At 67.0% G+C, this 113841-nt stretch carries 100 protein-coding genes, 4 tRNA genes and 1 pseudogene (2 of these 105 running past the window's edge); 31 read left to right on the top strand and 74 right to left on the bottom strand.

Annotation, left to right across the window (positions count from 1 at the left end):
* A pseudogene (gene thiL / locus ACTJK0_RS01725) lies at positions 1 to 469 on the bottom strand (thiamine-phosphate kinase); it reaches 520 nt to the left of the window's first position.
* Positions 470 to 567: 98 nt separating this feature from the next.
* Positions 568 to 1935, bottom strand: coding sequence for a hypothetical protein (locus tag ACTJK0_RS01730; RefSeq protein WP_440744041.1), 1368 nt, complete (start codon positions 1933 to 1935; stop codon positions 568 to 570).
* Positions 1936 to 2052: 117 nt separating this feature from the next.
* Here ACTJK0_RS01730 and ACTJK0_RS01735 point away from each other — a divergent pair, with 117 nt between their 5' ends.
* Positions 2053 to 2556: a DUF3515 domain-containing protein gene (locus ACTJK0_RS01735; RefSeq protein ID WP_110540961.1), complete on the top strand. Its 504-nt coding sequence runs from the start codon at positions 2053 to 2055 to the stop codon at positions 2554 to 2556.
* Between the two features lie 46 nt (positions 2557 to 2602).
* Here the strand turns inward: ACTJK0_RS01735 and ACTJK0_RS01740 are convergent, their stop codons facing one another.
* The 6 genes from ACTJK0_RS01740 to leuC form a co-directional block, all read right to left on the bottom strand.
* Positions 2603 to 3751 (bottom strand): D-alanine--D-alanine ligase family protein, encoded by a 1149-nt coding sequence (locus ACTJK0_RS01740; RefSeq protein ID WP_110540962.1) that lies wholly within the window; start codon positions 3749 to 3751, stop codon positions 2603 to 2605.
* Between the two features lie 2 nt (positions 3752 to 3753).
* The gene (locus ACTJK0_RS01745) at positions 3754 to 4803 is read right to left on the bottom strand and encodes an NAD(P)H-dependent glycerol-3-phosphate dehydrogenase (protein WP_181422317.1); all 1050 of its coding nucleotides are present in this window, start codon (positions 4801 to 4803) and stop codon (positions 3754 to 3756) included.
* Positions 4800 to 5570 carry a lysophospholipid acyltransferase family protein gene (locus ACTJK0_RS01750; protein WP_440744042.1) on the bottom strand — a complete coding sequence of 257 codons (771 nt, stop codon included), beginning with the start codon at positions 5568 to 5570 and terminating at the stop codon, positions 4800 to 4802. The genes ACTJK0_RS01745 and ACTJK0_RS01750 overlap by 4 nt, the downstream gene beginning before the upstream one ends.
* 9 nt (positions 5571 to 5579) lie before the next feature.
* Positions 5580 to 6905 (bottom strand): UDP-N-acetylglucosamine 1-carboxyvinyltransferase, encoded by a 1326-nt coding sequence (murA, locus tag ACTJK0_RS01755; RefSeq protein WP_026265620.1) that lies wholly within the window; start codon positions 6903 to 6905, stop codon positions 5580 to 5582.
* Positions 6906 to 7031: 126 nt separating this feature from the next.
* Entirely contained in the window at positions 7032 to 7634 is a 603-nt protein-coding gene (gene leuD / locus ACTJK0_RS01760) for a 3-isopropylmalate dehydratase small subunit (protein WP_110540964.1), read from the bottom strand.
* 9 nt (positions 7635 to 7643) lie between these two features.
* Positions 7644 to 9098 carry a 3-isopropylmalate dehydratase large subunit gene (leuC, locus tag ACTJK0_RS01765; protein WP_440744043.1) on the bottom strand — a complete coding sequence of 485 codons (1455 nt, stop codon included), beginning with the start codon at positions 9096 to 9098 and terminating at the stop codon, positions 7644 to 7646.
* Positions 9099 to 9211: 113 nt separating this feature from the next.
* On the opposite strand from leuC, the gene ACTJK0_RS01770 reads away from it, so the two are divergent.
* Together ACTJK0_RS01770 and ACTJK0_RS01775 are read left to right on the top strand one after the other, a co-directional pair.
* Complete coding sequence (locus tag ACTJK0_RS01770) at positions 9212 to 9931, top strand: IclR family transcriptional regulator (protein ID WP_043453233.1); 720 nt, start codon at positions 9212 to 9214, stop codon at positions 9929 to 9931.
* A gap of 58 nt (positions 9932 to 9989) precedes the next feature.
* Positions 9990 to 10538 (top strand): DUF1697 domain-containing protein, encoded by a 549-nt coding sequence (locus tag ACTJK0_RS01775; RefSeq protein WP_440744044.1) that lies wholly within the window; start codon positions 9990 to 9992, stop codon positions 10536 to 10538.
* On the opposite strand, the gene ACTJK0_RS01780 is transcribed toward ACTJK0_RS01775, so the two are convergent.
* From ACTJK0_RS01780 to ACTJK0_RS01795, 4 genes are all read right to left on the bottom strand, one after another.
* Positions 10535 to 12148, bottom strand: a complete 1614-nt coding sequence (locus ACTJK0_RS01780) for a GTPase (RefSeq protein ID WP_440744045.1) — start codon at positions 12146 to 12148, stop codon at positions 10535 to 10537. The two genes, ACTJK0_RS01775 and ACTJK0_RS01780, sit on opposite strands and share 4 nt — an antisense overlap.
* Complete coding sequence (locus tag ACTJK0_RS01785; RefSeq protein ID WP_440744046.1) at positions 12145 to 13917, bottom strand: dynamin family protein; 1773 nt, start codon at positions 13915 to 13917, stop codon at positions 12145 to 12147. Before ACTJK0_RS01785 ends, ACTJK0_RS01780 begins: the two co-directional genes overlap by 4 nt.
* Positions 13918 to 14143: 226 nt before the next feature.
* A tRNA-Glu gene (locus tag ACTJK0_RS01790) sits at positions 14144 to 14219 on the bottom strand.
* A gap of 128 nt (positions 14220 to 14347) precedes the next feature.
* Positions 14348 to 14419: transfer RNA gene (locus ACTJK0_RS01795), tRNA-Gln, on the bottom strand.
* A 306-nt stretch (positions 14420 to 14725) separates the two neighbouring features.
* On the opposite strand from ACTJK0_RS01795, the gene ACTJK0_RS01800 reads away from it, so the two are divergent.
* Positions 14726 to 16276 carry a hypothetical protein gene (locus ACTJK0_RS01800; protein WP_440744047.1) on the top strand — a complete coding sequence of 517 codons (1551 nt, stop codon included), beginning with the start codon at positions 14726 to 14728 and terminating at the stop codon, positions 16274 to 16276.
* A 26-nt stretch (positions 16277 to 16302) separates the two neighbouring features.
* On the opposite strand, the gene ACTJK0_RS01805 is transcribed toward ACTJK0_RS01800, so the two are convergent.
* From ACTJK0_RS01805 to ACTJK0_RS01820, 4 genes are read right to left on the bottom strand one after another with little or no spacing between them, the layout of a single operon-like run.
* Positions 16303 to 17049, bottom strand: a complete 747-nt coding sequence (locus ACTJK0_RS01805; protein ID WP_440744048.1) for an HAD family hydrolase — start codon at positions 17047 to 17049, stop codon at positions 16303 to 16305.
* Positions 17049 to 18563: a glutamate--tRNA ligase gene (gene gltX / locus ACTJK0_RS01810; RefSeq protein WP_440744049.1), complete on the bottom strand. Its 1515-nt coding sequence runs from the start codon at positions 18561 to 18563 to the stop codon at positions 17049 to 17051. The genes ACTJK0_RS01805 and gltX overlap by 1 nt, the downstream gene beginning before the upstream one ends.
* A gap of 56 nt (positions 18564 to 18619) precedes the next feature.
* Positions 18620 to 19396: a fumarylacetoacetate hydrolase family protein gene (locus ACTJK0_RS01815; protein WP_440744050.1), complete on the bottom strand. Its 777-nt coding sequence runs from the start codon at positions 19394 to 19396 to the stop codon at positions 18620 to 18622.
* Between the two features lie 5 nt (positions 19397 to 19401).
* Positions 19402 to 20226 (bottom strand): MBL fold metallo-hydrolase, encoded by an 825-nt coding sequence (locus tag ACTJK0_RS01820; protein ID WP_440744051.1) that lies wholly within the window; start codon positions 20224 to 20226, stop codon positions 19402 to 19404.
* A 130-nt stretch (positions 20227 to 20356) separates the two neighbouring features.
* Here ACTJK0_RS01820 and ACTJK0_RS01825 point away from each other — a divergent pair, with 130 nt between their 5' ends.
* Positions 20357 to 20950 carry a hypothetical protein gene (locus tag ACTJK0_RS01825; RefSeq protein WP_440744052.1) on the top strand — a complete coding sequence of 198 codons (594 nt, stop codon included), beginning with the start codon at positions 20357 to 20359 and terminating at the stop codon, positions 20948 to 20950.
* Positions 20951 to 21032: 82 nt separating this feature from the next.
* On the opposite strand, the gene ACTJK0_RS01830 is transcribed toward ACTJK0_RS01825, so the two are convergent.
* The 10 genes from ACTJK0_RS01830 to ilvD form a co-directional block, all read right to left on the bottom strand.
* A complete protein-coding gene (locus tag ACTJK0_RS01830; protein WP_440744053.1) occupies positions 21033 to 22145 on the bottom strand; it encodes a branched-chain amino acid aminotransferase in 1113 nt (370 codons plus the stop codon).
* A gap of 103 nt (positions 22146 to 22248) precedes the next feature.
* Positions 22249 to 23301 (bottom strand): 3-isopropylmalate dehydrogenase, encoded by a 1053-nt coding sequence (locus ACTJK0_RS01835; protein ID WP_110540975.1) that lies wholly within the window; start codon positions 23299 to 23301, stop codon positions 22249 to 22251.
* Between the two features lie 86 nt (positions 23302 to 23387).
* Positions 23388 to 24944 carry a methionine--tRNA ligase gene (gene metG, locus ACTJK0_RS01840; protein WP_110540976.1) on the bottom strand — a complete coding sequence of 519 codons (1557 nt, stop codon included), beginning with the start codon at positions 24942 to 24944 and terminating at the stop codon, positions 23388 to 23390.
* Between the two features lie 34 nt (positions 24945 to 24978).
* Positions 24979 to 25734, bottom strand: a complete 756-nt coding sequence (locus ACTJK0_RS01845) for an ATP-binding cassette domain-containing protein (protein ID WP_110540977.1) — start codon at positions 25732 to 25734, stop codon at positions 24979 to 24981.
* Positions 25731 to 28529 (bottom strand): ABC transporter permease, encoded by a 2799-nt coding sequence (locus ACTJK0_RS01850; protein WP_440744054.1) that lies wholly within the window; start codon positions 28527 to 28529, stop codon positions 25731 to 25733. The genes ACTJK0_RS01845 and ACTJK0_RS01850 overlap by 4 nt, the downstream gene beginning before the upstream one ends.
* A gap of 218 nt (positions 28530 to 28747) precedes the next feature.
* Positions 28748 to 30337 carry a phosphoglycerate dehydrogenase gene (gene serA / locus ACTJK0_RS01855; protein ID WP_110540979.1) on the bottom strand — a complete coding sequence of 530 codons (1590 nt, stop codon included), beginning with the start codon at positions 30335 to 30337 and terminating at the stop codon, positions 28748 to 28750.
* A gap of 125 nt (positions 30338 to 30462) precedes the next feature.
* Positions 30463 to 31488 carry a ketol-acid reductoisomerase gene (ilvC, locus tag ACTJK0_RS01860; RefSeq protein WP_440744055.1) on the bottom strand — a complete coding sequence of 342 codons (1026 nt, stop codon included), beginning with the start codon at positions 31486 to 31488 and terminating at the stop codon, positions 30463 to 30465.
* Positions 31489 to 31571: 83 nt separating this feature from the next.
* On the bottom strand, positions 31572 to 32084 hold the full coding sequence (gene ilvN / locus ACTJK0_RS01865; RefSeq protein ID WP_043453275.1) for an acetolactate synthase small subunit: 513 nt from the start codon (positions 32082 to 32084) through the stop codon (positions 31572 to 31574).
* A 2-nt stretch (positions 32085 to 32086) separates the two neighbouring features.
* On the bottom strand, positions 32087 to 33994 hold the full coding sequence (locus ACTJK0_RS01870; protein ID WP_440744056.1) for an acetolactate synthase large subunit: 1908 nt from the start codon (positions 33992 to 33994) through the stop codon (positions 32087 to 32089).
* A gap of 311 nt (positions 33995 to 34305) precedes the next feature.
* On the bottom strand, positions 34306 to 36027 hold the full coding sequence (gene ilvD / locus ACTJK0_RS01875; protein WP_440744057.1) for a dihydroxy-acid dehydratase: 1722 nt from the start codon (positions 36025 to 36027) through the stop codon (positions 34306 to 34308).
* A 265-nt stretch (positions 36028 to 36292) separates the two neighbouring features.
* On the opposite strand from ilvD, the gene ACTJK0_RS01880 reads away from it, so the two are divergent.
* From ACTJK0_RS01880 to ACTJK0_RS01890, 3 genes are all read left to right on the top strand, one after another.
* Complete coding sequence (locus ACTJK0_RS01880; RefSeq protein ID WP_440744058.1) at positions 36293 to 37339, top strand: sunset domain-containing protein; 1047 nt, start codon at positions 36293 to 36295, stop codon at positions 37337 to 37339.
* A gap of 130 nt (positions 37340 to 37469) precedes the next feature.
* Positions 37470 to 38540 (top strand): PQQ-dependent sugar dehydrogenase, encoded by a 1071-nt coding sequence (locus tag ACTJK0_RS01885; protein ID WP_440744059.1) that lies wholly within the window; start codon positions 37470 to 37472, stop codon positions 38538 to 38540.
* Positions 38541 to 38654: 114 nt separating this feature from the next.
* Positions 38655 to 38730 (top strand) — tRNA-Lys (locus ACTJK0_RS01890).
* 216 nt (positions 38731 to 38946) lie between these two features.
* On the opposite strand, the gene ACTJK0_RS01895 is transcribed toward ACTJK0_RS01890, so the two are convergent.
* A complete protein-coding gene (locus tag ACTJK0_RS01895; protein WP_110540985.1) occupies positions 38947 to 39405 on the bottom strand; it encodes a MarR family transcriptional regulator in 459 nt (152 codons plus the stop codon).
* Positions 39406 to 39501: 96 nt separating this feature from the next.
* On the opposite strand from ACTJK0_RS01895, the gene bcp reads away from it, so the two are divergent.
* From bcp to ACTJK0_RS01935, 8 genes are all read left to right on the top strand, one after another.
* The gene (gene bcp / locus ACTJK0_RS01900; protein ID WP_110540986.1) at positions 39502 to 39975 is read left to right on the top strand and encodes a thioredoxin-dependent thiol peroxidase; all 474 of its coding nucleotides are present in this window, start codon (positions 39502 to 39504) and stop codon (positions 39973 to 39975) included.
* A gap of 127 nt (positions 39976 to 40102) precedes the next feature.
* Positions 40103 to 40184: transfer RNA gene (locus tag ACTJK0_RS01905), tRNA-Leu, on the top strand.
* Between the two features lie 229 nt (positions 40185 to 40413).
* Positions 40414 to 41118, top strand: coding sequence for a fasciclin domain-containing protein (locus ACTJK0_RS01910; protein WP_440744060.1), 705 nt, complete (start codon positions 40414 to 40416; stop codon positions 41116 to 41118).
* 175 nt (positions 41119 to 41293) lie between these two features.
* Positions 41294 to 42961 (top strand): ABC transporter substrate-binding protein, encoded by a 1668-nt coding sequence (locus tag ACTJK0_RS01915; RefSeq protein ID WP_440744061.1) that lies wholly within the window; start codon positions 41294 to 41296, stop codon positions 42959 to 42961.
* 79 nt (positions 42962 to 43040) lie between these two features.
* Positions 43041 to 44543, top strand: coding sequence for a malate:quinone oxidoreductase (locus ACTJK0_RS01920; protein WP_110540988.1), 1503 nt, complete (start codon positions 43041 to 43043; stop codon positions 44541 to 44543).
* 69 nt (positions 44544 to 44612) lie between these two features.
* A complete protein-coding gene (locus ACTJK0_RS01925) occupies positions 44613 to 47846 on the top strand; it encodes an efflux RND transporter permease subunit (protein ID WP_440744062.1) in 3234 nt (1077 codons plus the stop codon).
* A gap of 181 nt (positions 47847 to 48027) precedes the next feature.
* Positions 48028 to 49137, top strand: a complete 1110-nt coding sequence (locus ACTJK0_RS01930) for an LLM class flavin-dependent oxidoreductase (RefSeq protein WP_110540990.1) — start codon at positions 48028 to 48030, stop codon at positions 49135 to 49137.
* Positions 49137 to 49604 (top strand): MarR family transcriptional regulator, encoded by a 468-nt coding sequence (locus ACTJK0_RS01935; RefSeq protein WP_110540991.1) that lies wholly within the window; start codon positions 49137 to 49139, stop codon positions 49602 to 49604. The genes ACTJK0_RS01930 and ACTJK0_RS01935 overlap by 1 nt, the downstream gene beginning before the upstream one ends.
* A gap of 88 nt (positions 49605 to 49692) precedes the next feature.
* Here the strand turns inward: ACTJK0_RS01935 and ACTJK0_RS01940 are convergent, their stop codons facing one another.
* Positions 49693 to 50499, bottom strand: coding sequence for a transglutaminase-like domain-containing protein (locus ACTJK0_RS01940; RefSeq protein ID WP_440744063.1), 807 nt, complete (start codon positions 50497 to 50499; stop codon positions 49693 to 49695).
* A gap of 70 nt (positions 50500 to 50569) precedes the next feature.
* Positions 50570 to 51433 (bottom strand): hypothetical protein, encoded by an 864-nt coding sequence (locus ACTJK0_RS01945; protein ID WP_440744064.1) that lies wholly within the window; start codon positions 51431 to 51433, stop codon positions 50570 to 50572.
* Between the two features lie 166 nt (positions 51434 to 51599).
* Here ACTJK0_RS01945 and ACTJK0_RS01950 point away from each other — a divergent pair, with 166 nt between their 5' ends.
* Positions 51600 to 52262 carry a DUF1684 domain-containing protein gene (locus ACTJK0_RS01950; protein ID WP_110540994.1) on the top strand — a complete coding sequence of 221 codons (663 nt, stop codon included), beginning with the start codon at positions 51600 to 51602 and terminating at the stop codon, positions 52260 to 52262.
* Between the two features lie 86 nt (positions 52263 to 52348).
* Positions 52349 to 52882 carry a GtrA family protein gene (locus ACTJK0_RS01955; protein WP_440744065.1) on the top strand — a complete coding sequence of 178 codons (534 nt, stop codon included), beginning with the start codon at positions 52349 to 52351 and terminating at the stop codon, positions 52880 to 52882.
* A gap of 18 nt (positions 52883 to 52900) precedes the next feature.
* On the opposite strand, the gene ACTJK0_RS01960 is transcribed toward ACTJK0_RS01955, so the two are convergent.
* Genes ACTJK0_RS01960 through ACTJK0_RS01980 form a run of 5 tightly spaced genes read right to left on the bottom strand, consistent with a single transcriptional unit; the run spans position 52901 to position 58780 of the window.
* Positions 52901 to 54067, bottom strand: coding sequence for a cysteine desulfurase family protein (locus tag ACTJK0_RS01960; RefSeq protein ID WP_110540996.1), 1167 nt, complete (start codon positions 54065 to 54067; stop codon positions 52901 to 52903).
* 7 nt (positions 54068 to 54074) lie between these two features.
* Positions 54075 to 54992, bottom strand: coding sequence for a carboxylating nicotinate-nucleotide diphosphorylase (gene nadC, locus ACTJK0_RS01965; RefSeq protein WP_110540997.1), 918 nt, complete (start codon positions 54990 to 54992; stop codon positions 54075 to 54077).
* On the bottom strand, positions 54985 to 56769 hold the full coding sequence (locus tag ACTJK0_RS01970; protein ID WP_110540998.1) for an FAD-binding protein: 1785 nt from the start codon (positions 56767 to 56769) through the stop codon (positions 54985 to 54987). The genes nadC and ACTJK0_RS01970 overlap by 8 nt, the downstream gene beginning before the upstream one ends.
* Positions 56769 to 58073, bottom strand: coding sequence for a quinolinate synthase NadA (nadA, locus tag ACTJK0_RS01975; RefSeq protein ID WP_440744066.1), 1305 nt, complete (start codon positions 58071 to 58073; stop codon positions 56769 to 56771). Before nadA ends, ACTJK0_RS01970 begins: the two co-directional genes overlap by 1 nt.
* The gene (locus tag ACTJK0_RS01980) at positions 58070 to 58780 is read right to left on the bottom strand and encodes an NUDIX hydrolase (protein WP_181422368.1); all 711 of its coding nucleotides are present in this window, start codon (positions 58778 to 58780) and stop codon (positions 58070 to 58072) included. The genes nadA and ACTJK0_RS01980 overlap by 4 nt, the downstream gene beginning before the upstream one ends.
* A 377-nt stretch (positions 58781 to 59157) precedes the next feature.
* Here ACTJK0_RS01980 and ACTJK0_RS01985 point away from each other — a divergent pair, with 377 nt between their 5' ends.
* The 3 genes from ACTJK0_RS01985 (at position 59158) to ACTJK0_RS01995 (ending at position 62119) form a co-directional block, all read left to right on the top strand.
* Positions 59158 to 60489 carry an amino acid permease gene (locus ACTJK0_RS01985; RefSeq protein WP_110542057.1) on the top strand — a complete coding sequence of 444 codons (1332 nt, stop codon included), beginning with the start codon at positions 59158 to 59160 and terminating at the stop codon, positions 60487 to 60489.
* Positions 60490 to 60568: 79 nt separating this feature from the next.
* A complete protein-coding gene (locus ACTJK0_RS01990; RefSeq protein ID WP_440744067.1) occupies positions 60569 to 61396 on the top strand; it encodes an alpha/beta fold hydrolase in 828 nt (275 codons plus the stop codon).
* A 75-nt stretch (positions 61397 to 61471) separates the two neighbouring features.
* Positions 61472 to 62119, top strand: a complete 648-nt coding sequence (locus ACTJK0_RS01995) for a phosphoribosyltransferase family protein (protein WP_110541002.1) — start codon at positions 61472 to 61474, stop codon at positions 62117 to 62119.
* A 75-nt stretch (positions 62120 to 62194) separates the two neighbouring features.
* Here ACTJK0_RS01995 and ACTJK0_RS02000 read toward each other — a convergent pair whose 3' ends face one another.
* The gene (locus ACTJK0_RS02000; RefSeq protein WP_110541003.1) at positions 62195 to 63529 is read right to left on the bottom strand and encodes an MFS transporter; all 1335 of its coding nucleotides are present in this window, start codon (positions 63527 to 63529) and stop codon (positions 62195 to 62197) included.
* Between the two features lie 245 nt (positions 63530 to 63774).
* On the opposite strand from ACTJK0_RS02000, the gene ACTJK0_RS02005 reads away from it, so the two are divergent.
* Entirely contained in the window at positions 63775 to 64509 is a 735-nt protein-coding gene (locus ACTJK0_RS02005; protein WP_440744068.1) for an IclR family transcriptional regulator, read from the top strand.
* Between the two features lie 40 nt (positions 64510 to 64549).
* On the opposite strand, the gene ACTJK0_RS02010 is transcribed toward ACTJK0_RS02005, so the two are convergent.
* The 4 genes from ACTJK0_RS02010 to ACTJK0_RS02025 form a co-directional block, all read right to left on the bottom strand.
* The gene (locus tag ACTJK0_RS02010) at positions 64550 to 65887 is read right to left on the bottom strand and encodes an MFS transporter (RefSeq protein ID WP_440744069.1); all 1338 of its coding nucleotides are present in this window, start codon (positions 65885 to 65887) and stop codon (positions 64550 to 64552) included.
* Between the two features lie 83 nt (positions 65888 to 65970).
* Positions 65971 to 69072, bottom strand: coding sequence for an AAA family ATPase (locus ACTJK0_RS02015; RefSeq protein ID WP_440744070.1), 3102 nt, complete (start codon positions 69070 to 69072; stop codon positions 65971 to 65973).
* A complete protein-coding gene (locus ACTJK0_RS02020; protein ID WP_440744071.1) occupies positions 69069 to 70247 on the bottom strand; it encodes an exonuclease SbcCD subunit D in 1179 nt (392 codons plus the stop codon). The genes ACTJK0_RS02015 and ACTJK0_RS02020 overlap by 4 nt, the downstream gene beginning before the upstream one ends.
* 57 nt (positions 70248 to 70304) lie before the next feature.
* The gene (locus ACTJK0_RS02025; protein ID WP_440744072.1) at positions 70305 to 71294 is read right to left on the bottom strand and encodes an MIP/aquaporin family protein; all 990 of its coding nucleotides are present in this window, start codon (positions 71292 to 71294) and stop codon (positions 70305 to 70307) included.
* 217 nt (positions 71295 to 71511) lie between these two features.
* Here ACTJK0_RS02025 and ACTJK0_RS02030 point away from each other — a divergent pair, with 217 nt between their 5' ends.
* Positions 71512 to 72597, top strand: a complete 1086-nt coding sequence (locus tag ACTJK0_RS02030) for an ADP-ribosylglycohydrolase family protein (protein WP_110541009.1) — start codon at positions 71512 to 71514, stop codon at positions 72595 to 72597.
* Positions 72598 to 72646: 49 nt separating this feature from the next.
* Here the strand turns inward: ACTJK0_RS02030 and ACTJK0_RS02035 are convergent, their stop codons facing one another.
* Complete coding sequence (locus ACTJK0_RS02035) at positions 72647 to 73711, bottom strand: exonuclease domain-containing protein (RefSeq protein WP_440744073.1); 1065 nt, start codon at positions 73709 to 73711, stop codon at positions 72647 to 72649.
* Between the two features lie 68 nt (positions 73712 to 73779).
* Between ACTJK0_RS02035 and ACTJK0_RS02040 the strand changes: the two genes are divergently transcribed.
* A complete protein-coding gene (locus ACTJK0_RS02040; RefSeq protein WP_110541010.1) occupies positions 73780 to 74574 on the top strand; it encodes a VTT domain-containing protein in 795 nt (264 codons plus the stop codon).
* Positions 74575 to 74637: 63 nt separating this feature from the next.
* Here ACTJK0_RS02040 and rdgB read toward each other — a convergent pair whose 3' ends face one another.
* From rdgB to clpS, 6 genes are all read right to left on the bottom strand, one after another.
* Positions 74638 to 75285, bottom strand: coding sequence for an RdgB/HAM1 family non-canonical purine NTP pyrophosphatase (gene rdgB / locus ACTJK0_RS02045; RefSeq protein ID WP_110541011.1), 648 nt, complete (start codon positions 75283 to 75285; stop codon positions 74638 to 74640).
* Positions 75282 to 76040, bottom strand: a complete 759-nt coding sequence (gene rph, locus ACTJK0_RS02050; RefSeq protein ID WP_440744074.1) for a ribonuclease PH — start codon at positions 76038 to 76040, stop codon at positions 75282 to 75284. Before rph ends, rdgB begins: the two co-directional genes overlap by 4 nt.
* A 47-nt stretch (positions 76041 to 76087) precedes the next feature.
* Positions 76088 to 76885, bottom strand: a complete 798-nt coding sequence (locus ACTJK0_RS02055; RefSeq protein ID WP_110541013.1) for an MBL fold metallo-hydrolase — start codon at positions 76883 to 76885, stop codon at positions 76088 to 76090.
* Positions 76882 to 77910 (bottom strand): glutamate racemase, encoded by a 1029-nt coding sequence (murI, locus tag ACTJK0_RS02060; protein ID WP_440744075.1) that lies wholly within the window; start codon positions 77908 to 77910, stop codon positions 76882 to 76884. The genes ACTJK0_RS02055 and murI overlap by 4 nt, the downstream gene beginning before the upstream one ends.
* 105 nt (positions 77911 to 78015) lie before the next feature.
* The gene (locus ACTJK0_RS02065; RefSeq protein WP_043453355.1) at positions 78016 to 78582 is read right to left on the bottom strand and encodes a DUF2017 domain-containing protein; all 567 of its coding nucleotides are present in this window, start codon (positions 78580 to 78582) and stop codon (positions 78016 to 78018) included.
* A complete protein-coding gene (gene clpS / locus ACTJK0_RS02070; RefSeq protein WP_110541015.1) occupies positions 78575 to 78958 on the bottom strand; it encodes an ATP-dependent Clp protease adapter ClpS in 384 nt (127 codons plus the stop codon). The genes ACTJK0_RS02065 and clpS overlap by 8 nt, the downstream gene beginning before the upstream one ends.
* Before the next feature lie 38 nt (positions 78959 to 78996).
* Between clpS and ACTJK0_RS02075 the strand changes: the two genes are divergently transcribed.
* Together ACTJK0_RS02075 and ACTJK0_RS02080 are read left to right on the top strand one after the other, a co-directional pair.
* The gene (locus ACTJK0_RS02075; RefSeq protein ID WP_440744076.1) at positions 78997 to 80325 is read left to right on the top strand and encodes a nicotinate phosphoribosyltransferase; all 1329 of its coding nucleotides are present in this window, start codon (positions 78997 to 78999) and stop codon (positions 80323 to 80325) included.
* The gene (locus ACTJK0_RS02080; RefSeq protein ID WP_110541016.1) at positions 80325 to 80957 is read left to right on the top strand and encodes an isochorismatase family protein; all 633 of its coding nucleotides are present in this window, start codon (positions 80325 to 80327) and stop codon (positions 80955 to 80957) included. The genes ACTJK0_RS02075 and ACTJK0_RS02080 overlap by 1 nt, the downstream gene beginning before the upstream one ends.
* A gap of 4 nt (positions 80958 to 80961) precedes the next feature.
* Here ACTJK0_RS02080 and ACTJK0_RS02085 read toward each other — a convergent pair whose 3' ends face one another.
* From ACTJK0_RS02085 to ACTJK0_RS02105, 5 genes are all read right to left on the bottom strand, one after another.
* A complete protein-coding gene (locus ACTJK0_RS02085) occupies positions 80962 to 82743 on the bottom strand; it encodes a DEAD/DEAH box helicase (protein WP_110541017.1) in 1782 nt (593 codons plus the stop codon).
* Complete coding sequence (locus tag ACTJK0_RS02090) at positions 82743 to 83081, bottom strand: DUF3039 domain-containing protein (RefSeq protein ID WP_110541018.1); 339 nt, start codon at positions 83079 to 83081, stop codon at positions 82743 to 82745. The genes ACTJK0_RS02085 and ACTJK0_RS02090 overlap by 1 nt, the downstream gene beginning before the upstream one ends.
* 110 nt (positions 83082 to 83191) lie before the next feature.
* Positions 83192 to 83971 (bottom strand): glucosamine-6-phosphate deaminase, encoded by a 780-nt coding sequence (gene nagB, locus ACTJK0_RS02095; RefSeq protein ID WP_440744077.1) that lies wholly within the window; start codon positions 83969 to 83971, stop codon positions 83192 to 83194.
* Positions 83972 to 83992: 21 nt separating this feature from the next.
* Positions 83993 to 85564, bottom strand: coding sequence for a transporter (locus tag ACTJK0_RS02100; protein WP_440744078.1), 1572 nt, complete (start codon positions 85562 to 85564; stop codon positions 83993 to 83995).
* Positions 85546 to 86340, bottom strand: a complete 795-nt coding sequence (locus ACTJK0_RS02105) for an ABC transporter ATP-binding protein (RefSeq protein WP_110541021.1) — start codon at positions 86338 to 86340, stop codon at positions 85546 to 85548. The genes ACTJK0_RS02100 and ACTJK0_RS02105 overlap by 19 nt, the downstream gene beginning before the upstream one ends.
* Before the next feature lie 51 nt (positions 86341 to 86391).
* Here ACTJK0_RS02105 and ACTJK0_RS02110 point away from each other — a divergent pair, with 51 nt between their 5' ends.
* Positions 86392 to 88269, top strand: coding sequence for a Na+/H+ antiporter (locus ACTJK0_RS02110; protein ID WP_440744079.1), 1878 nt, complete (start codon positions 86392 to 86394; stop codon positions 88267 to 88269).
* A 26-nt stretch (positions 88270 to 88295) separates the two neighbouring features.
* Here the strand turns inward: ACTJK0_RS02110 and ACTJK0_RS02115 are convergent, their stop codons facing one another.
* Genes ACTJK0_RS02115 through ACTJK0_RS02130 form a run of 4 tightly spaced genes read right to left on the bottom strand, consistent with a single transcriptional unit; the run spans position 88296 to position 92440 of the window.
* Positions 88296 to 88604, bottom strand: a complete 309-nt coding sequence (locus ACTJK0_RS02115; protein WP_440744080.1) for a DUF3253 domain-containing protein — start codon at positions 88602 to 88604, stop codon at positions 88296 to 88298.
* A 14-nt stretch (positions 88605 to 88618) separates the two neighbouring features.
* Positions 88619 to 89716, bottom strand: coding sequence for an NADH:flavin oxidoreductase/NADH oxidase (locus ACTJK0_RS02120; protein WP_440744081.1), 1098 nt, complete (start codon positions 89714 to 89716; stop codon positions 88619 to 88621).
* A complete protein-coding gene (locus ACTJK0_RS02125; protein WP_110542059.1) occupies positions 89716 to 90714 on the bottom strand; it encodes a tetratricopeptide repeat protein in 999 nt (332 codons plus the stop codon). The genes ACTJK0_RS02120 and ACTJK0_RS02125 overlap by 1 nt, the downstream gene beginning before the upstream one ends.
* Before the next feature lie 52 nt (positions 90715 to 90766).
* Positions 90767 to 92440 (bottom strand): hypothetical protein, encoded by a 1674-nt coding sequence (locus ACTJK0_RS02130; RefSeq protein WP_110541025.1) that lies wholly within the window; start codon positions 92438 to 92440, stop codon positions 90767 to 90769.
* A gap of 234 nt (positions 92441 to 92674) precedes the next feature.
* Between ACTJK0_RS02130 and ACTJK0_RS02135 the strand changes: the two genes are divergently transcribed.
* Positions 92675 to 93988: an AI-2E family transporter gene (locus ACTJK0_RS02135; protein WP_110541026.1), complete on the top strand. Its 1314-nt coding sequence runs from the start codon at positions 92675 to 92677 to the stop codon at positions 93986 to 93988.
* A gap of 82 nt (positions 93989 to 94070) precedes the next feature.
* Here ACTJK0_RS02135 and ACTJK0_RS02140 read toward each other — a convergent pair whose 3' ends face one another.
* Together ACTJK0_RS02140 and ACTJK0_RS02145 are read right to left on the bottom strand one after the other, a co-directional pair.
* Positions 94071 to 94862, bottom strand: coding sequence for an alpha/beta fold hydrolase (locus tag ACTJK0_RS02140; protein WP_110541027.1), 792 nt, complete (start codon positions 94860 to 94862; stop codon positions 94071 to 94073).
* Between the two features lie 77 nt (positions 94863 to 94939).
* A complete protein-coding gene (locus tag ACTJK0_RS02145) occupies positions 94940 to 95293 on the bottom strand; it encodes a hypothetical protein (RefSeq protein WP_043453387.1) in 354 nt (117 codons plus the stop codon).
* 80 nt (positions 95294 to 95373) lie between these two features.
* On the opposite strand from ACTJK0_RS02145, the gene nucS reads away from it, so the two are divergent.
* Complete coding sequence (gene nucS, locus ACTJK0_RS02150; protein WP_110541028.1) at positions 95374 to 96069, top strand: endonuclease NucS; 696 nt, start codon at positions 95374 to 95376, stop codon at positions 96067 to 96069.
* Between the two features lie 305 nt (positions 96070 to 96374).
* Positions 96375 to 96578: a cold-shock protein gene (locus tag ACTJK0_RS02155; protein WP_003804766.1), complete on the top strand. Its 204-nt coding sequence runs from the start codon at positions 96375 to 96377 to the stop codon at positions 96576 to 96578.
* 133 nt (positions 96579 to 96711) lie between these two features.
* On the opposite strand, the gene ACTJK0_RS02160 is transcribed toward ACTJK0_RS02155, so the two are convergent.
* The 14 genes from ACTJK0_RS02160 to ACTJK0_RS02225 form a co-directional block, all read right to left on the bottom strand.
* Positions 96712 to 99375, bottom strand: a complete 2664-nt coding sequence (locus tag ACTJK0_RS02160; RefSeq protein WP_440744082.1) for a bifunctional lysylphosphatidylglycerol flippase/synthetase MprF — start codon at positions 99373 to 99375, stop codon at positions 96712 to 96714.
* Positions 99369 to 100697 carry an alpha/beta hydrolase gene (locus ACTJK0_RS02165; protein WP_440744083.1) on the bottom strand — a complete coding sequence of 443 codons (1329 nt, stop codon included), beginning with the start codon at positions 100695 to 100697 and terminating at the stop codon, positions 99369 to 99371. Before ACTJK0_RS02165 ends, ACTJK0_RS02160 begins: the two co-directional genes overlap by 7 nt.
* 5 nt (positions 100698 to 100702) lie before the next feature.
* Positions 100703 to 101134 carry a DUF2550 domain-containing protein gene (locus tag ACTJK0_RS02170; RefSeq protein ID WP_043453392.1) on the bottom strand — a complete coding sequence of 144 codons (432 nt, stop codon included), beginning with the start codon at positions 101132 to 101134 and terminating at the stop codon, positions 100703 to 100705.
* 10 nt (positions 101135 to 101144) lie between these two features.
* Positions 101145 to 101429 carry a F0F1 ATP synthase subunit epsilon gene (locus ACTJK0_RS02175; RefSeq protein WP_018760117.1) on the bottom strand — a complete coding sequence of 95 codons (285 nt, stop codon included), beginning with the start codon at positions 101427 to 101429 and terminating at the stop codon, positions 101145 to 101147.
* A 1-nt stretch (position 101430) separates the two neighbouring features.
* Positions 101431 to 102885, bottom strand: coding sequence for a F0F1 ATP synthase subunit beta (gene atpD, locus ACTJK0_RS02180; RefSeq protein ID WP_110541032.1), 1455 nt, complete (start codon positions 102883 to 102885; stop codon positions 101431 to 101433).
* 82 nt (positions 102886 to 102967) lie between these two features.
* The gene (locus ACTJK0_RS02185) at positions 102968 to 103858 is read right to left on the bottom strand and encodes a F0F1 ATP synthase subunit gamma (RefSeq protein WP_110541033.1); all 891 of its coding nucleotides are present in this window, start codon (positions 103856 to 103858) and stop codon (positions 102968 to 102970) included.
* Positions 103859 to 103928: 70 nt separating this feature from the next.
* Entirely contained in the window at positions 103929 to 105566 is a 1638-nt protein-coding gene (atpA, locus tag ACTJK0_RS02190) for a F0F1 ATP synthase subunit alpha (RefSeq protein ID WP_141160059.1), read from the bottom strand.
* Positions 105567 to 105644: 78 nt separating this feature from the next.
* Positions 105645 to 106472 (bottom strand): F0F1 ATP synthase subunit delta, encoded by an 828-nt coding sequence (locus tag ACTJK0_RS02195; RefSeq protein WP_110541035.1) that lies wholly within the window; start codon positions 106470 to 106472, stop codon positions 105645 to 105647.
* Positions 106472 to 107023 carry a F0F1 ATP synthase subunit B gene (locus ACTJK0_RS02200; protein WP_043453401.1) on the bottom strand — a complete coding sequence of 184 codons (552 nt, stop codon included), beginning with the start codon at positions 107021 to 107023 and terminating at the stop codon, positions 106472 to 106474. Before ACTJK0_RS02200 ends, ACTJK0_RS02195 begins: the two co-directional genes overlap by 1 nt.
* Positions 107024 to 107077: 54 nt before the next feature.
* The gene (gene atpE / locus ACTJK0_RS02205) at positions 107078 to 107296 is read right to left on the bottom strand and encodes an ATP synthase F0 subunit C (RefSeq protein ID WP_003804776.1); all 219 of its coding nucleotides are present in this window, start codon (positions 107294 to 107296) and stop codon (positions 107078 to 107080) included.
* Between the two features lie 109 nt (positions 107297 to 107405).
* The gene (gene atpB / locus ACTJK0_RS02210; RefSeq protein WP_110541036.1) at positions 107406 to 108206 is read right to left on the bottom strand and encodes a F0F1 ATP synthase subunit A; all 801 of its coding nucleotides are present in this window, start codon (positions 108204 to 108206) and stop codon (positions 107406 to 107408) included.
* 81 nt (positions 108207 to 108287) lie between these two features.
* The gene (locus ACTJK0_RS02215) at positions 108288 to 108626 is read right to left on the bottom strand and encodes an AtpZ/AtpI family protein (RefSeq protein ID WP_110541037.1); all 339 of its coding nucleotides are present in this window, start codon (positions 108624 to 108626) and stop codon (positions 108288 to 108290) included.
* The gene (locus tag ACTJK0_RS02220; protein ID WP_440744084.1) at positions 108619 to 109101 is read right to left on the bottom strand and encodes a hypothetical protein; all 483 of its coding nucleotides are present in this window, start codon (positions 109099 to 109101) and stop codon (positions 108619 to 108621) included. The genes ACTJK0_RS02215 and ACTJK0_RS02220 overlap by 8 nt, the downstream gene beginning before the upstream one ends.
* 112 nt (positions 109102 to 109213) lie before the next feature.
* The gene (locus ACTJK0_RS02225; RefSeq protein WP_110541039.1) at positions 109214 to 110326 is read right to left on the bottom strand and encodes an MraY family glycosyltransferase; all 1113 of its coding nucleotides are present in this window, start codon (positions 110324 to 110326) and stop codon (positions 109214 to 109216) included.
* A gap of 275 nt (positions 110327 to 110601) precedes the next feature.
* Here ACTJK0_RS02225 and ACTJK0_RS02230 point away from each other — a divergent pair, with 275 nt between their 5' ends.
* On the top strand, positions 110602 to 111498 hold the full coding sequence (locus ACTJK0_RS02230) for a glycosyltransferase (RefSeq protein WP_110541040.1): 897 nt from the start codon (positions 110602 to 110604) through the stop codon (positions 111496 to 111498).
* Between the two features lie 55 nt (positions 111499 to 111553).
* Here the strand turns inward: ACTJK0_RS02230 and ACTJK0_RS02235 are convergent, their stop codons facing one another.
* The 3 genes in view from ACTJK0_RS02235 to prmC are tightly spaced (each overlapping or abutting the next) and all read right to left on the bottom strand, a layout consistent with a single transcriptional unit that may run on beyond the window.
* A complete protein-coding gene (locus tag ACTJK0_RS02235; RefSeq protein ID WP_440744085.1) occupies positions 111554 to 112312 on the bottom strand; it encodes a WecB/TagA/CpsF family glycosyltransferase in 759 nt (252 codons plus the stop codon).
* Positions 112312 to 113136 carry an L-threonylcarbamoyladenylate synthase gene (locus tag ACTJK0_RS02240; protein WP_440744086.1) on the bottom strand — a complete coding sequence of 275 codons (825 nt, stop codon included), beginning with the start codon at positions 113134 to 113136 and terminating at the stop codon, positions 112312 to 112314. Before ACTJK0_RS02240 ends, ACTJK0_RS02235 begins: the two co-directional genes overlap by 1 nt.
* Positions 113133 to 113841: the 3' portion of a peptide chain release factor N(5)-glutamine methyltransferase gene (gene prmC / locus ACTJK0_RS02245; protein WP_440744087.1), read on the bottom strand. Its footprint extends 191 nt past the window's final position; the window shows 709 of its 900 coding nt (coding positions 192-900); its start codon lies off the right edge, out of view; its stop codon occupies positions 113133 to 113135. Before prmC ends, ACTJK0_RS02240 begins: the two co-directional genes overlap by 4 nt.

Raw genomic sequence — 113841 nt, forward strand, 5'->3', positions numbered from 1 at the left:
GGAGTACCGGCCTGCCGCCGTCGAGCGTTCCCAGCACCGCGACCGTCACCGAAATTTCGCTTCCCCTGCCAAGGTCCCCGCCAGCGACCGAACACTGCGTGGCCCCCAATCCGCGGATCGCCGCCGTCAGACCGTCCGCGAGGTCCTCCACCCAGCTGACCGGGGTATCAACGGGCAGGGTCAGGCTGACCACCATCGAGGTTGCCCGCGCCCCCATGGCGTTGATGTCGCTCAGGTTCTGCGCGGCAGCCTTCCACCCGACGTCGAAGCCCGTGGTGCGGTAGCCGTTGGGCCACAGGAGACGGAAATCCTGGTCCTGGACCTGGGTGTCGATGCTGATGACGGTCCGGCCGTCCGGGGCTGCCACGATGGCCGCGTCATCCCCGGGCCCGAGCAGCGTGCTGGAGGTGTGGGACTCCGCCATGCGAAGGCGCGGGAAGATCCGGGCCAACAGGTCTGCTTCGGACATCCCGGCAACGGTGGGCTGGCGGTCAACGCGGTTACGGAGGTCTTCAGGCACGCCACTACGCTACCGCGCCGGACCGACATCGTGTCCGTGCCGGACTGTCAACGCCCCCGGAGGAGGTCACACCGGACTGCCACCTGCCAAGCCGCCGGAGTAACGGGTATGACGGCTTCCGGCAACGCGGAATCAGAGCCACAAAGGACAGTTGCGTTCTGCACCCCCACTGCCCATTCGGGTCCTGTCTGCCGCGCAGTGGCTGCCTGGAAGTAGGTGGTGGACAAGAAGACTGCCAGCAGGGCAGGCGCCCAGTACCTGTGGCCGCTGCCAGCAATCAGCTTTCTGTCCTCGGCAACAACACAGGCAAGTGGCACAAGCATCAGCAAAAACATGGACGGGGCCACCGCGTAGCGAAAGAAGGTGAACATGGTCAGCCACTGGTCTTTGGTGAAATTGGCATAATCGAATTCGGGTGAAGGATTCAGCACTGTTGCTGCCACCCAGCAGGCCACGGCAGACCCGACTGCGCCCATCGCCACGGTCTTCCAACGCCAGCGGCCGAAAAAGAGAACGTAGACCAGCAGGCCGACGAAGATGGCGCAGGGAACGGCAATGGCAAAGCCGCCGAACGTGACGACGTTCAGCCCCATGGTGCGCGGGTTTGTTTCCCACAGGGAACCGATCGGCTGCAGCAGGAAGCCGTAGAGAATGGACAAGGGCTCAACCGAGTCCATCCGAGGCGCCTGGGTATAGCGGGGCTTGGAGATGGTGGCCACCAACTGGAAGCCGAGCCCAAGGATTAACGCCGCTGGCGCCCAGTAGTTCTTTTTCCGGACAAGCGACCAAACGGCGAGTGGAAGAAACAGTCCCGTGATAATTTCGGTGGTCGCCGCGGCCAATGTCCCTACAAAGAGAGCCGCACCTCCGTACCAGGTGCGGGGGCGGTATATCAGCAATAGCGGGCAAATCCAGAGCATGTACCAATGCAGGTTCGCGGCGTTTCCGAGCACCTCCAGCGGCGCCACAGGGACAAGCACAGGTATGAGCGCAACCATCAGACGGTAGCTGCGGTGCCCGAAGAGCTGGCCGGACAGGAAATAGGAGCCGACGGATATGGCTGCGACCACCAGGCAGCTAAGGAACGACATCAGCGTGCCGTAGGCCTCCAGGGGGCCAAGACTGTAGGCAATACCCGACACGATTCGCGGAACCGTATGCAGGTAGCCCGCATAGGGCTCCGCGATACTCTGCCATGGCCCGATGGACATGGTGTTAGCCAGAAAGACAGCGGCATCCTCGGCCCAGAGGGTGCCACGGGAAACTTCCGGAAGGCGGAACCACGCCAAAAAGGCGACACCGGCGACGGCGAACAGGTAACCGGCGGCGGTGAGGCCTTTCCTGCGAGCGGGGGAGAATGCTTTTTGGTCCATAAGTGCTGGATGGGAAGGCTCAGCAACCGCGGTGTTTTTCATGATGCAACCACTTTATAAGGTGCCGGCAGTACAAAAGGGCGGAGCGGGCGACGGCGGAGTCGTCCCACTCCACACGCCAAATTGATTTCGCCACATGCCAGCCGGGATGATGAACAAATGCACCATCCCCACCTGCCCCTGTCCGCCCGTGCCGCCAGGATGGCGATGGTTGGGGGAATCGCCGCCCTTTCGTTGACTGCCTGCTCCCCTGCTGTGGATGTGACCGCCGCCAAGGACGCCGCCAACCCGGCATGCGCGCCCATGATGGTGGCCCTTCCCGATGCCATTGGCGATTCGAAACTGCGCAAGACCAACAGCCAGGCCACCGCTGCCTGGGGCGATCCGTCGCTTGTCATCCTGCGCTGCGGCGTCAATGTGCCGGGGCCGACGACTGACCGCTGCGTCACAGTCAACGGCGTCGACTGGGTGATCAAGGAAGGCGACCCCGTCTGGACACTGACCACTTTCGGCCGCGAACCGGCGACCGAAATCCTGATGGACCCGGACAAGATCAGCTCCGCAACCGTGCTGGCGGACCTGGCCGCGGCAGCCGCCAAGGTCCCCTCCGTGCGGAACTGCGTGGGCCAGGAAGACCTGCAGAACCTGCCGCAAAGCCAGTAGGTCTTGCCGGCCCGCCTANCCGGCGCCGGCACCTGCCGGCCTGGGCTTAACGGAGGCCGGTTTTGCGGTGCAGCGCGAGGTAGATGAGTTCGTCGATCAGTTCGGCGTACCCAAGCCCTGAGGCTGCCCACATTTGCGGGTACATGCTCTTGGGCGTGAATCCCGGCATGGTGTTGATCTCGTTGATGATCAGATCACCCTCGGGGGTGTAGAAGAAGTCCACGCGGCTCAGGCCTTCCGCGCCCACGGCGTCGAAGGCGGCGGCCGCCAGCTCGCGGACCCGCGCGATTGCTTCCGTGGGGATGTCCGCCGGGCAGCTCAGGGATGCGGCGTCGTCCTCGACGTACTTGGCGTTGAAGTCGTAGAACTCGTGCGTTCCGCCTGCTACCGAGATCTCACCGGGCATGGAGGTCCGGGGCGCATCGGTGCCCCTCCCCTCCAGGACGGCGCACTCGATTTCGCGTCCGACGATTCCGGCCTCGATCACGAGTTTGAGGTCGTGCCGGCGGGCTTCCTCGATGGCGGCGTCCAGCTCATCCAGGGCATCCACCTTTGAGATGCCCATCGACGAGCCGGCACGCGCCGGCTTGACGAAGACGGGGAACCCCAGTCGGTCCACCTGCTTCCGCACAGCTTCCGGGTCCTTTTGCCACTGCCGGTCGGTCACGGCTACGTAGGGGCCAACATGAAGCCCCGCGGCCTCGAAGACCACCTTCATGTAGTGCTTGTCCATGCCGATGGCGGACGCCAGGACCCCTGCACCGACGTAGCGGGTGTCGGAGAGCTCGAGAAGGCCCTGGATGGTGCCGTCCTCGCCGAAAGGTCCGTGCAGCAGCGGAAAGACCACGTCGACGGCACCCAGTTCCTGCGGCACCTGGTTGGGCGATGCCACGATCAGCTGGTGCTCGCCGCCGATCTCGGCCAGGGTGACAGTCTCCGATGACGGCACGACTTCAGGAAGCGACGATGCCGCGAGGGACCATTGGGCCGTTTCGGCGGGGGCGAGGACCCACTGTCCGGTCTTGGCGATCCCGATGGGGATCACCTCGTACTTGTCCTTGTTGATGGCGCCCAGCACCCCGGCTGCGGTGACGCAGCTGACGGCATGCTCGCTGGAACGGCCGCCAAAAAGCACGGCTACGCGCGGTTTCCTGGTGGTGGCCGTTTCCCGTGTGGTGGCTTCGTCGTGGGACATGGTCAGTAATCGCCTTCAGGTTTCAATTCCCGGGACAGCAGGACGGGCCCCAGTTGGTCAACGGACAGTTTGCCTGCCAGCACCGCGACAACGGCGGCAGTGATGGGCATTTCGACGCCGAGCTTGCCGGCAAGTTCATGGACGGCCTGGCCGGACTTAATGCCTTCGGCGGTCTGGGTCATCTTCCGGCCCACCTCCTCCAGCGTCAGGCCCTGGCCAAGGAGCCGGCCTGCCGTATGGTTGCGTGACAGCGGGGACGAACAGGTGGCCACGAGGTCGCCGAGCCCGGCCAGCCCGGCCATGGTCTTGGCGTCGCCGCCCAGTGCCAGCGCCAGGCGTGAGGTTTCGGCCAGGCCCCTGGTGATGACGGAGGCCTTGGTGTTGTCCCCCATCTCCTTGCCTTCGCAAATGCCTACCGCCAGTGCGATGACGTTCTTCACGATGCCGCCGATTTCGACGCCGACAACGTCAGCAGTGGTGTAGGGCCGGAAGTAGGGTGCGGTGCAGCTCCTGGCCAGCCAGCCGGCGGTGGCGGGATCCGTGCAGGCAACCACCGATGCTGTCGGTTCCTCGCGGGCAATTTCCATGGCGAGGTTGGGTCCGGACACCACGGCGATTCGGTCCGGGGGGAGGTTGAGTTCCTGGCTGATCACCTCGCTCATCCGGGCGTCAGTCCCGAGCTCGAGGCCCTTCATGAGGGACACGACGACGGCTCCGGGGGCGATCATGTCCTTCCATTCCCGCAGCTGCGGGCGGAGGGACTGCGCCGGAACGGCGAGCACCACCAGGTCGGCTCCGGCGAATACGCTGCGGACGTCGGTGGACGCCGTGATGCTTCCCGGCAGGACGATGTCCTTCAGGTAATCGCTGTTGCGGTGGCTCGAATTGATCTCGTCCACCACTTCGGCGCGCCTGCCCCACAGCCTGATGCTGCGTTCGGCGCCGGTGGCAATCGCGGCGTCGGCGAGGATCTTGGCGAACGTGGTCCCCCAAGACCCCGCGCCGAGGACGGCCACGGTGCGGGCCGCTCCCGGCTTTGCATCAGCGGTCACGGGGCTTCCGATCCAGTGCCGGGCTTCTGTCCGCGGTCCACGAAGCGGCCGTGCTTGGCCTGCTGCTGCTTTGCCGGGTCCCAGCGCTCGGCGGGGGGCTGCCCGCCGCGCAGGCCGGCGAGGAGGCCGGTGATGGCATCCATGATCACTTCGGTGGCCTCGGTCAGTGTGGCTTTGTCCAGGGGACGGCCCCGGAAGGCGCTCAGGTCCACCGGATCCCCCACAACCAGGCGGGAGCGTTTCCGGGGAAGCAGATGGAAGGACTTGCCGTACCGGGGGAACACTTCGTGCGCACCCCAATGCGCGATGGGCACCACCGGGATGTCCCCTTCGAGTGCCAGCCGGGCAGCACCGGTGTGGCCCTTCATCGGCCACAGGTCGGGATCGCGGGTCAGCGTGCCTTCCGGGTAGATGATGATCGCACCACCCTCAGCCACGATCTCCTGGGCCACCTGCAGCGACCGGTTGGCACCCGTCGTCGAACGTTCCACCGGTACCTGCTTGGTGGCCCGCAGGAGCGCACCCAGGCCGGGGACGTTGAACAGCGCGGCCTTCGCCAGGAAGTGCGGGGCGCGCTTCTTGTTGTAGAGCATGTGCCCCACCACCAGGGGGTCGATCTCGGTGCAGTGGTTGGGGGCCGCGATGAAGCCGCCGGCGGGAAGCTTCTCGGTGCCTTCCCAGGTCTTGGACATCATGAGGTTCAGCAGCGGCCGGGCGATGCCGGCGATGAACACAAATGTGGCCCTGCTCTTGGCCGATTCCTTCACAGTTGCGCGCTACTTCGTGGTGGTGATGTCGAAGTCGGCGCCGAGGCCCGCGAGCTTTTCGGTGAACCGCTCATAGCCGCGGTTGATGATGTCGATGCCGGTTACCCGCGAGGTTCCGGTGGCGGCGAGGGCCGCAATCAGGTGGCTGAAGCCGCCGCGCAGGTCCGGGACGTCGATATCGGTTCCCTTCAGCTGGGTGGGGCCGCTGATCACTGCTGAGTGCAGGAAGTTGCGCTGGCCGAACCGGCACGGAACACTGCCCAGGCACTCCCGGTGCACCTGGATGCTGGCGCCCATGCGGATCAGGGCGTCGGTGAAGCCGAACCGGTTTTCGTAGACCGTTTCGTGGACGATGGAAACGCCTTCGGCCTGGGTCAGCGCCACCACGAGAGGCTGCTGCCAGTCGGTCATGAAACCGGGATGGACGTCCGTCTCCAGGACCAGCGGGTTGAGCTTTCCGCCCTTGTGGTAGAACCGGATCCCGTCCTCGCCGATGTCCATTCCGCCGCCCACCTTGCGGTAGGTGTTCAGGAAGGTCATCATGTCCCGCTGGGATGCGCCCTCAACGAAGATGTCGCCGCGGGTGACCAGCGCCGCCGAAGCCCAGGACGCCGATTCGTTCCGGTCAGACAGCGCACGGTGGTTGTAGCCGCCCAGGTCACGGACGCCCTCAATGCGGATGGTGCGGTCCGTCTGGACGCTGATGATGGCGCCCATCTTCTGCAGCACGGCAATGAGGTCGATGATTTCCGGCTCGGTGGCGGCACCGGACAGCTCGGTGATCCCTTCGGCGCGGGTGGCGCTGAGCAGGACCTGCTCGGTGGCCCCCACGGACGGGTACGGCAGCGAGATCTTGGCGCCGTGCAGGCCCTTCGGGGCCGAGATGTGGATGCCGCCCGGGCGCTTCTCCACCACCGCGCCGAACTGGCGCAGCACATCCAGGTGGTAGTCGATGGGACGGTCGCCGATCTTGCAGCCGCCCAGGTCCGGGATAAAGGCCTCGCCGATCGCGTGGATCAGCGGGCCGCACAGCAGGATGGGGATGCGGGAGTCGCCGGCGTGGGCGTCGATGGCGGTGCTCGGCGCCGTCTTCGCGGCCTTGGGATCGAGGGTGAGATCGCCGTTGACCGGGTCCTTCTCCACTGTCACACCGTGCAGCTGCAGCAGGGAGGTGACAACCTCGACGTCCTTGATTTCCGGCACGTTCCGCAACACCGAGGGTTCGTTGCCAAGCAACGCCGCCACCATTGCCTTGGGGACGAGATTCTTTGCCCCACGGACGCTGACGCGGCCTGTAAGCGGGACACCGCCGCGGATTGTCAGAACACTACTCATATACCGGTTTCCTCACGATCACTAGCCCCCAAAACCTTGCAAAGGCTCCAACCAAGCATAGGAGGTCGCGTTACCGAACCGAAATAAGGGCCCACCGGCGGCGGGGNCCGGTGCAGGGCCCGGGGGTCAGGAAAGCTTTGCCGGCAGGGTCTTGGGCTTGAACGATGGCCGCGTGGTTTCGTAGGCCGTGATGTCGGCCTCGTGCTGGAGGGTCAGCCCGATGTCGTCCAGGCCTTCCAGGAGCCGCCAGCGGGTGTAGTCGTCGATGTCGAAGGGCGCCACGATGTTGCCGCAGACCACGGTCTTGGACTCGAGGTCCACCGTGACCTGGGTGCCGGGGGCGTTTTCGAGTTCCTTCCAGATGAGCTCGATGTCGTCCTGGGCCACCTGCGCGGCCAGCAGGCCCTGCTTGCCCGAGTTGCCGCGGAAAATATCGGCGAAGCGGGAGGACAGAACGGCCTTGAAGCCATAGTCCTTGAGCGCCCAGACGGCGTGTTCCCGGGAGGAGCCGGTACCGAAATCGGGGCCGGCAACCAGGACCGACCCGGCGTTGAAGGGCTCCTGGTTGAGGATGAAGGAGGGGTCCTTGCGCCAGGCGGAGAACAGCGCATCCTCGAAGCCGGTCCGGGTAATGCGCTTCAGGTAAACCGCGGGGATGATCTGGTCGGTGTCGACGTTGCTCTGGCGCAGCGGGACGCCGATGCCGGTGTGCTTGGTGAACTTTTCCATGGTGCTGTCCTAAGCTGCGTCGATGCGGATGGCGGCGGGTTCGGGAGCGGGTTCAAGGTCCGACGGCGAGCTGAGCGTGCCGCGCACTGCCGTGGCTGCTGCCACCACCGGTGAGACCAGGTGGGTGCGCCCGCCCTTGCCCTGGCGGCCTTCGAAGTTGCGGTTGGAGGTGGAAGCACAACGCTCCCCTACCTCCAGCTGGTCCGGGTTCATGCCCAGGCACATCGAGCAGCCCGCGAAACGCCATTCGGCCCCGAATTCCTTGAAGACCTTGTCCAGGCCCTCTGCCTCGGCTTCCAGGCGGACGCGCGCGGAGCCGGGCACAACCAACATCCGGATGTTGGGGTCCTTTTGGCGTCCACGGATGATGTCCGCAGCGGCCCTCAGGTCCTCCATCCTGGAGTTGGTGCAGGAACCCAGGAAGACCGTGTCCACCCGGATGTCCTTCATCGGCGTGCCGGCTTCGAGTCCCATGTACTGCAGGGCGCGTTCCGCAGCCGCCTTGGCGTTCTCGTCGCCGAAGTCCTCGGGCGACGGAACGGCCTCGGACAGGGACACGCCCTGGCCGGGGTTGGTGCCCCAGGTGACAAACGGCTCCAGCGTGTTCGCGTCCAGGTCAACCTGGACGTCGAAGGTGGCATCGTCGTCGGTACGCAGGGTGTTCCAGTACTCGACGGCGGCATCCCACTCCGCACCCTGGGGGGCATGCGGCCGGCCCTTCATGAATTCGTAGGTGGTCTCGTCCGGGGCCACCATTCCGGCGCGGGCGCCGGCCTCGATGGACATGTTGCAGATGGTCATCCGGGCGTCCATGGACAGGGCGCGGATGGCCGAGCCGCGGTACTCCAGGACGTAGCCCTGGCCGCCGCCGGTGCCGATCTTGGCAATGACGGCAAGGATGATGTCCTTGGCAGTGACGCCGGGGCGCAGGGTGCCCTCGACGTTGATGGCCATCGTCTTGAACGGCTTCAGCGACAGGGTCTGGGTGGCCATGACATGCTCCACCTCGGAGGTGCCGATGCCCATGGCAAGGGCCCCGAAGGCGCCGTGCGTGGAGGTGTGCGAGTCACCGCAGACCACGGTCATGCCGGGCTGGGTGAGGCCCAGCTGTGGACCCACCACATGGACGATGCCCTGCTCGGCGTCGCCCAGGCTGTGCAGCCGGACGCCGAACTCCGCGCAGTTGTTGCGCAGGGTCTGGATCTGGGTGCGGCTGGTGAGGTCGGCAATCGGCTTGTCGATGTCCAGCGTGGGGGTGTTGTGGTCCTCCGTGGCAATGGTCAGGTCGGGGCGGCGCAGCCTGCGGCCGGCCAGGCGCAGGCCTTCGAAGGCCTGCGGAGACGTGACTTCGTGGACCAGGTGGAGGTCGATGTAAAGAAGGTCCGGCTGGGCGTTGGCACCGTCGCCGTCACCTTTGCGCACCACATGTGCGTCCCAGACCTTCTCGGCCAATGTCTTTGCCATGGCCATCTCCCTTCACTGCTGTTTGGCTGATGAATCCAACTGAATCAGGACGGTTCCGCACTGCGCCAGCCGAAAGATTTGCATCTCAGATATTGAGACGGCAATATCATTACATGGACAATTCTAGTGGAGTCGGTGTCATTGATAAAGCAGCCCAGGTGCTCGATGCCCTGGAGGCCGGTCCCACCACGCTGGCGCAGCTCGTAGCCGCCACCGGCCTGGCCCGGCCCACGGTCCACCGCCTCGCCCTGGCCCTGGTCCACCACCGCCTGGTCAGCCGTGATATCCAGGGCCGGTTCGTGCTGGGCAGCAGGCTTGTCGAGCTCGCCTCCGCCGCCGGCGAGGACCGCCTGATCGCCTCCGCGGGCCCTGTGCTGATGCAGCTGCGCGACGCCACCGGCGAAAGCGCACAGATCTTCCGCAGGCAGGGTGACTGGCGCGTCTGTGTCGCATCAGCCGAGCGCCCCATCGGCCTGCGCGACACCATTCCCGTCGGCACGCAACTGTCCATGAAGGCCGGCTCTGCCGCCCAGGTCCTGCTGGCATGGGAAGACCACGACCGGCTGCTCGAGGGACTCCAGCAGGCCCGCTTCACGCCCACCGTCCTGGCCGGAGTACGACGGCGGGGCTGGGGACAGAGCCTTGGCGAACGCGAGCCGGGGGTCGCCTCCGTTTCGGCCCCCGTCCGGGGTCCGTCCGGGCGGGTAATTGCCGCCGTCTCGATTTCCGGTCCCATCGAGCGCCTGACCCGCCAGCCAGGGCGCCTGCATGCCGAAGTTGTGTGCAACGCCGGGCGCATCCTGACCGAGGCACTGCGCAAGAACAACGACTAGCCGTAACAGCGAGGCTCATTACCGCTCCCCCGGCTTCCTGCGCCGCTAGGCTGTGCCCATGGGCAGCTACGCAGTGTTCCTCCGCGGCATCAACGTTGGCGGAATCAATATTAAGATGGCGGACCTCCGCGAAGCACTGAAAGACTCCGGCTTCGCCGACGCCAGGACCCTGTTGGCCAGCGGGAACGTGGTGCTCTCCAGCCGCCTTGACGCGGCTGCGGTCAAGCGGGAATGTGAAAAGTGCCTCCGCGCTGCTTTCAGCTACGAGGCGTGGGTGGTGGTCCTGGACGCCGGGCGGATTGCGGACCTCGTCGACGCCTGCCCCTATCCCGGGGACGACAAGTCCACCCACACCTACATCACCCTGTCGTCGGACACGGCCGTGCTTGATGAACTGGAAGCGGCAGGGGCTGCCCTCGAGGGCCAGGACCAGCAGCGGCTGGGGCCGGAGGCGCTTGCCTGGCTGGCCCCCGCAGGCGGAACCCTGGAGAGCCCTTTCAGCAAGATCAGCGCAAAACCGAAATTCAAGGCCGCCACCACTACCCGCAACCTGCGCACCCTCATTAAGGTCCGGGATGCTGCGGCCTCCCTTGCAGGGGCTTCCTAGGCTGCGGCTTTCTTCAGGGCCTTGTTGAAGGCTGCCAGCCGGGCGATTTCCTCCTCCACGGGCGTCACCACCAATTCCTGGGCCGCTGCCGCAACGGCACTGTTGAGCCGCCGTCGTGCCCTTGCTGCACGCGCGCGGGCAGCTCCTGCCGCAATGAACCGTCCCGTGACGGCCAGGAGGATTCCAAGCGCCAAGCCGAGGGCAATCATCAGCGTGGGCACCGGCCACCCCTCAACGCGCGGCACCTCGGGGACCGGCAACTGGAGGTACCCCAGGCCCCCCAGGACGCCCAGCCAGCCCAGGCCGCCCACGAGGGTCAGCAGTGCCAGCCACTGCACAACATTGAATGCGCCCCACCACCAGGCCCTGCGGTTGGCACCAAGGTCGGTCCCGGCAATGGCCTGGTCCAGGGCATCGGGCAACCGGTCCCGGCTGGTCCGCGCGGCGTTCCTGATGGCCGCCCGCCAGGGGCCGGGCGCACCCGCACTGGCCGAATCCGCGAATTCCCGGACCGCCGCATCAGAGCGCGCACGCTCCGGGGCGCCGGCCGGCGGCAATGACGTCCTGTTCAAGGCGGCGGGAGAGCTGCTGCGCAGGTTGAGCCGCCGCAGCGGGTCCGCCCGGAACCTGGCGAGCCAACGGGTCACGGGCCAGCCGGTGCGCCGTACGGACTCCAGGCGGTAGGACTGCCCCACGGCGCGCACCACGGCGGGGACGTTGGCCGCCACGGCAAGTTCCTCCGCCAGCCGCGTCCTTGCCCCTGGTCGGACACCGGCCGCCTCCCCTTCACCGGAAACGCACCGCAGGCCCTCTGCCGCAGCGGTGACGTCGGCCTCCAGCCGCCGGGACTGCGCCTGGCGCTGCACGGCAACCTTGCGGATTGCCGCCCGTACTTCCGCGATCCCCGTCCCGGTCACGGCAGAACACGGCAGGATCCCCACCTGTCCCAGCCCTTCAGCCGCGAGGATCGCGTGCAGTGAATCAAGCACCGGCTGCACGTCATCGGGAGGCAGCCGGTCCACCTGGTTCAGGACCACGAGGGTCACGGCGCCGTGGGAAGCGTGCGGAGCCAGGAAGCCGTTGTGCACGGCAGCATCCGCATACTTTTGGGGGTCAAGTACCCAGACCAGGACGTCCACCATGCCCACCATGCGCTGCACGATCTCCCGGTTGGCCGCATGTGTTGAGTCGAAGTCGGGCAAGTCCAGCAGGATCAGCCCTGTTTGCTCATCGGCGAAGCCGTCCACCGGAGCCGAGTGGTGCCGGTTTCCCACCTCCAGCCAGTCAAGGATGGCATCGCTGCCCGCTGCTCCCCAGACACCCGCCAGCGGTTCCGATGTGGTGGGCCGGCGGGCTGCCGCCGTCGCAATTTCCGCTCCGCTGACGGCGTTGAACAGGGAGGACTTCCCGCTGCCCGTTGCCCCGAAGAAACCCACCACGGTGTGGTCGCCGGACAATGACCGCCGGGAACTGGCGCGCTCCAGGACGCCGAAGACCTGCCGCAGTGCGTCATCCGGGAGGATCCCCTCCCCCAGTTCCCGGGCGTCCTCAAGCGCCTGGAGCCGGCCGTCCAGCCGGGAGGACTCCCGGGTACCGCTGTGGCGGCTCACGCGCTCTCCGCCAGCCGGGCCAGGTCCCGGGCCTGGGCTGCCAGCCGCTGCGCCTGGGCCCGGTCTTCCTCCGGCAGGCGCCGCAGGAACTTCTGTTCCTCGTCCGCCAGCAGGAGGCGGCAGCGCCTTGCCAGGTCTTCACGTGCCCTATCTGCCATCCGGCGCACCGCGTCCTCGCCAAAGACCGCCTCCAGCAGGCGCTGGCCCACCACGGCGGTTCCCCCGGCCACGCCGATTTCCAGTCCGGTCAGCCCTGCCGTCATCGAGAACACCACAATCATCAGGGCGGCGCCCAGCCCATTGATGCCAAAGGACAGCCACCGCGCCTGGGTGCGCTTTCCCTGGCCCTCGGTGCGGATCAACTCCATGAGCGCTTCCTGCCAGGCGCGGATTTCGGCTGCCGCGCGGTCAGCGAAGCCCGGTCCTGCGCCGGAGAGGTCGTCCGCACCGAGCAATTGCCGGCCCGCCGGGTCGGAGCGCCAGCGCCGGTCGGTGTCTTCCGCGGCGTTCGCTGCTTCGTCCACGATCACCGCCTGCAAACCGGTTTCGATCGCCGCCTCGACGCGCACTGCCGGGGCAGGCTCGCCGCGGAAGAACGCTCCGAGCCGGTCCCTGAAACGTCCCACGTTTTGCTCAACGACGCGGAAGAACTCCCCCGTGCCCACAAAGTCCTGCCAGCGGGCCAGTACCTCTCCCCGCAGCAGGGCACCGTCGCGGGTGGCCTCCAGGATGCGGGCGGCCGCATCCGCGTAGGCCGCGGCGGCGTCGGCTTCGAGGCGGGCGGCCGCTTTGTCCTGCTCACGGACCGCCCCGGCGATGCCGGCTACGCGGCCGGCCAGTGCCCGGACGGTGCCGTTCAGCGTCCGGCGCGCCACCGCGGCCCGTCCCGCGGCGTCGGCAGCCAGCGCCGCCACCCACTCCTGCAGTTCATTGACCGCGCCGGCAGGCAGCATTCCGGCCGGATCCAGGATGGTTTCGGCGATGATGAACAGGCGGCTCTTGGCCAACCCCTCGCGGTCGAGCAGTCCGCGGAGGTCCTGGCTCACCTCCTGCTCTGCTCCCGGCGGCACGCGGTCCAGCACCACGGCAACGGTGATGTCCCGGGCAGCGGCGTCGAGGAGGAGTTTCCACGGGACCGCGTCTGCGTACCGGTTGGCGGTGGTGACGAAGATCCAGAGGTCCGCTGCAGCCAACAGTTGACCCGCCAGCATGCGGTTCTGGTCAGCGATGGAATCGACATCGGGGGCATCCAGCAAGGCGATCCCTGCGGGAACGGCGGGGTCGGCGAGCAGCACGAGCGAAGCGGCAGCGTCTGCGCCCTGGCCACCCGGTTGGCCGGCGGAGGCGGGACTGCCGGTGAGGGTCCCGCGGATCCGGGCGAGGCCAGGCAGGACGCGCGGGCCTTCGAACCATGTGGCCTCTGCGGGGTTGTGCAGCAGGATGGGCTGGCGGGTGGTGGGCCGGATGGCGCCGGCCCTGGTGACGGGATGCCCGACGAGGGCGTTCACCAGGGTGGACTTGCCGGCGCCCGTGGAACCGCCGACGACGGCGAGCAGCGGGGCGTCCAGGCTGCGGTACCGGGGAAGGATGTAGTCATCCAGTTGGGCCAGTGCGGCCGCGGTTTCCCTCCGCGCGTGGTCCACACCGGGCAGGGCAAGCGGCAGTGAGACATCATCCAGGCCGCCGCGGATCTCCTCCAGCAGCGCCACCGCCGCGGCGGCGTGCTGCTCCGGCTGGGTGGTGCGGCCTTGCTCGTTGTCGGAGATCACAGCAACATCATGCCAGTTGAGGCGTCGAGGGGCCCGGACCCGGCGCGTCGGCCGGCGGGGATTTCCCGGGCGTCTCCAGCCGGCAGTGATGGGGCGTTTCCACAAAGACGGCAGGAACTGATGGGGCGTTCCCGTTCTGCAGCAGGACGTGATGGGGCGTCTTAACCATCACCCCGTATACGGACAAACAAAAATGGCCCCGGGCTGTTGCCCGGGACCATTTTGATGGTGACCCCAGCGGGATTCGAACCCGCGTTACCGCCGTGAGAGGGCGGCGTACTAGGCCGCTATACGATGGGGCCGAGTACTTTCGACAGCGTTTCCGCTGTTCAAGCTCAGTGAGTATTTCACACACTTTGCTGTGGTTTCAAATCGGCGAACCGACCGGAAACCTACTGTTTTGGGGCTGGAATCAGCCTTCAAACCAGAGCTGGGATACCAGGACTCGAACCTAGAATGACGGTACCAGAAACCGTAGTGTTGCCAATTACACCATATCCCAAGGGCACTTTCGGGCCGGTTTTCAGGGCGTTTTCCCTGCTCCGTGCGCCTCAGCACGAGAAATTACTTTACCCGAGACTTTCGGCTGGCACAAATCGGGAAGTGCGCAGGCAGGAAATCCTTCCGCAGCCGCTCCGCCGAAACCCTTGCAACGGGCTCGAAGCTATGGTTACCCTCGAGTAAGTTACCCATCGGTAACAACTCCCCGCCCTGTTTACGGGCCCCACGAGGAAACGGGAACGCCTTACAAACCACGGTCCATACCGCCGGGCAGCGTCGTCCGGCGGAACGTTAGGAAGTGTCAGCGTTGACAACCCGCACTGAAACCATGGCAGCAGCCAAGCCCGGAACCCGGTCCCAACCCATCGCCATCATCGCGCTCTCCGTGTTGCTTTCCCTGTTCATAGCCTTTTACACGTACCTCACAGGCCAGATCTCACATGGCGCCGCCCAGCTGATGGACGGCGCCGAACAGGCGGCCTCCGGAGCTGCCCAGCTGAAGGATGGTTCAGGCCAGCTCGCCACCGGCGCCGGCGCCGCAAACAAGGGCGCAGCCCAGGTGGAGGACGGCGCGGCCAAGGTCAAGGAAGGCAGCTCCGCACTCAATGCCGGGGCGTCAGCCCTCCAGACGGGCGCCGGCAAGATCTTTTCAGGCGTCCGGGACCAGCTGGCCCCCGGGGTGGACAAGCTCCACGCCGGCACCACCAAGCTCCAGAATGACGTCCTGAACAAACTCGTGCCCGGCGTCTACCAGGTGGACGACGGCGCAAAGAAGCTTCAGGCAGGCGCCGTCGCCCTGTCCGCGGCCCTGACGCCGACGCCGGCCGGCAACGCGCCGGACAACCTTGCCGACGGCGCGGGGCAGCTGGCAGCGGGTACGGGCCAGCTCGCCGCCGGCGCCGGGCAACTCGATGCCGGCGCCACCAGCCTCAGCGCAGGGACTGCGGCGCTGAAGAGCGGAACAGCCCAGCTGAAGGGTTACCCCGGCGCGGGCAACGACCCCACGAAGGGCGACGGGCTCGCCGCGCTCAGCCAGGGGCTGGACCAGCTTGAAGCCGCGGCGAACGGTCCCCAGGGCCTGGTGCCACTGGCCGTGATCAAGGACCAGATCGCCAAGCTCGCCGACGGCGGCCGGCGTGCCTACGCAGGAGCCGGGCAGCTCGATGCAGGAGCAGCAAAGCTCAATGACGGTGCCGGGCAGCTTAAGGCCGGGACCGGCAGTTTGACCGCGGGGGCCGGCCAGTTGAACGACGGCGCTGGGCGGCTCAAGGCAGGTTTCGCAATCCTGGCGGAAAAGCTCAATGCGACGGACCCGCAAAACCCCGGCGTGGTGCTGGGTACCTCCATGCTGGCCGAGGGTACAGCGAAGATCCGGGTGGGAATGGACGGCGTCCCGGGCGACCCGGACCGGCCCGGGCTGATCTACGCCGCGAACAACCTCCAGGACGGAACCACCAGGCTCAGCGCGGGCATCAGTGGCGACGGCGACCCCGCGAACCCCGGCCTGCTGGCGGGAACCCAGGCGCTCTCCGACGGTACGGTGGCCCTCAGCGGCGGAACCAGCCAACTGCAGTCAGGTTCCGCCGGGCTGGCCGATGGAACCGGGCAGCTCGCCGACGGCAACGGCAAGCTCGATGACGGGTCGGGCAAGCTCGCTGCCGGGGCCGGAAAGCTTGCCGACGGCAACGCGCAGATCGCCGCCGGCACCAAGGAACTGCACACCAAGGTGGCCGCCGTGTCGCCGTCGTCGTGGCTGGACAACCCTGCCGTGGCACTCCTGCTGGTCGCGTTCCTGGTGGCCGCAGCCGCCGCGGCGTACCTGATCCTTCGGCGGCGGGCCCTGCGGGCCCGCGCGTAGCCCGGGGGGTCTTCCCGGGCCGGTTCCTAGACGAACAGCGGGAGAAGGTCTGCCAGGGTGCTGACGGCGGTGCCGTCGAAGCCCTCGACAACTTCACCTGCCCTGTTGAGCCACACGCCTGCCAGCCCTGCCGCCGTCGACCCTTCAGCGTCCAGCAGGCGGTTGTCGCCCACGTAAAGTGTCTCGGCAGGGCTGGTGCCGAGCAGGCGGACGCCCTCGAGGTAGATCGCCGGGTCGGGTTTGGCGACGCCCAGGGTGTCCGTCCCCACCAGGTGCTTGACGCGCTCCAGGCCGGCGCCGTCAAGCTTGGCCCGCTGGTAGTCGTGGACGTTGTTGCTCACGGCACCGTAGGGAATCCCGGCCCGGTCCAGGGCATCCAGCAGGGGCGCCACGTCCGGGAACGCCTTGACGTAGGCAGGCTGCTTTTCCATGTAGGCGCTCAGCCACTGGTGCGATTCCACGCCGTCGGCAAGTTCCACGCCGAAGTGGCCCAGGGCTGCCCGGCCGCGGAGCAGCCGCTGCTCGTTGAATGTGATTTCCCCGGCCAGGTACCGGTCGTAGTAATGGGTGGTTTCATGCGTGAAGATGCGCCCGAACCGCTCCCACCCGGCCTGGTCAAGGCCGGGCAGAAGGTGTTCGCTGACTTCCCGCAGAGCGGTGGTCATGGAGTACTCGAGGTCGACCAGGGTGTCGTCAATGTCGAAAAGGACGCCGCGGACAATGCCGAAGCGGATGTCCGGGATTCCGGCCGGTGCCTCGCTGGGAGCCGTCATCAGCCGCGGAAGGCGCGGAGCCGGCGCAGGGAAGACTCCTTGCCCAGGATCACCATGGACTCGAACAGCGGCGGCGACACGCGGCGGCCGGAGACGGCGGTCCGCACGGGGCCAAAGGCAAGGCGCGGCTTGATCCCCATGTCCTCCACCAGGGCCTGCTTGAGTGCAGCCTGGATGTTCTCCGCGGTCCATTCCGCCAGCGGTTCGAGCGCGGCGATGGCGGCATCGAGCACCTCGGGAAGGTTGGCGGGAAGGCCCTTGCGCGCATCATCGGCAACGTCGATGGCGTCGTCGGCCTTGAACAGGAAAGCGAGCATGTCCGGGGCTTCACCCAGCAGGGTGATGCGCTCCTGGATCAGGGGTGCCGCTTCGGTGAGGATGTCCTCCTCCCGGTCCGTCAGGATTTCCCCGACCAGGTCCGCTTCGCGCAGGTAGTGGGCCACACGGTCGCGGAACACCTTCGGCTCGAGCATCCGGACGTGGGTGCCGTTGATGGCTTCGGCCTTCTTCAGGTCGAAGCGGGCCGGGTTGCCCAGGACGTCGTGGATGTCGAAGTGCTCCACGAGCTGCTCCACGGTGAAGATGTCCTCGTCCGCGCTGAGGGACCAGCCCAGCAGGGACAGGTAGTTCAGCAGGCCTTCGGGAATGAAGCCCCGTTCCCGGTGCAGGAAGAGACTCGACTCGGGATCGCGCTTGGAGAGCTTCTTGTTGCCCTGGCCCATCACGTAGGGCAGGTGGCCGAATTCGGGCATGTACTCGGCAACGCCGATGACGTACAGCGCCCGGTACAGGGCGATCTGGCGGGGGGTCGAGCTGAGCAGGTCCTCGCCGCGCAGGACATGCGTGATGCCCATGAGTGCGTCATCCACCGGGTTGACCAGGGTGTACAGCGGAGCGCCGTTGGCCCGCACCACGGCGAAGTCGGGCACGGATCCGGCCTTGAACGTGATGTCCCCGCGGACCAGGTCCGTAAAGGTGATGTCCTCGTCCGGCATGCGCAGGCGGAGGACTGCCTGCCGGCCCTCTGCCCGGTACTGTGCCAGCTGCTCATCGGTCAGGTGCCGGTCAAAGCCGTCGTAGCCAAGCTTGGGGTCCCGGCCGGCGGCACGGTGGCGGGCCTCGATCTCCTCCGGGGTGGAGAAGGATTCGTAGATGAAACCGCCATCATGCAGCCGCTTGATGACGTCCTGGTAGATGTCGCCGCGCTGGGACTGCCGGTACGGCTCATGCGGGCCGCCCACCTCAACGCCCTCGTCCCAGTCGATGCCGAGCCACTTCAGCGCGTCCAGCAGCTGGTGGTAGCTCTCCTCGCTGTCCCGCGCCGCGTCCGTGTCCTCGATCCGGAAGACCAGCGTGCCCTTGGTGTGGCGGGCGTACGCCCAGTTGAACAGGGCGGTCCGGATTAGCCCGACGTGCGGGGTACCCGTAGGCGAGGGGCAGAAACGGACCCGGACGGGAGTTTCTGCGGTGACGGGCGGAATGGAGGCGGCAGGTGAGGAAGAAGCGATACTCATAGTGGCTTCAACTTTACCCGCCTGCCCGGGTGCCTCCCTCCCGCGACGGGACCGGCCTAGCGGCGGACGATGGGGTTGGAGAGCCGCCCGATCCCCTCGATCTCCACCTCGAAGCGGTCGCCCTCCTTGACCAGCCCCACGCCGGCAGGCGTGCCGGTCATGATCACGTCGCCGGGGAGCAGGGTAAACGCCTGGGAGACGATGGACACCAGTTCGCGGACGCCGCGGATCATCTGGCTGGTGCTGCCGTCCTGGCGCACCTCGCCGTTGAGCCTGCCCTGGATCTGCAGGTCCTCCGTGTCCAGGTCGGTCTCGATCCAGGGCCCCAGCGGGGCGGAGGTGTCGAATCCCTTGGCGCGGGTCCACTGCAGGTCCGTCTTCTGCACGTCGCGGGCAGTGAGGTCGTTGCCGCAGGTGTAGCCGAAAATGACGTCGTGCACGCGGTCTTCCGGGACGTCCTTGCAGATGCGGCCGATCACCACGCAGAGTTCGGCTTCGAACGAGACTTCCTCGGAGAATTCCGGCAGCACGACGGGGTCGTTCGGGCCTACGACGGCGGTGTTCGGCTTGAGGAACAGCAGAGGCTGGGCGGGTACCTCGTTGCCGAGTTCCTTGGCGTGCTCCACGAAGTTGCGGCCGACGCCGATGACCTTGCTCCGGGGGATGATGGGGGCCAGCAGCCGGACGTCTTCCAGCTTGTGCCGCACGGAGGTGCGCTCCACTCCGTTGAAGAAGGGGTCGCCGTGGATGACAGTGATTTCCTCACCGCCCGGTTCACCTTCCACAACGCCGTACAGGGGATCGGAATCGACTACAAACCTGGCAATACGCATGGCTCCTACCCTACCGTCCCAGCTGCACCGCCCTGCCCCTCACCTCCGCGGCGCAGGTAGGAAAGCTGTGCGGCAACGGAGAGTTCGGCAGCGCGCCGGACGGAAGGTCCGACGTCGGCATAGACGGCGTCAGCCACCTCACCAACGGATGCGTCCCGGCCCAGCCGGTCCAGCGCGGCGCGGATCTGCGCCAACCGTTCCTCCCGGTGCGCCCGGTAGCTGCGGGCAATGGATTCAAGGGACGCCAGGACCGGCCCGTGGGCGGGCAGGACAGTTGCGGGCCCGAGCGCTTCGAGCCGGACCAGGGAGGAAAGATAATCGCCCAGCGTGCCATCCGGAAAGTCCAGGACGGTGGTTCCGCGGCCCAGGACGGTGTCGCCGGTCAGCACCGAACCGGCCTGCCCGTCGGCGGGGAGGTGGAAACAGACGGAGTCGGAGGTATGGCCGGGCGTGGCCAGGACTTCGATCTCCACCCCGGCTGCCCTGAGCACCTCGCCGTGAGCCAAGGGGTCTCCCCCGCCGTGGCAGTGGCGGGGGTCGGCCGCACGGACCGGCGCGCCGGTCAGCCCGTGCAGGCGCGCGGACCCGGCCGTGTGGTCCGCGTGGCGGTGGGTCACCAGGATGAGTTCGACGGCGCCGGCACGGGCAAGTGCGCCCAGGTGCGTTTCGTCCTCCGGTCCGGGATCAACGACCACCACGGAGGCGTGTCCGGGGGCACCCAGGATGTAGGAGTTGGTGCCGTCCAGGCTCATGGGGCCGGGGTTCGGGGCAAGGATGAACTGCGAGAGCCGGGAGCTGCGCTGGAGGCCCGGGCCGGAAACAGAGGTCACTGACCCATCCTCGCATCCATGGCCACCCCTCCCCAGCCTGGCCGCTGCGGGCCGTCGGAATAGAACTATGGCCGCCCCGGGTTGGCACCCAGTGACAGCACCACGATCCCTTAGGAAGCCTGAATCTTTCATGAGCACCGCAACACTCGCAGACCTTCTCGTCCAAGCCGACACGGACGGCCACGACCACTTGGCCACCGAAAAGGCCACCGGCCTGCTGCACGTCCACAACCACGCCACGGGCAGCATTGTCTGGTTCCCCACGTGGAAGAAGTTCCGTGAGACGGCCGACTGGACGGAGGCCGTCGCCGCGATCACCGCGGAACTGGAGGGCGTATCCGCACCGGCGGACCAGGCCGGCGCCGCAATCCTGGCCGCGGACCTCGAAACCCTGCTGGACCTGGCATCCCATTCCAGCGACGCCAACGTGTTCGTGCAGGAAAACCTCACCCGCCACCTGACCCGCACCTGGGCTGTGGCGGACGCCGTGGCCAAGGCCGACGACAAGGACCTGTTCACCGACGGCGCCACGCCCTCGGTCTTCGCCGGCTACCCGTACGATGTCTACGCCCAGGATGGGGGTGTCTTCGCCACCACGCTGTGGAACGACATCATCGACGCCCGCCGCAACCGTGCTCTGGCGGAGGAAGCAGCCCGCAAGGCCCTCAAGCCGGTGTCGCGCAAAGCCTTGAAGAACGCTGCCCGCAAGGCAGCGCGGCGCTGAACCACCGTCGCCGGCTGCAACGCAGAACGGCGCCTGCCGGACCAAAGTCCGGCAGGCGCCGTCGTACGTCTTACAAGGTGAGTCAGGCCAGGCGGGTCAGCCAGCCGTGGGTGTCCGGCTCGGCGCCGGTCTGGATGCCCAGGAGCTTTTCGCGGATGGCCATGGTGGTCTCCCCCGCCTTGGCATCCTCGGAGCCAATGAACTCGGTGGTGTCCTTGAGGACCCCGATGGGGGTGATCACGGCCGCGGTGCCGCAGGCAAAGACCTCGGTGATGTCGCCGGAGCCAACGCCGTCGCGCCATTCGTCCAGGGTGATCTTCCGCTCCGCAACCTCGCGGCCCATGTCCTTGGCCACCTGGATCACCGACATGCGGGTGACGCCTTCCAGGATGGTGCCGGTCAGCGCGGGGGTGGCCAGCGAGCCGTCCTTCATGACGAAGAACACGTTCATGCCGCCCAGCTCTTCCACGGCGTTGTCGTTGGCCTGGTCCAGGAACAGCACCTGCTTGCAGCCGTTGGCCTCCGCCTCCTGCTGCGCGATGAGGGACGCCGCGTAGTTGCCGCCGCACTTGGCGTCGCCGGTGCCGCCCCGGCCGGCGCGGGCGTACTGCCGTGAGATCCAGATGGACACCGGCTTCAGCTCGCCGCCGAAGTAGTTGCCGGCGGGCGATGCAATGACGCGGAAGGACACCTCGCGGGCGGCGCGGACGCCCAGGAAAGCCTCGGTGGCGATCATGAAGGGCCGCAGGTAGAGGGCCTCGCCGTCACCGGCGGGAACCCATTCCTTGTCGACGGCGACCAGTTCGCGGATGGCGCCGAGGAAGTATTCGGCCGGCAGTTCGGGCAGCGCGAGGCGGCGGGCTGACTTGTTCAGCCGCGCCGCGTTGGCCTCGGGCCGGAACGTCCAGACGGAACCGTCCGCGTGCCGGTAGGCCTTGAGCCCTTCGAAAATCTCCTGGCCATAGTGGAACACGGCCGCGGAAGGGTCCAGGACAATCGGACCGTAGGGTTCAATCCGGGCATCGTGCCAGCCGCCGTTGCCGTCCGCGTCAACGCTGTAGTCGACGATGGCGGTGTGGTCGGTGAAGTAGTTGCCAAATCCCGGGTTTGCCAGGATGGCTGCACGCTCTTCGGCGGACTTCGGGTTCTCCGAGGGCTGCCGGGTGAATTCGACGCCATGGGCGGTCTGAGTCATGGTTCCTCCACGATCGGCCGCCCCTGGTTCAGCGCTGAACGGCGGGGCGGCATTTGGTGATTCGAGACAAGCTTACGCCCGATGCCGGAGGCCCCGGCGCGGGCTAGAGGCCGGCGGCGATGGCGTCGCCGATGGCGCTGGTGCCGCGTGCGGTGCCGTCGCGCTTTTCGACGTCGGCAACCACGGCGGCTTCGATCCTGCGGGCAGCTTCGGTGTAGCCAAGGTGGTCCAGCAGGAGGGCCGCGGAGAGGATGGCCGCGGTGGGGTCGGCCTTGCCCTGGCCGGCGATGTCCGGGGCGGAACCGTGGACAGGTTCGAACATGGACGGCGCGGTGCGGTCCATGTTGATGTTGCCCGATGCCGCCAGGCCGATGCCGCCGGTGATGGCCGCGGCGAGGTCGGTGATGATGTCGCCGAACAGGTTGTCCGTGACGATGACATCGAAGCGGGACGGGTCCGTGACCATGAAGATGGTGGCGGCGTCCACGTGCAGGTAGTCGTGGGTGACCTCGGGGAATTCCTGGGCCACTGCTTCCACGGTGCGCTTCCAGAGGTGGCCGGCGAAGACCAGGACGTTGTGCTTGTGCACCAGGGTGACGTGCTTGCGCTCCCGCGCGCTGGCGCGGCGGAATGCGTCGCGGACAACGCGCTCCACGCCGTGCGCGGTGTTCAGGGACACCTCGGTGGCAACCTCGTGCGGAGTGCCCGCGCGCAGGGTGCCGCCGTTGCCGACGTAGGGCCCTTCGGTACCCTCGCGCACCACGATGAAATCGATGGTGCCGGGGTTGGCGAGCGGGCTGCCGACGGTTCCGTACAGCCGGGAGGGGCGCAGGTTGACGTAGTGGTCCAGGCTGAAGCGCAGCTTGAGGAGCAGCTCACGCTCGATGATGCCGGACGGGATGCGGGTATCGCCCGGAGCAGCCCCGACTGCGCCGAAGAGGATGGCGTCGCGGGTCTTCAAGTCCGCCAGGACGTGGTCCGGGAGGGTCTCGCCGGTGCGCAGCCAGTGCTCGGCACCAAGTTCGTAATGCGTGGGCTTGAGCTCCACACCTTCCGCGGCCACAGCCTTTTCCAGGACTTTGAGGGCCTCGGCGATGACCTCGGGGCCGATGCCGTCGCCGGGAATAACTGCAAGATCGATGGAGGATGCGCTCATGTCTTCAGGGTAGCCAAACCATCCATATGCTGGTCAACCCGTCTCATTTTCTGGACACAAGCGCATCCCCGCGCGCCGCAGGAGGACTACTCCCCCGGTTCCTCGAATTTGGGGAAAACGGGGGCGGGCGCCGGCAGCGGAGTGCCCGGGACGATCGGGGTGGCGATCGCCGCAAACATCCGCGCGTCGCCGTCGGCCTGGCCCAGGGCGTCCAAAACCCTGGCCGTGGCGTGCGGCATCACGGGCTGGGCCAGGACGGCCACGATCCGCAGCACCTCAAGCGTTACGTACAACACGGTATTCATGCGTTCGACGTCGGTCTTCCGCAGCACCCAGGGGGCCTGCTCGGCGAAGTACGCGTTGGTGTGGTGGAGCACGCCCCAAATGGCTTCCAGCGCGCGGCTGAACTCCTGCTTGTCGAAGGCTGTGCGGGCAGCGTCAAGCAGGCCGTTGGCCTGGTCCAGGATGGCGGTGTCCGCAGCCGTGAACTCACCCGGCACGGGCACGGCGGCATCGCAGTTCTTGGCCACCATGGACAGGGACCGCTGGGCGAGGTTACCGAAGTTGTTGGCCAGATCAGCATTCATCCGGCCCACGATGGCCTCGTGGTTGTAGCTGCCGTCCGCGCCGAAGGGAACCTCGCGCAGGAAGAAGTACCGCACTTGGTCCAGGCCGTACCTTGCCACGAAGTCCGCCGGGGCCACAACGTTGCCCAGGGACTTGGACATCTTGACGCCGTTGTTGTGCAGGAATCCGTGGATCATCACCCGTTTGGGCAACTCCAGCCCGGCGCTCATCAGGAAGGCCGGCCAGTAGATGGCATGGAACCGGGAGATGTCCTTGCCGATGATGTGGACGTCCGCAGGCCAGAACTTCCGGAACGCCTCCGATCCGGTGTCCGGGTACCCCACACCGGTGAGGTAGTTGGTGAGCGCGTCAACCCAGACGTACATGACGTGCTTGTCATTGCCGGGAACGGGAACACCCCAGTCGAAGGTGGTCCGGCTGATGGACAGGTCTTCCAGCCCGCGCTTGACGAAGCTGATCACCTCGTTGAACCGGTACTGCGGCGCACCGAACTCCGGGTGGGACTCGTAGAGTGCCAGCAGTTTGTCCTGGTAAGCGGACAGCCGGAAGAAGTAGCTCTCCTCCGCCGTCCACGTCACTTCGGTGTCCGTCTCTTTCGAGTAGCGCACGCCGTCGTCCTTCACCACCGTCTCATCCTCGGCGTAGAAAGCTTCGTCGCGGACGGAGTACCAGCCTTCGTATTTGTCCAGGTAGATGTCGCCGTTGGCTTCCATCTTCTTCCAGATGGACTGTGAAGCGGCGTAGTGGTCCGGGTCGGTGGTGCGGATGAAGCGGTCGTAGCTGATGCCCAGGGCGGAGTGCGCGGCCTTGTAGGCCTCAACGTTCCGGTCCACCAGCTCCTTGGGCGTGATGCCTTCCTTCTCCGCGGCCTGGGCAATCTTCATGCCGTGCTCGTCGGTACCGGTCAGGAACATCACGTCATAGCCGTCCAGGCGCTTAAAGCGGGCCATGGCGTCGGTGGCAATGTACTCGTAGGCATGGCCGATGTGCGGCACGCCGTTGGGGTAGGTGATGGCCGTGGTGATGTAGAACGGCGTTTTCTCTGAAGCTGTCACGGTCGGACGGTTACCTTCGGTACGGAGGAGTGGGCTAGATCAGTTCTGTCAGGGTATCGCTGAGCCGGACCAGTTCGTGGTCGTGCGAGGCCACCAGCACGGCGATGCCGTCATTGGTGGTGTCCTTCAGGATGCTGATGATGCGGTTGGCGGAGGCGCGGTCCAGGCTGGCGGTGGGCTCATCCACTACCAGGACCCTGGTGCCGAGGATCAGGGCGCGGGCAATGGCCACGCGCTGCCGTTCACCGCCGGACAGCTGCGCCGGGCGGTGCCGCATGCGCCGGCCCAGTCCCACCAGGTCCAGCAGGTCCTTGGCCATGTCGCGCCGCTGGTCCACCTCGCCGTCGGGAACGGCGGGCAGGAGGACGTTCTCGAGGGCGCTCATTCCGTCGATCAGGGCACCGCCCTGATCGACGTACCCGATGAGGGCACGACGGCGGTCGGCGATTTCGTCGTCGCCCATGCTTTCGAGGGAATCACCTTCCCAGAAGACACGGCCCGACGTCGGCAGGGTGAGTCCGGCGCCGACGGTCAGGATGCTGGTCTTGCCGGAGCCACTGCGGCCAGCGACGCAATGCATTTCGCCCGAGTGCAGCGTCAGGTCGAAGCCTTCGACGACGCTGACGGCATCGGCCCCGCCCTTTCCGCCGCCGTAGCGGATGGTGATGTCGCGCATCTCCAGCGGGGTGGCGTGGTCCGCCGATTTGACGATGGTGTTGGCCCGGGTCTGCAGGGGGACCTCGTTGGAGCCGCTCCTGCGGCTGCGCTGGACGTTCGTCGGGTTTGTCATTGGACCACTTTCGTTGCAATCGGTATCCAGCAAATTACAGCCAGCAGGCCGGCCACCGCAGCCCAGATGGCCGCGTAGGGGGCCAGCAGCAGGCCGATGCCCAGGGCGCCCAGCACGCCCACGGGCAGGGCCACGGTTCCCACCAGCGCGTTTTCGAACAGCCGGACCTGGCGGAGCATGTCCGGGTTCCAGCCCATGGCCTGGAGGATGCCCAGGTACTGGCGCTTGGCGTTGAGCTCGAAGCGGCCCGTCACCAGGGTCAGCACCAATCCCACTGCCACGCCGGCAAGCGCCAGCAGGATACTGGGCAGGGTGACGCTGGCCGCGGCCAGGCCACTGAGCGCGCTGGCCCCCGCTGCCCGCGGGATGTCGATCAGCAGGGCGATCAGACCGCCCACTGCCGCACCAAACACGCCGACGGCAACGGCCAGGGCAAGGGTGTTGAACTTGTTCGTGGACAGCTGCCGGTTGGCGAAGGTCAGCGGGGAATCGACCGGGATGAGCCTCTCGTCATGCTGCGGCTCCTGGTCGATCTCGTCGCGGTGGCGCAACTGCTGGGCCGCAAAGAGCGCGGCACCGCAGTACAGGACCAGGACGGCAGCACACACCAGTGCGGTGGCCAGGCTCCAGCTCAACAGGCTCAACAGGATGCCTGCCGCGGCAAGCAGCACTGCCCCCACGCCGAATTCCTCCAGCACCCAGCTGCGGATCCGCCGCTGCGTCCAGCCCATGGCCCGCAGGGTGCCCGCTTCGCTGCGGCGCTTCCGGATGTAGCTCACGGTGGACGCGCCGGTCAGCAGGGCCGCCCCGCACAGCGTCAGGAAGAGCAGGGTGATGTTGGTTCCGGAGAGCGCCCCCGTTACGGCTTCGGCGGCGTTCTGCCGGACCCAGGACTGCTTCACGGTTCCGAGCGCGGACTCCTTGCCGGCTCCGTCCTTGGAGTAGCCGGGGACGAAGATGCTGGTGTCCTCGCGGGCCGAACCGGCCACCACGGTGGCGTCCAGGCCCATGTCGCGGATCTCGGCGGCAAGCTTCTCAACCTCGGGCTGGGCGTCCTTCCAGCTGCCTAGCGCCTTGGCGCGGACGCGGACGGCATCGATGACGGCGGCGTTCTGCTTGTAGCCGCGGGCTGCTGCCAGGCCGTAGTAGTCGGTGATGGCGCCGGCCGACTGGCTGGCCAGCCCGGTGGCGCTCAGCGAAGGCTTCAGCGCGGCGGAGGGAACGTCCTTGCCCGCCGCGTCCTTGACCAGGGTGAACGGTGTGGGATCGTACCCGCCCAGCGGAAGCTTGTTCACGTCACCCGAGGCCGCCTCTACCGCGGCCGGGTCAAAGGTCCCGTAGACCATGGGCAGCGGCTGTGCTGCCTGCTGCTGGCCGGTGGACAGGTTGTCCCGGTAGGACCGTTCGTCCACCGGGTCGCGCTGGGTCTGGTCAACGGGGGCACCGCTGGCGGCCTTGTCGGGCAGGCGGTTGACGGTGACCCAGTCGCCCGGCACGGCGGTCTTGTCCACGGCGCCGTTGGCAGCAGTGCCGCCGTCGGTGTACTTGGGGGCGCCGGCAAAGTCGGTGCTCCACTTGGCGGGTGTGTAAAGGCCCGGGTTGAAGTTGCCGTTGCTGCCCAGGAGGGACGAATGGTCCGTGGAACCGGGCCAGGACAGGACGAAGGGATCCTTTGAAACGAAAGGCAGGTAATCCTTGCCCAGCGACTTGGAAACGGTGCCGACGTCCTTGACTACCTTGCCGGCGTCGTCGATTTCCTCGATCTTGACGTTGTACTTCAGGTCCAGCGACGTCCCGGACCGCACGATCAGGGGAACAGCCTGGGAGCCGCTTGTCAGCTGGCCAGTGCGCTTGGCCTGCTGGTACTGGGTCATCAGGGGTGCCCAGTACTTGAGCTTGACGCCCAGGAAGTCCGGTCCCTCCTTGAGCTGGTCCATGCTGATGCCGTTGGTGAACAGCCCTTCCAGGTAGCGGCCCACCGCTCCTGCGTCCCGTGCGTCGGCGGGCGGCGCCTTCTCCAGCGGTGCCAGGAAGTCGCCGGCGGAGCCCAGGAGGGCACGTTCGGCGGCGGGGTCCACGGCCACGACGGATTCGGTGACCTCAGGTGCCAGCGGCAGGGCAACGGAGAGGTTGAAGAGGTTGTGTTCGGATCCACCGGCGGGGGCGGGGAACTTGATGCCGGTCTCCCCTGCCGGGGCGGCGATGCGGATGCTGCTGCCGCCCTGGGCCTTCTCCTCCACGAGGCGGGCCTTGCCGAGGGTGCCCTCGGCAGTGGTCTTGAAGAGGGTCTGTTCGGAGTTGCCGTCGGAGCTGACCGCGCTGGCAGTAAGCCGGTACTTCTTGGCGGCATCGGTCAGCACGGATTCGGCGGCCGGCCACTTGTCCGGGGCGGTGGCGCCGGCGGCCTGGTCCGCGGTGGCGGTACCGGCAAGCCCGGCGTTGTAGCCGAGGTAGTCCATGGCGTCGAGCCGGGGTGTTTCCAGGTTCTGGGTGACGCGAGAGACCAGGCTGATGGGGGCGGCCACTGACGTGCCGGAGAGCTTCCGGATGGAGTCCAGCTGGTCGAAGCCGATGCCGCCGGCGCCATTGGCGATCTCCGGCTGCAGGAGGGCGCCGGAGGGGGCCTTGGCCTGGACCAGGATGTCGTAGAGCCCCCTTGAGTTTTCATCGACCGTCCGGTTGAGCGCAGCCTGGGACTGGCTTTGGACGAGGACCGACAAGCACATGGCTGCGATCAAGATGGCCGCGGTCAACAGCAGCACCCTGCTTCTGATGAACCTCTGGACGGCGTTCATGGAACTCCCTGAAACCTGGATTGCGTGCGCACGCTTCCATCCGCCCGGGCAGACGTGGAGCATGGCGGACGGATGTGCAAAAGGTATTGGCCGGCCTGCCGGCTACGGTCCTGAATCAGGACCAAGCCATTGTAAGCAGACCGGCCAATCATACGTGGCTCCGCCGGGACGAACCCCTGCGGAGATGCGGTTTACGGCGTTTCGGCCGGTGTGTCGCGCTAGTCTTCCAGGTCCACTTCCCGGACCATTTCGGCGCCGATGCCGGCCTTGATGGCATCCAGCACTTGCTGGGGAACGGAGCTGTCAATGGTCAGCAGGGCGAGGACCTGGCCGCCCTCGTTGGAGCGGGCCACCTGCATGCCGGCAATGTTGATGTTGTTCATGCCGAGGATGTGGCCGATGGTTCCAATGACGCCCGGGCGGTCCGTGTAGGCCACCACCACCAGGTGCTCGCTGATGGGGATTTCAACTTCGAAACCGTTGATGCCCACCAGCTTCTCGATCTGCTTCGGGCCGGTCAGGGTGCCGGACACGGAGATCTGGCTGCCGTCGCTGAGGGCGCCGCGCAGCGTTAGGACGTTGCGGTAGGACTCGGTCTCCGGTGTGGTGATCAGGCGGACGTTGATGCCGCGCTGCTCGGCGATGACGGGAGCGTTGACATAGGACACCTGCTCGGTGACGACGTCGGCGAAGATCCCCTTCAACGCGGCCAGTTCAAGCACCTTGACGTCGAGGGAGGAGATTTCGCCGGCCACTTCCACGTCGAACTGGGTGAGGGATGCGTGGGTCAGCGCCGTGAAGATGCGGCCCAGCTTCTCGATCAGCGGGATGCCGGGGCGGACGTCCGGGGCAATGACACCACCGGCAACGTTGACGGCGTCCGGCACCAGTTCGCCGGCGAGGGCCAGGCGGACGGACTTGGCAACGGAGACACCGGCCTTTTCCTGGGCTTCGTCAGTGGAGGCGCCCAGGTGCGGGGTGACCACGACGTTGTCGAGCTTGAAGAACGGCAGGTCGGTGCTGGGCTCCTTGGCGAAGACGTCCACGCCGGCACCGGCGATCTCGCCGTCCTGCAGGGCGGTGAACAGCGCTTCCTCGTCCACGAGGCCGCCGCGGGCGACGTTGACGACGTATGCGGTCTTCTTCATCTTCCTGAAGGCGTCCGCGCCCAGCATGCCGACCGTTTCCGGCGTCTTGGGCATGTGGATGGTGATGAAGTCGGACTGGGCCAGGAGCTCGTCCAGGGTGACCAGCTGCACGCCGAGCTGTGCGGCGCGGGCGGAGGTGATGTAGGGGTCGTAGGCGAGGATCTTGGTGTCGAAGCCCTTGAGCCGGGCTGCCACCAGGGCGCCGATGCGGCCCAGGCCGATGATGCCGATCTTCTTTTCGAAGAGTTCGATGCCCGTGTACTTGGAGCGCTTCCACTCGCCGTCCTTGAGGGCGGCGCTGGCCTGCGGGATGTGGCGGGCGAGGCTGAGGATGTGGCCGACGGTGAGTTCTGCCGCAGAGACGATGTTGGACGTGGGGGCGTTGACCACCATGACGCCGGCCTGGGTGGCGGCCTTGATGTCCACGTTGTCGAGACCAACGCCGGCGCGGGCGATGACCTTCAGGTTCTTGGCCGCGGCGATTGCTTCGGCATCAACCTGGGTGGCGGAGCGGACCAGGATGGCGTCTACGTCGCTGATGGCCGAGAGCAGCTGGGAGCGGTCGGCGCCGTCGGTCTGGCGGATTTCAAAGTCCGGGCCGAGGGCCTCGACGGTGGCGGGGGAAAGTTCTTCGGCGAGCAGTACTACGGGTTTTGACACGGCTGATCCTCTGCGTTGCAGTCCTGGGGATGGAAACAAGTCTAGGCCGACGGAAAGGCCGGGCTCACATTGTTAAGTGTGAACCCGGCCTCACCGTTGCCATCTATGTGGTTGTCCTGGCAGCCTTAGCGGGCTGCGGAGCCTTCCACGTAGTCGGCGTCCTGCTGCTGCCAGGAGAAGAGGGCGCGCAGTTCACGGCCGACTTCCTCGATGGGGTGCTGCTCAGCCTTGGCGCGGAGCTCCTTGAACTCCACGCCGCCGTTGTCCTGGTCCTCGATGAAGCGCTTGGCGAAGGCACCGGACTGGATGTCGGCCAGGACGGCCTTCATGTTTTCCTTCACGTCGGGGGTGATGACGCGCGGGCCGGAGACGTAGTCGCCGTATTCAGCGGTGTCGGAAACGCTCCAGCGCTGCTTGGCGATGCCGCCTTCCCACATGAGGTCAACGATGAGCTTGAGCTCGTGCAGGACCTCGAAGTAGGCGATCTGCGGCTGGTAGCCGGCCTCGGTGAGGGTTTCGAAGCCGTACTGGATCAGCTGGGAAACGCCGCCGCAGAGGACTGCCTGCTCGCCGAAGAGGTCCGTTTCGGTTTCTTCGGTGAAGGTGGTCTTGATGACGCCGGCGCGGGTGCCGCCGATGGCCTTGGCGTAGGACTTGGCCAGGTCCCAGGCGGAACCGGAGGCGTCCTGCTCGACGGCGATGATGTCCGGGATGCCGCGGCCGGCTTCGAATTCGCGGCGGACGGTGTGGCCGGGTGCCTTCGGGGCGACCAGGATGACGTCGACGCCTTCCGGTGCCTGGATGTATCCGAAGCGGATGTTGAAGCCGTGGGCGAAGGCCAGGGCCTTGCCCGGGGTCAGCTTGTCCTTGATGGACTCGGTGAAGATCGAGCGCTGGTGCTGGTCCGGTGCCAGGATCATGATGACGTCGGCCCATTCGGCGGCGTCGGCGACGTTCTTGACCGTGAAGCCTGCGTCCTCGGCCTTGGCGATGGACTTCGAGCCTTCCTTGAGCGCGATGACAACCTCGACGCCGGAATCGCGCAGGTTCTGCGCGTGGGCGTGGCCCTGGGAGCCGTAGCCAACGATGGCTACCTTGCGGCCCTGGATGATCGACAGGTCTGCGTCGTCGTCGTAGAACATTTCAGTCACTTGCGTAACTCCTCTTGAGTGGTTGTAGATAGTGGTCTTGCGGTGCTGCGGTTACGGGCGCGGTCCCGCCGTGGCTGGGCAGCCTAGGCGGAGCGGAGCGCCCGGTCACTCATGGAGCGGGATCCCCGTCCAACGGCCAGGGTGCCGGACTGCACAATTTCGCGGATGCCGAAGGGCTCGAGCACTGAGAGCAGTGCCGTGAGCTTTTCGGGATGGCCGGTGGCCTCAATGACGACGGAGTCGGTGGACACGTCGACCACTGAGGCACGGAACAGGTCTGCGGCCTGGGTTACCTGCAGGCGTGTTGCGGCATCCGCACGTACCTTGACCAGGATGTGGTCGCGCTGTACGGAAGATTCTGGGGTGAGCTCAACGATCTTGATGACGTTGACCAGCTTGTTGAGCTGCTTGGTGACCTGTTCGATGAGGTCGCCGTCGGCGTCGACCACCACCGTCATGCGGGAAACACCCGGCACCTCGGTGGGGCCAACGGCCAGGGAGTTGATGTTGAAGGCGCGGCGGGCGAAGAGGCTGGCCACGCGGGTCAGGACGCCGGGCTTGTCCTCAACCAGGACGGAAAGTGTGTGGCGGCTCATGCTCAGTCTTCCTCTTCCCATTCCGGGGTCATGTTGCGGGCAACCTGGATCTGGTCGTTGCTCACGCCGGCGGGCACCATTGGCCACACCATGGAGTTGGGGCTCACCACGAAGTCGATGACCACAGGGCGGTCGTTGATCTCGAGGGCCTTCTGGATAGTGGCGTCGATGTCCTCTTCGCGTTCCACGCGGAATGAGGCGCAGCCGTAGGCCTCCCCCAGCTTAACGAAGTCCGGGATGCGGACGGTGTCGTGGCCGGTGTTGAGGTCGGTGTTCGAGTAGCGGCCCTCGTAGAAGAGGGTCTGCCACTGCCGCACCATGCCCAGGGAGGAGTTGTTGATGACAGCAACCTTGATGGGGATTTTGTTGATGGCGCAGGTGGCCAGTTCCTGGTTGGTCATCTGGAAGCAGCCGTCACCGTCGATGGCCCAGACCACGCGGTCCGGCTCCCCCACCTTGGCGCCCATGGCCGCCGGCACGGCGTAGCCCATGGTGCCGGCACCACCGGAGTTGAGCCAGGCGTGCGGGCGCTCGTACTTGATGAACTGGGCAGCCCACATCTGGTGCTGGCCCACGCCGGCCACGTAGATGCCCTCGGGTCCGGTCAGTTCACCAATGCGCTTGATGACCTTCTGCGGGGCGATGAGGCCGTCGTCAGGTTCCGTCCAGCCCAGCGGGTAGGTTTCCTTGAGGTTGTTCAGGAAGGCCCACCAGGTGGTCAGGTCCGGGGTGCCGGAGGCTTCGAACTGGCTGCGTACGGCCTCGGTCAGTTCCGGGATGATTTCCTTCACGGAGCCGACGATGGGCACGTCCGCGGTGCGGTTCTTCGAGATTTCGGCGGGATCGATGTCGGCGTGGATGACCTTGGCGTTCGGCGCGAAGGTCTTCAGTACACCGGTGACGCGGTCATCGAAGCGGGCACCGAGCGTGATCAGGAGGTCGGACTGCTGCAGGGCGGTCACGGCGGAAACGCTGCCGTGCATGCCGGGCATGCCAACGTGCTGCGGGTGCGAGTCCGGGAAGGCGCCCTTGGCCATCAGGGTGGTCACGACGGGTGCGCCGGTCGCTTCCGCGAGGGCGCGCAGTTCGGCGGAAGCATGCGCCTTGACCACACCGCCGCCCACGTAGAGGACGGGCTTGGTGGAGGCGGCGATCAGCTTGGCCGCTTCCCGTACCTGCTTGTTGTGGCCCCGGGTAACGGGACGGTAGCCTGGCAGGTCGATCTTCGGCGGCCAGGAGAAGGTCATCTGGCCCACTTGGGCGTCCTTCGCAACGTCAACCAGCACCGGGCCGGGGCGGCCGGTGGAGGCAAGGTGGAAGGCCTCAGCCATGACGTGCGGGATGTCATTGGGGTCGGTCACCAGGAAGGAGTGCTTGGTGATGGGCATGGTGATGCCCACGATGTCGGCTTCCTGGAAGGCATCGGTGCCGATGACGCCGCTGGAGACCTGCCCGGTGATGGCCACCAGGGGCACGGAGTCCATGTGGGCATCCATGATGGCGGTAACGAGGTTGGTGGCGCCGGGGCCGGAGGTGGCGATGCAGACGCCCACCCGTCCCGTGACCATGGCGTAGCCTTGCGCGGCGTGGCCGGCTCCCTGTTCGTGACGGACCAGCACGTGGTTCATGGTGGAGGCCATCAAGGGGTCGTAGGTGGGCAGGATCGCGCCACCGGGCAAACCGAAAATGTCGTCGACGCCGAGTTCTTCGAGCGATCGGACGATTGCTTGCGAGCCGGTCATCACCGTCGGGGGTACGACGTTGTTCGGCCCAAGGACAGGAGAGACGGCAGCAAGATCGGCGACGACGGCGGCATGGTCAGCCGTCCGGTCGGCGCGTTCCGGAGCCTTGGCGGCTCCAGCGGACTTGGTGGCCATCAGCGAGGGGCTGATGGGCGATCCTTTGCTCATCGGACTCTTCCTTGTGGATCTTCTGTTGGTTTTGGAGCTGGTTTGTAGCGGAGGAAATAAAAAAACCCCTCAGCCTGGTGGCTCTGTGAGGGGTTCGCGCGTGACGGTTCGTTACCAGTGGAGGCTAATGTGCCACGCGCTTGGTAAGGACGACGACGATGCCGGTAACGAAAGTCATGCGTTCAGTTTTCCCTCTCGGCGAGATCAGTGTCAACGAGCAACAACCCTATCTCACCATGTGGACAACGCTGTCCACCTTTTGATCCTATCCCGACGGATGCGGCGGCCGCGCCGCATCCGTCGGGGAGGGATCACACGCCGGTGTAGGCGCCCTGGCTGGCGCTGTGGACCAGCTTGGCGTACTTGGCCAGCACGCCCTTGGTGTACCGGGCCGGGAGCGGCTCCCAGCCCACCCTGCGGGACTCAAGTTCAGCTTCGTCCACCAGCAGGTCGAAGGTGCGTGCGGCAATGTCCACCCGGATCCGGTCGCCGTCCTTCACGAAGGCGATGGGCCCGCCGTCGACCGCTTCAGGCGCCACATGGCCGATGCACAGTCCGGTGGTGCCGCCGGAGAACCGGCCGTCGGTCAGCAGCAGGACGTCCTTCCCCAGGCCGGCGCCCTTGATGGCCCCGGTGATGGCAAGCATCTCACGCATGCCCGGTCCGCCCTTGGGTCCTTCATACCGGATGACGACGACGTCGCCCGCCTTGATCTCCCCCTGGTCCAGGGCGTCCAGGGCGCCCTGCTCGCGCTCGAAGACGCGGGCGGTCCCTTCGAAGACGTCGGCGTCGAAGCCGGCGCTCTTGACCACGGCACCTTCGGGGGCCATGGTCCCGTGCAGGATAGTGATGCCGCCGGTCTTGTGGATGGGGTTATCCAGCGCGCGCAGGATCTTGCCGTCCACATCCGGCGGGTTGATGGCCTCGAGGTTTTCGGCAACGGTCTTGCCGGTGACGGTGAGGCAGTCGCCGTGCAGCAGGCCGGCGTCGAGCAGTGCCTTCATGATGACGGGCACTCCGCCGATCCTGTCGACGTCGGTCATGACGTACCGTCCGAACGGCTTGAGGTCACCCAGGTGCGGGATCCTGTCGCCGATGCGGTTGAAATCGTCCAGGCTCAGTTCCACCTCTGCCTCGCGGGCGATGGCCAGCAGGTGCAGGACGGCGTTGGTGGAACCGCCGAATGCCATGGTGACGGCAATGGCGTTCTCGAACGCCTCCCGGGTCATGATGTCGCGTGCGGTGATGCCCAGGCGCAGGAGGTTGACCACCGCTTCGCCGGACTTGCGGGCGAATTCGTCACGACGGCGGTCTGCCGAAGGAGGGGCTGCGGAGCCGGGCAGCGACATGCCCAGGGCCTCGCCAATGCAGGCCATGGTGTTGGCCGTGTACATGCCGCCACAGGCGCCTTCGCCGGGGCAGATGGCTTTTTCGATGCGGGTAAGGTCCTCCATGCTCATCTTGCCGGCGGCGCAGGCACCAACCGCTTCGAAGGCATCGATCAGCGTGACTTCCTTCTCAGAGCCGTCCTCGAGCTTGACCCAGCCGGGCATGATGGAGCCGGCATAGAGGAAGACCGAGGCGAGGTCCAGGCGGGCAGCAGCCATGAGCATGCCGGGAAGGGACTTGTCGCAACCGGCCAGCAGGACGGAGCCGTCAATCCGCTCGGCCTGCATGACGGTTTCCACGGAGTCGGCGATGACCTCCCGGGACACCAGCGAGAAGTGCATGCCCTCGTGGCCCATCGAGATGCCGTCGGAGACTGAGATGGTGCCGAACTGCATGGGGAAGCCACCGCCGGCGTGCACGCCCTCCTTGGCGCCTTGGGCAAGCCGGTTCAGCGACAGGTTGCAGGGGGTGATTTCGTTCCACGAACTGGCCACACCTACCTGGGGCTTGGCGAAGTCGTCATCGCCCATGCCGACAGCCCGGAACATGCCGCGGGCCGGGGCCGCATGGATGCCGTCGGTCACCACCCGGCTGCGGGGCTTGATGTCGGGCTTGGTCGCAGTTTCGGTCTGGGCGTCGCTCATGGGGAAAGTCTAGGGCTCCGGCCCCCGCGAAAACGACCGTGAATCCCGGAGGGCGCCGGATTCGGCGGAACGCCCCCGCCGGCCGACAGACCGGCAGTCCACCATGTGGGACGCTCCGCCACCGTCCCCCTGTTCCGGCCGCCTCCCCGGCAACAGGCCCACGGCCGCTCCCCCCCGCCACACCCGCGGCGTCTCTGGACACCTGTGGTGACCCGACGTAGCGTCGGGGACAGGATACCCAGCCATTTGGAACGAAGGGCTTGCCATGGACATTGTTTTCTGGATCATTCTCGTAGTGGTCATTGCCGCCGTCATCTTGTGGTTGCTGAACCGCAATAAATCAGCCGGTACTTCGAGCGCTTCGGCGGCGGGCACCCGCAGCGACAGGCCCCGCAGTGACGGAGCTTTGGAAGGAGGCAGCGCTGCGGCGTCCGCCGAGGCTGCGGGCACCACGGGCATCCCCACGGCAGCGGGATTTGGCCGGCCCGCCGAGCCTGCCGCACCGGCCACCGCAGAGGAACCCCTCGATTCGTCAGCTTCATCGACGGGGCAGGACCAGGCGGACCAGGCCCGGGCTGAGGACCAGGCGGAGTGGGAGACGCAGTGGTCCGAAGCCGGCAGCGGCCCCCGCTCCGGATCCTCTGCGACGGGTGAGGCGGCGGCTCCCCTGGCGGCGTCGGACGCGGGAAACCGTGATGAAGCAGCCGCCCAGGCCGCAGCCCCCGCCCCTGCGTCGCCGGAGCAGGAGGCCCAGTCGGCGGTCCGCCCCGCCCACCATGACGAATACACTGCACCCCACGCCCCCACGCTGCCCGGTGCCGAGTCAGCTGCAGTGGAAAGCGCAGACGACGACGGCGGGGCAGCGGCGGAGCCGGCCGGCGGACCGGCGTCGCAGCACCGGGCGGAGACGCCTGCATCCCCGGCATCACAGGAAGCAGCGGCCCCGCAGGTTTCCCACGGTCTCCGGGGCGATGCCGCGGAGACTGAAATGCTGGACCGGACCCAGTCCTCCGCACTGGTGGAGAACGGGGCGGACCACAACCAGCCTTCCGGGCAGGAAGATGGCATCACAGCCACCGCGCCGGCCGGGCACCTCGCGGCCGATGAGCCGTATGGCGCCGGTTCCGCGGCTGCGGGCCCGGACGGCAGTGGTCCTGTGGACTACACGGTGAAGGGTGATGCTTCCGAGATGGTCTACTACGAAGAAGGACATCCCGACTATGAGCAGACCAGGGCGGAAGTCTGGTTCGAGTCCGCTGCGCATGCAGAGGCCGCGGGCTTCCGGGCTCCCCGGCGCAAACGGCTCTACTAGGAGGAAGGCCCGCCGCATTGCGGCGGGCCTTCCTTACTTTTCGCGCCACTTTTCGGGCCGGCTGGCCGGTCTGTTCCGGATTGCACGGCGCCTGCTGGCCCGGCGCGCGTTGCACCTGTGCATTCTTGGCATGTCCTGCCTCTGCCTGGCCCTGGCCGCCTGCACCGGCCCTCCCAGGCCCCCGGCGCCGGCCACGGACACCGGCACCCCGGGCACTGGGCCCGGAACCGCCGTCGCCCTCCCCGCCCCCGAAGTACAGGAGCGGTTGGACCTGCAGCTGGACACGCCCTGGTCGGCGGTCTTCCTTCCGGACGGCACTGCCGTCATCTCGGAGCGGGACACCGCCCTGATCAAGGTTGTCCGGGACGGGAGGGCCACGGCCCTCGGCAAGGTGCCCGGGGTGGTGCCAGGCGGCGAAGGCGGCTTGTTGGGCCTGGCACTCTCCCCGGACTTTGGCACGGACCACTACCTCTACGCCTACGTGACGGCACAGGACGACAACCGGGTGGTCCGGCTGACCCTCAACGGCACCGGCGATGGCCCGCTGGCGCTCGGCCGGCCGGAGACGGTCTTTTCGGGGATACCAAAAGCCGAAACCCACAACGGCGGCCGGATCCGCTTTGGCCCGGACGGCCTCCTGTACGTGGGCACGGGCGACGCCCAGCGACGTGAGCAGCCGCAGGACCCAAACGCCCTCGGCGGCAAGATCCTTCGGCTCACCCCCGACGGCCGGCCCGCGCCGGGGAACCCGTTCGGCAACGCCGTCTACAGCCTGGGGCACCGAAATGTCCAGGGCCTGGCCTGGGACGGGTCGGGCCGGCTCTGGGCCAGCGAATTCGGACCGGACGTGGACGATGAACTGAACCTGATCCTGCCGGGTGCCAACTACGGCTGGCCGGAGGTTACCGGCGCGCCGCACCGGGCCGGGTTCCAGGACGCCAAACTTGTGTGGCCTTCCACCCAGGACGCGTCTCCCACCGGTCTGGAGATAACGGGGCGCACCGCCTACCTGGGTGCCCTCCATGGCGAAAGGCTGTGGGTGGTGCCGCTGAACGGCACGGAAGCCGGCAGGCCTGTGGCCTATTTCACAGGGAAGTACGGGCGGATCCGCGACGTGATCCTGGCCCCGAACCGTCGGTTGTGGCTGCTGACCAATGGCCAAAACCCTGATTTTGCAGTGATTTTGCGGCCCTTGCCGTGAACTGGACGACCGAGGGGGTGCCGATTTCACTTGCACCAAAAGTTCGTGTAGAGTTTCATGTCGTTGCGGAGATCAACGGGAAAGAAAAAGCCCGGAGATGAAAGCAAAAAAGATGCACCTCTAGCTCAATTGGCAGAGCAATTGACTCTTAATCAATGGGTTCCGGGTTCAAGTCCCGGGGGGTGCACCACTGGGAAAACAGCCCCTGGTTTGTGGAGACACGAACCAGGGGCTGTTTTGTTGTGCCCGTGCACTTTATCGATTGCTCCGTACTTGTCGTTTAGGCCACTCATAAGGACAACTACGGAGCAATCGACGGGGGTGAAGATCAGGGGTGCGACGACTACAGGGGGCGGCCGGGCACAAAAAAGCGCGGCCCGNCGCTTTCCGTATGAGGCAGCGGCAGCTACTTTGCCACGTTATCCATCAGGGCGCCGGCATTGGCGGGAGTCGTGGAGAACTGACTGGCCAGCTCACGGACCACGGCCTTGAGCTCCTGGCGCAGCAGTTCGGGATCGATCGACGCCGATGCGAGCACTGAGCGCTCCATCTCCACGGCCTGGGCAACTGCCTCCTTGCCCTGCTCCGTCAGCGACACCACGTGGCTGCGGCGGTCCGAAGTACTGCGCACACGTGCGATATGGCCGTGGGCCTCCAGCCGGCTCAGCGTCTTGCCCATTGTCTGGGCCTGGACACGGACATATTGCGCCAATTGGGCCTGGGTCATGGGTCCCTGTGCGGCAAGGACCTCGATGGCAATCACACCGGCGTGGGTGAGTCCGATGGCACCAAGTTTTTCATTCCATGAGTGTTCTACGAGGCGCGCAGCAGTGGACAGGAGGCGCCCTGTGGGCCAGTGATCCATATCAGGCATAGCAGCAAGTATAGCCAAGTGCCGATTAGCACTCGGTCCACCTGCTTACTAGGCTGTTGTGTCCCGCCCGCAACAAGGAGAAAAACAATGGCTGAAAGACTCGTTACCGGTGACAAGGCGCCCGCTTTCACCTTGCCCGATTCAACCGGCAAGGCCGTCAGCCTGGAGCCGCGCCACGGCCGCTCCACCATCGTCTACTTCTACCCCGCGGCGGCCACTCCCGGCTGCACCAAGGAAGCCTGCGATTTCCGGGACAGCCTCGCCTCCCTGCAGGCCGCCGGCTACGAGGTCCTGGGCATCTCACCCGACCCCGTCGACAAACTCGCAAAGTTCGCCGCCAAAGAGGAACTGACGTTCCCGCTGCTCTCCGACGCGGACCACACAGTGGCGGAGGCCTACGGCGCCTGGGGCGAAAAGAAGAACTACGGCAAGACATACCAGGGCCTGATCCGCTCCACCGTGGTGGTGGACCCGGACGGCAAGGTAGCGCTGGCGCAGTACAACGTCCGGGCCACGGGCCATGTGGCCAAACTCCGGCGGGACCTCAACCTGGACGCCTGACTGCCCTATCGGCTGACCGGAAAGGCCCCGTCGGCTGACACGGGCTGACCCGGGCCGGTCCCGTGGCAACGCTACAATGGACACTGGCATCCGCCGTCGAACCTTATGGTTGACGGCAGGAGGCCCCGCGCGAGTGGTGAAATTGGCAGACACGCAGGATTTAGGTTCCTGTGCCTTCGGGCGTGGGGGTTCAAGTCCCCCCTTGCGCACATTGGAATCCCCCGGCTTCGGCCGGGGGATTCCTGCGTTAAGCACGGGCGTCCTGCCGCCGGTTTCTGCCCCGAATAGAAAAACTCCGAGGATCCACCCATCCGCCGCCGCCCACCCGGCGAATAGCCATTGAGACACCAGCCAAGGGCAGGTGCTTACCGAAAGGCAGACTGCACGCCGTGGACACACAGTCCGGGCGGCAGGACGAACAATCCTAGGAGAACTGAAATGCAGACCTTCAAGCGCACCACTTTCACCGTCGCAGGCGTTGCAGCGGCCGCTCTGCTCAGCCTCACGGCATGTGGCGGATCCGGCAGCACCTCCGGTTCCTCGGCGTCGTCGGCGCCGATGGCATCCTCCCCCAGCTCCAGCATGGCCTCGCCGTCCAGCTCCGCCATGGCCTCGCCGTCGGCAAGCTCCACGGCAGCCTCCATGGATCCGGCCGCCAACCTGGTCGGTCCCGGCTGCGCCGCCTACGCCAAGCAGGTACCCACTGGTGCAGGCTCGGTTGAAGGCATGGCCCTCGACCCGGTGGCCGTCGCCGCCTCCAACAACCCGATCCTTACCACGCTGACCGCGGCGGTTTCGGGCAAGCTGAACCCCAAGGTGGACCTGGTTGACACCCTGAACGGCGGCGAATTCACTGTCTTCGCACCGGTGGACGACGCCTTCAAGAAGATCGACGCCGCCACCATCGACACCCTGAAGACGGACGATGCCCTGCTGAGCAAGATTCTCACCTACCACGTAGTGCCCGGCCAGATCACCCCGGACAAGATCGCCGGCACCCACGCAACGGTTGAGGGTGGCTCCGTCACCGTCACCGGCAGCGGCGACAACCTCAAGGTGGACAACGCCAACGTCATCTGCGGCGGCGTGAAGACCAAGAACGCAACTGTCTACCTGGTCGACTCGGTACTGATGCCGAAGTAGGCCTGATCCCCGGGCAGGCACTCTCAAGGCCCCATAAGGCCGGGTCCGCTGGCAACCAGCGGACCCGGCCTTGGCGCGTCACGCCGCTGCCTGGGACGGGCCCCAGGCGCAGTCCTCTAGACTGGGTCCCGGCCCGCAAGCGGCGGAACCGGCAGCATCCAGAGGTGATAAACGAGTGCCCAGCAGTACATCGCGGCGGACGGTCATCAAAGCCGGCGCCGTCCTCATGGCTCTGGGCGTGACCTCATGCACGGGCATCCCGTCCCCCTCCCCCACATCCGGGACGCCCAGCTCGCCGCCGGCGGAGCCTGATGCCACATTCAATTTCGGCACCGCCGCCCAGCCCCTCGGACTGGACCCCGCGCTGTCCAACGACGTGGAATCCCAGCGCATCACGCGCCAGATCCTTGAAGGCCTGGTGGGCGTGGACCAGACCACCGGCAAACCCACACCGCTGCTGGCTACGGAGTGGAACGACTCCAACGACGGACGGACCTATACCTTCAAGCTCCGCACCGGGGTGACGTTCCACGACGGCACGCCGTTCAACGCCGACGCCGTCTGCGTCAACTTCAACCGGTGGTTCGCCTTCCCTGCCGAGCTTCGCCAGCAAGCCCCGGGGAGCTCCTTCAAGGACGTCTTCAAGGCGCACGCGGACGAGCCGGAGCTGTCAATTTTCAAGAGCTGCACGGCGGTCTCGGCAGACACGGTCCAGATCGACCTCACGCAGCGCTTCACCGCGTTCCTCCCGGCGCTGACCCTGCCGGCCTTCGCCATCGCGTCGCCGGCAGCCCTCGCCTCGGGTAAGGCGGATGTCCTGGACCAGAACCGGGGTGGCCAGGTGATGTCCGCGTTCGCCACCAAGCCCGTCGGGACCGGCCCCTTCGCCATGGGGACATGGGGCAGCGACAGTGTCACCCTGGCCACCAACAAGGAGTATTGGGGTGACCGCGGCCAGATCGCCACCATCAACTTCATGGCGTACAACCACCCACAGGCCCGGCTGCAGGCCCTGCTGGACGGCACCATTGACGGCTACGACGCCGTGACGGTGGGAAATTTCGACCAGTTGGTCAAACGCGGCAAGCAGATCGTCCAGCGGGACCCGTTCTCGGTGATGTACCTGGGCATGAACCAGGACATCCCTGTCCTCCAGAACCAGAAGATCCGGCAGGCAGTGGAGCTTGCCATCGACAAGGACACCCTGATCCGGAAGTTCTTCATCGACAACACTGCCAAGGCCACGCAGTTTGTGCCGCCCAAGATCAGCGGCTTCAACAACGACGCGCCGGAGCTCGGCCACGACCCGCTGAAGGCCAAGGACTACCTCAAGGAGGGGGGATACGCGGGCGAGGAACTGAAGTTCTACTACCCCATGAACGTCACCCGCCCTTACCTGCCAACACCCGAGAAGGTCTACGCCGAGCTCAGCCGCCAACTCACCGCCGTCGGATTCAACATCCGGCCCGTGCCCGTCGACTGGTCCGACGGCTACCTGAGGAAAGTCCAGTCCGCCGGCGACCACGCCTTCCACATCCTTGGCTGGAACGGTTCCTACTCAGACGCGGACAACTTCGTTGGCCCCTTGTTCGGGCAGAAGAACGGCGAGTTCGGCTACCAGGATCCGCAGGTCTTTTCGAAGATCAACCGGGCGCGCGGACTGCCCGACGGGAAGGAGCGCGATGAGCTTTATCACACCATCAACGCCCAGATCGCCGCGACCGTGCCAGCCGTTCCCATCGCCTTCCCCATCTCGGCGCTGGCGCTGTCGGACCGTGTGCTCAACTACCCCGCATCGCCGGTCTTAAACGAAGTTTTCACGAAGGTCCAGCTAAAGCCTTGACGGGCCGCGCCAATTTCAGTATGCGGGCCGCACGGGGATATTCTGTGACAGCCAGAGCCGCTGCAATCGGAGACTGATCGTGACCTTCATTTCCAAGACCCCACACGCCGACGTTGTCCTGATAGGCGGCGGCATCATGAGCGCCACGCTGGGGGCATTCCTCAAGCAGCTGGAGCCGGACTGGACCATCTCGCTGTTCGAACGGCTGGACCAGCCGGGACTCGAAAGCTCGGACCCGTGGAACAACGCAGGAACGGGCCACGCCGCCCTCTGCGAACTCAACTACTCCCCCGCGGCCAAAGACGGCTCGGTCAACCCCGCCAAGGCACTGCTCATCAACGAACAGTTCCAGCTTTCCCGCCAGTTCTGGTCCCACCTGGTGGACAACAACCTGATTGGTTCGCCCAAGGGCTTCATCAACACCGTCCCGCACATGAGCTTCGTCATCGGCGAGGACCACACCCGGTTCCTGAAGAGCCGCTACGAGGCCCTGAAGCCGCACACCCTGTTCCGGAGCATGGAGTACTCCGAGGACCACGCGCAGATCGCCAAGTGGGCACCCCTGATCGTCAAGGGCCGCGATCCGAAACAGCGCATCGCCGCCACCCGCGCCGCCGAGGGCACGGACGTCGACTTCGGGGCCTTGACACGCGAGCTGACCACGTACCTGGGGAACAACGGCGTCGAGGTCAACTACGGCCACGACGTCACCGGCATCTCCCGCGCGTCCGACGGCGGCTGGGACCTTTCGCTGAAGTACCCCAAGTCAGGCGAACACGGCAAGATCCACGCCAAGTTCGTCTTCGTCGGCGCCGGCGGCGGAGCCCTGCACCTGCTGCAGGCCTCCGGCATTCCCGAAAGCAAGGGCTATGGCGGCTTTCCCGTCTCCGGCCAGTTCTTCCGCTGCACGGACGAGGCCATCGCCGCCCAGCACAGCGCCAAGGTCTACGGCCAGGCTTCCGTGGGTGCTCCCCCCATGTCTGTCCCGCACCTTGACACCCGATACGTCAACGGAAAGCGTTCGCTCCTCTTCGGCCCGTACGCAGGCTTCTCCACCAACTTCCTCAAGAACGGCTCCTACCTGGACCTGCCGCTGTCCATCCGGCCGGGCAACATCATCCCCATGCTGGCCGTGGCCAAAGACAACATGGACCTCACCGCCTACCTGGTCAAGGAAGTGGTCAAGAAGCACGACCAGAAGGTTGAGGCCCTTCGCGAGTACTACCCCGAGGCAAAGGGCGGGGACTGGGAACTCATTACCGCCGGCCAGCGTGTACAGATCATCAAGAAAGACCCGCAAAAGGGCGGCATCCTTCAGTTCGGTACTGAAGTGATCGCCGGCCGTGACGGCTCGATCGGTGCGCTCCTGGGCGCCTCGCCGGGGGCGTCGACCGCTGTCCCCATCATGATCGAGCTGCTCCAGAAGACGTTCCCCAAGAACTTCAAGGGCTGGCAGTCCAAGCTCAAGGACATGATGCCCGGCTACGGGGTGAAGCTGGATGAGAATCCTGACCTCGCCGCGGAGCTGGAACGGGCCACGGCCAAGTCCCTCCAGCTGGAGAGCGTTTCCGCCAGCCGCTGACCCTGCCGGGGCCAGCGGCTGCCACCCCCAGGGCATGTACCAGTCACTTAGACCCCCAGGAGTCCACCCATGTTCCGGCTGGCCCATCTTTCCCTGGCGAACCGGGCCCTGATCGCACTGATCACGGTCTTCGCCTCGGTCTTCGGCGTGATCACCATGTCGTCCCTGAAGCAGGAGCTCATCCCTTCGATTGAGTTCCCGCAGATCACGGTGCTCAGTTCAATGCCCGGGGCCTCGCCGGAAGTCGTGGACAAGCAGGTCAGCGGTCCGCTCGAAAAGGCGCTCAATGGCGTGGAGGGGCTGGAATCCACCTCCTCCACGTCGCGCACCGGCGTTTCCCAGATCACCATGGTGTTCACTTACGGCTCCAACCTGGACCGGGCCCGGAACCAGATCGACCGGGCCATTTCCAACGCCAAACGGACACTGCCCGCCGATGTGCAGCCGCAGGCCATCGCTGGAAGCATCAGTGACTTTCCCATCGTCTTCCTCGCCGTTTCTTCGGACAAGCCGCTCAGCGAGCTGAACGCCGACCTGCAGCGGCTGAGCGTACCCCGGCTGCAGAAGATCGACGGCGTCCGCAGCGCCGATGTCACCGGCGGCGCGTCCCAGCACATCGAGATCCTGCCCCGACCCGACGCAATGGCAGCCAACGGCGCCAGCCTCACTGCCATCCGCGACGCCCTCTCCAACAACGGGGCGCTGGTCCCCGCGGGCACGCTCGAGGACCAGGGCAAGACCCTCTCACTGCAGATCGGCAGCCCCGTCGATTCCCTCGATGCCATCAAGGCCCTGCCACTGTCCGGCGCCAAGAACGCGGCGACCATCGGCTCGGTAGCCGATGTTTCCCTCAAGGACGACGAGCGCACCTCCATCACCCGCACCAACGGCGCCGAGACGCTGGCCGTCTCCGTGACCAAGAAACCCGAGGGCGACACCGTGGCGATCTCCCACGCGGTACGGGATTCGCTCAAGGACCTCGAGGCCGAACTGGGCTCGAACGCCAAGTTCACCCCCGTCTTCGACCAGGCGCCGTTCATCGAAAAGTCCATCAAGGACCTCACCACGGAAGGCTTGCTGGGCCTCGGTTTCGCCGTCGCCGTCATCCTGCTCTTCCTGATGTCCGCCCGGTCCACCCTGGTCACCGCGGTGTCCATTCCGCTGTCCCTGCTGATCACGTTCATCGGCCTTTCCGCCACCCGCTACTCGCTGAACATCCTGACGCTCGGCGCGCTGACCATCGCGATCGGGCGCGTGGTGGATGACTCGATCGTGGTGATCGAGAACATCAAGCGGCACCTCAGCTATGGCGAGGAGAAGTCGACGGCGATCCTTACCGCCATCAGGGAGGTGGCCGGCGCCATCACCGCCTCCACCCTGACCACGGTGGCGGTGTTCCTGCCCATCGCGTTTGTCGGTGAGCTGGCCGGTGAACTGTTCCGGCCGTTCGCCCTGACAGTCACCATGGCCCTGCTGTCGTCGCTGCTGGTATCCCTGACCATCGTTCCGGTGCTGGCCTACTGGTTCCTGAAGAACCCCAAGGGCGCCCCCGCCGGCGCGGCTGCAGGCTCCCCGGAGGCCCGGCGCATTGCCGGCGAGGCCAAGGCAAGGGCCCACGACGCCGAACAGCGCAGCCGCCTGCAGCGCGGCTACCTCCCTATTCTCAGGTCCACGCAGAAGCACCCGGTCATCACCCTGGTGGCAGCAGTCCTGGTCCTGGGTGCCACCGGCGCCATGACCCCGCTGCTGGCCACCAATCTCCTGGGAAATTCGGGGCAAAACAGCCTGACCGTGCGCCAGGTGCTGCCGGCCGGAACCAGCCTGGCCGACACCAGTGCCGCCGCCATCCGCCTCGAAGGGGTCCTGCGCGGCATCGACGGCATCAAGGATGTCCAGGTCACGTCCGGCAACGCCCAGGCCGGCTTCGCCGCACTCACCTCCACCGGTTCCTCGAACTCCACCTTCACCGTGGTCACGGACGAAAAGGCGAACCAGGAAAAGCTCCAGGACACCGTGAGGTCGGAACTGGCGAAGGTGCCCGACTCAGGCAAGGTCTCCGTAGGCACCCAGCAGGGCGGATTCGGCACCTCCTCCACCGTCGACATCACGCTGAAGGCTGCCACCAGCGCCGACCTGCAGTCTGCCAGCGACACCATGGTGGCTGCCATGACGGGCGTGCCCGGCACCAGCGAAGTGGCCAGCAACCTTGCTGCCAGCAACCCCGTGGTGCAGGTCAAGGTGGACCGGGCCAAAGCCACGGCCGCCGGCCTGAATGAGGAACAGGTGGCAGGCGTCCTGGCCTCCACCATCAGCCCCCTCCCGGCCGGCACGGTCCGGATCGACACCAATGACTTCCCCGTCCGGATCGGCCAGGGCACGAAGTTCACCAGCATCGATGCCGTCCGGAACATCCCGCTTCCGGCGGGCGGCCGGCCGGTGACGCTGGGAAGCATCGCCGCCGTAGAGCAGGTGGACGTCCCGGTCTCCATCACTGCCAGCAACGGTGAGCGCACCGCCAAGGTGTCCATCACGCCGTCGGGCTCCAACCTGGGCGCAGTGAACACAGAAGTCCAAAAGCGCCTGGCCGATGTCCAGCTGCCGCCGGGAGTCACCGCCACCATCGGTGGCGCCACCACCCAGCAGGCAGAGTCGTTCCGGCAACTGGGCCTGGCCCTGCTGGCAGCCATCGCCATCGTGTACGTCATCATGGTGGCCACCTTCAAGTCCCTCATCCAGCCGCTGATCCTGCTGGTCTCGGTTCCCTTCGCGGCCACCGGTGCGGTGGCCCTGCTGCTGCTCACGGGCGTGCCGCTGGGCCTGCCATCGCTGATCGGCATGCTCATGCTGGTTGGCATCGTGGTGACCAACGCCATTGTGCTGATCGACCTCATCAACCAGTACCGGCAGCCGCGCGACGGACGGCCCGGGATGAACGTGGCGGACGCGATCACCAACGGCGCGCGGCAGCGCCTGCGGCCGATCCTGATGACCGCCCTTGCCACGGTCTTTGCCCTGACCCCCATGGCCCTGGGGCTCACGGGCGGGGGCGGCTTCATCTCGCAGCCCCTGGCCGTGGTGGTGATTGGCGGGTTGGTGTCCTCCACGGCGCTGACCCTGGTCCTGGTCCCGGTCCTGTACCGACTCGTCGAGGGACGGCGCGAGAAGAAGGCGCTCCTCCGGGACCTGAAGGCCCGTCCCGAATTCGGCCCGGGCCCTGACGTGGAGGGCGAGTTCCGCGACTGGACCACCGGCCAGGTGCCCAAGGTCAGCGGTCGCCGCGCTGCCCCCGGCGGCGCTGAATAGTCCGGCATTCCCTGACCGATGCCCGTACCGCCCCGCAGTACGGGCATCGGCGCATTAAACGGAAGAGACGCGCGGGAATAATCCCTGCCGCAGGGCGTTGCAGGAGGCAATAGATGCAAATGCATCTAAATTGGTTTACACTTAAACCAAGCCAGCAAGTCCAGGAACGGAAGGGCACATCATGCAGATCGGTGTTTTCAGCGTCAGCGACATCACCACGGACCCCACCACGGGCCGCACTCCCACCGAGCACGAGCGCATCAAGGCCTCGGTGGCCATCGCCAAAAAGGTCGAGGAAATCGGCATGGATGTCTACGCCCTGGGCGAGCACCACAACCGGCCGTTCTTTTCCTCCTCCCCCACCACCACGCTTGCCTACATCGCAGCACAGACCGAGCGGATCATCCTCTCCACGGCCACCACGCTGATCACCACGAACGACCCCGTGAAGATCGCCGAGGATTTCGCCATGCTCCAGCACCTGGCCGACGGCCGCGTGGACTTGGTCCTGGGCCGCGGCAACACCGCCCCGGTGTACCCGTGGTTCGGCAAGAACATCCAGGACGGGGTGGAACTGGCCATCGAGAACTACAGCCTCCTGCGCAAGCTGTGGGATGAGGACACCGTCAACTGGTCCGGCAAGTTCCGCACTCCGCTGCAGAACTTCACCTCCACGCCCCGCCCGCTGGACGGCGTTGCCCCCTTCGTATGGCACGGTTCCATCCGCACCCCGCAGATCGCGGAAGTGGCCGCGTACTTCGGTGACGGTTTCTTCGCGAACAACATCTTCTGGCCCAAGGAGCACTACCAGCAACTCATCGGCCTCTACCGCGAACGGTACGAGCACTACGGCCACGGCAAGGCGGACCAGGCGATCGTTGGACTCGGCGGGCAGTTCTTCCTGGGGAAGAACTCCCAGGACGCGGTCAAGGAATTCCGCCCGTACTTCGACAACGCCCCCGTGTACGGCCACGGCCCGTCGCTCGAGGACTTCACGTCCCAGACGCCACTGACGGTGGGCAGCCCCCAGGAAGTCATCGAGAAGACGCTGACCTTCCGCGAGTACTTTGGGGACTACCAGCGCCAACTGTTCCTCATCGACCATGCGGGACTGCCCCTAAAGACCGTCCTGGAGCAGCTGGACCTGTTCGGCGAGGAAGTACTCCCGGTGCTGCGCAAGGAATACGCTGCCCTCAAGCCGGCGCATGTTCCCGAGCCACCCACCCACGCAGGCCGCGTGGCCGCCCTGCTGGCTTCGCAGGACGCCGAAAAAGCCACCTCGGAGGCGTGATGGCTGCGGGGGGATCCGACTCGCCGATGCGGCTGGCTGCCGAAACGTGGGAATCGCTGTTCCGGGCGCAGGTTGCCGTCATGCGGAGGCTGCAGTCCGGGCCGGCATTCCGGAAGCTGGCGGTGAACGAGTACGACGTGCTGTTCACGCTCAGCCGGTGTCCGTCCGGCTGGCTCCGGCTCAACGAGCTCAACGACAACGTCCTGTTGAGCCAGTCCAGCCTGAGCCGGCTGGTGGAGCGGCTGGAAAAGCGGGGGCTGGTGGCCCGGATGCCGGCACCCGAGGACGGCCGCGGCATACTGCTTCAGCTGACGGACGAAGGACGGGAGCTGCAGAAGGAGATCGGCCGCGAGCATGTCCGGGACATCTCCGCGCTGGTGGGCCCGGCGCTGACCGCCGGGGAGCAAAAGGAACTGATGCGCCTCACCGACAAGCTGCGGAATTCGCTGGGCCAGCTGCCAAAATAGGCCCGTTAGGCACTCCGGCCGGTATGCCTAACGGGCCGGCGGCACCGGCCGGCGGGTACTCCCCCGCCGACCAACAAGCTGAACCAGGTCAGCCCAGCTGCACGAGCCGGGAAGGATCCTCTTCCGGCAGTTCCCCGTTGACCACGGCCGTGACGCGCAGCTGGTTCAATGCCAGGCTGCCGCCCACCGTGGAGAGGAAGGCCGTATCCGATGAGTCCCGGCCCGCGGTGATCCTCAGCATCGACTCCCGTGGGGCGAGCCCGGTGGGGTCGATCACGTGCCAGGCGCCGTCCACGTAGGCCTCGGCCACGGCGTGGAAGTCCATGGGGCTCAGTCCGGGCGCGTAAACGGCCGCAAGGCGGGCCGGGATGTCCTTGGAGCGGAGCAGTGCGATGGCCAGGTGGGCGAAGTCGCGGCAGACGCCGCGCCTGCTCAGGAGCGTCTCCACGGCACCGTCCGTCCCGCGGGACGAGCCGCTGATGTAGCGGAGCTCACCGTTGACCCAATCCCGGACGGCGCGCACAAGCCCGGCCCCCTGGACACCCTCGAACTCGGCGTAGGACGTGGGAAGCAGCCGGTCCGATTCGGCGTAGCGGCTGGGCCGCACGTACCGGATCCGGTCGGCCAGGCTGGCATCTTCCGGGACGCCGCGGCCTGCCACGGTAGCGGAGTACTCCACGGTGACATCGGTGGGCGCGGCGAACTCCATGTAGTGGAAGCGGCCGCCGTGGTGGTCGGAGATCTCCGTCAGCGGAACCTCTTCCCCGCCGGCCATGACGGACAGGGATTCTTCAAAGGATGAGTACCCGCTGTTCCTCGCGACGGCGATGGCCATGGCCACCTTCGTGTTGGCGTTGGTTTTGAAAGCCAGGCGTGCGGAAACAGAGCGTTCCATGTCTCTCCGGGGGTGTTGGGGGCGGACGGGAAGGCCGCGCCCCGGTACCTGGTGGGTGCGGGCGGCGGGACTAGTTTTTGACCTTCAGCGACATTAGCATCCGCTGCACATTGGCGAAGTCGGAACTGTCGTTGACGTACTGGGCTGCCTGAGCGAGCGTATCGAAGGCCTGTGCCGGGGCCACCTTTTCATCGGGCGCGAATGCCTTCAGGCCCACGAGGTCGCCGAACGATAAGTCGCCTTTGCCGTCCGGGCCACGGACCACGTTGCGCAGTTCGCACGCCCGGCCGTCCGTGCCGCCCACGAGGTTGGTGATGCCGTAGGACCCGAAGTAGCGGTACCCCTGGATGACCCGGTAGACCATCCGCGGCGGGATGGTTCCGGCTCCGCCCTGGGCGGCCAGGTCGAACGGAACGCTGCTGATCACCGTGTACGGGTGCCGGGCGTCGTCCGGGCAGTCAGGGGACGACGGCGGCAGCCCGGTCCGGAGCGCGGCCACGAAGGTTCCGTCGGGCTTCTTCACGTCGACTTTCAGGCCGCCCGGAAGGACGCCTTCCTCCGGCGCCACCGATTGGGCGATCCAGTCCGACGGCAGGTCGAAACTGACCGACTTTGCCGGGTCCGAGAAGGTCTTCCAGGAAGCGGCAGTAGCCGCGGCCCGGGGTTCGCCCGGCGTTGCGGAAGCGGAGGCCGGTGAGCTGGCGGCGGCGTCCGGAGCGGCCGACGCCGTTCCCGGGGCCGCTGATGCGGAATCCCCTGGTCCGGAAGCCGCGGATCCGGACGTTGCTGTTCCGGACGTTGCCGATCCGGTGGTTGCCGGCTGGGCCGTCCATCCCGGGCCTGCCTGTTGCGGCCCGGAGCAGCCGGCCAGCAACACTGCGGCGGCCACCAGTGACATGGCGGAAGGAACTGACGATCGCGGCGTGCCTGTCATGGGAGCCAGCCTAGCGCCGGAGCACCCGCCCCCGCGGCCGCCACGGCGGTGTTTCCTGCGCTGCCGGCGCTGCTCCCCGTCTGTCCCCGTGCGCCCTCCAGCCGCGCACCGGCCCCCGTGTCGCCGTCGGACGTTCCCGGCCCTGCCCTGCGACTAGGCTGGGGCTATGGCGGAAGATCAGCTCGGCGCAGCAGAAGACAATCCCGCGGACATCTCCGCCCTGGACATCGTCGACTGGCGGCTGCGGACGTTTGCGCTCTACGACAACGTCCGCCGGATCTCCGCCGACAGCCCGGCCGAGGCGCACTCTTACTGGCGCCACCAGCGCGACCTCATGTTCGGCACGCATCCGGCCTCGGCGCTGACTGCCGCGGACAAGGCCCGCTTCTCCGGCCTGAAGACTGCCGACTACGATCCCATCTACCGGTTCCACGTGCCCCTGACCAAGGAAGGCGCCGGACGGGAGATGAGCGTCGATACCGGCACCGATGGCGTGGTGCACTTTGTCCGGCTGGGAACTTTCGACCTGCCCGAAATGGGCCAGCTGGCCGTGTGGAAACTCCACGGCTACGGCGGGGGCATCTTCGTTCCGTTCCGCGACGCAACGGCCGGCCAGCCGGGTGGAACCTACGGTGCCGGCCGCTACCTCCTGGACACCATCAAGGGCGCTTTCCACGGCGTGAACGGCAGCGGCCCCGGCGCCCGGTACGTCCTGGACTTCAACTTCGCGTACAACCCGTCCTGTGCCTACAACGACGCGTGGGCGTGCCCGCTCCCAGGGCCGTCCAACCGGCTGGCGGTGGAGATTCCCGTCGGCGAGCTGTACTGATTCATGGCGGTTATTTCCGGACGCCCTGCGCGCCTTCCGTTCCTGCTCCCTGCCTGCGGCACTGATCGCGCCGCCGGTGCCGCCGCATGAGGGAAGGTGCGGCCGCGCCCCCAGTCCAGGAATCTCCAGTCCAGGAATCCCCGGTCCAGGAATCCCCGGTCCAGGAATCCCCTGCCCGGCGATCGCCCGCCACGAAGCATTACCGCGGGATCCTGCGTTTCCCGGTCATCCGGCAATTGCTGCGCTTCTCCGGGGTCGGTGTCATCTGCACCGCGGCCTCGCTGGGACTCTACGCGCTGCTGCGGCCGTGGCTTGGCGCCCAGCTGGCGAACGCGGTGGCGCTGGTCCTGACGTCCCTGTTGAACACGGCCCTGAACCGCCGGCTGACGTTCAAGATTGCGGGCCAGCAGCGCCGCACGCGTGACCACCTCAACGGCATGGTGGTGATCGCAGTGGCCCTGGTGATCACCGGCAGCAGCCTGGGCGTGCTGCACTGGTTCAACCCGGATGCCACTGTGGGCGACGAACTGGTGGCTACAACGTTGTCCGGCTTCCTTGCCACCGCGGTGCGCTTCAGCATGCTGCGGCACTGGATCTTCCGCCGCGCCCGCCACCGCTGACCCCCCGCGGGCACCCTGCTAGCGGCTGTGGCCGGCGCCCAGGTTCTTGACGCCAGCGACGGCGGCCCTGACGGCTGCGGCTGCATGGTCCAGGTCCGCCTGGCTCACGGAGGAATCGAAACTGAAGCGGACGGCGGTCTGGGCCACCTCGGCGGGCACTCCGAGGGCGGTGAGTACGGATGAGGGCGCATCGGAGCCGGCGGCGCAGGCGGAGCCGCTGGAACAGACCACGCCGCGCCGTTCAAGTTCCAGGAGCACGGACTCGCCGCTGGTGCCGGGGAAGCAGAACGAAGCTACGGACGGCAGCCGTTCACTGGGGTGGCCGGTGAGGACGGCGTCCGGCACGCCGGCCAGGACGTCATGGATGAAGCGGTCGCGCAGGTCGGCTACCCTTTCACGTTGCGCTTCCTGGTGGTTCCTGGCCAGCCCGAGTGCGGTGGCCAGGCCAACCGCCCCTGCCACGTTCTCCGTTCCCGACCGCCGGCCCCGCTCCTGTCCGCCGCCGTGGATGACCGGTTCCAGCCGGGTGCGGCTCCGGACGAACAGTAGGCCGCAGCCTTTGGGTGCCCCCAGCTTGTGCCCGGAGATGCTCATCGCGTCCACGCCCAGCTCCCGCGTATCCAGGGGCAGCCAACCGGCGGCCTGGACGGCATCTGTGTGGAACGGGATGCCGTGCGCGTGGGCCAGTTCCGCGAGCGCGGCGATGGGCTGGACGGTGCCCACTTCATTGTTGGCGTACATGATGCTCACCAGCGCGGTTTCCGGCCGAAGCATCCCCGCCAGGGCCGCTGGCGTGACGCGGCCCGCGTCATCCACCGGGACAACGTCCACGGTGAAACCGTGGAAGCGTTCGAGGTAGCGCGCGGATTCCTCCACGGCAGGGTGCTCGACGGCGCTGATCACCACCCGGTCCAGGCGCGGGTCTGCGGCCTGCCGGGCGAGGGCAATTCCCTTGACGGCCAGGTTATCCGCTTCCGTTCCGCCCGCCGTGAACACCACTTCGCCCTGCCGGCAGCCGATCACGCCTGCAACGGCCGCCCGCGCCTGCGCCAGCGCGGCTGCGGCAGCTTCGCCGAGGGTGTGGTGGCTGGAGGGGTTCCCGAATGACCCCGTGAGGTGGGGCCACATGGCGTCCAGAACTTCGCGGCGCACTGGTGTTGTGGCGGCGGCGTCGAGGAAGATCACGGCGGTGTCACCCGGCGGCCAGTTCGATGTCGAGGCCCAGGTCCAGGGCTGCCACCGAGTGCGTGAGGGCGCCCACCGAGATGACATCCACGCCCGTGCCGGCGATGGCCGCCACAGTGCCGGGGTTGACGTTGCCGCTGGCCTCCACGGTGGCCCGCCCGGCGACGAGGGCAACACCTGCCCTCAGCTCCTCTATCGTGAAGTTGTCCAGCATGATGGTGTCAACGCCGGCGGCCAGGACGGGTTCGATCTGGTCCATGCGGTCCACTTCGACTTCGAAGTGGGTGGTGTGGCCCAGCTGTGCCTTGGCGGCCAGCAGGAGGGCGGTGAGCCCGGCCGGATCCCCGCCGGTCATCACAGCGAGGTGGTTGTCTTTGGCCAGGACGGCATCGGAAAGGCTGTACCGGTGGTTCGAACCGCCACCGCACCGCACCGCGAAACGTTCCAGGATGCGCAGGCCGGGGGTTGTCTTGCGCGTGTCGGTAATCCGGGCGCGGGTTCCCCCGGCGAGGCGCACGAACTCTGCGGTCTTGGTCGCGATCGCGGACATCCGCTGGACCAGGTTGAGTGCCACCCGTTCCGCGAGCAGCACCGAGCGCGCGCTGCCGCTGACCCGGGCGAGGTGCGTGCCGGCGTCGAACGCTTCCCCGTCCGCCACGAGCAGCTCAACCCGGGTGGCGGGGTCGACCATCTGCATTGCGTCCCGGAACACGGTGGCCCCGCTGAAGACGCCGGGGACCCTGGCGTTGAGGACGGCGGTGGCGGTGGCGCCGGCGGGAATGAGCAGTTGGGAGGTGATGTCCCCGGAGGGTGCGTCCTCGGCGAAGGCCCGTTCCAGGATCTCCCGTACCGGTGCGGACGGAAGGGTGAGGTCCAGGGCCGGGCGCAGGGCGGCCGCCTGGTCGATCACGGCGGGTTCAGTCATGGAGCAGGCTCGCTTTCGGGCGGAGGGAGGACGGATGGTCGGATGGTTCCGGTATGTCGCTGCGGTAGTGCGCGCCCAGGGATTCGGCCCGGTTCAGTGCGGCAGAGACGAGCAGTTGAGCGGCCAGCAGGAGGTTCCGGTCCTCGTGCACAGCAGGATCGGCAGAGTCGGCAACAGCAGGAGGACAGACGACGGCGGCCCAGGCGGCAAGGGTGCCGGCCGCCGAAGCCAACAGCTCCCCGGACCGCAGCACCCCGGCATTGGCAGTCATCAACCGCCGAAGAGCCCCCCGCGAAAAGGGCTCCCCGGCCACGTCTCCCCCACCGAAGCTGGACGGCCAACTCCCGCCTGGCGCACCTGACGGACCGATCGCGCCTTCTAAAGCAGCAGGGACGGCGCCGTGCGCACCTGCGTTTCGCGGCAGGGGCGCGGAAGCGTGCGTCAAGCGGAGGCCGCCCGCGGCCGAGGCAGCACGCGGAGCATCGCTGCCGCGGGACGCGTCCCAGCCCCGGCCACCGGAGAGGAAGTCTTCAACGGCGCGGCGGCCGAAGACGAGTCCCTCCAGGAGGGAGTTGCTGGCCAGCCGGTTTGCCCCTTGGACGCCGGTGCAGGCAACTTCGCCGGCCGCGTAGAGGCCGGGGATGCTGGTGCGGGCGTGGAGGTCGGTGGCGACCCCGCCCATCCAGTAGTGGGCGGCGGGGGCGACGGGGACCAGTTCGCGTGTCCAGTCGATGCCGGCGTCGAGGGTCCTGCGGGTGAGGGTTGGGAACCGTTGCTGGAGGAACCCGGCGCCCCTTGCTTGTTCGATGGGGCGGGCGTCGAGGTAGACGTGTCCGTTGGGGTCGCCGAGCTTGGCCAGGTGGAGGGCGATGCTGCGGGAGACGACGTCCCGCGGGGCCAGTTCGGCGTCGGGGTGGTACGCCTTCATGAAGCGCCGGCCGCCGGAATCGAGCAGCACGGCGCCTTCGCCGCGGACGGCCTCAGAGATCAGCAGCGGGCCGTCGAGCCTGTCGGGGTGGGCGGTGGCGGCGCTGACCAGGCAGGTGGGGTGGAACTGGAAAAATTCCAGGTCTGCGGTGGCAGCTCCGGCGCGGACGGCGAGCGCCAGGCCGTCGGCGGTGGCGACGGCGGGGTTGGTGGTTTGGGCGAAGAGCTGGCCGGCACCCCCGGTGGAGAGCAGCACTGCGTCCACGTCGAGGCGGGCGTGCCGGCCGGCGTGAAGGTATTCCACTCCGTCCACGCGGCCGTCCCGGGCCAGGAGCGACGTGACGTGGGCCCCGGTGAGGAGCGACAGCCTGCCCTCGTCCCGCCGGGACAGCACGGCCTGGATGAGGGCGCCGGCGACGCGGGCACCCGTGGCGTCCCCTCCCGCGTGCAGGATGCGCGGGGCGCTGTGGGCCGCTTCCAGCCCAAGCGCAGGGCCGCCGTCGTTCTCTGTGTTTTCATGTCCGGCGCCTCCCTCCCCCGTGTCGAAGGCCACGCCGTAGCGCTGGAGGGCGGCGATGTCCTGGCGGGCTTGCCTGCACATCAGCCGGACCGCGTCCTCGTTGCAGTGGCCCGCACCTGCCCGGAGGGTGTCGGCGATGTGTGCGGCGACGGTGTCTCCCGGCGCCGGTTCGGCCAGTACCGCCGAAATGCCGCCCTGCGCGTACCAGGTGTTGCTGTTGTCCAGGCTGCCCTTGGTCAGCAGCACCACGTCCACGCCGGCGTCGGCAGCGAGCAGTGCCGCGTAGAGGCCGGCGATGCCGCTTCCGACGACGGCGAGGCGGCGCGTCATCACGGCCTCGCAGCGAGCATGCGCTCGAGCGCCGTCCTGGCGTTGGCCTGCACATTGTCGTCCACGGTGATGCGGTTGACCACGCGGCCGGCCACCAGTTCCTCAAGTACCCAGGCCAGGTAGCCGGGGTGGATGCGGTACATGGTGGAGCATGGGCAGATGACCGGGTCCAGGCAGAAGATGGTGTGCTGCGGGTACTCGGCGGCGAGCCGGTTCACCATGTTGATTTCGGTGCCGATGGCGAACGTGGTGGGTTCGGTGGTCGCCGCGATCGCCTTCTTGATGAAGTCCGTGGAACCGGCGGAATCGGCTGCGTCCACCACCTCCATGGGGCATTCGGGGTGCACGATCACCTGCACGCCGGGGAAATCGGCGCGGGCTTTCTCGATCTGGGCCACGTTGAAGCGCTTGTGGACGGAGCAGAACCCGTGCCAGAGGATGACCCGTGAATCCAGCAGCGCCTGTTCACCGTTGCCGCCCAGGCCCTTGCGCGGGTTCCACATGGGCATCTGTTCCAGGGGCACGCCGAGGGCCTTGGCGGTGTTGCGGCCCAGGTGCTGGTCCGGGAAGAACAGGACCCGCTGGCCCCGCTGGAAAGCCCACTCAAGGACCGTCTTTGCATTCGAGGAGGTGCAGACGATGCCGCCGTGTTCCCCGCAGAATGCCTTCAGGGCTGCGGAGGAGTTCATGTAGGTGACGGGGATGACCGGGACCCGGCCGTCGGCGTCGGGCTCCGTGCCGAAGATCTCCGCCAGCTGCTCCCAGCACTCCTCCACGGAGTCCGCGTCCGCCATGTCGGCCATGGAGCAGCCGGCGGCGAGGTTGGGCAGGATGACTGCCTGTTCCGGGGTGGAGAGGATGTCTGCCGTCTCGGCCATGAAGTGGACGCCGCAGAAGATGATGGCCTCTGCGTCCGGCCGGGTCAGCGCGGCGTTGGCGAGCTGGAAGGAGTCACCCACGAAGTCGGCGTACTGGATGACCTCATCGCGCTGGTAGAAGTGGCCGAGGATGACGGCACGCTCCCCCAGGGTGGCCTTGGCTGCCCTGATCCGTTCCCCGAGCTCGGCGTCGCTGGCCAGCTTGTACTCGTCGGGCAGCTGGCCCTGGCGGGGTGTGGAGGCCGGGGCGGGGTCCGCGCTGGAGGCTCCGGGGCCGTACGCGGGTACTCCGGCGAGCGCCTCGGCCAGGTCATAGTCCCAGGGGCCTTTGGCAAGGGCCGGGCTGCAGGTACTGCGTTCGGCCGCTGCGCCCTTTTCGGCCTGTTCGCGCGTGATCAGCTGGATTGCCGTGTTGACGCTGCTCATGGTGTGCTCCTGTTGTCTGGGTCAAGGCCTGGCCGGCCGGTAAAGCGGTAGAGGCGTGGCGGGCGGTGTTTGCCGCCCTGGAGGTACTCCCCGGTTTCCTCGATTTCCGGGGTGGATTTGAGTTGCCGGCGGAAGTTGGCCGGGTCCAGTTGCCGGTCAAGGACGGCTTCATAGACTTCGCGGACCTGGGCCAGCGTGAAGTACTCGCCCAGCAGGTGGTAGGCCACCGAACCGTAGGCAAGCTTGTTGCGCAGCCGCCAGAGGGCGTAGTCCACGATCGCGTTGTGGTCGAAGGCCAGGTCGCCCAGGCGGTCAGCGCGGAACCACCTGACGTTCTCTGACTCGTCCGCGAGCGCCGCCTCGGTGGGCTGGACCAGGGCCCAGTACACGATGGAGACCACCCGCTGGGTGGGCGAGCGGTGCAGGCCGCCAAAGGCGTACAGCTGCTCGAGGTAGCGGGGCGCCAGGCCCGTGGTTTCCCGAAGGTTCCTTGCGGCGGCGTCCTGGAGCGAGTCTTCGTGGCTGAGCGGGCCGCCGGGCAGCGCCCACATTCCCTTGAAAGGTTCACGGATCCGTCGCACCAAGGGAAGCCACAGGGTGGGACGGCCTGAGGTTTCGCTTGGCCTCAGTGCGAAGATCACGGTGGAAATGGCCAACGACGGCGGCGCGGCCTGCCGCTCGGAGACATTTGCCGAGCTGTAGTACAAGCGATCCACCGCCTTTCGCCATCAGGACTGCCCGGTGGGCCGCCAATCGTTAGTTATGGTCAACTTGACCAAAACTAATTCTACGGCGCGCAGGACCGGAAAAGGAAATGTTTCCGTCCGGGATTTTGATGTGCCGGCCGGAGGAGTCTGCCCGGGAGTCCGGCCACGGGCCCGGGCCGGGCCCTCTCGCCGTTTTTGGCCTGCGCCCGGAGACGGTAAATTCAAGAAGTCCCACAAGGACCACCGGACCCATGCGGACCGGAACCATCGAGCCAAGCCCCAGAAGGTGCCCATCCCCCATGACGATGAAGTCTGACCGGACCACATCCGCCCCGCCGCACCCCGCGGCCACGACCGCGACCACGCCGGTGCACAGCATGAAGCCCCGCCAGCTCACCATGATGGGGCTCGGCAGTGCCATCGGCGCCGGCCTGTTCCTGGGCTCGGGCGCCGGGATCCAGGCAGCAGGGCCGGCGGTCCTCGTTTCCTACCTGGTGGCCGGAACACTGATCATCCTGGTGATGTGGGCCCTGGGTGAGATGGCGGCAGCGAATCCCACCAGTGGCGCCTTCTCCGTCTACGCCCAGCGGGCACTGGGACGCACGGCGGGTGCCACGATCGGATGGCTGTGGTGGCTGCAGCTGGTGGTGGTGATCGCCGCGGAGGCACTGGGCGCCGCCGGCCTCCTGTTCTCCGTCTGGCCGGTGGTTCCGGTGTGGGCGCTGGCGCTGCTCTTCATGGTGGTGTTCACCGGCATCAACCTGGCCGGCGTCCGGAACTTCGGGGAGTTTGAGTTCTGGTTCGCCATCCTCAAGGTTGCGGTGATCATCCTGTTCCTTGGCGTGGGGGCAGCCCTGCTCCTTGGCCTGCTCCCGGGTGTTTCCTCCCCCGGCATGCAGAACCTGACGGGCAACTTCGCGCCCCAGGGCCTGGGCGGTGTTGCGGCTGCGTTGTTCGTGGTGATCTTCGCGTTCGGCGGGACGGAGATTGTCTCGGTGGCCGCCGCTGAGACGGAGGATCCGGAGCGCAGCGTGGGCAAGGCCATCAGGACAGTGGTGTGGCGCATCCTGGTCTTCTACATCGGTTCGGTCTTCGTCATTGCCGCCGTCCTGCCTGCCACGTCGCCCAGCCTTTCCTCACCCTTCGCCGGGGTGCTGGACGCCGCCCGAATCCCGGGCGCCTCAACCGCCATCACCCTGGTGGCCGTCGTCGCGCTCCTCTCGGCACTGAACGCCAACCTCTACGGAGCCTCACGCATGGCCTATTCCCTTGCCCAGCGCGGCGAGGCACCGCGGGTCCTGACCCGGCTCAACGGATCCGGCGTGCCCCTCCTCGCCGTGGCGGTGTCGGTGGCGTTCGGCTTCATTGCCACGGTCCTGGAGCTGCTGTTCCCTGAACGGATCCTGCCGGCGCTGTTCCAGCTGGTGGGGTCCACCTGCCTGGTGGTGTGGGGCAGCGCCCTGGTGTCCCAGCTGATCCTGCGGCGGCGTGCCAACCGGGATGGAACCGCACTGCCCCTGCGGATGAAGGGGTTCCCCGGCCTGACCATCCTGGGGCTGGTCCTGCTGGGCCTGATCTTCGCCGTCGGCCTCAGCGCGGACGCCAGCCGGGTGCAGCTATTCAGCACGTTCGCACTGATCGCCGGTATCGCCCTGGCGTGCGCCGCCGGGGCCAGACTGACCGGCAGGAAGCACCCCGCCAACAGGTAGAGTGGACCGTACTTCCAGCAAGACGCACCGACGCGCCGGGCCAGCCCAGGCGCCGTACCTGATTGGGGAAACTGACACCATGAGCGGCAGGCACACCGGACAGCAGCCGGCGCACACCGTCGAAGGCACCGACCCGCAGCTGTATGTGGCGGTCCACGATCCTGCCGCCGATGCAGGCCTCCGGCCCGTATTGTTGCTGCACGGCTTTTCCTCATCCTCCAAGCTCAACTGGGAGGACACCGGCTGGGTGTCGGCCCTGCTGGACGCCGGCCGCCGGGCCATTACCGTGGACCTTCCGGGACACGGACGCAGCGGAGCCCCCGAAGACCGCGACTCCTATTCCCCCAGCCGGATCCGGGCGGACCTGCTCCAGGCAGCGTTCGACGCCGGTGCGCGCCCCCTGCAGGACGGTGACCCTTCCAGCGGCCTGGACGTGGTGGGCTACTCCCTGGGATCCCGGCTCGCCTGGGAGTTCGCGGCAACCCAGCCCGAACTGGTGCACAGGGTGGTGCTTGGCGGACCCAACGACTCGGATCCGCTGGCCGCGTTCGACCTCATCGCCGCCCAGGACTACCTGGCCGACGGCACACCCATCAAGGACGAATCCACGGCCCAGCTCCTGAAAATGGCACTGCTGCTGCCGGGGAACAACATCTTCGCACTGCTGTCCCTGGTGGAGGCCATCAAGGCCGAGCCCTACGATCCCGCCGAGGCGGTCCCCCACATTCCGATGCTGCTGGTCGCGGGCGACAAGGACGAACGGGCCGGCACCCTGCCCCGGCTTGCCGAGCTGGCCCGCGGCGCCGGTTCCATGGCCGAGCAGCTGCTCCTTCCGGGCCGCAACCACACCAACGCCATCACCAGCAGGGCGTTCAAGCAGGCAACCATTTCGTTCCTCGCCGCCTAAGCGGCCGGCGCTGCCGGACCACGGCAGCGTGTGCAGGAGTATGTTGAGGGCAGGTTGCAGCGCCGGGAGGGACAGATGGGCAGGCGTTTCGAAGACCGCACGGAGGCCGGCGCGCGGCTGGCGGACGCCCTGGCCCGGTTCGAGGGACGCCCGGACATCGTTGTGCTTGGCCTTGCCCGCGGCGGCATCCCCGTGGCGGCCGCCGCAGCCCAGGCCCTGAGCCTGCCCCTTGGCACCGTCCTGGTGCGGAAGCTGGGAATTCCCGGGCACGAGGAGACGGCGTACGGCGCCCTCGCCTGGGCGCGCGGCCGTGTGGTCCGGCTCCTCAACAGGCCCCTGCTGGAGCGGGTCCGTGACCACGGCGTCGGCCAGGAACAGCTGGACGTCGTGGAGGAGCGCGAACGCGCCGAACTCCTCCGCCGGGTGCAGCTTTATCCGGGTGCCGGCCTTGACGTCTCCGGCAAGACAGTCATCCTGGTCGACGACGGCCTGGCCACGGGTGCCACGATGCGTGCCGCCGTCGAAGCGATGAGGGAAGGCGGTGCCGCTGCCGTGGTGGCCGCCGCGCCCGTGGGATCCGTTGACGCCGAGGCGTCGCTGGAGAGGGTGTGCGATGCCGTGGTCTGCCTGCACCTCCCCGGCAAATTCCGCGCGGTGGGCAGCTGGTACAGCCACTTCAGCCAGTTGACCGACGACGACGCGGTGCGTTTTCTGTCCAGCTGAACCGCACGGCAACGCAGCAGGCCCGGACCAAGCGGTCCGGGCCTGCTGCCTTAAGGGTGGGCAACGCCTCCGCGACTAGTGGTGGCTGCTGACGCCGAGCGGACGGCCCTTGGTCTCCTTGGCCAGGACGACTCCGACGGCGGAGATGACGCAGAGGATCATGATGTAGATGCCGATTGATCCGGCCCACTTGGTGGTCTGCAGCAGGGTTTCGGCAATGGTTGCTGCGAATGCGCCGCCCAGGATTGCGCCAAAGGCGTATCCGATGGAAATGCCGGAGTACCGGACGTTGGCGGGGAACATTTCGGCGTACATGGCGGACATGGGACCGTAGGACAGGCCCAGGCCGATCGTCAGGACGAACAGGGCAAGGCCGTAGAGGACTATGTCCTTGGTGTCGATCAGCGCGAACATCGGGATCATCCAGGCGAAGACGATGGCGTAGCCGATCAGGAAGGTCTTGACCCGGCCGATGCGGTCGGAGAGCCAGCCGCCCACCAGGGTGAAGATCAGCCAGCCAAAGGATGCCAGCGTGGTTGCCAGCAGGATCTGCGGGGTGGGCATCTTCAGGGACTTGGTGGCGTAGGAGATGAAGAACGCGATCAGCAGGTAGCCGGCGGCGTTGTTGCCGATGAAGATGAGCGTGGAGTACAGGACGGGCAGCTTGTGGTTCCGGATCAGCTCACCCAAAGGTGCCTTGCTTTCCTTCTTCCGCAGGGCCATCTCCTGGAAGACCGGGCTCTCTGCGACGGCGCGGCGGATCATGTAGCCGACCACGATCAGGACGATGGACAGCAGGAACGGCACGCGCCAGCCCCACGCGGCGAAGTCTTCCTTGGACATGCCGGTGTTGAGGAAGAACAGCAGGCCGGTGGCCAGGATCATGCCCACAGGCACGCCGATCTGCGGGTAGGCGCCAAACAGCCCGCGCCGGCTGATGGGCGCATGCTCCACGGCCATCAGGGCAGCACCGCCCCATTCACCTCCAGCCGAGAAACCCTGGATGACGCGCAGCAGGATGAGCAGCACAGGTGCCCAGGCCCCGATCTGCGCGTAGGTGGGGAGGACGCCGATGAGGGCCGTGGCGGCGCCCATCATGACCAGGGTGAAGACCAGCATTGCCTTGCGGCCGAGGCGGTCGCCCAGGTGTCCGGCGATGACGGCTCCCAGGGGACGGAACAGGAAGCTGATGCCGATGAGGGCGAAGGAGAGGATCTGCGCCAGGCCAGGATTGGATTCGTTCAGCGGTGCCAGGAAGAGCGGTGAAAGCAGCGTTGCCGTCAGCTGGGCGAAGATGAAGAAGTCATACCACTCGATGGTGGTGCCGACGAGGGTGCCTGCGAGGACCTTGCGCTCCTCCCTCCGGGTGCTGGGGCCGGCGGGGGTGTCCACCTTGGAAGGTGTGGTCATTGAAACTCCATTGTTTATTGGGCAGCAGCGCCGCCCGGACGCCTTCAGAATTACCGACAGAACGGTCAGTTAGTCGATAGGGTACTACGGATTTGTGATGCGTAACACGGAATGGGGATTGCTGCGGTCACGACCCCGAGGGTAAAGTTCTATATTAGAACTGTGAGTTCGTATACAGGACGATACCTCGCGTCGTGCATTGAGACAAGGGTCACGCGGCAGGCCCGCCACCTAGGATGGACACCATGACTCCTCCAGCTGCAGCCCGGACCGCGGGCGCACCGGCACAGGCTTCGCCGTCGCAGACCCTGTCGCGTGGAATCCGTGCCCTTGAGATCCTGGCCGCCGCCCCCGGGCCACTGACCATCGCAGAGCTGGCCGACGCCATGGGCGTCCACCGCTCGGTGGCATACCGCATCCTGCGCACCCTGGAAGACCACTCCCTCCTGGTGCGGGACGACGCGGGGCGGGTCCAGCCAGGACCCGGCCTCGCCGTCCTGGCCCGCGGCGTCTCGCGAAACCTGCAAACCGCTGCCCTTCCGGAACTCACCCAGTTGGCGAACTCACTGGACATGACTGCATTCGTGGCGGTGTGGGACCACCACGACTGCATCACGCTGGTCACGGTGGAGCCCCGGCACTCAGGGGCAACCGTGGCCCAGCACCCGGGGACCCGCCACCCGATCAACGCCGGGGCTCCGGGCATTGCCATCCAGTCTGCCCTTTCCGAAACGGAGTGGGACCGACTGGGAACAGGGATTCCGTACCGGCTGGAAGCGTCGGAGGCACGGCAGAAGGGCTACGCAGCCAGCCATGACGAGGTCATCGCCGGGGTGTCCTCCCTGGCAGCCCCCGTCAGGGTGCCAGGCGGGCGGCCGGCCGCACTCGCCGTCGTCTACATCCGCTCGGCCCACACTCCGGAGGCAGTAGGCAGCGCCATCGCCGAAAGTGCGGCGAGAATCGAAAGCCAGCTCGCCTGACGGCCGGGAAAGGCCGGCACAGCCGGCGGGAAGCGCTCCTTCAGGCCTTGCGAGAGAGCACGACGGCGGCTCCCGCGCCGAGCAGCGCCAGCCCGGCGGCCGCACCGACCGGGACGAGGAATGCCGCCGCAGGACCGTGGAGCTGGGCCAGCTGACCCCCGACGGAGGATCCAAGGGCGGTTCCGGCGACGATGCCGCTGGCCAGCGCAGTCATCACCGTTCCGAGCCGGCCGGCGGGAGCCAGGGTGCCGCCGACCGCGAAGACAGTGACCATGACGGGTCCCACCGGGAGTCCGAGGACCAGCAGGACGAGGGCCATCATGGGCAGCGACGACGGTAGCAGCAGCAGGAACGCCAGCCCGGCCATCAGGGCTGCGCAGAGCACCCACCGCAACGCGGGGCCGGCGCGGCGGGGCCAGTAGGCCACGGACAGCGCCGCGGCTGCCGAACTCAGGCCCATGACCGCATACAGCAGTCCGGCGATCTCCGAACCGGCCAGCTGTGCGGAAAAGGCGCTCAAGGCAGCCTGGGTTGAACCAAAGAACGTGCCCATGCAGACCATGGCGAGGACCGGCAGCGCGACTGCCCAGGACAGCCTGGCAGTGCCGTCGGCGCGCCGGCGCTTCACGCCGCGGGGATGCCGGGTCAGGGGCACGGCCTGGTGTGTGGGGTGCACGGCGAACGCCGGCACGAGCGTGATGGTCATCGCAGCTGCCAGGGCCAGCGGAAGCCAGGGCGCTACGAGGCTGGCGAGGATTCCCACCAGGGCGGGTCCGAGGACGAAGGTCACCTCATCGGCGGTGCTCTCGTAGGACAGCGCGGCATCAAGGTCCCGGGCGGCACCGCCTGCGGTCTCCCCCGCGCGTGAGGCGTTGGCGGTCAGGGACATCCAGCGGACCCGGGCGAGGGGCCCTACCTGGGGGCAGGAGGCACCTGCCGCGAAAGCAGCCGCGAGGACCGCGGGCGGGAAGTCCCCGGCTGCCGTGCTCATCGCGGCAAAGACCAGCGCCACGACCGCTGCTGTGTTGAGCACCGCGGCCAGGAGCAGGACGGGCCGTTGCCCCCGCCGGTCGGCCAAGGCGCCCAGTAACGGGGCGCCCAGCGCTGATCCAATGCCCACCGCACCGGCCGCTGACCCGCCGGCGGCGAAGGAACCGCTGACCGAGGTCACGAGGGTCAGGGTGCCGACGGTCAGCATGGCCAGGGGAAGCCGGGCGAACAGTCCCAGCGGAATAAAGCTCCGGCCGGCAAGGAGCGGGAGCCGCGAGAAACGTCCCCGCGCTGCCCCCGGCACGGCTTCCGGGCGTGGCCCTTCAGCAGGGGCATCGACCGGGGCGGGGGCGCTGGAGATGGGTGAAGGAGTGTTGTGTGGTGTCAATTCCGGGCTCGCTCAATAGGTGCGCATCGTCCCTCCTCCCGATGCGCGCAACCCGGTAACACGTTGAATTATATCGGCCCTGCTCAGAGGAGGGCGTCCAGGCTCTCGGAAATCCGCAGAGTGGAGCCGTTACGGCTCTTGAGGACCTGCAGCTGGGTACCGATCCGCTGTTTCATCTCGGCAACGTGGCTGACGAGCCCCACGACCCGGCCGCCGTCGCGAAGGCCTTCGAGGGCATCCATGACCTGTTCCAGGGACTGTTCGTCCAGGCTGCCAAAGCCCTCGTCAACGAAGAGCGTTTCGATCTCCACGCCGCCTGCCTCCTGCTGCACAACGTCCGCCAGTCCCAGTGCGAGTGACAGCGAAGCCATGAAGGACTCGCCGCCCGACAGGGTGGAGGTGTCGCGGCGGAAGCCTGTCCACTGGTCCACGACCTCAAGCCCCAGCCCGGACTTAGCGCCGCGGGCGGCCTTGGCATCGGAGTGCTGAAGCAAATACCGTCCGTCACTCATGGCCACCAGCCGTTCGGATGCGGCAACGGCCACCTGCTCAAGCCGGGCAGCCAGGACGTAGCTGTTCAGGCTCATCCGGTAGGTGTTTTCGCCCCGGCCGGCCGCGGCGTCAGCCAAGCCGGTCAGCATCTGGGCGCGCTCCGCCGGCTCCCGTGAGGAGTGGACCAGCGCGCCGTATTCAGCGGCGAGGGAGGTCAGTGACGCCAGGCACCTGCTGGCCATGCCGGCAGCCAGGTCCGCGTCACGGGCGCCGGACTGGGCAGCGGACGCCGCGGCGGCCAGCGCTGCCAGCCGTTCTTCGTCCGGCATGAAGCCGCCGGCGGCCTCGGCCAGTGCCAGCACGATGTCCTCGGATTCGAACAGCCCGGCCACGCGTGCAGCTTCGTCCTGGGCCGCCCTGAGCGCGGCTTCCGCAGCCGCCGCCCCGGCGGGGTCCAGGAGCTGGGCGCGGACCTCGCCGGCGGTGGCGAAGCCGGCAGCAGGCAGGGCCCGGTCCAGGTGTTCACGGGCTTCGGCAGCCTGCAACCGTGCGCCGTCCAACCGTGCCTGGGCTTCCACCGCCTTGGTAAGCACCGCCGCCGCATCTTCAAGTGCCCTCAGTCGGCGGGTCAGAGTGCTGTGGTTGCCGCGTAGGCCGGAGAGGGCGCTGTCCAGTGACGCCGCCTGCTCGGCAACGTCGGCCAGGGACGCCGCGGTTCGGGACAGTTCGGTCTCTGCGTCGGACAGTGCGGCCCGGGCCTCCACGATGCCGGCGTCAAGGGCCTCCAGCCGCCGGCGCCTGTCCAGCAGCTCCTCCGCCGCCCGCTCGGCTTCCTCCGCGGCCGCGAGCGCAGCGTCCGCGCCGGCCCGGGCGTCGTCCAGCGGAGTTGTCCCACCCTGTCCGGCGAGGACAGCCACCTCCTGCTCCGCCCGTGAGAGCTCCCGGGCAACCAGGGTGTGGGCTGCCTCTGCAGCCTCGTAGACGGTGTGGGCTTTTTCCTCCTGCTGGGCCAGGCCGGGGCCGTTCGTGCCTGCGTCGGCCGGGCCGGGATGCTCCCCACTGCCACAGACGGGGCAGGGTTCCCCGGCAACCAGCTTGGCGGCCAGCTCTGATGCCGCGTTGGCGAGCCGGTCCTCCCGCAGGTCGAGCCAACGGCGTTTGGCCTCCAACAGCCCGTCCCGCGAGTCGTCATGGTTGGCTTTGACCTGGTCCCTGGCGGTGACCGCCGTCCCGTGCCGCCTGACGACGTCCAGCAGTTCCGCTGCCGCTGCAGCCTCCTTGCGGCGCAGCGCCGCCTCCACGGAACGGGCCTCGAGCCGGTCCATGCCGTGGGTCAGCTCTTCGCGTTCCGTCTGCAGCTGCACCGGGCGGTTGGTCAGTTCCTCCACCGCCCGCTGAAGCTCGTCCTGCCTGGCTGCCAGGCCACGATGCCTCTTCCGCAGGTCCTGGAGCCTGAGTTCGTCCGGGATGCGTGCCTCGACGACGGCCAGCAGCGAGCGCAGGCGCCCCAGTTCCTCCTCAGCTCCGGGCATGATCCCCGTGGACACGCGTGCCCCCTTGGGGAACGCCTGCGGTGCGGCGGCGGAGTCAACAGGGGCCAGCTCCAGGCCGAGCTGGGCCAGTTCCCCGCCGTCCCCGGCGGCAAGGCGCAGTAATGTCAGGGCAGATTCGGCGGCGGCTTCGGCACTGTGAACCTTGGCGGTGGCGGCGTCCACCGCCTGCAGCTGCCCCTGCAGGACCTCCGCCTGCCGGTGCCGGGCGAGCCGGGCCGAGAGCTCCTGCTGCTCATCGGCTCCTTCCTCCACGGCCTTCTGCCGTGCGGCGGCTGCCTGGAGCTTGCGGTGGCGCTCATGCCGCGCTGCCTCCCGCTCTGCTTCCCTGCGGCGGTCCTGGCTGTCGGTTTCCGCAGCGGCGGCATATTCCCTGAGCTCCGCGAGGCGGCGGGAAACCGCATCCTGGAGCCATTCAAGGCGGCCGGGGATGTCCTCGACCGGCGGGGCCGCGTCGTCGGGAAGCCCAAGCGGAGCCGCTTCGGCTTCAGCCCGCGAGGCGAGGACGCCGAGCTGGCCGGACAGGGCGGCGACGTCCTCACGGGCGGCGGCCGCCTGCCGCGCGAGTTCCTGTTCCAGGGCTTCGAACCGCTGGGTGCCGAAGAGTTTTTGCAGCAGGTCCAGCCGGTCCGCCGCTTTGGAGCGGAGGAAGGCAGCGAAGTCCCCCTGCGGAAGCATCACCACGCGGGTAAACTGTTCGCGGTCCATGCCCAGCAGGGCCATGATCTCCGCGCCTGCTTCATCGTTGCGGGCAGACTTCTCCACCCATGCTCCGGCTATCCGTTCGCGGAGCAAGGTCTTGGCCTGCTGGAGCGTAAAGCCGTTTTTCCCCCGGGCACTGGGCTTCTCCCAGGCCGGGGACCGGGTCACCTCAAACCGGCGGCCCTGGGCGGAGAATTCGCAGGTGACGGCCGGTTCCTGCCCGGGTTCGGCATGGTCGCTGCGCAGCCGTTTGCCGTCCTGCCGGGCACCGGGGACGGAGCCATAAAGGGCAAAGCAGATGGCATCCAAAACGCTGGTCTTGCCGGCGCCGGTTGGCCCGTTCAGCAGGAACAGGCCGTGGGCGCTAAGCCGGTCGAAGTCGATGTCCTCGGTTCCGGCGAAGGGACCAAACCCTGTTATCCGAAGATGGTGGATCCTCACCGTGATGCCTCCAGCAGCCTGACGTTGTCCAGGGCGGCTGCAATCGCGGCCTTTTCCGCCTGGTCCGCGGACCGTCCCCGGATGTGCTCCAGGAAGCCGCAGCACACGGCGAGGTCATCCGGGGCGCTGGCAAGCCTGGTGCTGTAGCTTGCCTGCGCCTTAGCTGCCGCGCCCTGCGGATCGAAGGCGAGGACCAGGGTATCCGGGAACCTGGCACGGAGCCGTTCCATGGCACGGGCAGGCCGCTGGGCGTCGGTCAGCGTGACCTGGCAGTAGGCGGTTTCAGCCCATTCGTGGGCGGGATCCTGCAGGAGTTCCTCGAGTGTTCCGCGCAGCACGGCCAGGGAGCGCGGGGCCTCCCACTGGATCTCAGTGACGGACGTGACCCCGTCCGCTCCCATATCCACCAGCCAGCCACCTTTCTGGTGGGTGGCTTCCGAGAAGGAGTAAGCCAGTGGCGATCCCGAATACCTGACTGAAGATGAGAGTGTCTGCCGGCCGTGCAAATGGCCCAGCGCGGTGTAGCTGAAGCCGTCGAACAGATCCAGGGGAACCGCGCCGACGCCGCCGATGCTGAGGTCCCGCTCGCTGTCCGAACTGATGCCTCCGCTGGCGAAAGTGTGGGCGAGGACCACGGACTGGACCGTGGCTGATTCCGCGCGCTGCGCGATGTCCTCCCTGATCAGGGCGGCAGCGGCGCGGGTCACCTCGAAGTGGCTTGCCGTGTCGGTGCCCAGTTGGTCGGCGACAAGGCGTGGTTCAAGCCAAGGGATGCCGTAGACCGCCAGGACTGCTTCCTTCCCGCCATGGTCCGGTCCCAGCGGGAGAACGAGCGGATGGTGCAGCTCCTCCACCTTGGTGCGGAGGTGCACTCCGCCCCGCTCCAGCAGCCGCGCCGCGAAACCCAGCCGGATGGCGGAGTCATGGTTTCCGCTGGTCAGCACCACTTTGGCACCGGTGGCGGTAAGCCTGACCAGGGCATCATCGAGCAGGTGCACCACATCGACGCCGGGCAGGGCCCGGTCGTAGACGTCACCGGCGATCAGAATGACGTCGACGCTGTTCCGTTCCACGGCCGCCACCAACTGGTCGACGAAGGCCCGCTGGGCATCCAGCATGCCAACGCCATGGAAGGAACGGCCAAGGTGCCAGTCGGAGGTGTGAAGTAACCGCATACTCATAAGTTATCGGCAACCACTGACAGTCCTGGAAAGCGCCGCGTGCCGCAGCAGTCAGGACCGCTTGCCGTCGAAGAATTCCTGGGCCTCGCTGACGCTGCGGGCTTCGTTCCTGCGGGCCGCCGTGGCGGGTATGGACGCATCCGGCACGGCGGGGTCGGGCAGGCTGCTGTCCACGTTGGAAGCCTCTGCACCTTCACTGTCCCCGGCTTCGCGTTCCACAACGTCACCGCCGGCCGCCTCAGGTCCTGCGTTGCCGGCGTCGTACCTGTCACTGTCCGTGGCGATGGATTCGGCGCCCGGCGTGATCCGGAACGCGAGACCCGCAATGGCGCCACCGGCCAGCGGAGCCACCAGGAAGACCCACAGTTGCTCCGCTGCCCAGCCGGAGCTGAAAACGGCGGAAGCAACCGCACGTGCGGGGTTGAAGGGCAGGTTTCCCACCGACTGGCCCAGCTGCAGGAGCGCCGCAAAGGACAGGCCGACGGCGATGGCCGGCACGGTCCGGTTGCCGTCGCGACGGCCCGCAGCGCCAAGGAAGACAGCCACGATGATCGCAGCTCCCAGCAGTTCCAGGAGCACGACGGCGGCCAGGGGCGCCTGGATGATGGAGTGTTCGCCGAAACCGGCGGCCACGGTGTCGAAGGCCGTGCGGCTGTCCGCGATGCTGGGCAGCGTGCGGAGGATGCCGAAGAGGGCAAGGGCACCGACCAGGGCCCCCACCAGCTGGGCAGCCGTGTACGCTGCCGCCGCGCCGGCCCGGATCCTGCCGGCCAGGAGGTGCCCCAGGGTTATGGCCGGGTTGAAGTGTCCGCCGGAGACGTGCCCAAAGGCGAGCATTGCGGCCGTAATGGCAAGTCCGGCAGCCAGGGCCGCCGGCACTGGGCTGGACTGCGGAATGCTGAAGAGCGGCACGCCGAGTCCGGCCACCGCCAGGAAGAAGCTGCCAAAAGCCTCGGCCACCAGTCGGGGCAGCAGAGCGCCGTGCCCGGCGGCCGGGGTACCGGGCTCCAGTGCGTCGCGGGCGGGGACAGGGGTGCTCATGATGGGACCTTTGCGTCTGGGAATCTGGTGCTTGCGGGGCTGCCGGCGTCCAGCTGTCCTGGCGCCGGGCAACCCGAGCAGTATGCCAGCCGAGGCTGTGCGTTTGCTGGACGGTAACGGCAGGCCGTACGGCCGTGGTTCCCGTCCGCCGGCACCGCCGCACACCGGGCGGAGCGCTGGTCCCGGAGCCGGGGCGCACTGACGGTAAATTTACTCCATGAGCAACGAGCACGGCGTTCCCGCACCCACCTTCGCTTCCCGGATCCACGGCTGCCTCCTGGGTGGCGCGCTGGGTGATGCGCTGGGCGATTCCGTGGAAGCCGGCCCCACTGCCGGCACCCGCGGGCCCTCCAGCCAGGCAGGCGCGGGCGGCTTCGATGACCTGTCCGGGCCGGCCCGCTTCGCAGACGACACCCAGCTGACCCTTTACACCGTGGACGGCCTGGTGGAGGCCCTGGAATGGGCAAATTCCGGTGTGGGCGCTGACGTGAACGCCTGCCTTTGGCTCGCCTACCTTCGGTGGCTGGCTTCCCAGGGCGAAGACGCCCCGCCATCGGCACCCGTGCCCCAGCCCCGCTGGATCGACGGCCAGGAGGTGCTCCGGCAGCGCCGGCATCCGGAGCAGGACTGCATTACCGGACTCGCCAGCGGCGAAATGGGCACGTCGTTCCGCCCCGTGAACCCGGAAGCGAAAGGCGTTGGCACCGTGATGCGTTCCGCCCCGTTCGGACTGGTTCCGCATATTGCATCCGACGCCGTCTATAAGTTAAGTTCCGACGCCGCCTCCCTGACGCACGGGCATCCGTCCGCCCGGCAGAGTGCCGGGCTCTTCAGCCTCCTGATCCACCGGCTGGTATCCGGCGCGGCCCTGGCCGACGCGGCTGCCGAGGTCACCGCCGACGCAGGCGCGCTTCCGGACGCGGCCCCCGAACTCCGCGAACGGCTGGAAGCGGCACTTCGGCTCGCGGACAAGCGGGAAGCCGGCCCCGAAAGACCCGTCCAGGTGCTGGGTGAGGGACGGCTGGCGGAGGAAGCACTCGCCGTCGCGCTTTACGCCGTCCTTTCCACCGCGCCGGCTGAAGGTGAAGAAAAACAGCCGGACCGGCACTTCCGGGACGCCGTGGCGTTGGCCGTGAAGCACGGCGGGGCCAGCGGCACCATCGGTTCGCTGGCCGGAAACATCCTGGGAGCCCTGTACGGGGAGGACTGCCTCCCGGCCCCGTGGCTGGCGGCCCTGGAGGCGCCCGAGGTTGTCCGCGGCATGGCGGATCAGCTGGTGAAGGTCACCACCGGGGAAGGCTGATGATGGTCCAGCCCCCGTAACGTCCTCCGGGAAGGTCACGGACTGACGGTCAGGCGCTGACGGCAGCCGCGCAGGCCGCGTCCCGCGTTTCCGCGGCGGCAACCTGCGGGGCGTGGCGGATGTCCCCGCCGCCCACCATCTGCAGGAACTCACCCTCGGAGAGCACCTCGATGGCCTGCCCCCGCTCGTGCAGTTCCAGCACACGCCGGGCCTTGCCGGTGAGCCGTCCGGACCGGAGGTCGGAGGCGACGAACCCGTCCCCCACCACCAGCACGGTGGTGCGGCCGGTGACACGGCTTTCCGTCCGTGCGCCGCAGCGGGCCGAGCGCCGTTTCGCTTCCGGGCGATCGATGGAGAGCTGCCCGGTGAACACCACCGTCTGCGCGTACAGCGGGTGGCCCGGCTCGGCGTCCAGGTTGGGCTCCGGGTTGACCCCTTCCTCCGGCCAGCCCGACTGGAACCGTTGGACCAGGGCAGCCCCGTTGCCGGAAGCCCCGGCGATGGCCGCCAGGCTGGGCTTTGACAGGTCGCCAGTGGCGGGGTCGAACGCCTGCTGGCGCGGCATGGCCAGGCCGAGGGACAGGTAGAGTTCGGCGAGGCTATTGGCGCCGTTGCGCGCCGCGATGTCAACCAGGATGCCGGCGCAGGCACGCGCGTCCTCGGCGGCGTCGTGGTGGTTGACCAATGGCACACCCGCTTCCTCGGCAGCGAACGGGAGCGAATTGGAAACCAGCGAATAGCAGCGGCGTGACAGCATCACGGTGCAGACGTAGTGGTAGGCGGGACCGGGCAGGCCGGACACCTCGAGCGCAGAGCGGATTACGCCGAGGTCGAACGCGGCGTTGTGGGCTGCCAGCACGTCTTCGCCGATGAAGGCACCGATTTCCGGGAACAGCTCACCGAAGCGTGGGGCCTGCGCAACATCGGCTGCGGTGATGCCGTGGATGCGGACGTTGTGGTAGTCAAAATGGTCGTAGCCGGCAGGCGGGCGCATCAGCCACGAAGCCTCCTCGACGACCTTCCCGCCCCTCACCTTTGTCAGCCCCACCGAGCATGGAGAGCCGCGGAAGCCGTTGGCCGTTTCGAAGTCGATCGCCGTAAAGTCCAAACCCACGGCCCCTACCTTACCGCCGGAGGTCCCACAGGCCTGTCAAGTACCCTTGAGGAGTGAACTTTCCTGTGATGAGTGACCTCGCTGTGTCCATGCTGGGCGGTGCGGGACCGGTCCAGCCGAAAATGGCTTCGTTCCTGCCCGACTGGCTGAACCCCCAGGTCTTCCTGGCCGATCCCGCCCTCGCCCCCTGGGTGGTCCTGCTGGTGTGCGGGATCGTCTTCGCCGAAACCGGCCTCCTGGTGGGGTTCTTCCTGCCCGGCGACTCCATGCTGTTCACGGCGGGCCTGCTGGTGGCCACGGACACCATCAAGTTCAATATCTGGCTGCTGGCCCTGCTGGTTGCGGTCTCCGCCATCATCGGCAACCAGACCGGCTACCTCATCGGTTCCAAAGCCGGTCCTGCTCTCTTCAACAAGCCCAACTCCCGGCTTTTCAAGCGCGAAAACATTGAAAACGCCCACGCCTTCTTTGAAAAGCACGGCGGCAAGGCCCTGATCCTGGCCCGCTTCGTCCCCATCATCCGCACGTTCGTCCCGGTGATCGTCGGCGTGGCACAGATGAGCAGGAGGAAGTTCTTTATCTACAACGTCATCGGCGCCCTCCTGTGGGGCGGGGGCGTGACCCTGCTCGGCTACCTGCTGGGTGACAAGGTTCCGTGGGTCCGTGACAACCTGGACATCATCTTCATCGCCATCGTGCTGGTCTCGGTGATCCCCATCGGCATCGAAATCCTGCGCGGCCTGGCTGCCAAGCGCCAGGCGCAGGCCAACGGCACCGACGCCGTCGACGAGTACATTGAAGAGCATGAGCCGGAAGCGGAGCGGAAGACCCACCGCAACATCCCGGGCAGCCGGCCGGAATAGCCCTCCCCTGACTCCAACAAAAAGGTGCGCACCCCCGGGTGCGCACCTTCTTTGTTGGTCCTTCTAGCCTGCTGCCTGCAGGGCCGCCACAATCGAGGGCAGCAGCGCCCGGAAGGCCTTGCCTCGGTGGCTGATCGCGTTCTTCTCCTCTGCCGAGAGCTCTGCGCAGCTGCGGTCCTCGCCGGCGGGCTGCAGGACGGGGTCGTAGCCAAATCCCCCGGAACCGCGGGGCTCGCGCAGCAGGATTCCCTCCAACTGGCCGTACTCCACCACTTCACGGCCCGGGCCGTCCGCGCCCTCCGGCACGGCCAGTGCGGCAGCACAGACGAAGGCTGCACCGCGGTGTTCGTCCGGAACATCGGACAGCTGGTTCAGCAGGAGTTCAAGGTTGGCTGCATCATCGCCGTGCCGTCCGGACCAACGGGCAGAGAAGATTCCGGGTGCCCCGCCCATGACGTCCACGGCGAGTCCCGAATCGTCAGCGATGGCAACCAGGCCGGTGGCAGCGGCAACAGCGCGTGCCTTCAGCAGCGAGTTCTCGGCGAAGGTCACGCCTGTTTCGACGACGTCCGGCGCACCCGCCGCCGCTGCGTCCACCACCTGGTTATCGACGTCGAGCCCCGGGACCTGCCCGCGCAGCAGCTCGCGCAGTTCCCGCAGTTTGCCCTTGTTGTGGGTGGCGAGCACCAGCCGTGGAGCGGGGCTGCTCACAGGGTGTCCACCAGGGTTTCGCGCTGGATGGCGGCCAGCTCCGAGGTGCCCAGGAGGGCCAGGTCCAGGAGCTGGTTCAGCTCGTCCCGGTCGAACGGGGCGCCCTCCGCCGTGCCCTGCACCTCAACGAACTTGCCGGAACCCGTGACCACCACGTTCATGTCGGTTTCGGCCCGGACGTCCTCCACGTAGGGCAGGTCCAGCATGGGAACGCCGTCAATGATGCCCACGGACACGGCCGCGATGGTGTCCAGGAGGGGCTGGGCGTTCTTGGCGATGAGCTTGTTGTCGCGGGCGAACCGGATGGCGTCCGCCAGCGCCACGTATGCGCCGGTGATGGCCGCGGTGCGCGTGCCGCCATCGGCCTGGAGCACGTCGCAGTCCAGCACGATGGTGTTCTCGCCCAGCGCCTTGGTGTCGATGATGGATCGCAGCGAGCGCCCGATCAGCCTGGAAATTTCATGCGTGCGGCCGCCGATTTTTCCCTTCACGGATTCGCGGTCGGACCGGGTGTTCGTGGCCCGCGGCAGCATGGCATATTCGGCGGTAACCCAGCCGCGGCCTTCGCCCTTGAGCCAGCGCGGGACGCCGGCGGTCAGGGAGGCCGTGCACAGCACCCTGGTGTTGCCGAACTCGATCAACGCCGAGCCTTCAGCCTGGTTGGACCATCCGCGGGTAATGCTGATGGGCCGGAGCTGGTCGGGGGCGCGGCCGTCGGCTCGCACGATGGGCACTGCAGTTGCTTCAGATGTCATGCCTTTAGCTTATCGAGTGCCGGTGCGGCAGATGCCTGGCGCCCCGGCTAGATGGTGTAGTGCACCCCTGCCACGGCAACCGCAACGTCGCCCGGGAATACCGGGCGCGCTTCCGCCATGACGGTGGTCTGGGAGGTCCACACGGGGATATGGGTCAGCAGGAGCCGGCGGGCGCCGGCCGCGGCGGCCGCCTCCCCCGCCCGTTTGCCCGTCAGGTGGACATCGTTGATGCCGTCGTCCCGGCCCTCCTCGAAGGCCGCCTCGCACAGGAACAGGTCAGCATCCTTGGCTGCTTCCTCGAGCCCGGCACAGGCATCGGTATCGCCGGAGTACGTCAGGACCCGGGACACCGGGGTGCCGTCCTTGCCGGGCTCAACCACCTCGACCCGGAGGGCATAGGCCTCCTCAATGGGGTGGTTGACGGCGAACGGGGTAACCGTGAACGGACCCACGGTGACGGCTTCGCGCTCGGTCCAGTTGGTGAAATCGAATTCTTCATGCATGCCCGGGTCCAGGGGCAGGCCGTAGGCGGTGGCCATCCTGTCGGCCGTGGCGGCCGGCCCCCACACGGGTATCCGGCCGCGGCCCCAGCCGCCCGGCTTCCAGCGGATCGCGACGTGCAGCCCGCACAGGTCCATGCAGTGGTCGGGGTGCAGGTGGGTGAGGAAGATCGCGTCGATGTCCTCCAGGTCCGTGTAGCGCTGGATGGCGCCCAGCGCACCGCTGCCGAGGTCCATCACCACCTTCCAGGTCCGCTCACCGTCGGTGGCGGTCAGGAGGTAGCACGACGCCGGGGAGCCGGGTCCGGGGAACGAACCCGTGCATCCGACGATGGTCAGCTTCACAGGGCTGGCCCTGCGGGACGGGCGCCGGCGAGCCCGCCGCCCACGAAGTTGGAGATCCGGGGCCGGTCCTGCGCGCTTTGGGCGGCGGCGATCATCTCAGGGGTGATACGGGCAAGGCTGCCCGTGGGGTACTGTGCCGCGACATGGTCCACGTGGCGGACGGAGAGCACCTCGGGCCCCAGGAACCGCCGGGCGAGCACCTCGAACTGCCGGGCGTCGCCGGTGGCGACGAAATGGTGCTCGGGCGGGAGCGTCGAGGTGCGCTGCAGGTTGTGGGTGGCCAGGGAGCGGTAGACGTCCTTGGCCGTCTCCTCTGCGCTGGACACCAGGGTGACGTCGGCGCCCATGACATAGGAGATGACGCCGGTCAGCAGCGGGTAGTGGGTGCAGCCCAGGACCACGGTGTCCACCCCGGCGGACTTCAGCGGCGCCAGGTACTCCTCCGCGACGGCCAGCAGGGCCGGGCCTGTGGTGACCCCGGCCTCCACGTAGCTGACGAATTCCGGGCACGCCACGGAAGTGATGTCCAGGTCCGGGGCAGCGGCGAACGTGTCCTCATACGCACGCGACCCCACGGTGGCGGATGTGCCGATGACGCCCACCTTGCCGGACCGGGTGGCAGCAACGGCGCGCCGCACTGCCGGCTGGATGACCTCGATGACGGGAATGCCGTACTTCGCGGTGTAGCGTTCACGGGCGTCCCGCAGGACAGCGGCCGACGCCGAGTTGCAGGCGATGGTGAGCAGCTTGACGCCGGAGTCCACCAGTTCGTCCATCACGCCCAGGGCGTTGGCACGCACCTCGGCGATGGGGAGCGGCCCGTAGGGCCCGTGGGCGGTGTCCCCCACGTAGAGGATGGACTCGTTGGGCAGCTGGTCGATGATGGAGCGGGCCACGGTAAGCCCGCCCACACCGGAGTCGAAGACGCCGATGGGACGGTTTTCCGGAGCCGCGGCCGGAAGTCCGCTGCCGTCGGGCGCGGGCTGTGTTTCCGCCGGTGGTTCCGTGCTCGGGACTGTAGTCATGATTATTCGAGGATAGGTGTTCCCGGAAGCGTCAGCCATGATCTTGTGTCCTGCAACTCGTGTCTGCTGCGTCACACTGGACGGCCTCCCCCTGGCCGCCGGGGCTCACCGGCGGGATTCCATCGACTGCAGCATGGCCTGCACCAGTGACTCCTGGAGCCAGGTGGTGAAGTTGTAGACCAGGGCCAGGTAGCTTTCCACATCCTCCGCCTGGGACCAGTCCTGCATGCGGTGGACGTGTTCGGCGTCGGCCTCGTCCCGGATGTCCAGCCGCTCGGCCAGGACCAGGCGCACATCGTTCAGCGCCATCGACCAGTGCTTTGCCCCCTCGGGCGTCAGCACGATCTCGTCCTTGTCCAGGTCCAGCGCGGCTGCCCGCAGGGCGCCGATCTTTGTTTCCCGGAGCGACCGCTCGGTGAGCTGGCGGAACTCAAGGGAGGCGGCGCCGTCGTCCTTCACCACGTTGGGGAGCAGCCGCTTAACGGCACGGTCCGTCGGTTCTGCCACGTCCATGTCCAGGCCGATCAGTGCCGCCAGCGGGTCCTGCCCGGTGCGGTCCTCGGGCTGAAGCATGGAGATAACGTCATCGATCAGGCTGCGCAGCAGGTCCCGCTCGGTGGGTTCGAGGTAGCCGGTGATGCCCTTGAGTCCGTATTTGAATGCCTTAGCCACGCTTCCCCTTACCCTGGCCCGGGCCACCGGACTTGCCTGCCTTGCCGCCGGAACCGCCGGTGGCTTTTTCCACGGTGGCCCAGAGACCGAATCCGTGCATGGCAACCGCGTGGCGCTCCACCTGTTCCTTGCTGCCCGAGGCAACGATGGACCGGCCCTTCCTGTGGACCTCCATCATCAGCTTGTTCGCCTTGCTCTCGGAATAGCCGAAGTAGCTCTGGAAGACGTAGCTCACGTAGCTCATGAGATTGACGGGATCATTCCAGATCACCAGGTTCCAGGGGATGTCCGGCGCGGTCAGCGAGTCGGTGGACTCTGCTGTGCCGGTCCGGGTGCCCTCCTGCGTAGCAGGGCCGGGCGCAACGCTTATGGTCATCTGTCCATTCTATGTGGATGCCCACTAGAGTGATTTTCGTGAGCACCTCAGCCGGCTGGGACCATCCCCGCACGTCCTTTTACACCGACCACTACGAGCTGACCATGCTGCAGGCGTCCCTCCATTCCGGGGCCGCGCACCGCAGGTCGGTGTTCGAGGCGTTCGCGCGGCGGCTGCCCGACGGCCGGCGTTACGGCATCGTGGCCGGCACCGGACGCCTGCTGGAAGGCATCGCGCACTTCCGTTTCGGCGAGGCGGAACTGGCGTTCCTGGAGCGAACCCGGGTGGTCAACCAGGAGACCCTGGACTACCTGGCCAGCTACAGATTCACCGGCGACATCTGGGGCTACGCCGAGGGCGAAGCGTACTTCCCCAACTCCCCCATCCTGATCGTGGAGGCCTCGTTTGCCGAGGCCTGCATGCTGGAAACCTACCTGCTGTCGGTGCTCAACCACGACACCGCCATCGCCTCCGCAGCCTCCCGCATGGTCAGCGCCGCGGGCGGCCGGCCCTGCATCGAAATGGGCTCGCGCCGCACCCACGAAGAGGCCGCCACCGCGTCCGCGCGGGCGGCCATCATCGCTGGTTTCGACAGCACCTCCAACCTTGAGGCCGGCATCCGCTACGGCGTGAAGACCGTCGGGACTGCCGCCCACTCGTTCACGCTGCTGCACGACACCGAGCGTGAGGCCTTCGAGGCTCAGATTGCCTCGCTCGGCGAAGGTACGTCCCTGCTGGTGGATACGTACGACGTCGAAAAGGCCGTCCGCGCGGCCGTGGAGCTGGCAGGGCCGCGCCTGGGCGCCGTCCGGCTGGACTCGGGCGACCTGGTGGCCCAGGCCCAGTGGGTGCGAAGGCTGCTCGATGACCTCGGCAACGAACACACGAAGATCGTGGTCACCTCGGACCTGGACGAATACGCCATCGCGGCCCTGCAGTCGGCGCCCGTCGATTCCTACGGCGTGGGCACGTCGCTGGTGACAGGCTCCGGGGCGCCCACGGCCAGCATGGTGTACAAGCTGGTCAGCCGGGCCGGCGACGACGGGAATTTCGTGTCCGTCGCCAAGGCCGCCAAGAACAAGGCCAGTGTGGGCGGCCGGAAATACGCCCTCCGGAAGCTGGACGAACGGGGCACCGCCACGGCAGAGGTGGTGGGCGTGGGACACCGGCCGGAGGACGACGGCAACGACCGCCCGCTGCTGCAGCAGTTCATGAAGAACGGCGAACTGCTGCCGGGCTGGACCGGGCATGAGGGCGTGCTCCGCGCACGCCAGCGCCACGCGGACTCCATGAGGGAACTGCCCCCGGTGGTCAACCGCCTGCAGCGCGGCGAGGCCGCGATCCCCACCATCTACGAGGAGAACTGATGTCCCGCGCCTTGATCATCGTGGACGTGCAGAACGACTTCTGCGAAGGCGGCTCCCTCGCCGTCACCGGCGGCGCGGCGGTGGCCGGCGCCATCAGCGAATACCTGGACGCCCACAACAGCGAATTCGACCACGTGGTGGCCACCCAGGACTGGCACATCGACCCCGGCAGCCACTTTTCCGACTCCCCCGATTACAAAGACAGCTGGCCGCCACACTGCGTGGCGGGCACCCGCGGGGCCGAGCTCCACCCGGACCTGGACACCGAGTACATCGACGCCTACTTCCGCAAGGGCCAGTACGCCGCGGCCTACTCCGGGTTCGAAGGCCTGCTGGCCCCCGAAGACGCCGTCCCCACCGGGGAACGCCAGCCGGGCGGCCTGCCCGGTGCGCAGGCGGAGCTGGAAGCCGACGGGGACGCCATCGGCCTCGATGACTGGCTGCAGAGCCACGACGTGGAAGACGTGGTGGTGGTCGGCATCGCCACGGACTACTGCGTGAAGGCCACCGCGCTCGACGCCGTCCAGGCCGGCTACGGCGTCACCGTGGTGCGGTCCCTGACCGCGGGCATCGCGGAGGACCTCGAAGACGCCGTAGCCGAGCTGGAACTTGGCGGAGCGGACATCGCCTGAGGCGCTACTTGCGGCCGACGAACCAGTCCTGGAGCTTGCGCAGCCGTGCCTGCAACTGCTCCTCGTTGGCCTGCGCCACGGGCGGCCCGCCGCAGACAGTGCGCAGCTTGGTGTGCACCACACCGTGGGGCGTACCCGTCCGCGCAGCCCACGCGGCCACGTTCTTGGCCAGTTCATTGCGGAGGTCCATCAGCATCCGGTGATCGGGAACAGCGGGAACCTGCTGGGCGTCCGCGGCCGGGGCCTTCCGGTTCTTGCGGTTCAGCTGCTCATGCTGGCGCTGGCGCAGCAGCGTTCCCACCTGCTCGGCGTCCAGCAGCCCGGGGATGCCCAGGAAGTCCATTTCGTCGTCGGACCCTACTTCGCCGCCGGTGCCGAACTCGCCGCCGTCGAACAGGACGCGGTCAAAGGACGCCTGGGAGTCCAGCGCTTCGAACTTGCCCTTCGTGAGGCTGTCGGAGGCCTTCTCTTCGCGGTTGGCCTCGTCCATCAGCGAGTCTTCCGGGTTGAAGAGGCCGTCGCCGTCTTCCTTCTCGGGCCGGTCCAGCGCGTGGTCCCGCTCCATCTCCATGGAGTTGGCCAGCGCCATCAGCTGCGGCACGGAGGGCAGGAACACCGACGCCGTTTCGCCCCTCTTGCGGGCACGCACGAAGCGTCCCACGGCCTGGGCGAAAAAGAGCGGTGTGGACGTTGAGGTGGCATAGACACCGACGGACAGCCGGGGCACGTCCACGCCTTCGGACACCATGCGGACGGCCACCATCCAGCGCTTCTCGCCGGCCGAGAATTCCTCGATCTTGCTGGACGCCTTGGCGTCGTCGGACAGGATGACGGTGGGTGACTCGCCGGTGATCCGCTTGAGCTGGCCCGCGTAGGCGCGGGCGTCCTCATGGTCGGTGGCGATGACCAGGCCGCCGGCGTCGGGAACGGTGCGGCGGACCTCGCTGAGCCGCCTGTCCGCACCCGCCAGGACCGCCGGGATCCACTCCCCCGCCGGATTCAGGGCGGTGCGCCAGGCGTGGCTGGTGATGTCCTTGGTAACCGCAGCCTCGCCCAGCGATGCCGCCATCTCCTCGCCGGCGCTGGTGCGCCAGCGCATTTGGCCGGAGTAGGCCATGAACATCACGGGACGGACCACATGGTCCCGCAGCGCATTGCCGTAGCCGTAGGTGTAGTCGGCCTTGGACCGGCGGATGCCGTCCCGGTCCTCGGCGTACTCCACGAACGGGATGGGCGAGGTGTCCGAACGGAACGGCGTGCCGGTGAGGGACAGCCGGCGCACAGCGGGATCGAACGCCTCGCGCAGGCCGTCACCCCAGGACAGGGCTTCACCGCCGTGGTGGATCTCATCGAGGATCACCAGGGTGCGTGCGGCCTCGGTCTTGGCGCGGTGGAGCAGGGGCTTGCTGGCTACCTGTGCGTAGGTCACGGCGACGCCGATGAACCCCCGGCCGTGCTGGCCGTCGGAGTTTTTGAAGTTGGGGTCGATGGCGATCCCCACCTTCGCCGCCGCGTCCGCCCACTGGCGTTTCAGGTGGTCGGTGGGGGCGACAATGGTCACCCGGTTCACGGCACCGGAGTCGATGAGGGTGGACGCGATCCGCAGCGCGAAGGTGGTCTTACCGGCACCCGGGGTTGCGACCGCGAGGAAGTCGCGGGGACTGTTCTGCAGGTAGAGGTCAAGGGCTTCCTGCTGCCAGGCACGGAGTTTCGGGGCGGTTCCCCAGGCTGCGCGTTCCGGGTAGGCCGGAGGCAGGGTGGGGCCGCCAAAGAGCGTCTCCGTCACTACTTGTTGTTGCCCGAGTCCCCCGGACCCTTCCCGCCGTCGTTGCCCGGCCGGAGGCCCTCATAGACTTCCTTGCATTCAGGGCACACCGGGAACTTCTGCGGGTCCCGCCCCGGGGTCCAGACTTTGCCGCACAGCGCAATGACCGGTTCCCCGGTCATCGCGGACTCCATGATCTTTTCCTTGCGCACATAGTGGGCAAAGCGCTCCCGGTCTCCCGGTTCCACCTCCTGGCGCAGTTCCTCGCGCTCAATGGTGGCCGTGGACGTTCCAGCCCCGGAAAGCTCGCGCATCGGGTCGTTCTCGAGAGGGTCCGTCATGCTAGTCATGGCATCCATCTTAGCCGTTCCACCGGCGGCGCGTTCGACGGCGGCACGCCCGAACGGGGTTCCGGCACCGGTCGCCGTCGTACTTTTCCGGCCACCCTCCCGGCACCCGCGGAACGCTGCTACAGGCCCTGCCAGGCGGGCTTGTTCTCATAAGTGTGGCGGTAGAAATCCGCCAGTTTGAGGGCCGAAGCCGCGGCTTCGTCCAGCAGGACCGTGGTGTGCGGGTGGAACTGCAGCACGGAGGCGGGGCAGATGGCCGCCACCGGCCCTTCCACGAAGTCGCGGACCGCCTGCGCCTTTTGCGCCCCCGTGGCCAGCAGGACGACATGCCGCGCCGCCATGATGGTGCCCAGGCCCTGGGTGATGACGTGATGGGGCACCTCCGCCAGTCTGCTGAAAAACCTCGCGTTGTCCCGGCGTGTCTGTTCGATCAGGCTCTTGATCCTGGTCCGGGACGCGAAGGAGGAGCCCGGTTCGTTGAAGCCGATGTGGCCGTCGGTTCCCACGCCCAGCAACTGCAGGTCCACGCCCCCTGACGCGGCGATGGCCTGCTCGTAGGCTTCGCAGGCCGCGGGGATGTCGGCGGCGGTACCGTCCGGCCCATGGACATTTTCCGGTGCGATGTTCACCCGGTTGGTGAACTCCCGCCGCACCACCTCGCGGTAGGACTGCGGATGGCCGGCCGGCAGGCCCACGTACTCGTCCAGCGCAAAGGCGGATGCACGGCTGAAGTCCAGGCCCCGCAGGTGCCGGGCCGCCAGCTCGTCGTAGACAGGCAGCGGTGAGGACCCGGTGGCAAGGCCGAGGACGGCGCCGGGCTTGCGCCGGACCAGCTGTTCGATGGCGTCGGCGGCAAGCCGCCCGATCTGCCGGCTGCCGCCGAGGATCACGATTTCCATGTTGTCCCTTCCCTGAAGCGGTCAGCGGTTGACGGTTACCTGCGCCAGGAGCTCGGGACCCCGCGCATCGAGCCACTTGCCGCCCAGCCGGACACCCGCGAGGAACAGGCCCAGGCCAAGGACCGTTCCCACGGCGAGGTTGAGCCAGCCGAAGAAGGCATTGCCCGTGACGGCCTCTGCCACCAGCAGCGCTGCCTCGGGCAGCACCAGGACCAGCAGGACCAGCATTCCCACGAACTGCACGGCCAGCGTCTGCCCCACATTGCCCGGCGGCTTCTTGAACGGGCTGTCGCCGGGCAGCGGCACCGTGACCGTGTACCGGGCCGACACCACCGAGGACAGGCCCAGCCCGCTGAAAAGGATTCCCAGGCTGAACCCCAGGCGGCCCGGCAGCGCAGTCCAGTCACGGGAGACCGCGGCATACCCGACCGCGAACACCAGGACCACGGCAAGGGCGAAGGTCATGCACGCCAGTGCCCGTCCCAGCCGGTCCGCCACACCGCGGACGCCGGTGGCCAGGTGCAGCGCAAACGCCGTGTTGTCGTAGGAGACGTCGGCCGAGATGGACCAGGCCAGGATGAAGGCCGAAATCGGGGCGAGGAAGGCCAGGCTGCCGTAGCTGCCGGTCTGCGTTCCCTGGAACGCCAGCACCACCGGAAGCAGCGGGATCACCACCAGCGAACCCGAGTACCGCGGGTCACGCACCCAATACGTCAGGGACCTTGCCATCACTGCGCCTGTGGGAGTGGCTGGCAGGACGCCGAACAATCCCAGCCTGCCGCGGCGGCGCTTGCCGGCACCGGCGTAGGGCGGCGTGACCAGCGCCCGTTCGAGCAGCAGCTTCCAGCACCAGGCCAGGACGGCGAGGACCGCCATGGAGACCAGCAGCTTCACCGCGGCCTGCAGGGGCCGGCCGGACGCGACGTCGCCGCCGAGTGCCCAGGGCGCCCCGAGCGGAGTCCATGACAGGGTCCGGGCGAACTCGGGCAGGAACCCGGCCGAGTTCGTGATGCCGCGGCCAACAGCGGCGACGATGGGGCCCAGCAGGACGAGGGGCACCATGAAGGCGATGGCACTGACGTCCTTGAAGCGCCGGGACGCAGCCAGGCTCGCCGTCGCCGTGGTGACCACTTTGGCCAGGACAACGCAGGTCATGATGCCCACGCAGGCACCGAGCAGGGCGGCGAGCGCGGGGAGCACGCCGCGGGACCACGTCACTACCGTGGACAGGCCCACCAGGACGGTGGCCAGGCCGGGGATGCCGATCAGCCCGGCCAGGGCAAGGCCGGTGAGCATCTGCTTCATGGGAATCGCGAAAGTCGTGAAGCGCGCGGGGTCAAGGGTCATGTCTGTGGCCGACGCCGCCACCGGCACCACGCCCCAGCCCAGCAGGGCTGCGGAACCACCCAGGACAATGGCCGTGTGCGCCACCTCGGTGCCCGCGCTGCGCAGCAGGACCAGGGCAAGGACCAGCGTGGCCACCACGCCCAGGGCATACAGCCCGGCGATGGCCATGCCCACCAGCTGCCAGGGGCTGCGCCGGAGGCCGTTGCGCAGCAGCGTGAGCTTGAGCCTTAGAAGGTGCGCAACCATTCCAGCCCTTCCGTATGGCTGTGGCCTCCGACCAACTGCACGAACCGGTCCTCCAGGGAGGCCCCCGCACGCACCTCATCCACCGTCCCGGCCGCCAGCAGCCGGCCGCGGGCCACCACCGCAACGTGGTCGCACATGCGCTGCACCAGGTCCATCACGTGGCTGGACACGATGACCGTTCCGCCGGAATCCACGTACCGGTCCAGGATGGAGCGGATATTCGCGGCGGACACCGGGTCCACGGCTTCGAACGGCTCGTCCAGGACCAGCAGCCGGGGCGCGTGGATCATGGCGGACGCCAGGGCGATCTTCTTGGTCATGCCGGCGGAGTAGTCCACCACCAGCGTCCCCGCGTCCTGCGTGAGGTCCATGGCCGCCAGCAGGTCGCCCACCCGCGCCGCCACCACGGCCTTGTCCATGCCGCGCAACAGCCCGGCATAGGTGATCAGCTGCTCCCCGGTCAACCGGTCAAAGAGGCGGACGCCGTCCGGCAGGATGCCCATGAGCCGCTTGGCTTCCAACGGGTGCTGCCAGACATCCACGCCATGCACCAGTGCCGTGCCGAAGTCGGGCCGCAGGAGGCCGGTGGCCATGGACAGCGTGGTTGTCTTACCCGCGCCGTTGGGTCCCACGATCCCGAAAAACGACCCCGCCGGCACCTCCAGGCTCAGGCCGTCCACCGCGATTTTTCCACCGAACCGTTTGGCAAGGCCACGCATGGAAAGTGCCGGTACAGGCGCGGGATTCGGCGCCTGGTCAGGTATCGGAGCAGTCATGTTGCCAGCCTAGTCCGCAGACCATCCGCTGCGGAGTGCGAAACTAACCTCATGGACATCGCGTTGGGCCTGCTGGTGATCGTTGCCGTGGTGTGCGCCGGCAGCGCCGCGGGGCGCAAACTGAACATCCCGGTCCCACTGCTCCTGGTCCTGGCCGGGGTGGCCGGTTCCTTCCTGCCGTTCATCCCGCAGGTGGAGCTGAACCCCGAACTGGTGCTGGTGGGCCTCCTGCCGCCGCTGCTGTACGCGGCCGCCTTCCGCACGTCGCTGTTCGACTTCAAGACCAACCGCCGCTCCATCGCGTTGCTGTCCGTGGGCTACGTCATTTTCGGCACGCTGGCAGTGGGCCTGGTGGTGTGGTGGCTGTTCCCGGAGATCCCGTTGGCCGCGGCCTTCGCCCTGGGCGCGGTATTGGCACCCCCGGATGCGGTGGCGGCGACGGCCATCGCACGGAAGGTGGGCATGCCGCGCCGGATCGTGAACATCCTGGAAGGCGAGTCGCTGGTCAATGACGCCACCGCGCTGGTGTGCCTCCGCGCCGCCCTGGCGGCCATCGCCGGTTCGGTGTCCGCACTGGACGTGGCCGGCGGCTTCGTCGTGGCAGCGGGCGGCGGGCTGGCGGTGGGCCTCGCCGTGGCCTACGTCCTGACCGAAATCCGGAAACGGATCAGCAACGTTGCCATCAACACCTCAACCTCACTGATGGCGCCTTTCGTTGCGTTCCTCCCTGCCGAAGCCATCCACGCGTCCGGCGTTCTCGCCGTCGTCGTGACCGGCCTGGTGATGGGCGCCAAGGCGCCGTCCATGCCAAACGGCGCCGCGCGGCAAAGTTCACGGAGCAACTGGGACACCGTGCAGTTCCTGCTGGAGAACGCAGTGTTCCTGCTCATTGGCCTGCAGGTGCGGACCATCATCGACAGCGTCCAGGACGATTCGCTGGGTGCGGGCCGGGTGTGGCTCGGCTGCGCCGTCATCCTGCTGGCGGTGCTGCTGCTGCGCCCCGTCTGGGTCTTTCCGGCCACGTACCTGCCCCGCCTGATCCCTTCCGTGCAGCGGACGGACCCGGCACCGCCCTGGCAGTTCCCCGCCATCGTGTCCTGGGCCGGCATGCGCGGCGTGGTCACCCTGGCCGCGGTCCTGACGTTGCCCGGGGACTTGGAACACCGCGGCGTGCTGGTCCTGGCAGCCATGGTGGTGGTAGCCGGGACCCTGGTGCTGCAGGGATTCACGCTGCCCGTACTGGTCCGGGCGCTGGGGCTCCCCGGACCGGACACGCGGGAGGACGCCCTGAACCAGGCCTCGCTGATGCAGCTGGCCACCACGGCCGGGATGGAGCGGCTGGAGGAGTTGCGGCGCGAAAGCGACCCGCCGGAGGTCATGGACATGCTCAGGCGGCGGACCCAGGAACGGGGGCTGGCAGCCTGGGAACGCCTGGGCAGGTCTTCGGCGGAAGCGGCCACCCCCAGCCAGCGCTACGCCCAGCTGCGGATGGCGATGCTGCAGGCTGAACGGGACAAGGTCCTGGAGCTAAGGCGCGGCGGGGATTTTGCCCACGAAGTGCTCAGCGAGGTCCTCGAGCGGCTCGATATCGAGGAGTCCATGCTCGACGCGTCCCTCCACGAACTCGATTCAGCGCAGGAGGGCGGCGGGGGTGAGGGGTTGTCCCAGCCCGGCGGCGTCTGCGACCACCTGACGGCGGCCATGCCCTCGCCCGTCCCGGATAATCCGGCCTGCGAAGGCTGCGAACGCGAGGGAACAACCACCGTGCACCTGCGCATGTGCCTGGGGTGCCGAAGCATCGGCTGCTGCGACTCCTCGGCCGGGCGGCACGCCAGCCGACACTTCAAGGAGACCGGCCACCCGGTGATGCAGAGCATTGAACCCGGCGAAGAATGGCGCTGGTGCTACGTGGACGACCTTCTGGGCTGAGAAACGAGGGAACGCGCGCGCTGGTCCTAGCGGACCCTGCGGATCCGGATCGGGCCCTTTGCCGTGGCCGGATCCACCACGGAGCCGCCCTGGGTAATCTGGACCTGGCCCTCGGCCACCAGGCGCCGGGCGGCTTCGCGCGCAGGCTCCATGAGGTGGCGCCAGCTGTCTCCACCCACAGCCCTGGCGGCATCCGAGGGGCAGATGGTGGACGTTGCCGCCCGCGACGCCAGGAGCTCCAGGATGGTCGCTTCCAGCTGCCGGCCCACCCCGCCCTGCGGCCCGCTGCCCTGCGCCCCGCTTCCCTGCGCCCCGCTTCCCTGTGGCGATGCCATTCCGGAGGCCGCCGTCAGAAAGTCCGGCGCGGGATGGCCCGCTCGTACTGGGGCGGCCAGGCCAGGTCATAGCCCAGTTCGAACGCGGCCCGAAGCCACCAGTGCGGGTCCCGCAGCGCAGCCCGGGCAATGAAGACACCGTCGGCCTGCCCGGTGGCAACAGCATGCTCCGCCTGGCCTGGCGCGGTCACCAGGCCCACCGTCCCGGTCGCCACTCCCGCTTCCTCGCGGATGGCTGCCGAAAAGCCGGTCTGGTAGCCCAGGCCCGGCTTGATCTGCTGGTGGGCCACCGCCCCTCCGCTGGAGACATCCACCAGGTCCACACCGCGGGCAGCGGCCTCGCGCGCCAGTCGCACCGACGCTCCCTGCTCCACGCCGCCCGGTGCCCAGTCAGTGGCCGAGATCCTCAGCAGCAGGGGCATCGAATCGGGAATTGCAGCCCGGACCGCGTCCACCACGGCCAGCATCAGCCGGTTCCGGCCTGATTCGTCTCCGCCCCACTCGTCGTCGCGCTGGTTGATCAACGGGCTTTGGAACTGGTGCAGGAGGTAGCCGTGCGCCCCGTGGATCTCCACGGTGTCAAACCCGGCGTCCACTGCGCGCACGGCGGCAGCGGCGAAATCGGAAATGACGGCCCCGATTTGCTCACCCGTCATCGCTGCCGGCGCCGCATATCCCTCGAAGGAGGTCGTGGACGGGCCCACGGTGTCCCAGCCGCCGTCGGACGCGGGAACGCTGCCGTGCTTACCCGAAAACGGCCAGTAGGTGGAGGCTTTCCGGCCGGCGTGGGCCAGCTGCACGCCGATTTTGGCGCCCGCGGCACCATGCCGGTGCACAAAGGAAATGATCCGCTGCCAGGCCGCCGCCTGCTCGTCGTTGTACAGTCCCGCGTCGCGTGGACTGATCCGGCCCTGGGCACTCACTGCCGCGGCCTCCGTAAGGATCATCGCGGCACCACCGACGGCAAAACCGCCCAGGTGCACCAGGTGCCAGTCAGTGGGAACCCCAGGGGCGTCGTCCGGATCGCAGCTGTACTGGCACATGGGTGAGACCCAGCCTCGGTGCTGCAGTTCCATGGACCGGAGCGTTAGGGGCTGGAACAGGGCCGACACTAGAACAGCACCCGCGCGAGGGCCTGGCGTGCCTTTGCCACCCGTTCGTCGCCGGCACCTACAACATCGAACAGCTCCAGCAACCGGACCCGTGCGGCCTCACGCCCGGGACCGAAATTCCTGCCGATGAAGGCCACCAGGCGGTTCAGCGCGTCTTCCACATGGCCGCCGGCTATGTCCAGGTCCGCCACGCCCAGCTGCGCGTCCAGGTTGTCGGGCTCGTTGGCTGCCTGCGCCCGCAGCGCTTCGCTGTCCTGGGCGGACACCGCCTGCAGCCGGCCCATCAGCTCCACCTGCGCCAGCCCGGCCTTCGCCTCGTGGTCCGAGGGCATTTCCTTCAGGGCCTGGCGGTAGGCGTCAGCGGCGGCGGCATAGTCGCCGGCCTCGATGGCCTCAAATGCGGCCTGGTGCAACGGCGGCAGCGGTGCGGGCTCGGGTTCGCCGGCCGCGCCGGCGTCCAGGCTGCCGGTGACGCCGTTGGCTGCCGCAACCTTCAGGAGTTCGTCGAAGAGGGCGCGCACCTGTTGTTCGTCCGCCGCGCCCTGGAAGAGCGGGACGGGCTGGCCCTTCAGGACGGCAACGGCAGTGGGCACGGCCTGCACCTGGAAGGCCTGGGCAAGCTGGGGGAAGGCGTCGATGTCGGCTGCGCCGAGGACCAGGCGGCCGCCGTAGCTTGCCACCACATGGTCCAGGGTCTCCACCATCTTGGTGGATTCCGGCGAATAGGGCGCCCAGAGGGCAAACACCACGGGCACCTGCACGGAGAGTTCCACCAGCTGCTGGAAGTTGGCTTCGGTGACGTTGACTTTGAGTTCAGGCGCGCCGGACGGGGCGCCGGGCTCCAGATCCTGGGGGGCCGCGGCCGGGGCGGCTGGACCGGCGGGAGCCGTGCCGGCCGGAGTGGCGGGCCGCTTCAGCGAGGAAAGGTCGACGGCGCCGCGCAGGTTAAGCAGGCTGGCAGCGGCAGGAGGGACTGGGCGGGAAGCTGGCGAACTCATGTTTCCCACTCTAGCCACTCCGGCCGCTGCCGGGGGTAATGCCATCAGGGCCCTACTTGAAGCTTGCCCCGACCAGCCCGCGGGTGGCGGCGATGAGCTTCATGGGGTCCGTGGATCCTGCCGGCGGAACGTACACCGCCATGGATTCGGCGAAGCTCAGCACCATGCCGGTGGTGGTTTCCTTGCCGCCGGCCAGGGCCGCGGCGTCATCGCCAATGGTGAGCTTGTCACCGGCGGCCTTGGGCGTGCCCTCGAAGCCGAAGTTGATCCGGCCCAGGACCAGGGCGCCGCCGTCCGAGGTGCGGAAGACTACGGTGCTTTCGGGAACCACCTTGTGGGTGAAGGAGAAGTTGCCGTTCTCGCCGGCCTTGACCACCTCAGCCTGGTAGGACAGGGTGTCAGCGATGTAGGGCGAGGACTCGCCCTCGACAAGCTTGTCCTTGAAGGGCGAGTCCGCGGACGTGAGCCTGTCGGCCAGTCCGGACATCGCCTCTTCACCGCTGTACAGGAGCCCGGTCTTGTCCGCGGCAGCCAGGGTTTCGGTGCCGCCCCGGCTGATGTTCGGGAACGTGGTGCCGGGCTGCAGGGGCGTGGTCTCCATCAGCTTGTAGTTCTCGCGCGGAGACTGCTGGACAAGCGTCAGGATCTGCGGCACCACATTGCCTTCACCCTGGGTGACTGCCAGCACGGAGCGGGGCCAGTCGCGGCCGCTGGTCACGACGGTGGTCAGCAGCTTGGTGGAACGGACCGGCATGCGCGGCTCGTAGGAGCCCACCTGGGAGCGGATCTTGTAGTTCTGGGTGCGGATTTCCTGTTCGGGCCCTGCGACGCGGTCTGCGAGCTTTGCGGCATCCTTGGCAGCATCCGCAGCGTCGGTGGCGCTGGAGACCTGCTCCAGGATGCGGCGGAACTGGGCGTCGAGCAGAACGGGTGCCGCCGCTGATTCCTTGGCGGGCTGGGAGGAGGCGCTGCCGGAGGGAGCGGGGCTGGGGGTGGCTGCCTGGGCCGCGGTCCCGGTGCCGGCCAGGACAACAGCGGCGACACCCGCTGCCACCATGGTGGCCTTCGAGGACGACGACGGCGCCTGGCCTTGCGGGGCGCCGTTCCGTGCCCGGGCACGGCGGGCATAGCTGCTGCCGCCATCGCCCTCGCCGTCCTTCTTGCGGGCAGACAGCAGCGCCAGGACAACGCCGCCCACGATCAGCAGGCCGCCAAGGACCATCAGCGGAACAGCCCACGGCGTGGAGGTGTCGTTCGGGAACGTCATGGACACCGAGGCCGGCGCCGGCTTGGTGCCGTCGGAGGCGAGCAGCAGGCTCCAGTCACCGTCGGCAGGCGGGGTCCAGGTGTATTCCAATTCGCCGCTGGCGTTCTCGTTGGACACCCAAAGATCGGATCCGGCCGGGTTGGGCACGGTGCCTTCACCGTCGGCGTGCTCAACCGTAAGGGACTTTTCGTCCGCGGAGACACCGGTGATGGTGTTGTGGGCTGCCTTGCCCACCCATGCGCTGACGTCATCCGGACGGCCGGTCGCCAGCATGAAGTTTCCATCGCCCTGGATGTCGATCTTGACGGTTCCGCCGTGCAGGGTGCGCAGCTTCTGGTCAATGACGGTCAGCGGAGCGGCAGCGGCGTCGGCCGGCACGGACGCGGTGAACGTCTCGGATGGAGCCCAGATGGTTCTCTGGCCGATGCCGGCCAAAAGTGTCAGGAGGCCGAGCAGCACAAGTGCGGCTGCAGTCTTTAAACGCAAGGGAAACACCTATCATCAGCGGGGGTTTGCCTCCAATAGTAACCTTTTTGTTACCACAGGGCCCTTTGGGGCTGTCCCGGCCCCGGGTTCACGCACCCCTGACGGCCGCCTTCGGCGTCTGCTGACAAGCCTGCTGATAGTGTTTGCGATGATCATCACACCGGCCCGCGCAAGCGGTGCCACGCACGGAACAGGCCGCAAAAACACGTGACAGACAAGACGGACCCGTCCTCGGCCCATGCCGGAAATTCCCGGGATCCCAAGGGCCCTGTTCCCGCTCCCGTGCCGCCGCTGGGGATGGCGGCCCGGCGCAGGGGCACCGCCACTGCTGCCCTCGCCGAAGTGGTCCGCCGGCTGCGCCAGCCCCTGCCCGGTGCGCAGCCCAGGCTGCGGTTCGAAATGCCGCCGGAGTACACCGGACAGGCCTCGGATTCGGACCTCACCGGTGACGACGAGCCGCAGTTCGGCCACCCCGGGCCGCGGATGTCGCCGCAGCATCCGCTCTACATGGGGTTCATGGGGACCGTCGGTGTCGGGCTGGCCCTGCTGGTCTACTGGATCGGCTCACACACCACGCAGCTGCTGTTGTGGATCGTCGCTGCGCTGTTCATCGCCCTGGGCCTGGAGCCGGTGGTGGGCTGGCTGGAGAACCGGAAGATCCCGCGGCCCGCCGGCATCCTGGTGTCCGTGGCTGTCCTGATGGGCGCCGTCGTCGGCTTCTTTGCCACCCTCATCCCCACGATCGTGGAACAGGTGTCGGAAATCGTGCGGCAGGCCCCCGACTGGGTCCGCAGCTTCATGGCTTCGGACTTCTTCCGCAGCCTCGATGACCAGTTCGGCATCCGCGACCGCATCACCGAGGAACTCGACAAGTTCGTCAATGACCCGGCGGCCGTCGGGGGCATTTTCGGCGGTGTCGTGGGCTTCGGATCCACGGTGGCGAACGGACTCTTCGGCACCCTGATCGTGCTGGTGCTGAGCCTGTACTTCCTGGCCGCCCTGCCGGCCATGAAGAAATGGGGCTACCGGCTGGCTCCGCGCTCCCGCCGCAAGCGGGTGGCTGCCCTTTCGGAGGAAATCACCCGTTCCGTTGGCAACTACGTCATTGGCCAGGCCTGCGTGGCGCTGCTCAATGCCACTTTCGCCTTCGTGGTGATGTCCATCGTGGGCATCCCGTTTGCCTTGCTCCTGGCCTTCGTGGTGGTCCTGCTGGCCTTCATCCCGCTGGTGGGCGGCATGATCGCCGGCATCGTCGTGATCCTGGTGTCCCTCACCCAGGGCTGGCAGTCAGCTGCCATCTACGCGGTCTGCTACTTCGCCTACCTGCAGTTCGAGGCCTACTTCGTCTCGCCCCGCATCATGCAGAAGGCGGTTGCCGTGCCCGGCGCGGTCGCCGTAATCTCCGTGATTGCCGGCGGCAGCCTGCTGGGCGTGCTCGGCGCCCTGATCGCCATCCCCACCGCGGCGGCCGTCCTGCTCCTGCTCCGCGAAATCTACATCGTCCGCCAGGACCAGCACTAAGCACTTCCCGCGTCCCGTCCGGCGGCCAGTCCCGTTCCGCAGCCGGTCGTCTTCTGCAGCCGGTCGCGTTCTGCAGCCGTCCCTACGCGCCGGCTGTTGCTGCCGGTCCGTCCCATTCCTGCGGCAGCCGCGCCTGGCCGGGACTTACCTGCGCCACGATGTCGTTGAGGACCCGCGCCGCGTACTTCTCCCCCACCCAGAGGTGCTTCGCGCCGGCAACGCCCACCACGCGGGCCTGCGGCACCAGGCTGAAGCGTTCGGCTGCTTCAGCCGGCTGCAGGAAGTCATCGTGCTCGGGCACCAGGACGGTGAGGGGCTTGCCCGATTCCGCCCACAGCTGCAGGTGCTTGTCCGTGGCGCGGTGCAGCGGAGGCGAGAGCAGCACCGCCCCTTCGATCTGCGACGCCACCGGTTCCACGGCGCCGTACATCAGGGCCAGCTCCGTCCCGAAGGACCAGCCGACCAGCCAGCGGTTGGGAAGGCCGCGCGCGACGGCGAAACGGACCGCCGCCTCCACGTCATACTGTTCGCCGATCCCTTCCTCGAAGCTTCCGCTGCTGGTGCCCCGAGGGGAGGCCGTGCCGCGGGTGTTGAAGCGCAGCACAGCGATGCCCGCCAGCGCCGGCAGGCGGTAGGAGGCTTTGCGGTAGACATGCGAGTCCATGAAGCCGCCGTGGGTGGGCAGCGGGTGGAGCGTGATCAGGGTGGCCTTGACCGGACCGGATTCAGGCAGCGCCAGCTCCCCGACCAGTGTGTGGCCGTCCTCTGTCTGCAGCTCAATATTTTCGCGCCGGGCAGGCAGCACCGTGGAGGCGCGGATGGGAGCAGGGCCCCGGGTTGGGCTGAATTCGTACGACGCCGGATCAAAAGTCATGCCTGCCAGCTTAGCGACAGCAGGCGGTTTCTTCCGCGGCCAAGGGTTTGCGGTGCGGCACCCAGCGAAAGGGACAGTCAGCGGTAGCGGTAGCTGCGCGTCAGCCAGCAGTTGGTGTGCCAGTGGCGCCGTTCGGCAAGCCCGGCGGCTGCGCCGAAGAGGTGGTCGTCCTTCCAAACCACCAAGTGAGCAACCCCCGGCAGCACGGCTGTGGAGCATTCCGGGCAGATGTACGTTTTCTCCGCGTTCCTGGCGGTCATGGTGCGGACCATCCACTCGCCATCGGGAGCACTCTCCCTGCGGGCAATACCGGCCCGGGCACGCTCCAGGTCCAGCTCCGGAACGTCTCCGTTCCGCTTCCGCCCTGCGCCCTTGCCGGAGACAGGACCTTTGCCTGACACGGGACGGCGGGGACGGTTGGAACGCGGCATGTATCCATTCTGCCCCAGCGCCGCCGTCCACCCCGCCGTCGGGAACGGCCGGTGCGGGCCCACGCGGTAGTCTGTACGGCGTGCGACTTGTCATAGCCCATTGCTCCGTTGATTACGTTGGCCGGCTCAAAGCCCATCTCCCCCTCGCCAAGCGCCTCCTGCTGGTCAAGGCGGACGGTTCCGTGCTGGTGCACTCCGACGGCGGCTCCTACAAGCCGCTGAACTGGATGAGCCCGCCCGCCTCGCTCCGGGTTTCGTCCCCCGACGACGTGGACCTCGAACTCGGGGTGGTGGAACAGTGGACCGTACAGTCAGCCAAGACCGATGACCGGCTCATCATCAACATCCACGAAAAGATCAGTGATTCCTCCCACGAGCTCGGCATGGATCCGGGACTGATCAAGGACGGGGTGGAGGCTGACCTGCAGCGGCTCCTGGCCGAACAGATCGAAACGCTGGGCCAGGGGTATTCCCTGATCAGGCGCGAATACTTCACCGCAATCGGCCCCGTGGACATCCTGGCCCGGGACGCGGACGGCGCCACAGTGGCCATCGAACTCAAGCGCCGGGGGGACATCGACGGCGTGGAACAGCTGACCCGGTACCTGGAACTGCTCAACCGCGACCCCCTGCTGGCGCCGGTCCGCGGCATCTTTGCGGCGCAGCAGATCAAGCCGCAGGCAAAGGTGCTGGCCAACGACCGGGGCATCGACTGTGTGACCCTGGACTACGACGCCATGCGCGGGGTCGATGACAGTGAATCCCGGCTCTTCTAATTCCTCTGCCGTTGCTTAAGGCACCTAATTGACGCGCGGTGAGGAAGGGTTATCGGTCACCCCGTTTTAACCCAATTTTTATCCTTTTTGCAGCGCAAGCCGTTGACCTGCGGGAACGGGCATGAAATTCTTATCTCAGTCTTTGTGTAGGTGTTTTTCATGCTCGCAAGACATGTTGCGAGCGCGAAGCTCCTGCAGCGCCGGACCCCTCACCGGGCAAGGCAAGCCAGGATTCTTCTCGCGGAGTGACCAAGGCCGGCACGAGGTGTGCCGGTCTTAAAAAGTTCCATAATGAGGAGAAATAAATGGCACAGGGAACCGTCAAGTGGTTCAACGCTGAAAAGGGCTTCGGCTTCATCACCCCGGACGACTCGGATGGCGATGTCTTCGTTCACTACTCCGAGATCCAGACCGGCGGCTTCAAGACCCTCGACGAGAACCAGCGCGTTCAGTTCGAAATCGGCCAGGGCGCCAAGGGCCCCCAGGCCACCGGCGTCACCGTCGTCTAGTTTCCCGCCCGGCCGCTGAATGCGGCTGTCGGCAAAACAATGGTCCCCGGCATAATTGCCGGGGACCATTGTTTTGCCGTAATTATTGCAGCGGAAATACCAGTTTCAGCACACGGCTTTTTCCGGTGCCTGTTCAGCTGACCAGCTTGCGGACCAGCCGTGCGCCCTGTGCCAGCGAGAGGCCGGGGAGATACGCACGGGTCAGTGCCCTGCCGATGGCCGGGAGGTGCAGCGGGTCCTGGTAGTACAGGTACAGCGCACGGTATTCGGGCTTGAAGCGGGACTTGAATGCCGCCAGGGAGCGGAAGCCATACACGGGCTCCAGCGCGTGGCCCACGAGGTCCAGGATCCGCACGAGGTTCTGCGCGCCCTCGTCTGCGGCCTCCGCGTTGTCCCCGACTCCGCTTTCCATGCCGTCACCGGGGCCGGCGTCCCCCGTGTCTGCGGAGCTGGTGCCGGAGGTGCCGCTGCTGCCGCCCCCGTCCCGGGCTGCCTGGTCCGGACGGGGGGCCTGGTCCGGACGGGCGGCCAGCGGCGAACCGGAAAGGGAGATCACGTCGACGGAGTCACGCAGTTCCAGGACAGCCGATGCGATGAGGAACTCCATCACCCCCGGGAACCCCTCACTGCCCCGGCGCATGACGTCCAGCGTCCGGCTGACCAGCCGGCCGCCGTCGTACACCGGAAGCCAGCTGGTGACGCCGTGCACCGTTCCGTGGCCGTCCACGGCAAGGCAGCACAGGACTTCCCCGTCGTCGAGCTCGTCCACTCCCCCGAGCGTGAAACCCATTTCAGGAACGGACTTGCCGGCCGCCCACTCCTCAGACACCTCGTTCAGCCGTGACCTCAGGGCCGCCGGCAGCGAATGGTACGGTCCCCACACGGCGTGGACCCCCAGTTTGGCCGCCCGGTTCAGGGCGGTCCTGACGTTCTGCCACTCCTTGCCTTTGAACTCAAGCTCGTTCAGGGCCAGGCGGGTTTCCTGGGCGACCGCCACCCGCGAAAAGCCCCGGTCCTTCAGCATGGGCCAGATGGCGTCATCGCATGAATACAGTGCGGGGATCAAAGCGTGGCTGCGGCAATAATCAAGGAACCCTTCTGTGACGCGCTGCTCGGCCCCACGGTCACCGAAAGCGCCGCCAAGGGTCAGCGCCACCGTGCCGTGCTGCTGGAAGGCCATGCCCCCTGCCCCATCCGGGCTGAACCAGTACGTGTTGGGCTCCCACAATGCCATCCAGGACAGCGGGCCCCCGCCCTGGTGGAGCAGCCCCCGGGCGCGGTCCCGGTCCTGCCTGCCAAAGTGGAGTCCATGGCGGCGGCCCAACAGCACCCACAGCACCGCGCCAAGGGCGACAAGCCAGAACACCGGGCCCGAGTAGGCAAAAAGCAGTGCCTCGGCGCTGTCGGACTCCGGGAACACCCGGCGGAGATGCTGCGGAATGGGAACCGGAACATACTGCCGGGCCAGCTCGGCAAACAGGCCCAGCACGCCGCCGTCGCGGGACAATCCGCCTGACCAGAACCAGGCCACGGTGTAGGAACTGGACAGGACAAGCCACGTGCCGCAGACCACGGTGGCGAGCTTCCGCCGGGCGCCGGGGCGGGTCTGCACGCGGAACTGGCGGCGGTTAAGCCAGAGGACCACTGCCAGCAGCAGGGGAACTATCACGAGTGGCAGCACGTGGGCGAAGGCGGACGACATCGGTGTGGCGTGAGTGCCCTGCAGCCGTGAAGGAACGAGGGCGAACAGGGTCAGGTAGACCGCCGCAAGAGCCGTCACGGCCAGTTGGATGGCGAGGGCGATGTTGAGGGCCAGCCGGCGGCCGCGGCGCATGCCGTCCGCACAGATCAGCAGCAGGATGACAGGCACCACCGCCAGGGCAAGGCCGAAGGGTCCGGCAAAACCCGCGCGGCCCGTCTCCAGGCAGGAGGCATCCACGGTAGCTCCGCAGTTGAATACGAGTTGGTTCAGTGTGGGCATGGGACTGAGCACCACGTCGCGCAGCAGGGCCAGCGGGCCGGTCGGCGCCCGGGTGATCCCGGTCAGGATGGGTCCTACAGCAAAGACCGCAACGGTGAGCGCCAGCAGGTTCCTGGTCTCGCGGCCCGTGGACCTGTGCCGGTGGAGGCGTCCCTGGTCACCCTGGATCCACCAGCCCGCCAGGAGGCCAAGGAGCGCCCCAATGAGGCCAATGACCGTTTCCGCGTGGCCGACGTACAGGACCAGGAGGATCGAGACGGACAGCACGGTGGTGCGGAGCCGCCGCTGCCACAGCAGCGGGATGCGGGCGCTGGCGGCCAGTCCTGCGGTGAGCACCGGGGCGTAAGGGCCGATGAGGCTGTCATCGGCCATGGTGTCCAGCCAGCCGTCGCCAACGTAGCCGGCCAGTTGGGTCACCAGCAGGAACACCGTAACCGCCGCGAACTGCCCGCCAAAGAAGAGTCCGACGGCGGCGCGGCGTCCCAGCCTGCGCTCTGCCAGGCCGAGCAGCAGCACGATCATGAGCGACGCGGCGAGGTACGCGAGCGGGTTGGTGGCGAAGAAGAGGCTGGTGAAAAGTGACCACCACAGGCCGTCACGCAGGCCGGGCCCGCTGACCGAGGCGGTTCCCAGGAGCTGTTCCGGCGGTCCGTCCAGGAAGCTGCCGGTCAGGGCTGCGGCCCCGAGGAAGACGGCGAGGACGCCCAGGGTAAAGGGCATGGACTTGAGCGTGAGCATTGCCTGCTGCACCGCCGGTTTTCCGACGGCGGCCCACATCATCGCTCCGGTGCGCTCCGGGTTCCTGGTGCTCACCATTGGAGGCCCCACCGCGAGCCGAGGAACTGCAAGGCGTCCGGGAAACGCTTGGACGAGGTATCCCAGGAGTGCCCCGTATGCTCCACCTCGTGCGCCTGCACCGTGAAGCCTGCATTCTGCGCCGCGGCCGCCAGCGTATGGAGGTTGGCCACGAACTCCGGATCGCTTTGGCCGGCAGTCAGGTACATGCCGCTGGACTCGAACCGTTGGTGTTTCATGATCTCCAGTGGAGTCTGCTGGGTGAATTCTTCGGGGTGCCCGGGAAAGGCTGCGTCAATAGTCTTCTGCCGTTCCTTCGCGATGGCCGGTTCGGCTTCGCTGGAGAACGCCAGAACATCAGCGTAGACCTCCGGATGCCGGGTTCCCATCTGAACGGCACACGTGCCGCCGAAGGAGAAACCGCCCACCGCCCAGTGGCTGTGGTTGGTGTCCACAGCCAGCGTGGAGCCGATCCACTGCGGAACGTCCTCGGAAAGGTACGTGTCCGCTTTGGCGATCCTGCTGTCCATGCACATGGTGTTGGCCGACTGCGAGCCGTTCGGATCCGGGATGACCACCACGGGGGCAACTCCCCCGTGGGCGGCCGCAAAGGAATCCATGTGGCCGCGGATGGCACCGCCGGTGAGCCAGTCTGCAGGTCCACCCGGCTGGCCGGCCACCAGGACCAGGACCGGCAGGGCCGGCCGGTTGGCCGCGAAGTAGGCCGGCGGTAAGTAGATGTAGGCGTCCCGGACGTTCATCCCTGACTTCGTCCCGGGAATGGCTGCCTTGCGCAGGACGCCACCGTCCGGGAGTTCACCCGCAGGCTTCCAGCCCTGCAGTGCCACGCCGTCGGCTTCACCGGGATGCCGCGTAAGCTCCTGCTCGAGCACCGGGATCCGGGCAAGGGCCGTGCCCATCAGATCGCTGATGGATCTGTTGAGGCCGAAATAGGCGTTGATCTGGAGTGCCGAGAGCAGCACCACCAGCAGCGCTGCCATGATGCCGCTTCCGCGACCGCCCCAACTCGTCGCGGGCAGCCGGAACAAGGCAAGGAGGACAGCGGTGACACCCGGCAAGAACCACAGCAGCACCGGATTTGGCAGGTCTTCGGGGAACACTGTGAATACGTTGATGAGCAGCCAGTGCACCGTTCCCACCAGCGCACACGCCGCGGCTGCCGCGATGAGGATGCGGACAGACCAGGCCCGGGCCCGGTAGGCCGGGACCGGCGAAGCCCGCCAGGGCGGCACCAGGAGGAACGCTGCTCCGGCCACTCCCAAGACCAGGACGGTTCCGTACAGGGGTCCGTCCGTCAGCCGGATGTCTGAAATCCAGTCCACGCTGGCTAGCGCCAGGTCCCCACGCCGATGACAGGACCTGCCTCGAGCCAGGACGAAAGACCCGTGTAGGCGTCGAATTTCATGGCGAGGCGCAGATCCTGCCCTTCGTACCGGAGTTCGACGATGACGACGTCGGGCTGGACCTTAACGGCCTCCGCCTCCGTGGGTTTCCGGCGCCCGAGAAGTTCAAGCGAGCTGCGCTTGAACGTGTACTTGGGCCGGACACTCAGAGAGATCAGCCGGAACCATTCAAGGTCGTTGTCCTGATAACGACAAACCCCCATCTGCCAGCTGTTTCCAGCAACGCAAATGGAGGCGTCCACCGTGCCGAGGGCACGCCGCAGGTTGAAGCGGCGCACCCCCGAAAGGCACAGTGCAAAGATCAGCAATCCGAAGGCGATTGCCAGTGCGATGAACGGAATACCCGGTGCGTCCATCAAGGTCGTGCTAGCGGATCCCAGCGGTAGCCGAGCCGCCCAGCTGGGCGTTGTCGGCAACGATCACCACGCGGTTGTTGTCCACGGAGAAGAACCCGCCGTCGACATCCACCGCAATACGGTCCCCGGACACCGGCTGGATGGCCAGCTCACCCTCGGCCAGGATCGCCAGCAGGGGCGAGTGGCCGGGCAGGATTCCGATTTCACCATCGCTGGTGCGGGCCTTGACCATCTTGGCCGCTCCGGACCACACGAAGTGGTCCGCTGCGACAATCTCAACCTCAAGCTCAGCCATATTACTTGGTCTGTTCCTGGATCTTGGCCCACTGACGCTCAACGTCATCGAGGCCACCGACGTTGAAGAACGCCTGCTCCGCGATGTGGTCGAGTTCGCCGTCGCAGATGGCTGCGAAGCCTTCAACGGTGTCCTTGATGGAAACCGTGGAGCCCTCGACGCCGGTGAACTGCTTTGCGGTGTAGGTGTTCTGCGAGAGGAACTGCTGGATGCGGCGTGCACGCGACACGACGATCTTGTCTTCTTCGGAGAGTTCATCGACACCGAGGATGGCGATGATGTCCTGGAGTTCCTTGTTCTTCTGCAGGATCTGCTTCACGCGGACTGCCGTGTTGTAGTGGTCCTTGCCGATGTACTGGGGATCCAGGATGCGGGAGGTGGACGTCAGCGGGTCAACGGCCGGGTACAGACCACGGGAGGCGATTTCACGGGAAAGTTCCGTGGTCGCGTCGAGGTGTGCGAAGGTCGTGGCCGGAGCCGGGTCGGTGTAGTCATCTGCGGGGACGTAGATGGCCTGCATCGAGGTGATGGAGTGGCCCTTGGTGGAGGTGATGCGCTCCTGCAGGAGACCCATCTCATCTGCCAGGTTCGGCTGGTAGCCCACTGCGGACGGCATGCGGCCCAGCAGCGTGGAAACCTCGGAACCGGCCTGAGTGAAGCGGAAGATGTTGTCGATAAAGAGCAGCACGTCCTGGTTCTGCACATCGCGGAAGTACTCCGCCATGGTCAGTGCGGACAGGGCCACGCGAAGACGCGTTCCCGGCGGCTCGTCCATCTGGCCGAATACAAGGGCGGTGTCTTTGAGGACGCCTGCCTCTTCCATTTCAACCCAGAGGTCGTTGCCTTCACGGGTACGCTCGCCCACACCGGCGAAGACGGAGGTACCACCGAAGTTGCGGGCAACACGGGTGATCATTTCCTGGATCAGAACGGTCTTGCCCACGCCGGCGCCGCCGAAGAGGCCGATCTTTCCACCCTTGATGTAGGGGGTGAGGAGGTCGATGACCTTGATGCCGGTTTCGAGCATCTCGGTGGAACCTTCGAGCGAAGCGAAGCTGGGAGCCTTGCGGTGGATGGGCCAGCGTTCGCTGACATCCAGCTCGGACTCGGCAACGTCCAGGGGCTGGCCCAGCACGTTGAAGATGTGGCCCTTGACGCCGTCACCAACGGGCACGGAGATCGGGGCACCGGTGTCAATGACGCCGGTGCCGCGGACCAGGCCGTCGGTTGCCTGCAGCGAGATGGCGCGGATGAGGTTGTCGCCGAGGTGCAGCGCAACTTCGAAGGTAATGGTCTTGGTCTCACCGTTGAGAGTGATCTCGGTGGTGAGGGCATTATAGATCGACGGGATTGCGTCAGCCGGGAATTCGACGTCGACAACCGGGCCGATTACGCGCGCAATACGGCCGGTTGCACCGGACGTTGCGGCTACGTGTTCGGTAGCAGTGGCAGTCATCTCTCTCACTTCATTCAGTAGATGGCGTGGGGTTAAGTCTATCTGTGGTGGTGCTGGTTCCGCGGAACCGAGGGTCGGGAGGCTACGACGCGAGGGCGTCGGCACCTGCAACAATCTCGGAGAGCTCCTGCGTGATTTCGGCCTGGCGGGCCGTGTTGCGCAGGCGCGTGTACTTCTTGATCAGGTCCGTTGCGTTGTCGCCTGCGGACTTCATCGCCCGCTGGCGGGCTGCAAGCTCGGAAGCTGCCGCCTGCAACATGGCTGCGAAGATACGGGATTCGATGTAGCGCGGCAGCAGGGCGTCAAGGACACGCTCCGTTTCCGGCTCGAACTCGTACAGCGGCAGGAGCTCCGATTCGGAAGCAGCCTGTTCTTCCACTACTTCCAGCGGGAGCAGGCGGATGACCGTCGGCTCCTGGGTAACCATGGACTTGAAGCGGGTGTAGACAACGTGGATTTCGTCCACGCCGCCCTCCTCGAAGTCAGTTGCGAAATCTGACAGCAGCGCCTCGCCGATTTCACGGGCGGTGGCGAACTCTGGAGCGTCGGTTCCTCCGGTCCAGACCCGCGCATATTCGCGGTTCCGGAATTCGAAGTACGCCTGGGCCTTGCGGCCCACGAGGTAGGTCTTGACTTCCTTGCCTTCGTCGTGGAGCAGCTCGAAGAGACCTTCCGCCTGCTTGAGCACACCGGCGGAGTAGGAACCTGCCAGGCCACGGTCCGAGGTAATTACCAGGACGGCGGCACGGCGGATTTGCTCCGGCTCAGTGGTCAGCGGGTGGTCGATTTCGCTTTGGCTGGCGACAGCAGAAACGGCGCGCGTGATCGCGTTCGCGTAAGGCAGTGAAGCTGCTACGCGCGCACGGGCCTTCCCGATGCGCGAGGTAGCGATCAGTTCCATCGCCTTGAAGATCTTGCGCATCGACGTGGTCGAGCTGATCTTCTGGCGGTAGACCCGGATCTGGGCTCCCATACTTATCCTTTCCTAACATTCCGTAGCCGGGTGTGCCGGANTGGGGCCCGGCACACCCGGCGATGCGGAACTAGCGCTTCTGCTTGACGATCTTTTCCTGGTCGACTTCGCCCTCGGAGATAGCGTCATGCTCCTCGTGGCCGGCGCCTACCAGGTGGTTGTCACCCTCGCCGAAGAAGCCCTTCTTGAAGTCCACAATCGAGGACTTCAGAGCGGCAACGGTGTCATCGTCCAGTACGTTGGTCTGGGCCAGCGTGGTCAGGATCGAGGACTTGTGGCGGAGGTGCTCCAGGAACTCGGCTTCAAAGCGGCTGATGTCCTCGACGGGGACGTCATCCAGGTAACCGTTGGTGCCGGCCCAGATGGACACAACCTGGTCCTCGACCGGGAACGGAGAGTACTGGCCCTGCTTGAGCAGTTCCATCAGGCGGGCGCCACGGGTCAGCTGCTGGCGGGACGCTGCATCCAGGTCGGATGCGAACATCGCGAACGCCTGCATGTCGCGGTACTGGGCAAGGTCCAGCTTCAAGGTACCGGAGACCTTCTTCATGGACTTCACCTGGGCTGCACCGCCAACGCGGGACACCGAGACGCCCACGTCAACAGCGGGGCGCTGGTTGGCGTTGAAGAGGTCCGACTGCAGGAAGATCTGGCCGTCGGTGATGGAAATGACGTTGGTCGGGATGTAGGCGGACACGTCGTTCGCCTTGGTCTCGATCAACGGCAGGCCCGTCATGGAACCGGCACCGAGCTCGTCGGAGAGCTTGGCGCAACGCTCCAGAAGGCGGGAGTGCAGGTAGAAGACATCGCCCGGGTAAGCTTCGCGTCCGGGCGGGCGGCGGAGCAACAGCGACACGGCGCGGTATGCCTCGGCCTGCTTGGACAGGTCATCGAACACGATCAGGACGTGCTTGCCGCCGTACATCCAGTGCTGGCCAATGGCCGAGCCCGCGTACGGTGCCAGGTACTTGAAGCCTGCGGGGTCGGACGCGGGAGAGGCCACAATGGTGGTGTACTCCAGCGCGCCGTTGTCCTCGAGGGTCTGGCGGATGGCGGCGATGGTGGACGCCTTCTGGCCAATGGCGACGTAGATGCAGCGGACCTGCTTGGTGACATCGCCCGAAGCCCAGTTGGCCTTCTGGTTGATGATGGTGTCGATCGCGATGGCGGACTTGCCGGTCTGGCGGTCGCCGATGATCAGCTGGCGCTGGCCGCGGCCGATCGGGATCATCGCGTCGATGGCCTTGAGGCCGGTCTGCATCGGTTCGTGGACCGACTTGCGCTGGGTCACGCCGGGCGCCTGGAGTTCCAGGGCACGGGTGGTCTCAGCCTTGATCTCGCCCAGGTCGTCCATGGGCTGGCCCAGGGGGTCAACCACGCGGCCAAGGAAGGCGTCGCCAACCGGAACGGACAAGACCTGCCCGGTGCGGTGCACTTCCTGGCCTTCCTCGATGCCCTGGAAGTCACCGAGGATAATGACACCGATCTCGCGGACGTCAAGGTTCTGGGCCAGGCCCAGCGTGCCGTCTTCGAAGCGAAGAAGCTCGTTCGCCATGACCGAGGGAAGGCCCTCAACACGGGCGATGCCGTCACCTGCGGTCGTTACACGGCCAACCTCTACGCGCTCTGCGTTTCCGGGTTCGTAGGACGCCGCGAACTCGTTCAACGCATTACGGACGTCGTCGGCGTTGATGGTCAATTCGGCCATCTGCAGTCCCTGCTCTCCTGTTTGTGATCACCGCAAACGGTGACCGGGGTTTCTATCAGTTTGGTTGTGCTTGTCCGGCTAGCCGGCCAGCTGGCGTTGCAGCTCGCCCAGCCGGGTGATAACCGAGGCGTCCAGCACCTCGTCACCCACCTGGACGCGGATTCCGCCAATGAGCGACGGGTCAACGTTGAGGTTGACCTTCAGTTCCCGTCCGTACAGGGCATTCAGGCCCGCCTGGAGGCGTGCCAGCTGCGTCTGCGACAAGGGGCGGGTCACACTGACCGTTGCAATCCAGCGCTGCTGCCGCTTGGCCGCCAGCTCGGCGAACCGTTCAACAAGCCGCGTGGGCTTGATCCCGCGCGGCTCGGTGACGGCCTGCGTGATGAGGACTTTGGCTTCCTCACTGGCGCCCGGCACCAGCTTTTCGGCAAAGACAGCCTTGGCTGCGCCGCTTGCCTGCGGTTCGGACAGAGCACGTTGTACCTCGTGGCTGGAGGCAACAGCCTGGTTGAAGGAGAACAGATCGTTCTCCAGCTCTTCCAGGCCAGTGATTCCGGAGGCAGAAACGGCCGACTTGTTTTCAGCAACGGAAATGACCACCGTTGCGGCAAGAGTCTCGAGTGCATCGCCGATGTCACGCGCCGATGCCCAGCGTGAGCTGGCCAGTCCGCCCGCGATCTCAGCAGCATCAGCGGAGACTTTTCCGCCAACCAGCTGCCTGACCAGCGCCGACTTTTCGTCACCGCTGCGGGAGGGGTCAGTCAGGGCACGGCGCAAGCCAGCCGAGCTGTCCACCATTCCCAGAATTCCGAAGAGTTCCTTTGCCAGCTGCAGTGACGCCGTGGGAAGTTTTGCTTCCAGCGCGGCAAGGGCTGTTGCCAGCGATTCGCTCGATACGCCTGCCATTACTTAGCTGCACCTGCGTTCTGGGACTCCAGATCTGCCAGGAAGCGGTCCACAACCCGTGCTGCACGTGCGTCGTCGTCGAGGGCTTCGCCCACGATGCGGCCGGCAAGGGTGGTGGCCAGGGTGCCTACCTCGGAACGCAGCGACACAACGGCCGCCTGGCGCTCGGATTCGATCTGCGCGTGTGCCTGTGCGGTGATGCGGGCAGACTCGGCTGCCGCCTTCTCCTTGAGATCCGCAAGGATCTGGGCACCTTCGGCGCGGGCTTCCTCACGGATGCGGTTGGCTTCGGTGCGGGCGTCGGTCAGCTGCTGCTTGTACTCTTCGAGTGCAGCAGACGCCTCAGCCTGGGCCTTTTCAGCCTTGGCGATGCCGCCTTCAATGGCCTCGGCACGCTCGGCGAAGGTCTTCTCGAACATCGGGACAACGTACTTGACCACGATGAAGAAGAGGATGGCAAAGCCCACGAAGACAACCAGCATTTCCCAGCCATTGGGAACAAGGGGGTTGACGTCGCCTTCAGCGGCGGCTGAGATGATCAGCTGATGCATATTTCACCCGTCCTTATCTACTCGGTTCTGAATGTTCGCTGAAGTTCTGAAGATTTACTTGAGAACGAAAGCGAAGACCAGGCCCAGGATGGCGAGTGCTTCGGTCAGCGCCAGGCCAAGGAATGCGATCGGCTGCAGCACGCGCTGGGCTTCCGGCTGGCGTGCAACGCCGTTGATGTAGGCAGCGAACACGAGACCCACACCGATACCACCGCCGATAGCCGAGAGGCCATAGCCGATGAGGTTGAGGGAGCCGTTGATGGAGCCTTCCATTTTTTTTCCTTTCAAGATGCCACTTATGTGGCAGGTTGTTTGGGTTGCTTCATCCCCGCGAGGGGAAGTCTGTGGTTGCCGCCGGAGCGTCGCGCTGCCGGCAGCGTGCCTAGTGGCTGTCGGCGTGCAGGGCGCCTTCGATGTAGATCGCGGTCAGCAGCGTGAAGACGTAGGCCTGCAGGACCATGATCAGGGCTTCAAGCATGTACATGGCGATGGCACCGGCAAGGACCAGGACCGACGTTCCCTTGAGCAGGAAGTTCTCCTGCATGATCAGGTACTCGATGCCGGAACCGGCGATCATCACGATCAGGTGGCCGGCGAGCATGGTGGCGAACAGACGGAGGCTGTGCGTCACGGGCCGGACCACGAAGTTGGAGATGATCTCGATGGGGATGACGATCGGCAGGATGTACCACGGAACGCCCGAGGGGACGGTGGCCAGCTTGAAGTAGCGCAGGCCGTTCTTCTTGACGCCGATGGCAATCCAGGTGACGTACACGAGGCCGGCCAGCACGTACGCTCCACCCACGTGCGAGAACGTGGGGAGCTGGAAGACCGGGATGGCACCGTAGATGTTGTTGACCAGGATGAAGAAGAACAGGCTGAACAGCAGGGGGACGTACTTGATGAAGTCCCTGCCGCCGATGATGTCCTTGGCAATTCCGTTCCGGACGAAGCCGTAGGCGGCTTCGCCGGCGAACTGGAGCTTGCCGGGTACCAGCTGCTGCTTACGTGCGGCGAGCACGAAGAAGACTGCGATAAAGACGACAGAGAGGAGGACCAGCAGCATCTGCTTGGAGAATCCTTCTGCGGCACCCCACGGCAGGATTGCCGGCAAATGCATTTCGTTAATACCAGGAGGAGTGAACTCTCCTGAATCTTGGGCCGGGAGCGCAAGCGCGATCAACGCGTTTCCTCTCTGCAGTGTCCATCATTGGGCGTTGGGCGGGGTCCGGCAGCCTGACAGCCTGCTGTTCCCCCTGTGAAATTATTTGGCATTATCTTCTCCGTCAGGCGACGGTGCGCTGGGAGCATGGCGCTCATCAGCATGTTTGCGGGAACTGGTGAGGCCGTGCATGTGGGAAAGGTAGAAACCTCCGACGGCTCCAAGCAGAGCGCCTGCGAGCACAATCCAGCGCGTTCCCCACAGATAATCCAGTCCCCACCCTATCAAACTCCAGACGATGATTCCGCCAATGATGTAGCTGAATACAGCCATTCCAGCGTTGTAGCCGCCATCGGTCGATGCTGCGGAATCAGCGGATGCGGAGCCCTTGGATCCCCTTGCGCCGGATGCTGTTTCCTTGGTCTTCTTCGGGTCACGCATCGGATGCTCCCTTTTCTCCTGGATCGTTGTAGATCTGGAGGCGGGCTTTGCTGAATCCGTGGATCTCCGCTGCCTGCCACAGGACCACGGCAACAACGGCGCCGATGAGGAACCAGCGGCCGTGAAGCCATTCCGGAGCGCCAAGGGCGAACAGGATAACGGCAAAGCCGACAACCTTCACGAAGTAAGTGGCGACGAAAGCCCCAATGGCCCCTGAAGGATTCCGGCGCCCCACGAAGTGCCCCACGAGGAGGCTGATTCCGAAGAACAGCATGACCAGGAGCCCACCAAGCGCGGCGGACACCGCACCGCTTGCCCCGTTGAGGAGCACGGCGGGGATTGCGCAGAGCAGGAGACCTGCGGCAGCGGCGAGGGAACTGCGCTTGAGCAGGTGGAGCCAGAGTGACGGCGTGGGACCGGACGTGCCAACGGGTCGGTTGCCGGAGGCAGATCCGGACTCGGCGTTGGAGGTCATTCGATCCCAATCGTCGGCACCGCATGGCGGATCGCCAGGAGGCAGTGGGTGGAGTGGCAGCTTGGGCTGCCCCTAAATTCTACATGAGATAGAAATAATTCAGAACCCGCCCTTACGCCCGGCTTTCAGCGCCGTTGCGGGACAGGTACGGCCAGGCGGTCACCAGGCCCATGACCAAAGTGGCGAAGAGATCGACGGCGAGGACGATCTGCCACGGGAAGATGGCGAACGCCAGGCCGCCGAAGGAGAGCACCGCGGTCCAGAGGTACATCAGGATCACGGCGGTGCGGTGGGAGTAGCCAATATCCAGGAGCTTGTGGTGCAGGTGGCCCCTGTCGGCTGACCAGGGCGAACGTCCGCGGGCGGTCCTGCGGACCACCGCAAGTCCCAGGTCCAGCAGCGGAAGGAAGAGCACCGCAAACGGAAGCAGGATGGGGATCACGGTGGAGATGCCGTTGACGCGGTCGTAGAGGCCTGAGCTGATCTGTCCCGTAGACACCACGCCGGCCGATGCCATGAGGAGCCCGATGAGCATGGCGCCGGAGTCGCCCATGAAGATTTTTGACGGAAAGAAGTTGTGCGGCAGGAAGCCAAGGCAGCCGCCCACCAGCACGGCCGTGATGAGGGTTGCGAGGTCGGAGTAGTCGAGCAGGACGGCGTTCCGGTGCACCCAGTAGGCCGTGAAGAAGAAGGCCGTGCCGCCGATGACGGCCACACCTGCCGCCAGGCCATCCAAACCATCAATGAAATTGAAGGCGTTCATGGTGGTGACGATCAGCCCTGCCGTCAGGACGACCCGGAGCATTCCGTCCTGCAGATAGATGGGTTCGGGTACCCAGGGGACGATGGTCATATGGACCCCCCACATGGCCACGGTCAGCCCGGCAGCGCTTTGACCGATCAGCTTGACCCACCAGCGGATGTCCAGGAGGTCGTCTGCGACGCCCACCAGGACGATGACGGCGGCGCCGGCGAGGACGCCCCACGGTGAGAAGTTGTTGCGGTAGATGTCCTTGACGAAGAACGACTGGCTGGCGACGACCAGGGCCACCAGGACACCGAGGAAGATGGCCACGCCGCCGAGCCTTGAAACCGGGGTGGAATGCATGTCCCGGCTGCGGATGGGCAGGTGCAGCTCCAGCCTGGTGCCCACGACGCGGGCACCCCAGGTGGCGGCGTACGACACGATGGCAGCCGTCAGCCCCATGAGCAGGTACATGATCATGGGGCGGGGGCCATTTCAGGAGTGGTGGCGTGGAAGCGGATCAGCTGCGCCGGCAGCCGGTACGGGGTCGGTGGGCTCACTGGCCGGGAATCTGTTCGTCGATAAATGAAACTTCTCCGTCGCCGAGCGCGCAGCAGGCAGTGTTCGGTGCCTTACAGGGCTGTATTACAGTGGACTCTAGTCAAAGATACTAGTGCCACGGGCACCATGGCTCCGCGCCACACGGGCGCACTCCACGCGGGGGACCCCCTGGCGGCCATGCTGAAAGGACCCCCATGACCCCCCGCATTGCGGTTGCCGCGGTGACCTTCGACCGGCCCAGGGAACTCTCCGTCCTGCTTGACGCGATCAACGCGCAAAGCCGGCAGGTGGACACTGTTTGCCTCGTGGACAGCGGCACGACGCCGGCCCGGGCCGTGGCCGAAAAGCATCCGAACGTCGACTATGTCCGTTCGGAGGCAAACCTCGGCGGTGCCGGCGGATTCGCGCTGGCGGCCCTGAAGGCAGTGGCCAGTGGCGCGAAGTGGATCTGGATGATGGACGACGACGCCGAGCCGGTGGATCCCGAATGCCTTGCCACGCTGCTTCGCGAGGCCGAAGCGCGCGACCTGGAAGCCGTTGTTCCGCTGGTCACCGCACCCGGCGATCCGAACAGGCTGTCCTTCTTCTTCCGCCTTGACGGCAAAGTCACCCACGACCGGGCGGAGGTGGAGAAGCGGGGTTTCCTCCCCGACGACGGCCATTTCTTCAACGGTGCGCTGATCCGGTCGGACGTGTTCTTCAAGGTGGGCCTGCCGGACATGCGCCTGTTTATCCGGGGCGACGAGGTTGACTTCACCATCAGGCTCCGGAAGGCCGGGATCCGCTTTGGGACGGTGACCACCACGGCCATCACGCATCCGCACGCCTTCTCTGAAACCCAGCATGTTTACGGCGCACGCTGGCACGTCATCGTCCCGGATTCGGCCTTCAAGCGCCACTACTACTATCGGAACCGCGGCTACCTGATCCGGCGGTACTTCCGGGTGCGGTCTTTCGTGGCCGACGCCGGCGGCTACTTGGGCTACTTCCTGCAGCGCCGCGACGTCCCGGGCTTCCTGGCCTGGGCCCGTTCCTTCGGTGCCGGACTGCGGGGCAAGGGCTTCGGGCCACTGGAGGACCAGAAGTTCTAGGGGCGTTTCCGGGCAGCGGCCGGGCGGCGCACCTGCACCGTCCGGCCGTCGCCTTTCAGGGTTTGGTTTTTCGCCGGCGGGCGGCCAGGAGCCACAGCAGGACCCAGGGCTCGCCCAGCACGCGGTAAGCGACGCGGCGGGGATGCAGGAGCAGGCGCCAGGCCCACTCCAGTCCCATCCTGCCCAGCCAGCGCGGCGCAAGCTTCTGGACCCCCGCCAACTGCTCGATGGCACCGCCCACGGCACAGTAGACGGCTGGCGGCATGTCACTGAGCCTGCGCTGCAGCACTTGCTCCTGCAGAGGCATGCCGAGGCCAACCAGGACCAGCTGCGGCTGTTCGCGGTGCAGCCAGGCGACAGCCGAGTCCTCCATGGCGGGCCCCCAGCCCTCCCCCGGAAAGCCGGATACCCGGGCGCCCGGAACAATCTCCTTCAGTCTGCGGACCGCCCCGGCGTTCGCTTCCGCGCCAGCCCCGATCACGGCGATCCGCTCAAGGCCCCGCACCTGATCCAGTGCCGGCAGCCAGTCGGTGGAGCCTAACCGGTAGTCCATGACAGGACCGTCGGCGTTGCCGGTCCTCCCCCACAACCACAGCACCGGGGCCCCATCCAGGAGCACCACATCGCTTTCCTCGTACAGGCGCCGGAAGTCGGCGTCGGACAGGGTCAGCGTGACGCTGTGCAGGTTGTGGCCCAGGACGGTGCGCGTGGACCCTTCGGCCACGAAGGTGCTCAGCTCGGCAACCAGCTCGGAAACCCGCAGCGGAGTGGCATGGACGGCCAGGACAGGAATCTGCTGGCGCTCCAGCGCCATCAAGGCTGCTGGTTTCCGGCAGGCCCGGCCGGTTCTGCCTCTGTACCCGCCACGGCGGAGGAGCCTGACGAAGCTGGCCGCCCGGCGTCGTCCGTTGAATCCTCCGCAGCGCCCTCCGCAGCAGCCCCCGCCCCGGTGCCGGGCGCCTCTTCGGCCAATGGGATTTCGCCCAGGCCCAGGACGTCCGGGACGTGTGCGCGCAGCTCGTCCAGGCTCACGGCACCGTTGCGCACGACGCGGAGCCTGGGGCCGGTGGCGTCCACGATGGTTGACGGGACTCCGGCTTCACCCTCCAAGGGGCGCGGACCGCCTTCCAGGTAGATCTCCACGGATTCCGCCAACTGGTCGCGTGCCGCCGCGGCGGTCTGGGCGGGAGCCTGGCCGGTGCGGTTGGCGGAGGAAACAGCAAGCGGGCCGGTGAGGGTCAGCAGTTCCAGGGCGACGTCGTCAGCGGGCATCCGCAGCGCCACGGTGCCTTTGGTTTCGCCCAGGTCCCAGTCCAGCGACGGTTGGGCGTGCAGGATCAGGGTGAGGCCGCCGGGCCAGAAGGCCTCGGCCAGCTTGCGGGCATCGGCCGAGACCTCGGTAGCCAGGCCGTCCAGGGCGTTGATCCGGGGGATCAGGACCGGCGGGGGCATGGTGCGGCTGCGCCCCTTCGATACCAGGAGCATGGTCACGGCCTGGGGCGAAAACGCGTCCGCGCCGATGCCGTACACCGTATCCGTGGGGAGCACGACGCACTTCTTTTCGCTGATGACGCGCTGCGCGTGCTCCAGGCCCCGCGCCCGTTCGTCGTCAATGGTGCAGTCATAAGTTGTGGTCACTGGCTCATTCTTTCATTCCTCGAGGCCTGGTCTGCGAGTACGGCGCTGGTAGCGCGCTCCTTGCCGTTGAGGTCCAGGTGCGTTGTGATGGCCGTCCAGCGTCCCATCCTGGCCAGCATGGCCGCGATCCAGCCGGACTGGACTTCCGCGTGTTCCATGACGAAGTAGCCCCCGGGCCGCAGCAGCCGGGCGGCAGTGGCCGCTGCCGCCGTCGGAAGTTCCATGCCGTCCGCTCCCCCGCCGTACAGCGCTTCCGGGGGGTCGTGCAGCGCCACTTCGGGTTCATTGGGGATGGCCTCGGACGGGATGTACGGCGGGTTGGACACCACGACGTCGACTGTCCCGTCGAGTTCCGGGAAGGCGTGGCGCAGGTCCCCCAGGACAAGGTCGACGCCGAGGGGGGCAAGGTTCTTCGCCGCCCAGGCGTGCGCGAACGGGCTGAATTCGACCGCGTGGACCTCGGCGCCGGGAACCTCGGAGGCAAGGGACCCGGCAATGGCTCCGGATCCTGTGCCAAGGTCCACCATCCGCGGGGCGGACATGCCCCGGACGTGGTCGATGGCAAGCTGGACCACGGATTCGGTCTCCGGGCGCGGGATGAAGACCCCCGGCCCCACGGCCAGTTCGAGGTACCGGAAATGCGCAACCCCGGTGATGTGCTGCAGCGGTATGCGGCGCGCACGCTCGGCGACAAGCCCGGCGTAT

Origin of the sequence: Paenarthrobacter sp. 22069, assembly GCF_052046035.1 — a bacterium.
Taxonomy (GTDB): domain Bacteria; phylum Actinomycetota; class Actinomycetes; order Actinomycetales; family Micrococcaceae; genus Arthrobacter.

Coding starts and splice junctions, on each gene's coding strand:
- ACTJK0_RS02155 (WP_003804766.1), top strand. CDS start 96,375: ATGGCACAGGGAACCGTCAAGTGGTTCAACGCTGAAAAGGGCTTCGGC.
- ACTJK0_RS02105 (WP_110541021.1), bottom strand. CDS start 86,340: ATGACTGCTCCGATACCTGACCAGGCGCCGAATCCCGCGCCTGTACCG.
- ACTJK0_RS01770 (WP_043453233.1), top strand. CDS start 9,212: ATGGACAATTCTAGTGGAGTCGGTGTCATTGATAAAGCAGCCCAGGTG.
- ACTJK0_RS02040 (WP_110541010.1), top strand. CDS start 73,780: ATGAGTGACCTCGCTGTGTCCATGCTGGGCGGTGCGGGACCGGTCCAG.
- ACTJK0_RS01895 (WP_110540985.1), bottom strand. CDS start 39,405: ATGGATCACTGGCCCACAGGGCGCCTCCTGTCCACTGCTGCGCGCCTC.
- ACTJK0_RS01805 (WP_440744048.1), bottom strand. CDS start 17,049: ATGACGGCTCCCAGCGAGGCACCGGCCGGAATCCCGGACATCCGCTTC.
- murI (WP_440744075.1), bottom strand. CDS start 77,910: ATGACTACAGTCCCGAGCACGGAACCACCGGCGGAAACACAGCCCGCG.
- ACTJK0_RS01885 (WP_440744059.1), top strand. CDS start 37,470: ATGTCCTGCCTCTGCCTGGCCCTGGCCGCCTGCACCGGCCCTCCCAGG.
- ilvD (WP_440744057.1), bottom strand. CDS start 36,027: ATGAGCGACGCCCAGACCGAAACTGCGACCAAGCCCGACATCAAGCCC.
- ACTJK0_RS02080 (WP_110541016.1), top strand. CDS start 80,325: ATGTCCCGCGCCTTGATCATCGTGGACGTGCAGAACGACTTCTGCGAA.
- ilvN (WP_043453275.1), bottom strand. CDS start 32,084: ATGAGCCGCCACACACTTTCCGTCCTGGTTGAGGACAAGCCCGGCGTC.
- ACTJK0_RS02195 (WP_110541035.1), bottom strand. CDS start 106,472: ATGGCAGGCGTATCGAGCGAATCGCTGGCAACAGCCCTTGCCGCGCTG.
- ACTJK0_RS02000 (WP_110541003.1), bottom strand. CDS start 63,529: ATGACCACACCTTCCAAGGTGGACACCCCCGCCGGCCCCAGCACCCGG.
- ACTJK0_RS02220 (WP_440744084.1), bottom strand. CDS start 109,101: ATGACCTCCAACGCCGAGTCCGGATCTGCCTCCGGCAACCGACCCGTT.
- ACTJK0_RS01990 (WP_440744067.1), top strand. CDS start 60,569: ATGAGCGGCAGGCACACCGGACAGCAGCCGGCGCACACCGTCGAAGGC.
- ACTJK0_RS01735 (WP_110540961.1), top strand. CDS start 2,053: ATGCACCATCCCCACCTGCCCCTGTCCGCCCGTGCCGCCAGGATGGCG.
- ACTJK0_RS01730 (WP_440744041.1), bottom strand. CDS start 1,935: ATGAAAAACACCGCGGTTGCTGAGCCTTCCCATCCAGCACTTATGGAC.
- ACTJK0_RS02185 (WP_110541033.1), bottom strand. CDS start 103,858: ATGGGAGCCCAGATCCGGGTCTACCGCCAGAAGATCAGCTCGACCACG.
- ACTJK0_RS01775 (WP_440744044.1), top strand. CDS start 9,990: ATGGGCAGCTACGCAGTGTTCCTCCGCGGCATCAACGTTGGCGGAATC.
- ACTJK0_RS02235 (WP_440744085.1), bottom strand. CDS start 112,312: ATGGCGCTGGAGCGCCAGCAGATTCCTGTCCTGGCCGTCCATGCCACT.
- leuC (WP_440744043.1), bottom strand. CDS start 9,098: ATGGCAAAGACATTGGCCGAGAAGGTCTGGGACGCACATGTGGTGCGC.
- ACTJK0_RS02170 (WP_043453392.1), bottom strand. CDS start 101,134: ATGGACGCACCGGGTATTCCGTTCATCGCACTGGCAATCGCCTTCGGA.
- ACTJK0_RS01930 (WP_110540990.1), top strand. CDS start 48,028: ATGCAGATCGGTGTTTTCAGCGTCAGCGACATCACCACGGACCCCACC.
- ACTJK0_RS01815 (WP_440744050.1), bottom strand. CDS start 19,396: ATGCGTATTGCCAGGTTTGTAGTCGATTCCGATCCCCTGTACGGCGTT.
- ACTJK0_RS02030 (WP_110541009.1), top strand. CDS start 71,512: ATGAGCAACGAGCACGGCGTTCCCGCACCCACCTTCGCTTCCCGGATC.
- ACTJK0_RS01740 (WP_110540962.1), bottom strand. CDS start 3,751: ATGTCCCACGACGAAGCCACCACACGGGAAACGGCCACCACCAGGAAA.
- murA (WP_026265620.1), bottom strand. CDS start 6,905: ATGAGTAGTGTTCTGACAATCCGCGGCGGTGTCCCGCTTACAGGCCGC.
- ACTJK0_RS01955 (WP_440744065.1), top strand. CDS start 52,349: ATGAGGGAAGGTGCGGCCGCGCCCCCAGTCCAGGAATCTCCAGTCCAG.
- ACTJK0_RS01880 (WP_440744058.1), top strand. CDS start 36,293: ATGGACATTGTTTTCTGGATCATTCTCGTAGTGGTCATTGCCGCCGTC.
- nagB (WP_440744077.1), bottom strand. CDS start 83,971: ATGGAAATCGTGATCCTCGGCGGCAGCCGGCAGATCGGGCGGCTTGCC.
- ACTJK0_RS02125 (WP_110542059.1), bottom strand. CDS start 90,714: ATGAGTTCGCCAGCTTCCCGCCCAGTCCCTCCTGCCGCTGCCAGCCTG.
- ACTJK0_RS02215 (WP_110541037.1), bottom strand. CDS start 108,626: ATGCGTGACCCGAAGAAGACCAAGGAAACAGCATCCGGCGCAAGGGGA.
- atpE (WP_003804776.1), bottom strand. CDS start 107,296: ATGGAAGGCTCCATCAACGGCTCCCTCAACCTCATCGGCTATGGCCTC.
- ACTJK0_RS01825 (WP_440744052.1), top strand. CDS start 20,357: ATGAGCACCGCAACACTCGCAGACCTTCTCGTCCAAGCCGACACGGAC.
- ACTJK0_RS02160 (WP_440744082.1), bottom strand. CDS start 99,375: ATGGTGAGCACCAGGAACCCGGAGCGCACCGGAGCGATGATGTGGGCC.
- ACTJK0_RS01985 (WP_110542057.1), top strand. CDS start 59,158: ATGAAGCCCCGCCAGCTCACCATGATGGGGCTCGGCAGTGCCATCGGC.
- ACTJK0_RS01970 (WP_110540998.1), bottom strand. CDS start 56,769: ATGACGCGCCGCCTCGCCGTCGTCGGAAGCGGCATCGCCGGCCTCTAC.
- ACTJK0_RS01935 (WP_110540991.1), top strand. CDS start 49,137: ATGGCTGCGGGGGGATCCGACTCGCCGATGCGGCTGGCTGCCGAAACG.
- ACTJK0_RS02090 (WP_110541018.1), bottom strand. CDS start 83,081: ATGGATGCCATGACTAGCATGACGGACCCTCTCGAGAACGACCCGATG.
- ACTJK0_RS01925 (WP_440744062.1), top strand. CDS start 44,613: ATGTTCCGGCTGGCCCATCTTTCCCTGGCGAACCGGGCCCTGATCGCA.
- ACTJK0_RS02005 (WP_440744068.1), top strand. CDS start 63,775: ATGACTCCTCCAGCTGCAGCCCGGACCGCGGGCGCACCGGCACAGGCT.
- ACTJK0_RS02020 (WP_440744071.1), bottom strand. CDS start 70,247: ATGCGGTTACTTCACACCTCCGACTGGCACCTTGGCCGTTCCTTCCAT.
- ACTJK0_RS01870 (WP_440744056.1), bottom strand. CDS start 33,994: ATGAGCAAAGGATCGCCCATCAGCCCCTCGCTGATGGCCACCAAGTCC.
- ACTJK0_RS01945 (WP_440744064.1), bottom strand. CDS start 51,433: ATGACAGGCACGCCGCGATCGTCAGTTCCTTCCGCCATGTCACTGGTG.
- ACTJK0_RS02100 (WP_440744078.1), bottom strand. CDS start 85,564: ATGGTTGCGCACCTTCTAAGGCTCAAGCTCACGCTGCTGCGCAACGGC.
- atpD (WP_110541032.1), bottom strand. CDS start 102,885: ATGACTGCCACTGCTACCGAACACGTAGCCGCAACGTCCGGTGCAACC.
- ACTJK0_RS01910 (WP_440744060.1), top strand. CDS start 40,414: ATGCAGACCTTCAAGCGCACCACTTTCACCGTCGCAGGCGTTGCAGCG.
- clpS (WP_110541015.1), bottom strand. CDS start 78,958: ATGACCATAAGCGTTGCGCCCGGCCCTGCTACGCAGGAGGGCACCCGG.
- ACTJK0_RS02200 (WP_043453401.1), bottom strand. CDS start 107,023: ATGCATCAGCTGATCATCTCAGCCGCCGCTGAAGGCGACGTCAACCCC.
- nadA (WP_440744066.1), bottom strand. CDS start 58,073: ATGAGCAGCGTCAACACGGCAATCCAGCTGATCACGCGCGAACAGGCC.
- ACTJK0_RS01845 (WP_110540977.1), bottom strand. CDS start 25,734: ATGACAAACCCGACGAACGTCCAGCGCAGCCGCAGGAGCGGCTCCAAC.
- atpA (WP_141160059.1), bottom strand. CDS start 105,566: ATGGCCGAATTGACCATCAACGCCGACGACGTCCGTAATGCGTTGAAC.
- ACTJK0_RS01830 (WP_440744053.1), bottom strand. CDS start 22,145: ATGACTCAGACCGCCCATGGCGTCGAATTCACCCGGCAGCCCTCGGAG.
- ACTJK0_RS01850 (WP_440744054.1), bottom strand. CDS start 28,529: ATGAACGCCGTCCAGAGGTTCATCAGAAGCAGGGTGCTGCTGTTGACC.
- ACTJK0_RS02225 (WP_110541039.1), bottom strand. CDS start 110,326: ATGATCATGTACCTGCTCATGGGGCTGACGGCTGCCATCGTGTCGTAC.
- ACTJK0_RS01995 (WP_110541002.1), top strand. CDS start 61,472: ATGGGCAGGCGTTTCGAAGACCGCACGGAGGCCGGCGCGCGGCTGGCG.
- leuD (WP_110540964.1), bottom strand. CDS start 7,634: ATGGAAAAGTTCACCAAGCACACCGGCATCGGCGTCCCGCTGCGCCAG.
- ACTJK0_RS02140 (WP_110541027.1), bottom strand. CDS start 94,862: ATGACTTTTGATCCGGCGTCGTACGAATTCAGCCCAACCCGGGGCCCT.
- ACTJK0_RS01940 (WP_440744063.1), bottom strand. CDS start 50,499: ATGGAACGCTCTGTTTCCGCACGCCTGGCTTTCAAAACCAACGCCAAC.
- nadC (WP_110540997.1), bottom strand. CDS start 54,992: ATGACTGAACCCGCCGTGATCGACCAGGCGGCCGCCCTGCGCCCGGCC.
- ACTJK0_RS02145 (WP_043453387.1), bottom strand. CDS start 95,293: ATGCCGCGTTCCAACCGTCCCCGCCGTCCCGTGTCAGGCAAAGGTCCT.
- ACTJK0_RS02175 (WP_018760117.1), bottom strand. CDS start 101,429: ATGGCTGAGCTTGAGGTTGAGATTGTCGCAGCGGACCACTTCGTGTGG.
- ACTJK0_RS01950 (WP_110540994.1), top strand. CDS start 51,600: ATGGCGGAAGATCAGCTCGGCGCAGCAGAAGACAATCCCGCGGACATC.
- ACTJK0_RS02025 (WP_440744072.1), bottom strand. CDS start 71,294: ATGAGCACCCCTGTCCCCGCCCGCGACGCACTGGAGCCCGGTACCCCG.
- ACTJK0_RS02110 (WP_440744079.1), top strand. CDS start 86,392: ATGGACATCGCGTTGGGCCTGCTGGTGATCGTTGCCGTGGTGTGCGCC.
- bcp (WP_110540986.1), top strand. CDS start 39,502: ATGGCTGAAAGACTCGTTACCGGTGACAAGGCGCCCGCTTTCACCTTG.
- ACTJK0_RS01835 (WP_110540975.1), bottom strand. CDS start 23,301: ATGAGCGCATCCTCCATCGATCTTGCAGTTATTCCCGGCGACGGCATC.
- gltX (WP_440744049.1), bottom strand. CDS start 18,563: ATGAGTATCGCTTCTTCCTCACCTGCCGCCTCCATTCCGCCCGTCACC.
- ACTJK0_RS02115 (WP_440744080.1), bottom strand. CDS start 88,604: ATGGCATCGCCACAGGGAAGCGGGGCGCAGGGAAGCGGGGCGCAGGGC.
- ACTJK0_RS02230 (WP_110541040.1), top strand. CDS start 110,602: ATGACCCCCCGCATTGCGGTTGCCGCGGTGACCTTCGACCGGCCCAGG.
- rph (WP_440744074.1), bottom strand. CDS start 76,040: ATGACATCTGAAGCAACTGCAGTGCCCATCGTGCGAGCCGACGGCCGC.